Below are 115,343 nucleotides of genomic sequence, written 5' to 3' on the forward strand. Positions count from 1 at the left end.
AGATTGTAGTGGTCAATAAAAATTGGTCACAGTTTTAGAATTTTCCCAATATAATCGTTCTGATTCATTGGGCGTTAGTCCACCATTATATTGATGGGGTCTGAGTTGGCTGTAATATCCAATGATATATCGAATGATTTGATGCTGAGCTTCAGCAAAACTTCGATAACCTATCATTGGCACCCATTCTGTCTTTAAACTTCGAAAAAATCGCTCCATTGGCGCATTATCCCAGCAATTACCGCGTCTGGATAAGCTTTGCTTGATCTGATAACGCCATAATAACTGGCGATATTCGCGACTAGTATAATGACTTCCTTGATCTGAATGAAATAGGATATTTGTTGGCTTACCTCTTGATTCAAAAGCCATTGATAATGCTTTTCCCGTTAGTTGGCTATCGGGTGAAAGCGACATCGCCCACCCAAACTTGGTCTGGCTCCGTGACGGCAAATTGACGTCCGAGATGATTCGGTATTTCAACGTGCTCTTGAGTCACTTTTTTATATCGATGTTTTGGTGTTTGGCGACTCACTAAGCCAAGTGATTTCATTAGCTTAGTTGCCCGATAGCACGTTAAAGGAACTTGTTTTGACTTCGATACAATATCAGCAATAGTACGAGCACCCGCAGAACCGTGACTACTTTCATGGGCTTCTCGAACAAGAGCCCTAAGCCGTGTTTGTTCCGCTGACGGTATTTTTGAGCGCTGACGCCAATATTGATAGCTACTGCGATGAACGCTGAACACATCACACAGTTGTTTAATACTAAAGCCGATTGACTGAAAAGTACGCCCCCAGTAATGGGAAGTAGTACAAGCCTCCATTGCAATCATCGACCCAGGAGGGAATTGACGAATAGTATCCAGCAATTTAGCCCGAGAAACCTTGCGGTTAGATGCAATATTCCCATCACTCATCCAGACGCAAACCTGAAAGACAGATTTTGCCAGATCGATACCGATAACTTTTATCTCGTTCATGATGTAGTACCTCTGTGAATAAAATCGCTCAACATAAGTATGGCAAAACTTACATAGAGGGACGTCCATCACATCACTACAAGAAAACCTTAGCCTTGTTTTACAAATAAATACAGAAACAGCCAGCCGTAAGCAATCTTTTGACGAATTGCAATATGAAGGAGCAATTATTGAAGGCGAATACCGCATTATTTGAGACTGTTCTAATTTTTGTGTAAGTACCCTTTTTAGATTATCTTATTGATTAAATTAAAGAAGGTACTTAAATAGATAAAAATATTATCAAGGCTCTCGCGTCAGAGTTGGCTAAAAATATTAAAAATGAGAAGGATCTCAGCGAGTTTTCATCTTTGCTTAAAAAGTTCACCATCGAAACTGCATTGAATGCTGAGCTTTCTGAACATCTTGGATATGATAAAAATCAGCCAACTGTGGCGGATAATTCTCGGAATGGTTTTAGTCAAAAGACGCTAAAAACGGAGAATGGCACCCTATTAATTGAAGTTCCTCGAGATCGTCAATCTTCTTTTGAGCCACAGCTTATCAAAAAGCACCAAACACGCATGACTCATATGGATGAGCAAATACTTTCTTTATATGCAAAAGGCATGACTAACCGAGAGATTGTCTCTTTTTTCAAGGAAATGTATGACGCAGATGTCTCTGCCTCTTTAATTAGCAAGGTAACTGATGCGGTTATTGAACAAGTCATTGAGTGGCAAAATAGACCTTTAGAATCACTCTATCCTATTGTTTATTTAGATTGTATTGTTGTTAAAGTTCGTCAACATTCAACCGTAATAAATAAATCGGTTTATCTTGCATTAGGCGTTAATCTCAATGGTCAAAAAGAGCTTTTAGGATTATGGATCGCTCAAACTGAAGGGGCTAAATTTTGGTTATCCGTGATGACCGAGCTCAAAAACCGAGGTGTACAAGATATTTTAATCACCTGCGTAGATGGCTTAAAAGGCTTCCCTGAGGCCATTGCGTCAGTTTATCCTCACACTAACATCCAGTTATGCATTGTGCATATGGTGAGAAATAGCCTGCGTTTTGTTAGCTGGAAGGACTATAAAGCCGTCACATCGGGTTTAAAAACGGTTTACCAATCTGTGACTGAAGAATCGGCACTTGTCGCATTAGATAAATTTGCAGAGCAATGGAAATTAAAATACCCAAAAATAGCAGAATCTTGGCATCAACACTGGCCTAATTTAAGAACTTTGTTTGATTACCCATTAGACATACGTAAAGCGATTTATACGACGAATGCGATAGAATCATTAAATAGCGTTATTCGCCATACAACGAAAAAAAGGAAAATATTTTCATCCGATGATTCAGTAAAAAAAGTCATTTATTTAACCGTCATGAACGCATCACAAAAGTGGACCATGCCGATACAAAATTGGCGTTCAGCTATGAACTGGTTTATGATCCACTTCGATGGTCGGATCAATGACCACCTGTAAATAATACATGGGGAACTTACACAAAATTATCTACAGGCTCCATTATTTCAAAAAATTACGTTTGACTATCCAAATTAATAATAAATAACGTCAACTCATCCATATAGTCCGCATACACTGCATCATTTCCCTACATCCATATACTGAGCATGGTTATAAGTACCAAGAATCGAGTTCTTATCGAAATACTGTCAACAACGGGTAAAAAGTGATCCACTTACCGCCTCCATCAACGGTCTAATAGTGATCCACATTATTCATTCTGGATTCGGCTCAACGATAACCCCAGCTTTACGTTTTTGTCTCAGTCGGTAACTTTCTCCTTTTATTTGTACAACGTGTGAGTGGTGTAAAATACGGTCCAGCATCGCAGATGTTAGTGCGGCATCCCCTGCGAACGTTTGATCCCATTGTCCGAACGGTAAGTTGGATGTCGGGATCATCGCACTTTTTTCATAGCGTTTAGCTATAACTTGGAAGAACAACTTAGCTTCCTCTTGGCTGAACGGCAGATAACCTACTTCATCAATGATAAGTCGCTTTGGTGCCATTACTCCACGGTGAAGCGTCGTTTTATAGCGGCCCTGCCGTTGTGCTGTAGACAGCGAAGCAACAGATCTGCTGCTGTTGTAAAGCGAACCTTTATACCTGCTCGCACAGCTTCATAGCCCATTGCTATTGCCAGATGTGTTTTCCCAACGCCTGATGGTCCTAGCAACACGATATTCTCGTTGCGTTCAATAAAGCTCAACGAACGCAACGATTGGAGCTGCTTTTGTGGCGCGCCTGTGGCGAAGGTGAAGTCATACTCCTCGAATGTTTTCACTGCTGGGAAGGCAGCCATTCTGGTATACATTGACTGTTTACGTTGATGACGTGCGAGTTTTTCTTCATGCAGCAGATGCTCCAAGAAGTCTATATAGCTCCATTCTTGCTCCACCGCTTGTTGTGACAATGCGGGGGCTGCGCTGATCAGGCTATCCAACTGTAGTTGTTCAGCGAGAACCATTAGCCGTTGGTGTTGAAGTTCTACCATTATGCAACTCCTCTACTGAACGTATCGTAGATGGACAACGGATGATGCAATGGTTGTATATCGAAGATCACTAAGCTTTCATCAACCTGTACGTCATACGATTTTTGCACCGGTGGTAGAGACAGCATGGATTGTTGCTCTTCAACCCAACGTTCACAGGGGCGAACTTGGATAGTTTCATGTATCCGTTGATTCGCTACATCATGCAGCCAACGTACCCTGTAAGAACCTTCCTTTATAACCCAATTTAAATTGTCTTTAATAGATTACCCGACTTAGCAAAAGTAAAAGGTGAAATCTCCCTCTCCCTATTCACACCCAAATAATCAGCCCACCACTGCACCATCAGCCTTCTTTCCTCAATATGTTCCGCCTTATGAATATAAGCAGCTCTTACTGAGTTACGTTCTTGGTGGCTCATCTGGCGTTCTACTGCATCCTTCGACCACAAGCCTGACTCAATCAACGAGCTACACGCCATCGTTCTGAAACCATGCCCACACACTTCCGTCTTCGTATCATAGCCCATCACACGTAATGCGTTGTTTACCGTGTTCTCACTCATGGGTTTTCTTGGGTTATGATCGCCGATAAAGATCAGCTCGTGATTACCGCTGAATTGATAAATCTGTTTTAAGATCTCAATGGCTTGTCTACTTAAAGGGACTAAATGAGGTGTGCGCATTTTTGATCCACGGTGTGAATGTTTAACCCCTTCTATCGCTTCGCGTTCAGCAGGGATCGTCCACATGGCATTTTCAAAATCGATTTCATCCCAACGAGCAAAACGCAGTTCACTGGAACGAATGAAGACTAATAAGGTAAGTTTGACAGCAAGTTTAGTTAAAGGTCTTCCCTTATAATCATCGATGCGTTGTAGGAACTCAGGTAGCCGTTTCAGTTCTAGGGCTGCTCTATGGACTCGTTTACCTGTCGCAACAGCACCCGCCATATCTTGTGCGGGGTTATAATCGATTAAACCACTTTGTACTGCGTAACGCATAATACCAGTCACACGCTGTTGTAAACGTGCCGCCACCTCAAGACGTCCAGACATCTCTACGGCTTTAATGGGTTCAAGTAGGTCGCGAGTTTTCAGTTCGGCAATATTACGTTTACCAATAGCAGCAAAGATATTGTCCTCAAGACTTTTGAGGACTCTATGGCTATGACCTTCAGACCATTTCTTATTGGTTGCATGCCAATCACGAGCAACCTTCTCAAAGGTGTTAAATTCTTTTTGCTGTTCTTCCTTTAATTCTTTCTTGAGCTCGCGAGGATCGATACCTAAAGCAACTTGCTTTCTGGCTGCATCCCTTCTTTCTCTGGCATCTGCTAAAGAAATTTCAGGGTATACACCAAAAGCCATTAAATGTTGTTTGCCGCCAAAGCGAAAACGGAAGCGCCAATATTTAGAGCCATTGGGGTGAATATAAAGAAACAAGCCATCACTGTCTGTCAGTGTATAAGCTTTCTCGTCTGGTTTAGCTGCACGAACTTTCGTATCGGTTAATGCCATATTCTTTGTCCTCTCACCTTTGAGCAAGCATATACTCTAAATAATTCGGATTACATGTAGGCGGCAAGTGAAGATAACCGAGGAGCATAGATAACTATGTGACTCGGATAGCTGAACGAAGCCAACAACCATGTAATTCGAAGTATGACGAGTATACATTCATTATCGAAGCGACGTATATACTCAGTTATATACTCACACGAAGGTTGATGTGGGTTGAGTTAGATTGACATGCATTGACTGAAAACGCGGGGAAAGCCTTGCAAACACTGGATTTTAGATACAAAAAAAGACGTCCGTTGACGTCTCTTGATGTTCTTATGGTGCCGAAGGCCGGACTCGAACCGGCACACCCGAAGGCGGTTGATTTTGAATCAACTGCGTCTACCAATTCCGCCACTCCGGCACGAAGTGATGTGTTTCTTGGAAAACGCTGTCATTATACTTGCCTTATGCCTACTGGCAACACTTATTCGTGAAGATGTTGTTTGTTCGATTAAAAAAAAAGCATATTCATTAGATTTGATAAAATCACAGGGAAAGCTTCTTTTGTTTATATATCTATTAATGAGTATGTTAACTTTTCCCAAATTATTTTTCTTATCGCGAGGCTCTCTGACTGGCGGCAGGTCATTATTTTTGTTAGTTTATCTGCAATCTAATGTCAATATTTAAGGTTTAATCATGGGTTTTGTTGGGTGGATAGCAACAGGTATCTTTATTGGCATCTTAATTGGTGTCGTCATGAAGATTTTCGCTAAGAAAAAATAATATTGGCTGAAAGGCTATTTGCAAACAATCATATCGGCTGGCTTCCAACATGAAGAAATCATTTCTAAAAGTTCTGTCTGTATCCGCATTATCTTTAGTGTTAATGGCATGTTCAAGTAAGACAGAAAAAGCACCAAAATTTCTGCAAAGTAATGATGTTGAATCCTCAGACTGGCAGGTTTTTGAGGGAGATAGAAGGACTTACGAGCGCGTCGCTAAGATTGTCGATTTATATGCTAATCGCATTTTTAATGAAAGTGATGCGCGAGGCATGGCGATTATTGTTATCGATAATAATCAGGCGCTATCGCGCTATTATGGTGAAACTGCACCGGGTAATGGTAAAAAACCGGGCCCAAATTCATTAATTCGCATTGCATCAATTACAAAATTAATGACAAGCGAAATATTAATTAAGCTCGAGCAAGATAAGAAACTGTTAATTACTGATCCGTTGCAACAATACGCCTACCACGGTGTTAATGTTCCTGATAATGCCAGTGGGCAACCTATTCGCTTATATCATTTAGCAAGCCATACCAGTGGGTTACCTCGCGAACAACCCGGAGGGAAATGGGGACGTCCTGTTTTTATTTGGCCAACTCAAGATAACCGCTGGACATGGCTAAAAACTGGCAAGTTAGATGCAACACCGGGTACAGAAGCTTCCTACTCCAACCTTGCATATGATTTACTCGCTGATGCGATGGTTAAAGCGTCAGGGCACTCATACCCACAGTTATTTAGCCATTACGTGACTTCTCCGGCTAAGATGACAAATACCACTTACACGCCAAATAATGCTCAATGTGCCCGTTTAATGGAAGGAACGAAACCAAGCCCTTGCCATAACACACTCGCAGCAGCAGGCAGTGGTGGCGTGTATTCTACCCCTGCAGATATGCAAAAATGGATGCAACAATTTTTATCGACAGACAGTAACTTAAGAAAAGTCACCGCAGCCCGTGAACAAGGTATCTATTTCCCACGTGAAAAGCTTTTAGAAATTAAAGGGATGGATGTTGCAGGCCATGCTGATGGACTCGGCCTTGGGTGGGTGTATATGAAACCTAAAAATGGCACTCCGGGAATTTATCAGAAAACCGGTGGTGGCGGTGGGTTTAATACCTATATGGCGATGATACCACAGCAAAACATTGGGGTATTTGTGGTGATGACCCGAAAAGATAGTAGTAAATTCAGTAAATTAACGATTGGTGTTAACGAACTAGTCGCTTCATTGTCTACTAACCATGCGTATGGGAAACATTGAAGGAGTACCGCCGAAGCGTTACAAGCAATGGCGAGTTACACCCCAACCTTAAAACGTGGATTTACCCGTGTTATCACGTTAATTGCGACAACAGCCTGAGATATTCAGGCTGTTGAGGTTGTTGACAAAGCGGGATAAAAGCGTGGTTTTTCCCACTTTGTGTTATCAGCCGAAAATCAATAAATTGATTTTCCTAGTTTATTTTCAAAACCTATTCGACTTGCTGCCAAACATAATATGTTTGGCAGCAATCTGAACAGCCTGAGATATTCAGGCTGTTTTTAATAAATTTACTATCCATTTTTAAAATCAATTATCTAATCTTCTCGGTAATCTTTTAGCTACTTTATCCACAACTGCAAAGCTAAAATGAGAACTAAAAATTACGCTATATCACCCAGCAGCCATCCCACTCTGGCTCATAAAACAAGTCAATCAGGATTGGCGAGTATCCTAAATGACATTAAAAGCCATAAAGTTAAATATTCCCAACAGATAGAAGATAAATCAATTAACCCTCAATTTACCTGTAAATATTTAGGCGATTTTGAAATGCAGGCTATCCGAGCTTATCGGCAAGAAGAGAGACGAATTTATCGTGAAAAATGTCAGAAAGCGTTTAAATTCAAAACCCATAATAGCCTATGCGGGGGAATGTTTTCTCTTGCTCAACAACTAGCTAATCGCAGTGGCGAAAATATTTTAGCTATTATTGATAACCCAGCAAATACATCTATCGTCAGGAAAAAGTTATTCCAACCACAAACTGGGTTATTAACCTATATCAGCGCTCTAGGTTACGCACTGTTTGGCTAAAAAAAACGGTAGATTTTCAATTTACTACCGTTTTTTATTTTTCATTGGCCTACCGTTATTTTCGCTTAACTAGCAAAACAATACTCACTATCAAAAATAGCAGGCTCGGTAAAACAGCAGCAATGATAGGGGGAACCGAATAGACTAAACTCCAGTTACCAAACCCTTGGTTAAGTACGTAGAAGAGGAACCCCCCCACAATACCTGAAATAACACGAACACCCATAGGAACGGTACGCAGTGGCCCAAAAATAAATGAAACTGCCATTAGCATCATGACGGCTGCGGATAATGGCGCGAGTATTTTTTTCCACATACTAAGCTCATAAACAGCAGCCACTTGGCCACTCTCTTTTAAATACGAGACATATTGATACAAGCCGCGAATGGATAGCGAGTCAGCATTCAGTGAAACTATTCCCAGTTTTTCTGGGGTCAGATTAGTTTTCCAATCTACTGTTAGTCGCTGTGAACCTGTGATTTTTTTCTCACTACTTAAAATTGACTCATCCACTTGAGATAGCACCCAAAGTTGATTTGTTGAGTCGTATTCGCCATTTGCGGCAAACATAACTGACTTCAACTTACGTTGATCATCAAAGCGATAAACCGATACATCTTGAATCGAGGTCGCATTATTAATCCGCTGAATATGGATAAAGTCATTGGCATCTTTTGCCCACATCCCCTCATCTGTCACCACTAATGAGTTACCCACAATTTTTTCTGCACGATAGTTTCTTGCCCACTGCTCTCCCGCAGGCGCAATCCACTCACCGATAAACATCGCAACAATGACCAATGGAACAGCCGTTTTCATCACAGATAATGCAATTTGTAAACGGGTAAAGCCGGAAGCTTGCATGACCACCAGCTCACTACGTGAAGCCAGTGCGCCTAACCCCATTAGTGCTCCCAACAATGCCGCCATTGGGAAGAAAATATCAATATCTTTTGGGACAGTTAATAAGGTGAATACACCTGCACTCAATGCCGTGTAGTCGCCATCGCCCACTTTGCGAAGCTGCTCGACAAATTTAATGATCCCTGCCAGTGAAACGAGCAGAAATAACGTCACTAAAATCGAATTTAAGATGGTTCGACCGATATACCTATCTAAAACACCAAACATCAGGCAACCCCTTTACTCAATTTAAGACGCATACGGCGCATTGGGACAGTATTCCACGCATTTAAAACTATCGCTAATATCAAATACCCCACATTTACCGCCCACATGGTATACCTTGGGTCGAGGTCGCCTTTATCGGCACTATTACGCAATGTGCTCTGTAATAGAAAGAAAATAAGGTACAGCAGCATCGCAGGAAGCATACTCAACACCCGCCCCTGACGTGGGTTAACCTCGCTTAACGGCACAACCATCAAAGCCATGACAACAACAGAGAAAACAATCGTTAAACGCCAATGGAACTCCGCGTTTACTTCAGGCGTATTTTCAGACCACAGTTGCAACATATTTTTTTGCTCGACTCGGTCACTACGCGTTTCTGCAGTTTGGTGATCAACAATGGCTTGGTAATTAACAAAGTCAGTTATGCGAAAATCGCGCAGTAGCGCTGTTCCTTCATAACGAGTTCCTTCATTTAGAACAACGACTTGACGGCCATCAGGGTCTTCTTTCATATAGCCGCTATCAGCTACCACAACAGAAGGTCGTTGTTCATTTGCAGCACGTAACTGAGCAAGAAAAACGTTCTTGAAGTTATTCCCTTTTACATCACCGATATACAGCACATAGTTGCCATCTTTAGTGGTTTTAAATTGCCCTTCCACCATGGCTGCTAGCCCAGGGTTCGCTTTCGCATCCGCCAATACTTGCTCTTGATATTGAGATGACCATGGCAGCATCCATGTAATGTTAGCAACTGCGACCATCGCGGTAATCACCGCAAGGACTAACGCGGCTTTCACTAAAACACTTTTGCCTAAACCGCAGGCGTGCATTACCGTGATTTCACTTTCAGTATAAAGTTTACTGTAAGTCATCAAAAGCCCAAGGAATAGGCTCAAAGGCAAGATAAGCTGCGCCATTTCAGGCACACCTAACCCCAACAAAGGAAGTACTAAGTTTGAAGGAATGTTACCCTGAACCGCTGCGCCAAGAATATCTATCGACTTCTGACTAAAAAAGATTAGCATCAATACAAAAAGTATGGCTAACTGACTTTTCAGGGTTTCCCGTACCAAATATCTAATAATGATCACGCTTATTACGCCTGTGAAAACTTGTCTTTTGGGAAGAAAATGGCTAAGTTCGTTCGATGTCTGCCATTTACTAACATATACTCTAGTTTATTGTATGGCTACAATGATATAAAAGCATTCTCTGTACTGATAGAAATATCGGAACATGCTTAATATTCGAGAAACCAGATATACCCGCCATACTTCATGGTGTATCGCAATTAACAGCATACAACGTGAGCTATTTCGCGTATAGATGGTTAGTTTAACATAAAGAGTTCATTCTCTATGAGGTAGATCATGCGAAACGCTAATTTTAGCGGGAGCATCGGCCTTTGTCTTTAAGATTCAGGAGAACGCATGGAGTTTAGTGTAAAAAGTGGTAGCCCGGAAAAACAACGCAGTGCGTGTATTGTTGTCGGAGTCTTTGAACCACGCCGTCTGTCCCCAATTGCTGAACAGCTGGACAAAATAAGTGACGGATATATCAGCGCCCTGCTGCGCCGCGGCGAACTTGAGGGTAAAGTGGGGCAATCCCTGCTACTCCATCATGTACCCAACGTTCTGTCTGAACGCATTCTACTTATCGGCTGTGGTAAAGAACGCGAATTAGATGAGCGCCAATTTAAACAAATTATTCAGAAAACAATCAGTACGTTGAATGAAACGGGCTCAATGGAAGCCGTCTGTTTCTTAACTGAATTACATGTCAAAGGCCGCAATAACTACTGGAAAGTTCGTCAAGCTGTCGAAACAGCGAAAGAATCGCTGTATGTGTTTGATCAACTGAAAAGTAATAAAACAGAACATCGCCGCCCACTGCGTAAACTGGTATTCAATGTACCAACACGCCGTGAATTAACCAGTGGTGAGCGTGCTATTTCTCACGGATTAGCTATTGCATCTGGGGTTAAAGCAGCGAAAGATTTAAGTAATATGCCGCCAAACATCTGTAATGCAGGTTATTTAGCGTCCCAAGCACGTCAATTAGCAGATATTTCAGACAGCAAACTCACCACTCGAGTCATTGGTGAAGAGCAAATGAAAGAGTTAGGAATGAACGCCTATCTCGCGGTGGGTCAAGGTTCACAAAATGAATCGCTAATGTCCATCATGGAATATAAAGGCAGTTCAGACCCTGAAAGTAAGCCAATCGTTTTACTTGGTAAAGGTCTAACCTTTGACTCTGGCGGTATTTCAATCAAGCCATCCGAAGGCATGGATGAAATGAAATACGATATGTGTGGTGCCGCAAGTGTATATGGCGTCATGCGTTTTATCACTGAGTTGCAACTGCCAATCAACGTGATTGGGGTATTAGCTGGCTGTGAAAACATGCCAGGCGGTCGCGCTTATCGTCCGGGTGACATCCTAACGACGATGTCAGGGCAAACCGTTGAAGTCCTCAATACCGATGCCGAAGGCCGTTTAGTTCTGTGTGATGCTCTCACCTATATTGAACGTTTTGAGCCTGAGCTGGTTATCGATATCGCAACCTTAACAGGGGCTTGCGTGATTGCATTAGGTAGCCACTACACCGGTTTGATGTCAAACCATAACCCACTGGCTCACGAACTGTTAAATGCATCTGAGCAAGCGGGTGACCGTGCATGGCGTTTACCATTAGCCGATGAATATTTTGACCAAATCACACCGAACTTTGCGGATTTAGCCAATACAGGTGGTCGTCCTGCGGGGGCTATCACTGCAGGCTGTTTCCTATCTCGCTTTGCCACGAAATATAACTGGGCACACCTTGATATCGCAGGGACTGCTTGGCGTTCTGGCGCAGCGAAAGGGGCAACTGGTCGCCCTGTTTCTATGCTTGCACAGTTCTTATTGAACCGTGCCGGCCTTAATGGTGATGATTAATCCCATTTAGTGATTTAGCTGTATATCACTCGTAAAAATATCCCGATGAGCAATAGCGATTCGGGATATTATTTTTTGGTTTTTGATGTCCCAAGAAAGCCATTTTGAGCCAGCTATAAAAAAGGTTATAATTCAGCATAGAAATAATCTGGCTTTCAGTCACCAAAAGAACATAACCAACAACCCTGCAAATTGAAGGGTAGCTATTTACGCTATACCCTAAATAATTCAGTTTGTAGGTAGGCGGCAAGCGGTTGAGACCTTGGGAGCATACAAAAGTATGTGACTAAGGTGAAAACGTGTAGCTAACACCCCTACAGATTGAAGTATGACGGGTATAGACGGGTATATGAAAAAAGCAATATTCTATCAACTTGAACTTCCCTCGCCGTCATCAGAACTCGATGGCCACGAATTGTTAACTTGTGAGCTTGCGGCTCAGCTATGGCGCAGTGGAAAACGCGTTTTGATTGCTTGCGAAACACAACAACAAGCTGAAAAGATTGATGAAGCCCTGTGGCAACGCGACCCGCACCAGTTTGTCCCGCATAATCTGGCAGGTGAAGGGCCACGTTATGGTGCTCCGATTGAAATTTGTTGGCCAACTAAACGGGGAAATACTCCTCGTGATGTTCTGATTAATTTACAAAATCAATTCGCAGATTTTGCCACTGCTTTCCATGAAGTGGTAGACTTCGTACCTATTGATGAAACTTTAAAACAGTTGGCGCGTGAACGGTATAAAACTTACCGTAGCGTCGGCTTCAATTTGACTATGGCGGCGCCGCCAACTTACTGAATACAAAAAGACAATGGAAAAGAAACCAGATAGCCCAATGAATGAGCCTTCGCTCGATAAAACGTATAACCCCGCTGAGATTGAGCAATCTCTGTATGCTCACTGGGAGAAAAGCGGTTATTTTAAACCTAATGGGGATACCACCCAAGACAGCTTCTGCGTCGTCATTCCACCACCGAATGTCACTGGTAGCCTGCACATGGGTCACGCCTTCCAGCAAACCATCATGGATACCATGATCCGCTACCAACGTATGCAAGGTAAAAACACCTTATGGCAAACGGGGACAGACCATGCGGGTATCGCAACTCAGATGGTCGTTGAGCGTAAAATCGCAGCAGAAGAAGGTAAAAATCGCCACGACTACGGCCGCGATGCATTCATTGACAAAATCTGGGAATGGAAAGCGGAATCTGGCGGTACCATTTCACAACAAATGCGTCGTTTAGGCGACTCTGTTGATTGGGAACGTGAACGTTTCACTATGGATGAAGGCTTATCTAAAGCCGTTAAAGAAGCGTTCGTTCGCCTTTATAAAGAAAACTTAATTTATCGTGGTAAGCGCTTAGTTAACTGGGACCCAAAACTACACACGGCAATTTCTGACTTAGAAGTTGAAAACCGTGAAGTTAAAGGCTCTATGTGGCACCTGCGTTATCCATTAGCTGATGGCGCAAAAACCGCTGAAGGCAAAGACTATTTAGTGGTCGCAACTACCCGCCCTGAAACCATGTTAGGGGATACCGGTGTCGCAGTTAACCCGGAAGATCCACGCTATAAAGATTTAATTGGCAAAGAAATTATTCTGCCAATTATCAATCGCCGTATTCCAATTGTGGGTGACGAACACGCCGACATGGAAAAAGGCACCGGTTGTGTGAAAATCACCCCTGCTCATGACTTTAATGACTATGAAGTCGGTAAACGCCATCAGTTAACCATGATTAACATGATGGACTTAGACGGTAACGTCCGTAATGAAGCGGAAGTTTTCGATACTAACGGTAACCCATCTACCGCATATAGCTGTGAAATTCCAGAAGCTTACCGCGGTATGGAACGTTTTGCGGCTCGTAAAGCTATCGTGGCAGAGTTCGAACAACTTGGCCTGTTAGTTGAAGTTAAACCGCATGACTTAACTGTGCCTTACGGTGACCGTGGCGGCGTGGTTATTGAACCAATGCTGACCGACCAATGGTATGTACGTACCGAACCTTTAGCGCGTGATGCCATTAAAGCTGTTGAAGATGGCCGTATTCAATTCGTTCCACGCCAATATGAAAACATGTATTTCTCTTGGATGCGTGATATTCAAGACTGGTGTATTTCTCGCCAACTGTGGTGGGGTCATCGCATCCCTGCATGGTATGACGAAAAAGGCAATGTCTATGTGGGTCGCGATGAAGACGAAGTTCGTCGTGAAAACAATCTAAGTGCGGATATCGCTCTGCGCCAAGATGATGACGTACTGGATACCTGGTTCTCTTCCGGTCTGTGGACATTCTCTACCCTAGGCTGGCCAGAAAATACTGATGCACTGAAAACTTTCCATCCAACCGATGTATTGGTCAGTGGTTTCGATATTATTTTCTTCTGGATCGCCCGTATGATCATGATGACCATGCATTTCATCAAAGATGAAAACGGTGAGCCACAAGTGCCATTTAAAACCGTCTACATGACAGGCCTGATCCGTGACGAAGAAGGCCAAAAAATGTCAAAATCCAAAGGGAACGTTATCGACCCACTGGATATGATTGACGGTATTTCTCTGGAAGACTTACTTGAAAAACGTACTGGCAACATGATGCAGCCACAACTGGCTGAGAAAATTGCTAAACGTACCCGTAAAGAGTATCCAGAAGGGATCGAAGCCCACGGTACTGATGCTCTGCGCTTTACTTTAGCAGCACTCGCATCAACAGGCCGTGATATTAACTGGGATATGAAACGTCTGTCAGGCTACCGTAACTTCTGTAATAAATTATGGAATGCGAGCCGTTTCGTTCTGATGAATACGGAAGGCCAAGACTGCGGTCAAAACGGTGGCGAAATGAGCTTCTCATTGGCTGACCGCTGGATCATGGCGCAATTTAATCAGACCGTGAAAGCTTACCGTGAAGCGTTAGATACTCACCGTTATGATATCGCAGCGGGTATTTTATATGATTTCACATGGAATGAATTCTGTGACTGGTACTTAGAGCTATCTAAGCCTGCTGTTCATAAAGGTAACGAAGCGCAAGTCCGTGCAGCGCGTTTCACCCTGATTGAAGTGCTAGAAGGTTTACTGCGCCTTGCTCACCCAATCATTCCATTTATCACTGAAACTATCTGGCAGCGTGTGAAAGTGGTTAAAGGCATTGATGCCGATACCATTATGTTGCAAGCGTTCCCTGAGTTCGATGCGGCTAAAGTGGATGAACTTGCGCTGAGCGACCTTGAGTGGATCAAAGAAGCCATTATTGCTGTCCGTAATATTCGTGCGGAAATGAACATTTCTCCAGGTAAGCCACTGGATGTGATGCTGCGTGGTGCTTCTGCTGATGCGAAACGTCGTATCGAAGAAAACCAAAGCTTTATCAAATCAATGGCACGTTTAGAAAGCATCCGCGTACTGGCTGATGGTGAAGAAGCACCGGTTTCCGTCACTAAACTCGTTGGCGGTGCAGAGCTGCTGATCCCAATGGCTGGCTTAGTCGATAAAGACGCAGAACTGGCTCGTTTAGATAAAGAGCTGGAAAAAGTGGTGAAAGAAATCGAAACCATTGAAAGCAAATTAGCTAACGAAGGTTTTGTGAGCCGCGCGCCTGCTGCCGTTGTTGAAAAAGAGCGTGAACGCTTAACTGCTAATATTGAAGCAAAAGCTAAAATTGAAGCGCAAAAAGTGACTATCGCCTCTTTATAATTATTAAGTAATTCATCATTTTTAAGCCCTTATCGATTCGTTGATAAGGGCTTTTTATTCGAGTATCATCAAACGACTGCGTTCGCAGTTCTCAGATTGAAGTTCCCTTCTGGTTCTCTCTACACTGAGTTGTACACAATAATAATCAAGAGTTTCACATGACAACACAAAACTACAAAATTCGTCTTATCGAACAACAAGATAACGCAGGCATTGCCGCAGTGATCCGCGAAGTTTCTGCTGAACATGGCTTAACCGCAGACAAAGGATTTGCCGTTGCAGACCCTATCTTAGATACCTTATTTGAAGTTTATAGCAAACCGCGCAGTGCTTACTGGGTGGTGGAAATGGATGGCGAAATTGTTGGCGGTGGCGGTGTTTCGCAAGTCGCAGGTGGTGATAGCCAAACAGCTGAGCTACAAAAAATGTACCTATCTTCTGTACTCAGAGGCAAAGGCCTAGCGAAGCAAATCGTACAAATGTCACTGACGTTTGCTAAACAGCAAGGCTATACCCGCTGCTATTTAGAGACAACCAAAGAGCTCCAAGCGGCCATTAAGCTGTATGAAAAATTAGGTTTTGAATTTATTGATGAGCCACTGGGTAATACTGGCCATAGTGACTATGAAATTCGCATGTTGAAAGCGCTATAGCTATATATTTATAAGGGTAGCCTTCCTCGCTATCCTTATAAATCGGCTATATTAAAATTTTTCTGATAATAAATTTTTTATGATCCCACATTTATGACGAGAGTTTATTTCATCGCTATGGTCTTGCAAAATAATGAGTTCTCGCTCTAAATTTACTAATTTCTCTATGCTTTTTTGGACACTAATTAAATGGGTTTTAATTACTGCTTCAACTAGTTGGCAATCATCACTATTATTATCAACTAAGTCTAATAATTTCTTTATTTCTCTATGTGACATATTAAGACTACGACAATTTTTTATAAATCTTAGTCGTTTAATATGATTTTCACTATAGCTTCTATAATTGTTATCATTTCTATTAGGTGGCGTCATTAGCCCCTCTTTTTCATAGAAACGGAGGGTTTCTCTTGGAATATTAAAAAGCTTTGATATTTCACCTATTTTCATCATTTACTACCTAAAAATCACAGATAATTTCAAGTTTTAAACGATGGTAAGCCTTACCATCATTGCAAGGTCAAGAGATAGTTATCCCGTCTTTATGTGACTAAGTCTAGAATTAGTCAACTGAGTGACTGATTCTATGACTATTTTATTAAACTGTATTCATTAAATTATACATAATACCTTAGTATCTTTTCTCTCCTATATTTCGCTGGTGTTATTTTTAATTTTTTCTTAAACGCACGGGTCAGTTCTTGTTGGCTATCAAAGCCATATCTAAAAGCAATATCAATAATTTTATCATCCGTTCCTTTCAAATCTTCAGATACTTTTAATAATCGACTAATCAACAAATACTGCCCTAAACTAACACCAATCGTATCTTTAAAAACACGCTGGAAATACCACTTCGAATAACCCGAACGACTAGAGATTTCTTCGATTTTCAGTGGCTTATCAACATTCATTTTTATCCACAAAATAATATCCTGTATTACATACTCTTTAATGGTGTGATGACTCATCGCTTTCATCCTTAATAAAACGATTGGTTTTATTGATAAAATGTTACATGCCCTCGAAGTCGCGTTTCACCGCTTGTTCCAATTATTTTATAACGGCTCGCACCTAATTCTTTAGCCTTTTTCTTAGCTTGCATTTCGACTGAGGATAAACTCGCATCCCCTATTGAATCCAATATTTTTTATTAGCTCCTTCTGAGGAAGGACTTTCAACCACCGTATTTTCTGCTAATAGAGAATCAACTTTATTGTTTGAAGCTAAAGCTTGGTAGCTCATTAAACTTAAAACTAACAGCATAGTCATGTTTTTCATTGTTAATCCTTATTCAATTATGTATTTAATTTGATAATAGTTATTAAAAACCTTAAAGAAGATACAAGGTCAATAGTTTATTTTAATTTTAAGCATTACAATTAAATTTAATAAAAAAGCCATTCAACCATTAATGTATTAACTAAAAATTAATGTTATCTAATTTTTAACCTTTCACCATGTTCTTATTTCATTAAATATGTTGACCTTACAACTACTGTAACCTTTACCCTGCAAAAACATTTTTTATTAAAAATTTAAGCTAACAATTAAATCAATTAATTAGGTAAGGTTTATTATGAAAATGGTAATCGGAATATATGCCACATTTATTGTGGCTATGAATATAAGTGGCCTAGCCATCGCACAAGATACAAAGAGAGATAATCAATCAGAAACCGCTAATTCCACAATGCTTCCAAAAGTGCCTGTAGCAGAAGTTATTCAACGTGAAATTATTCCATCTTCTGAATTTACAGGTTATTTAGCATCCCCAAGAATTGTTGATTTGCGTCCTCGCGTTGGTGGGCGCATTAATTCTGTGGAAATTCCAGAAGGACAATTAGTTAAAAAAGGTGATTTACTCTTTAAAATCGATCCCCACCCCTTTCAGATCGCGCTACTCGAGGCTGAAGGAAAATTAAGCCAAGCAGAGGCTCTAGCCGCACAAGCGAAGAGAAATTACCAACGTTTAAAGGGGTTAGTCGATAAAGGGGCTGTTTCCCGTAAAGATTATGACGATGCCCTTTCTCTGCTCACAGCAAATAATGCACAAGTGAGATCCAGCAAAGCCGCCGTAGAATTTGCAAAATTAAATTTATCTTATACCCAAATTAGTTCACCGATTACGGGACGGGTTGATCGAGCATTTATTACTGAAGGCAACTTAGTGACAGGGGGGGATACAAACGAAGCTACCCCTTTAACAACTATCGTGTCTATTGACCAAATATATGCTTATTTTGATATTGATGAAGCCACTTTTCATAAGCTCACGAATTTACAATCATCAACGGTAAACAATCGTGATACCACTTTACCTCCTGTGGTCATACAATTGCCAAATGAAAAAAGCACACCATATACTGGCCATCTTAATTTTATTGGTAACCAAATTGAACGAACGACTGGCACTGTAAAAGCTAGAGCTGTTATTGCAAATAAAGATGGCAAGTTGATACCCGGTGCTTTTATTCGTGCACAGCTTCCTATTGGAGAAAAAACACCTTCTATTTTAATTGATGACCAAGCCATTGGGTCTAATCAAGGACAAAATTATGTTCTCGTTCTTGATAAAAATAATAAAGCAGAATATCGCCCCGTAGAATTAGGCTCCATGGTTGATGGTCTCAGAGTCATTCATCACGGTTTATCTGCTGGTGAGAAAATTATTATTAAAGGTCTTGTAAGACCCGGTATGGAAGTCATGCCTGATTATAATAGCGGGCAAATCACGACAAATGAAGCTGAGGAGAAACAATGATGAAGTTTCCCCACTTCTTTATACAGCGCCCTATTTTCGCTATGGTTTTATCGATATTTATATTAATAGCAGGCATATTAAGCTTTTATAAGCTCCCTCTTAGCGAGTATCCATCGGTAACACCACCGACAGTACAGGTTATTGCAAGTTACCCTGGAGCCACCCCAAAGGTCATTGCTGACACTGTTGCCTCTCCTATCGAGCAAGCCGTAAATGGTGTCGAAGGTATGCTCTATATGAGTTCACAAATGTCTACCGATGGCAAGATGGTTCTCACCATTTCCTTTAGACAAGATGTTGACCCTGATATTGCTCAAATCCAAGTACAAAATTTGGTATCACGTGTGATCCCTCGTTTACCTCAAGAAGTACAGCAAATAGGAGTGACTACCGAGAAGACTTCACCAGATGTACTCATGGTCGTTCACATGTACTCACCAAATAATGTCTACGACCCCCTATTTGTTTCTAACTATGCATTACTTAATGTGCGTGATGAAATTGCAAGATTACCCGGTATAGCCAGCGCATTAGTGTGGGGAGAAGGTGAATATGCAATGCGCGCATGGATCGACCCAACAAAAATAGCTTCATTAGGGCTCACTGCAAATGATGTCGTTACTGCGATTCAAGAACAAAATATTCAAGTTGCTACAGGCTCTATCGGGCAACAACCGAACTCAATGTCCTCCTTTCAAGTCAGTATAAATGCTCTTGGGAGACTAACGACCGAGGAACAATTCGGCAATATTATTGTTCACTCTGGAAAAGATGGCCAAGCGACTTATTTAAAAGATGTCGCCAGACTAGAGTTAGGGGCCGATAATTATTCACTACGTAGCTTATTGAATGGGCAAAATGCCGTTGGGTTGCAAATTGTCATGAACCCTGGAGCGAATGCATTAGACGTTGCCGAATCCGTTAGAGAAACCATGGCGCGCTTACAGACTCATTTCATCGACGGGATTGATTATAAAATCGCCTATGATCCTACAGTATTTGTTAGTGCATCGTTGAAGTCTGTTGTCATTACTCTACTTGAAGCCACTATACTCGTCGTCCTTGTTGTTGTTTTATTTTTACAAAGCTGGCGAGCCTCGATTATTCCATTGGTTGCTGTACCTGTCTCGTTAATCGGTACATTCGCCTTTATGTACCTATTTGGTTTTTCTCTAAATACTCTATCTCTATTTGGTTTAGTTATCTCAATAGGGATCGTTGTAGATGATGCAATTGTCGTTGTTGAAAATGTTGAAAGGCATATTGCAAATGGCTTGGCCCCAAAAGAAGCCGCATTTAAAGCGATGGACGAGGTGACAGGCCCCATTCTCGCTATAACCTCGGTTCTAGCCGCTGTTTTTATCCCTACCGCTTTTTTATCTGGGTTACAAGGTGAGTTCTATCGCCAGTTTTCATTAACTATTGTTATTTCAACGATTATTTCAGCTATTAACTCACTGACATTATCTCCTTCTCTAAGTGCAATTTTACTCAAACCACATGACGGTAGTGCTAAATTAGACTGGCTGACTCGTGCTATCAATGCAATATTCAGCCGTTTCTTCGCAAAGTTTAATTTATTTTTCAATGCATTATCTAACAAGTACGTTCAACTCGTACGCCGTTGTATTCGCGGAAGCTTAATTATATTAGTGCTATATCTGGGTTTTGTTGGATTAACAGCGATGGGCTTCAAAGCCGTACCGAATGGCTTTGTCCCCGCACAAGATAAATATTATTTGATTGGTGTTGCTCAACTCCCCCCAGGTTCTTCTCTCGATAGAACAGAAGCTGTTGTAAAAGAAATGTCACGCCTTGCCTTAATGGAACCGGGGGTTGAGAATGTAGTCGCTTTTCCGGGGCTATCTGTAAATGGACCAGTGAATTTACCTAACTCCGCCCTTATGTTTGCCATGCTCAAACCTTTTGATGAGCGCGATGACCCCTCTTTGTCTGCAGATGCAATAGCTGAACGATTAATGGGAAAATTCAGCCAAATACCTGACGGATTTGTTGGTATATTTCCCCCTCCTCCGGTACCTGGGCTCGGTTCAATGGGTGGTTTTAAAGTACAAATAGAAGATAGAGCTGACCTAAGCTTTGAAGCATTAGCTCAAGTTCAAGAACAAGTTCTTATGAAGGCTATGCAATCACCAGAATTAACAGGAATGATGGCAAGTTTTCAGACCAACTCCCCACAAATAGATGTCGATATTGATCGTGAAAAAGCCAAGTCTCAAGGTGTCGCATTGACTGACATTTTTGATGCTTTACAAATTAATTTGGGTTCTCTCTACGTCAATGATTTCAACCGTTTTGGTCGAACTTACCGTGTAATTGTTCAAGCGGATGCACCATTTAGAACGGATCCCAAAGATATTGAACTGATCAAGGTTCGTAATAAACATGACGAAATGATCCCCTTAAGTACTTTGGTCACTATTACTCGTACAAATGGTCCTGATCGCGTGATCCACTATAATGGTTATCCTTCCGTTGATATCACTGGAAATGCTGCACCGGGCTATACCTCCGGCCAAGCAACTGATGCAATGGAAAAAATCTTACGTGAAACATTACCTGAAGGGATGGGTTTTGAATGGACTGATTTAACCTATCAAGAACAATTGGCGGGTAACTCAGCACTTTATATTTTCCCATTGGCGGTATTATTTGCCTTCTTAATATTAGCCGCTCAATATAACAGTTGGTCGTTACCATTCTCAGTATTATTAATAGCGCCAATGGCTCTACTTTCTGCAATTACAGGGGTCTGGTTACTCGGTGGAGATAATAATATTTTCACGCAGATCGCTTTCATTGTTTTAGTGGGCCTTGCCGCGAAAAATGCTATTTTGATTGTTGAGTTTGCAATAGCACAAGAAAAACAAGAAAAGAGCCCTCTAACCGCTGTCTTAGAAGCTTCACACTTAAGGCTACGCCCTATATTAATGACATCTTTCGCTTTCATAGCCGGAGTTATTCCTCTCGTATTAGCGACGGGAGCTGGCTCAGAAATGAGACAAGCGGTAGGAATAGCAGTTTTCTTTGGGATGCTAGGTGTCACCTTCTTCGGTTTATTACTCACCCCTGTCTTTTATATGGCAATACGGCAGTTAACGTCCAAAAAATCACTCTAAAACATATTTAATTCAGTCTCGCCACTCACTAAACACCAATAGTTTAGTGAGTGGCTTAATCTAAAAAAAGAAAACACCTTACAAAACAATGAAATAAAAAATGTTATTATCAATATCGATAATAATAAAAAACACTTGACCTTACCCTTAAGGTAAAGCTTAGACTTTATCCAATAAAGCCATCTTAGAGGGTAAAATCCATGACAACAAATATATCTAACACCTCCGCCAACAGGCTGAGTTTGCCAGTAGAAGGCATGACTTGTGCATCCTGTGTCGGTCGTGTTGAAAAAGCATTAAAAGCCGTCATAAATATTGATACTGCTATAGTGAACTTAGCAACAGAACGTGCAGACATTACTTTTAAAGGTCATGTTGACCCTGATGCTGCAGTCCGAGCAATAGAGAGTTCAGGTTATAAAGTTCGTGAAGAAACAACCGAATTGGCAATTGAAGAGATGACTTGTGCATCTTGTGTCGGCCGCGTTGAAAAAGCATTATCACAAATACCTGGAGTGCTTGAGGCAAATGTTAACTTAGCCACTGAGCGCGCCCGTATTCGCCATTTATCTGGAGCTGTGGCTATCGAAGATCTAGAAGCGGCGATAGTTCAAGCAGGCTATAAGCCTCGCAGGTTGTCAGACACCACGACCAATGCAAATGACCAAGCCAATGAGCGTCGTGAAAATGAAGAGCGTTCACTGCGCCGTGCTTTATTCACTGCTGCAATTTTTACATTACCCGTATTTATAATCGAAATGGGTTCACATTTTATTCCAGGGATCCACCACTGGGTATCTGAAAACCTTGGGCAGCAACTCAATTGGTATATCCAATTTGTATTAGCCACCATCGTTCTATTCGGTCCAGGTTTACGTTTCTTCCAAAAAGGTGTTCCAGCGCTATTACGTGCAGCTCCAGACATGAACTCACTTGTTGCGGTAGGTACTGCGGCAGCTTATGGGTACTCTGTAGTCGCAACCTTTATACCGCAGGTCCTCCCAGCTGGCACGGCAAATGTGTACTTTGAAGCCGCGGTCGTTATCGTGACCTTAATTCTGCTGGGTCGTACATTAGAAGCTCGCGCAAAAGGAAAAACATCTCAAGCAATTAAACGTCTTGTCGGGTTACAAGCTAAAACAGCTCGAGTGGAGCGTGACGGCAAAATGCTTGAGATCCCTCTGGATCAAGTAATCGCCAACGATATTGTTTTCGTGCGTCCAGGTGAGAAAATTCCTGTCGATGGCGAAGTCATTGAAGGTACTTCCTATGTCGATGAGAGTATGATCACGGGAGAACCAATCCCTGTATCCAAAGACATTGGCTCTGAAGTTGTTGGCGGCACAATAAATAAAATCGGTGCATTTAGTTTCCGAGTAACGAAAACAGGTTCGAATACCGTATTAGCCCAAATTATTCGTTTAGTTGAAGAAGCACAAGGGTCAAAATTACCTATCCAAGCGTTAGTGGATAAGGTCACTATGTGGTTTGTTCCTGCTGTTATGGCGGGGGCAGTGATCACATTCTTCATTTGGCTCATTTTTGGCCCAGATCCTGCTTTAACCTTTGCACTGATTAACGCTGTTGCCGTATTAATCATCGCATGTCCATGTGCAATGGGCCTTGCAACACCGACATCCATCATGGTCGGAACTGGGCGTGCAGCTGAATTAGGCGTGCTATTTCGCAAAGGAGAAGCATTGCAAGCTCTACGTGATGTCACTGTTGTCGCACTCGATAAAACAGGAACATTGACGAAAGGCCGCCCAGAACTGACTGACTTGATCCCTGCCGATGGCTTTGAATATGATGAAGTTTTATCCTTAGTTGCCGCGATTGAAACACGCTCTGAGCACCCAATTGCAGAAGCGATTGTGAATGCAGCCAATGAGAAAGGTTTACCATTAGCAGCGATTGAAAAGTTTGAAGCCATCCCTGGATTTGGTATCTCAGCAAAAGTGGGGAGTCATACGGTTTCTGTCGGTGCAGATCGCTTTATGAAGCAACTCGGTTTGGATGTCAGTCACTTCCAACAATCAGCTCAACGCCTAGGAGAACAAGGAAAAAGTCCTCTGTACGCAGCTATTGATGGACGTTTAGCGGCAATTATCGCTGTCGCTGATCCAATTAAAGAAACAACCCCAGAAGCAATTAACGCACTACACGCTTTAGGCTTGAAAGTTGCGATGATTACTGGTGATAACGCAGCAACTGCCGCTGCTATCGCTAAACAGCTTGGAATAGATGAAATTGCAGCCGAAGTATTACCTGATGGTAAAGTTGCAGCACTAAAACAGTTCCGAATCAATGGTAATAAAGTCGCATTTGTTGGTGATGGTATCAATGATGCCCCCGCACTTGCAGAAGCTGATGTGGGATTAGCAATCGGTACAGGAACCGATGTTGCTATCGAAGCGGCAGATGTTGTACTGATGTCTGGAGACCTACGCGGTGTTGTTGACGCAATTGCATTAAGTCAAGCAACTATCCGTAACATAAAACAGAACCTATTTTGGGCATTTGCTTACAATGCACTGTTGATCCCTGTCGCTGCGGGTCTGCTCTACCCAATTAACGGTACTCTGCTTTCTCCTATTTTAGCAGCAGCGGCAATGGCACTTTCCAGCGTCTTCGTATTAGGTAACGCTTTACGCCTAAAACGCTTTCAAGCACCAATGAAAAATAGCCTCTCTTAATAAACAACTCGATAGCCAGGCTCTTCTGAGTCTGGCGACAATTTTTAGAACTGTAAGGCGGCCACTATGACACTCCCATCAAAGCCCGGTATTCTGATTTATACCACACCAGCTTGTCCTGACTGCAAATTACTCAAAGAATGGCTAGCTAGAGAACAATTTCCTTTTGAAGAAAGGGACCTTACTGATCCACAAGTTATGGCTGAGGCCAAAGCTAGGACTGGTGTGCGTGTGGCACCGATTACCCTCATTGGCGAACATATTTTTTACGGTACTTTCTCATCGCAAAAGTTGAAAATTATGGAAGTGCTTAAATTACCTAAAGAGAAAAACTAGGTATTTTATTTCTTAAATATCAAACTGTTGAGGAGATAAAATTATGAATATTGGTCAAGCAGCTAAGCTTTCTGGTATCTCAGCAAAAATGATCCGCTATTATGAACTAACAGGTTTGATCCCCAAAGCAAACCGCACTAACTCTGGATATCGTTATTACAGCCAATCTGATGTCGATAGCCTTAATCTTATTCGCCGAGCCCGAGCTCTCAGTTTTTCAACCGAACAGATTTCAGTTTTACTGTGCTTATGGCGCAATAGAGAACGTGCCAGTGCCGATGTTAAAAATATGGCACTTACCCACTTATCTGAATTAAAAAGAAAAATTAGTGAACTACAAGGTATCGCAAATGCACTCGAAGTACTTACAAAGCATTGCCATGGTAATAGTGAACCCCAATGCCCTATTATTGAAAATTTGGTTAATTCCGCTGAGCACCATGAGCCTCTAGCTAGTCAAAAAGGGCAAATAGGTAATTTTTTCACATATTCAGTGAAAAATTAATTGACCTTCCAATAGGGTAAAGCTTTATATTTATCAAAACGTTAATGATAGGAGTTAAAAATGATTAATCTGACAATACCTAAAATGGCTTGTGGTGGCTGCGCTAAATCAATCACAAAAATTATATTGGATATCGATGCTAATGCACTGGTAGAAACCGACCCATCAACCAAAAAAGTGCAAATTACCAGCAATATGGATGAAAGCATTTTCCGCACAGCACTCAGTGCAGCGGAATACCCAGCAGATCCGGAATAATAAATCGTTTATTTCGTAGACTGTTATACCTCTGGTTTCAGCTATTGAAGTTTTTTATAAAACGCCTGCTTTTGTTCATTGTTCAAAAGCAGGCAAATAAAAAGCTTACATTACCGTTTTAGTTTATCAAACTAGTGTACGCGATCTTCAGGGTCGATATCGTCACCGTCTTCGTCGTCATACTCTGCATCTGGGTCTTCAAAATACGTGCCCCAACCATCATAGTTGATGCCCATTTTCTCAGCCAGTTTCATTAATTGCTCGACCTGTGCGTCAATCAGTTCTGCATTTAATGCACTTTCACTAATTACATCACAGCACATCAGGGTTTCCCCCGTCTCAATTTCGAGCTCTTCCGCATCCGTGACTTCATAGCCTAGTTTAAAAGCTTCAACAGCCGCTTTTTCTAACAGCGCAAAGTTGTCCGCAGAGAAATGATGCTCAATCGCATACAATGCATCTGGATCGCTGCCATCTTCCAGTAATTCTTCGATAATTAAGCGAGTTTCTTCGTACTGCGCATCGAGTTCAGCTTTATCTACCATATCCACACCCCTTTTGTTTCTTTGTCGCTCATCTTTCTTTGCGCCATTCTCCCATACGGTTGACAGTGAAACCATATATTTAAAGATAATTTCTTTTACATTGGGGGTTGATTTTGAATTTTTATGAATATAAATTGAATATTAATTCAAAACAAAAAGGCTGCCAATTATGAATCCCCTATATAATAAACCTTTTCTAAGGTTACTTGATTTTACTTCTAGCGAAATTCATTCACTTTTAAAACTCTCTTCTTGGTTAAAATCAGAAAAAAAAGCGGGCACAGAACAGCCCCTCCTTTCAGGTAAAAACTTTGCCCTTATTTTTGAAAAAGATTCAACACGGACGCGCTGTGCATTTGAAGTTGGCGCATTTGACCAAGGTGCTAGAGTCACGTATTTAGGGCCTTCAGGCAGCCAAATTGGCCATAAAGAAACCATGAAAGATACCGCTCGAGTCTTGGGCAGGATGTATGACGGTATTCAATACCGTGGATTCGCCCAAAACACGGTAGAACTCTTAGCCGCGCACTCGGGAGTGCCTGTATGGAATGGACTAACTAACGAATTCCATCCCACACAGTTATTAGCCGACCTGCTGACCATCCAAGAACACCGACCAAATACGCCATTCTCAGACATTAAATTTGCCTATTTAGGTGATGCGCGTAACAACATGGGTAATTCGATGCTAGAAGCCGCTGCACTCACAGGTTTAGATTTACGCCTTGTTGCGCCAAAAAGTTGCTGGCCAGATGAAGACTTAGTGAAAACTTGCCAAGCACTGGCTCAAAAAACGGGGGCAAAAATCACACTCACAGAAGATGTCGCCGAAGGTGTAAAAGATGCTGATTTTATTTATACCGACGTGTGGGTATCGATGGGCGAAGCCAAAGAAGTATGGGTACAGCGCATTAATTTATTGAAGCCATATCAAGTGAATATGGATGTAATCAAGCTTACTGGTAACCCGAATGTGAAGTTCTTACATTGCTTACCTGCATTTCATAATGAAGACACCACATTAGGTGCTCAATTAGCTAAAGAATTCAATATGTTTGGCGGTTTAGAAGTCACGGAAGAAGTCTTTGAATCACCTTATAGCATTGTCTTTGACCAAGCAGAAAACCGCTTACACACCATCAAAGCGGTAATGGTGGCGACATTAGCGCCAGAGCTTCCTATTAATATTTTTTAATATTTATCCCCCTCAACTCAATCAAATGAGTTGAGGGTAACCTATCATTATGGACGTTCACCTTTTGCCAAACGCTCATTGATACAATCAATAACTGATGGTAAATCAGCCAAAGTATCAATCACATAATGAGCACCAGCGGCATACAATTTCTCTGCAGCTTGCTGTTTCAATAAATTCACCGCATCAATCGACATCCCTTGATATTCTTCCCATGTTTTACCGAATTCATTACCCGAAACCGATAGCCCGATGCTCCACATCCCAGCATTGCGCCCTTCCTCAATACCAGGAACAGCATCATCCACTTTGATACAAGCAGAGACGGACCCCACGCCTAACTCAATGACATTCTGTAAAGCCATCCAAGGCCCCGGACGCCCACCAGCAAGTAGGTCATCACTCGCGACCCAGTAGTCGGGTTGGTAACCCAACGCCTTTGCTGCAGGAACTAATTTTTCCATCACGGCACGGGGGTAACCTGAACAAGAGCCAATCTTAATATTTTGGCTGCGTAATATATTGATTGTGTCGACAACGCCAGCGATTGGTGCAGCAAAATCGACAACCTTAGCAATTTGCAATGGCATAAAGGCCGCATAGATTTTATCAATGTCCTCACTGTTCATTGAACGACCAAATTTTGCTGTCCACAACGTATCTACTTCTGGTAATTTTCCTAATGCTTCAATATGTTGCCATTTACCCAGCCCCATAGGAATGCGCGCTTGAGCCAGTGTGATATCCATATCAAACACCCCTTTAAACGCTTCAATAAAAATTTGAGTGGGTGCAAAAGAACCAAAATCTACAGTGGTTCCCGCCCAATCAAGAATAACGGCTTCAATACGGTTCATTTCTTTTCCTTATATTTCCCAGTAAATGGCTTTTTCTATTGCTACCAGCAATGCATCAATGTCTTTTTCATAAACTTCACCAATGTTTCCAATACGAAAACAGTCGCTTTGCGAGACCTTGCCCGGATAAATGACAAAGCCTTGTGATTTTAAATTTTGATAAAATTGCTTAAATTGGTAATCAGGCGAATTTGGTGAGTAAAATGCGGTGATAATCGGCGAATGAAGGCTATCTTCTAACAGTGTGGTAAAACCTAATTTACGCATACCAGACACCAACTTGTATTGATTCCCCTGATAACGTTGAAAGCGAGCTGCCACCCCGCCTTCTTGAGCTAACTCCTTGAGCGCTTGGGCAAACGCTAATACAGTATGAGTTGGAGAAGTAAATCGCCATTTACCTTGAAAATCTTCCATACAACGCCACTGCGCATATAAATCTAGCGATAATGAACGGGAACGCCCCTTACAACGTTCAAGCGCTTCGGTACGGGCGATAACAAAAGCAAACCCCGGAACCCCTTGAATACATTTATTTGCTGAACTAATTAAAAAATCAATGTTAAGCTCAGCAATATCCATGGGGACCCCGCCAAAACTACTCATTGCATCCACGATATAGCGTTTTTGATATTGCTTAGCTAATTTCGCGACTTTTTCTATCGGGTTTAAAATCCCTGTCGTGGTTTCACAGTGCACCATCGCAATATGCGTGATCGGGTTATCCTGTTGTAATATCTGCTCAATCTGCTGTAGATCAGGCAGAGACACTTCACCACAATCATAAATACAATGGGAAATTCCTAAACCTTGAACCATTTCTGCCATTCGAGCACCATAGGCGCCATTACTGATAATTAAGATTTTTTCTTTAGGGCCAATTGCACTGCCTAGAACAGCTTCAACCGCATAACTCCCACTTCCCTGCAGTAACACCGACGAATACCCTTTTTTATCGGTTGCCAGTGCGACTAACTGTTGGCGGATGTTTTGGACAACACCTAAATTGTAATCATCATCCCATGTACAGCTATCAAACAGCATGGCTTCCTTCACCGTTTTAGACGTCGTAAGCGGCCCCGGTGTTAATAGCAAATAATTGTTGTTTGTCATTCAATTCACCTTTGGTCTATACCAGATTGCTATTATAATGATCGTAGCCCGCCCAAAAGGTCAAAGGAAAAGTGCGTGTGAAACAAAAAATTCATATAACTATGTATAATATGGCGGAAACAATAATAGGAAATAACCATGAAATTATCCGCGGATGAAACCCCACAATACCTGCTTATCAAAGCCCAATTACAGGAAAGGATTCAAAATGGCGAGCTAAAATGTGGTGATAGACTCCCTTCAGAACGCGAACTTTGTGCTATTTTCAATACCACACGCATCACTATTCGCGAAAGTTTGGCACAGTTAGAGTCCAGTGGGGCAATTTACCGCTCTGAGCGCCGCGGTTGGTTTGTCACACCTGAGCGCCTTTGGTTGGACCCAACCCAAAATACCAATTTCCATAAACTTTGCCTCGAACAAGGTCGCCAACCAAAAACAGTTTTATTGGATGGGAAAGTTATTACCGTTCCTCTCGAGGCTATGGATCCGTTAAAACTTCAATCATTTGAACAAATTTATTTACTCACCCGCCTACGTTTTGCTGATGACAGGCCCGTTTGTTACTGTGAAAACCATTGCTTACCTGCTCGCGTTCCCGAGCTATTGCGCCATGACCTCAATGGCAGCCTGACGGAGGTATACCAAACTCATTTCAATTTAATTTATACCAGTATGCATTTGTCTTTCTACCCAACGGCAATGCCGGCTCAAGCTGCGCAAGCACTGGGCGTTACGGTTGGTCGTCCAGCCCTATTGCTGCAGCGTTTAAACTATGACCAACATGGGCGAATTTTAGATTATGATGTTGAGTATTGGCGCCATGATAGTTTGCGCATCGAAGTCGATACTTTGTAAGCATTTTTGCTTATAAAAATAATTTTAGCTATTTAGCTGTATTTCATCTTTTTGTCATATAAACCCGTTAGCGTAAAAAGCATCTGGTATATACCAGAACACATTTTACCTTAACAGGAGAAAACCATGAAACGCACCTATTTAGCAGGCCTATTAATGGCAGCCTTTTGCTCTACCTCTGTTTTTGCCGCTGATGTTGTTACTGTTTACTCCGCTGATGGGCTGCACGATGGCAACAACAGCTGGTATAAAAATCAGTTTGAGGCATTCACCAAGCAAACAGGTATCAAAGTACAATATGTTGAAAGTGGTTCAGGGGCGATAGTTGAAAGGCTCTCTAAAGAGCGTACCAATCCACAAGCGGATGTACTCATCACTGTTCCGCCATTTATCCAACGTGCAGCAAAAAACCAATTATTAGCTGAATTTACCCCCGAAGCTGCGGCTAATATTCCTAATTCAAACCACTATTACACACCGTTGGTCAATAACTACCTGACCTTTATCTATAATGCCAAACTGCTTAAATCCCCACCTGAAAACTGGAGCGCCTTACTCGATCCTCGCTTTAAAAATAAACTGCAATATTCAACCCCGGGACAAGCTGGGGACGGTACCGCAGTAATGCTACAAGTTTTCCACAGTTTTAATGGTAAAGACGCAGGGTTTGATTACCTCGGCAAATTGCAGGCTAATAACGTTGGCCCATCAGCTTCCACCGGTAAGCTCACCGCACTTGTCAATAAAGGGGAGCTTTATGTCGCTAATGGCGACTTGCAAATGAATTTATCCCAAATGGCACGTAACCCTAATGTCCAAATTTTTTGGCCTAAAGATGCCAACGGGGAGCGTAGTACGCTGGTTTTACCCTATGTTATCGGCCTAGTTAACAACGCCCCCGAAACAGAAAATGGTAAAAAACTGATTAATTTCCTTTTGGATAAACCCTCACAAAGCCGTGTCAGTGAGCTTTCATGGGGCATGCCTGTTCGTTCCGATATCACCCCATCCGATAAACAATATCATACGGCTCTTCAGATGTTAGAAGGCGTGAAAACTTGGCAACCTAATTGGGATGAAGTTGAAGTTTCCCTATCCGATGATATTTCACGTTGGCAAAAAGTCACTGACGGTGAGTAACTTAAGATGTTGATGAAACGAAAAGTCACTACAGTAATTCAGCAAACCGAACACTCAGGGATCACATTAGAGTCTTTGCGTGTCTCCTATCATAATAATGTCGTGCTTAAGCCCCTAGACTTAACCATCGAACCTGGGGAAATATTGGTGTTGATTGGCCCATCAGGTTCAGGGAAAACCACGGTACTGCGTGCTATTGCAGGGTTTGCACAACCTGATAGTGGGCGCATTTTACTCGGTGATACGGATATCACCCACCTTCCCCCGTACCAACGTGGGCTTGGTATGGTCGTGCAAAACTACGCACTCTTTCCCCATATGAAAGTGGAAGAGAATGTCGCATTTGGCTTGCGAGCACAAAAACAACCCAAAGCACTGATTAATGAACGAGTCGTTGAAGCCCTTAAAATTGTTGGAATGACAGATTACGCAACCCGCTATCCACACCAACTTTCTGGGGGGCAGCAACAGCGTGTTGCGATTGCTAGAGCGATTGCCGTAAGGCCGAGAGTTTTGTTACTCGACGAGCCGCTTTCCGCACTAGATGCGCAAATTCGTCATAATATGGTCGAAGAAATCGCCCGTTTACACCGCGAACTGCCTGAATTGACCATCCTTTATGTCACTCATGACCAAACTGAAGCACTCGCACTTGGTGATAAGATTGGCATCATGAAAGAGGGCTATTTAGTCGCACATGGTGAGAAAAATGCCTTATATCACCGCCCGCCCAACCGCTTTGCGGCTGAGTTTTTAGGCCGAGCCAATATTCTAGCCGCTACCGCACTTGGTTTTTCAACAAGCCCCGGGAAAGTGAATGTCAGTTGTGGTGGAACATTGCTGGAAGCCCATACATTAGGTATGAGAGCGGGTACACACAAATGGGTGTGCATCCGCCCGCAACACCTCACTCTATTGCCAAATACCAATACCACTAATCAGCTACAAGCCACATTAACGTCTATTCGCTGGCAGGGGGATTTAACCCATTTAATTTGTGATGTTGCCGGGGAAACCGTGAGTGTTGCCGTTACCCATTTGGCCTCACCACCTGCAGTAGGCGATAAACTCACTTTATGGTTTTCACCTGCGGATACCGTTTTAATTGAGGAATAACATGTCACATATTAGCGTGCCAAAAGGTTCATCAATAACGATAAAGCCCATTTATTGGATATTGCCCCCATTATTGGTGTTAATTACGCTGTTTTTTTATCCCTTATTGTTGATAGCACAGCAAGCACTGCAAAATGAGGCGGGAAAATGGGGACTGGACGCATTCTGGCAACTGATTGAGTCAAAACGCTTTATTAATGGGTTATGGAATACGCTCTATATCGCCATTTTGGCCACGTTAGGCTGCCTTGTGATAGGGAGTGTTTTATCGCTGATCTTGGTGTTTGTTCCTTTCCCTGGAAGCCGTTTTATTACTCAAGTGATTGATACTTTTATTGCTCTACCGACTTTTTTGATCACCCTCGCTTTCACCTTTATTTATGGTTCTGCTGGGCTACTCAATGGTACTTTGATGGCATTGTTTGATTTCGAGTTGCCACCCGTTGAGTTCCTTTATTCAATTCATGGCGTGATCCTAGCAGAAATTACCGTTTTTACCCCTTTGGTCATGCGTCCTCTCATGGCGGCACTGCGCCAAATAGACAAGAGCCAGCTAGAAGCTGCAAGTATTCTAGGCGCGCATCCTGCACGGGTTATCGCGAAAGTCATTTTCCCTGCGGCACTTCCCGCTCTACTAGCCGGTGGCAGCCTGTGCCTACTGTTAACCACCAATGAATTTGGCATCGTGCTATTTATCGGGGCGAAAGGCGTCAATACCTTGCCGATGATGGTCTACAGTAAAGCGATATTAGAGTCAGATTATGCGGTGGCATGCATGATTGCCTTAATTAACATCCTGCTTTCACTCGGGTTATTTTTCCTATACAGAATAGCGACCACTCGCCTTGGGGTAAGGAATTAATTATGTTGATTTGGTCTAAAAAAGGGCGAGCCACAGCTACTATCATTGCTATCAGCTTATTTGGTTTATTATTTTTACTGCCTTTAGTGATGATTTTAATGTCGAGTTTCAGCCGACAATGGAATGGTATTTTGCCTTCAGGGTTTACTTTTGAACATTTTGTGAACGCGTTTAGTGGGCCTGCTTGGGATGCCATATTATCGAGCCTAGTGGTTGGTTTTAGCGCCAGTCTATTTGCGTTGTTTTGTGGGCTTTGGGCTGCGTTAGCATTAAGAAGACACAGCGGGAAAATACAAAAGTGGCTGAGTATCGCATTTTATCTCCCCAGCGCCATTCCTTCTGTTTCTATCGGGCTTGGGATCCTTGTGGCATTCAGCCAAGGCTATTTACAGATGAATGGTACCTTTTGGATTGTATTTAGTGCCCATTTCGTGTTGATTTCTGCCTTTACGTTTAGCAATGTTTCCACTGGCTTAGCGCGTATTTCTCCCGATATTGAAAATGTTGCTTTTAGCTTAGGCGCTTCCCCTTGGTATCGCCTCTGCCATGTGACCTTACCACTATTGATGCCGTGGATGATTTCAGCATTAGCATTAAGCCTATCACTGTCCTTAGGGGAACTTGGTGCCACGATGATGTTATATCCCCCCGGTTGGGCCACTTTACCCGTATCTATTTTCAGTTTGACTGATAGAGGCAATATTGCAGATGGTTCGGCTCTGACGATTGTGTTAGTTTCGATTACATTATTACTAATGATGAAATTAGAGAAAGTAGCGAAAAGACTTGGGCAAAAATAAATACCAAGCCAGATAAAAGCCCATCATGGGTTTTTATCTATTTTCTCATAGCTCTAAAGTTTATTAACGATAACACACTCACATCAACACTATTATTTAATTTAAAATTAACAAACTATATTCTTAAAATTAAATTAGAAACCAATCATAAAAAAACACGCAGATTACTTAAGTAAAAAAACATAGCTATTAAAATATATAACTATTAAATAAAATATATTAGCTACGTATTTACCCCCAAACACTTAAATATGATAAACCGCCACGGTTTAAAAAAAGAGTTTTAACTCAAATTGAAATTCAAAAGCAAGATTAAATAGTTATTTAATCTCCATCTATTTAATAGAATTAATATATTTATTAGAATATAAAACTTCTCAAAATCAATAAAAGGATTTTTATTATGCATTTGCTAAAAAAAAGTGGTTTAGCACTCTTACTGTGTGTGTCTTTACCTGCTCTATCCGCCGTTCAAAATATGCCAATCAATATCAAAGGGACGTTCTCAAACGTGACCCAGCCTTGTAATGATGCCAAGCTTGAAAATACAACAAATTTTGGTGCTATCAATACATTAGAAAAAGTGGGTGATGAAACCGCATACCGTAACTCGGGTTATTTAAGTTTTTCATGCGAATTCCCTGCAGATGCGAAGCTCACTTTCGTCGCCAACAATGCGCCAAATTCACCTGAAGCATTTAAAACCTCAAGTGATGCATTTGGTGTGAAATTAAAATATAACAGCACCGAAATTAAACCTGGTCAATCTGATGATATTAAAGTAGTTAAAGGCGGAAATACTATTTACTTCTATACCAGTGTTGCTCGTTTATCCGCAAATGGCCCTAATGACTTTGGTAATCACACTTTTGATATTACTGGTAACTTAGCGATTACTTACCAGTAACAGATAGAAAAAAGATATTCGTGGCTGAGCAAGATTATTCCTCAGCCACACAATAATGGTTTAATAATATAAAAATAGATAAAGCATGATTTATCATTTGAGAAATACTATGAATTATGTCCCCCCTTTAAAAGCATTATTACCCTTCGTATTATTATTTGGCACGGTTTCTATTTCTCAAGCGGCAACACAAAATATGCCTATTCATATTAGTGGCTCCTTTTCAGCAACAACTGCAATATGTCAAATGTCGAGTAATACAATATCGAACTACCGTGCATTGTCCGTTGGGAGAAATGGAAATATAGGTCAAGAAATCGCACCGCATAAAATTGAGCTCAATATTGATTGCAATATGAACGCCAAAGCACAACTATCCTTTAATGCGCCATCAACGCCTTATTCGAGTAATTTATTTCAAACTTCCAGTAATGCATTCGGCGTTAAATTAAGCTGGCAAGGGGAGCCTATTTTCCCTAATGAAAGCGTTGCCATTACCATGACTCAGAATCAAAAAAATTACTATGTCGATGCAGTCTTAGTCAGAGTTGCGCCAAATGGGATTGGAGATTATGGCGAACACTCGTTTAATATTGCTGGAAACTTAGCGGTAGATTACCCATAGATACTGGCTGGTTTCTACTATCGCTCAATTTTCCGTCATCTTGTTGATTTTTCCACTTTTATCTCATCGTCTAGTTTTTGTACACAATAGAAACGTAAATGCAAAAATAAAAAAAATGTATTTTTCTTTATGCAAACGCTTGCGTCATGGAATGAGATGCGTATAATGCGCCACAATTTGCCGGGAGAAACTATGAACGCTGCTGCTCTATTTCTTACAGAGAACACCTCCACTGCACTGCCTTCTGGCGGTCTGGACAGCCTGTTTTTCCCCTTCTTATTTATAAAAAAGCCCCTCAATGAGGGGCTTTTTTTTGGCCTATAGACCTAATATGTCTTGCTGACACAGGAGAACAACAATGCCGAACCCTTTATACCACCGCGATATCATCTCGATTAATGATTTAGACCGTTCAGACCTTGAGTTGGTACTTAACGTCGCTGCTTCATTAAAAAAACAGCCACAACCTGAGTTTTTAAAACATAAAGTCATCGCAAGTTGTTTCTTTGAAGCCTCTACACGTACACGTTTGTCATTCGAAACGGCAATCCACCGTTTAGGTGCTTCTGTTGTTGGTTTCTCTGATAGCACCAACACTTCACTCGGCAAGAAAGGCGAAACTCTGGCAGATACCATCTCTGTCATCAGCCAATACGTGGATGCAATTGTCATGCGCCACCCCCAAGAAGGTGCCGCGCGCCTTGCTAGCCAGTTTGCAGGCCAAATCCCTGTCATTAATGCAGGCGATGGATCAAACCAACATCCAACACAAACGTTACTCGACTTGTTTACTATCCAAGAAACTCAAGGCCGTTTAGAAAACCTGCAAATTGCCATGGTCGGTGACCTAAAATATGGCCGAACTGTGCATTCCTTAACCCAAGCACTGTCTAAATTTGAAGGTAATCACTTCTACTTTATTGCTCCTGAAGCGCTTTCAATGCCAAACCATATTCTGCACATCTTAGAAGAAAAAGGCGCAACCTACAGCCTGCATAATAATATTGATGAAGTGATGCCAGAGCTCGACATTCTGTATATGACCCGCGTACAAAAAGAGCGCCTCGACCCCTCTGAATACGCGAATGTTAAAGCGCAATTTATTTTAAGTGCCGCTGATCTCCATTGTGCAAAACCGAATTTAAAAGTCTTACACCCACTGCCTCGAGTTGATGAAATCGCGGTAGATGTGGATAACACACCGTATGCTTACTATTTCCAGCAAGCAGGAAATGGGATTTATGCAAGGCAGGCATTGTTATCTCTGGTTTTAAATAAAGAATTGGCTATCTGAGGAGGAAATTACCATGACACACGACCATAAATTACAAGTTGAAGCAATCAGCCACGGTACCGTTATTGACCACATTCCTGCTCAAATTGGTTTCAAGTTACTAAAATTGTTTAAGCTAACAAAAACAGACGAACGCATCACGATTGGCTTAAATTTGCCATCAAGTAATCTAGGTAAAAAAGACATTATCAAAATCGAAAATACCTTTTTAACCCCAGAGCAAGCTAACCAATTAGCTATGTATGCCCCTGAGGCCACCGTTAATCGTATTGAAGATTACCAAGTGGTAGAAAAGCTTGAACTCACACTGCCTCACTATATCGACAACGTGTTAATTTGCCCAAATAGCAACTGTATTAGCCATAATGAGCCCGTATCAAGCAGTTTCCGTGTGAAAAAAATCGACAAAGAAGTCGCACTCACGTGTAAATTCTGTGAAAAAGAGTTCGATAGAGACGCTGTGATCAATAACCAGTAAGTTATTTTTGCGTAGACTGCGGTGTTGTCTAGGTGCAATCCATGTTTATAATAGTGCCTAACACCCCATAAAGTTATACTCAACATCATACCAAACTACAGAAACCGCTGTGGCTTGCCATATGACGAGTATTTTCTCTTTACGTGATGAAACGGAGTAGTTATGTCATACGAAATCAATACAGAAAACGCACCAGCAGCGATCGGTCCTTACGTTCAAGGCGTAGATTTGGGTAGTATGGTTATCACATCAGGGCAAATCCCTGTTGATCCTAAAACTGGTGAAGTGCCTGAAGATATCGCAGCACAAACTCGCCAATCACTGGCTAACGTAAAAGCGATTTTAGAAAAAGCTGGCTTAAGTGCGGCTAATATCGTGAAAACAACGGTATTTGTAAAAGATTTAAATGACTTTTCGACCGTGAATGCAACCTACGAAGAATTTTTCAAACAGCATAATGCACCGTTCCCAGCTCGTTCTTGCGTTGAAGTTGCTCGCCTGCCAAAAGACGTGAAAATTGAAATCGAAGCAATCGCAGTACGTAAATAACGATTAATTCGAGCCAAACACCCCATCCTTTGAGTGGGGTGTCTTTCATTACTGTCTACCTCCGATACAGAATAAATTCCCCGTCACAGTAGTCATCTTCATGCTTTGCGAATAAAGAAAATCACATCTCTTTTTTATTTAGATCACTGATATGAATACTAGCAACTGAAAAGATTTATTTCCTCTGCGCTTTTGATATTCATACAAATTATTTTTTTCCTTGTTTTAAATCAAATAGTGGTGATCTAAAAAAAAGCAAAATCCCATATATTGTGCTTTAATTACACCAGATGACACAACATATAGTATTTATTCACATTTTATCCACAGATTAGTACCCGTGATAAACATGGCGAATAGCTGAAGTCGCATTGTGGATAACTTAACAAGGAGAATGCCCGTGGGAACGGTTGTTATAAAAAGAGATGGTTGTCAGGTCGGTTTTGACCTTCCACGAATTCAAGAAGCCGTTAAACGTGCAGCGGCTGCTGTGAATGTTAAGGATGACGATTATTGTCTTCAGGTTGCTTCTGCTGTTACAGAGCAACTTTGCAGCCGTGACCGAGTGGATATCGCTGACATTCAAGATGCAGTTGAAAACCAGCTGATGGCCGGGCCTTATAAAGACTTAGCCCGTGCTTACATTGAATATCGCCACGATAGAGACAGCGAACGTGAAAAACGCAGCCAATTGACGCATGACATTCGTGGGTTAATCGAACAAAGTAACGTCTCTTTACTCAATGAAAATGCCAATAAAGACAGTAAAGTGATCCCGACACAGCGCGATTTACTCGCGGGTATTGTCGCTAAACACTATGCAAAACAACATATTTTGCCGAGAGATGTCGTTATTGCACACGAACGAGGCGAAATTCACTATCATGACCTCGACTATGCACCTTTTTTCCCGATGTTTAACTGTATGTTAATTGACCTTGAAGGTATGTTAACGAATGGCTTTAAAATGGGAAATGCAGAAATAGAGCCACCAAAGTCTATTTCAACGGCCACTGCCGTCACAGCACAAATTATCGCCCAAGTTGCTAGCCATATATATGGCGGTACGACAATTAACCGTATTGACGAAATTTTAGCGCCATATGTCGCAATCAGCTATGAAAAGCACCTAAAAGTCGCCAAAGAGTGGGGAATTGCAGATGCGGAAGGTTATGCACACAACCGTACAGATAAAGAGTGTTATGATGCTTTTCAATCCTTAGAGTATGAAGTCAATACACTTCACACCGCAAATGGCCAAACCCCTTTTGTGACCTTCGGTTTTGGCCTTGGAACGTCTAAAGAAGCGAGGCTCATTCAGCAATCAATTCTGAAAAATCGCATTGCCGGCCTTGGCAAAAACCGCAAAACAGCCGTTTTCCCGAAACTCGTATTTGCAATTAATGATGGCCTAAACCACAAATTAGGTGACCCTAATTACGACATCAAACAACTCGCTTTAGAGTGTGCGAGTAAGCGCATGTACCCTGATATTCTTAACTACGATCGCGTTGTTGATGTGACTGGGTCATTTAAAACACCTATGGGTTGCCGCAGCTTCCTTGGCGTCTATGAAGAAAATGGGCAACAAATTCATGATGGGCGCAACAATTTAGGCGTTATCAGCCTAAACTTGCCTCGCATTGCTATCGAAGCGCAAGGTAATGAAGATGCATTTTGGGCATTACTGGATGAACGTCTAGCAATTGCCAAAAAAGCCTTAATGACCCGCATTGCCCGTTTAGAAACCGTAAAAGCGCGCGTCGCGCCAATTTTGTATATGGAAGGCGCCTGCGGTGTTCGGTTAAAAGCTGACGATAACGTTGCTGAGATCTTTAAAAACGGACGTGCGTCTATTTCCTTAGGTTACATTGGGTTGCATGAAACCATCAATGCGCTTTTTGGCACACAGACTCATGTCTATGATGATGAAAAATTACGTAAAAAAGCGGTCGAGATTGTCAGCCGCTTACGCCAAGCCACTGATGAGTGGAAAGCCCAAACAGGCTACGGTTTCAGCTTATACAGCACACCAAGTGAAAACTTGTGTGACCGTTTTTGCCGTATCGATACCGCTGAATTTGGGGTGATACAAGGTGTTACCGACAAAGGTTACTACACCAACAGCTTCCATTTAGATGTTGAAAAACAAGTCAATCCTTACGATAAAATTGATTTTGAAGCCTCTTACCCAGCTATCGCGAATGGTGGGTTTATCTGTTACGGCGAATATCCTAACTTACAACATAACGTTAGAGCCTTAGAGGACGTGTGGGACTACAGTTATCAACATGTGCCTTATTATGGGACTAACACTCCAATTGACGAGTGTTATGAATGCGGTTTCTCGGGTGAATTTTCTTGTACTAGCAAAGGCTTTACCTGCCCTGCTTGCGGCAATCATGACACAAATAGAGTTTCTGTCATTCGTCGAGTTTGCGGTTATTTAGGTAGCCCAGATGCCAGACCATTCAATGCAGGAAAACAGGAAGAAGTGAAGCGTCGTATCAAGCACTTAGGTAACGGCCAAATAGGTTAATGCTATGAATTATCACCAATATTATCCTGTTGATGTGGTCAATGGCCCAGGAACTCGCTGTACGCTGTTTGTCGCAGGCTGTGTTCATCAATGCCGTGGTTGCTACAACCAAAGTACATGGCGAGTGGATTCAGGCACACCATTCACCCAAGAAATGGAAGACCAGATTATCCAAGATTTGCAGGATACGCGAATCCATCGGCAAGGGCTTTCCCTTTCAGGCGGAGACCCGCTGCACCCAGCCAATTTACCTGCGGTGCTCAAGTTGGTAAAGCGCGTAAAAGCTGTTTGCCCAGATAAGGACATCTGGTTATGGACAGGATACACATTGGGTGATTTCACGCTTGAACAGCAAAAAGTGGTGAGTTTTGTCAATACCGTGATTGACGGCAAATTCGAGCAAGATTTACATGACCCGCGCTTAATTTGGCGCGGTAGCTCGAATCAGGTGATCCACAGACTGCGTTAAATTTGCCGTTCCCAATATAGTTTGGTACCAAAACCTAATTTGTTATCCACCATTTTGACATTCTGTAAGTGAAGCTGCCAAACAGGCAGTTTCGCTGCTATTGCCACAGGGAAACGACGGCAGTAGAAACCGCGAGAGAGCTGTGCGTCCTCACTTTCTAATATTTTAATTTCACCTGTAAATTGAATACCTTGTATTGCATTCACAGCTTTGGTCTGTGCCGATATTGTGCCAGCAACCTGTGGGTTAGCCACCATCAATTGCCCATGTTTTGAATTTGGATCTGTCATTAAAATCAGGCACATCTTTTTCGCATCAAATGCATAGTAACAACTGGCAGGCCAGATATCATTGTTATGGTGAGCAAAAAGGGAAAAAACGTGTTGGCGGGCAATATAGCGTTGGATGTGTTTTAACGTTTGTTCAGGCGTCATAGCGGTTTCCATATAAACCCGTTCAGAACAAGCTTTCAGGGTATTCCCCTTAAGCTTGCTTAAACTGTTCTGAACGTAGGCATAAAATTCGCTATTACTATACTCTAACTAGCTGAAATATTAACCTAAATGTTTTTAGACTTATACGCCAACTAAATTCGAGTATTTATTCTAAATAATTCGAGTTGTAGCTAGGCGGCAAGTGAACGAGGCGCTAGGAGCATACATAAGTATGTGACTAGTGCGAATGAACGCGGCCAACAACGCTACGGCTCGAAGTATGACGAGTAAATATGACGAATAAATTTATTTGTAGATAGCCGCAGTACCACTCATGCTATTCTCACCGCCAGCTGAAATCACACGGAATGAAGTCGCACCAGCTTCATCAGCTTTTTTGGCCAATTGTGCGGTCAGGTCATTAACACTTACCGCACCAGTTACTGATACATAACCTGTTGCAGGTTGACTAGTATGTTGAACTTCTTCAGCGGCCATTGAACCAAATGAAACAGCACCTAAAGCTAAAGCAGCAGCAAATAATGTTGATTTTTTCATTGTACATTCCTTCTTGTAAACTTGATTTTTAGTTGGGATTTTTACTGTCCCTCTGTGATATGGATCATATTATGCGCTTTATTTTGAAAAGAAAATTAGCTAATTTTGCTATAGTTATTCAAATATTTTGAATGTAAACTTAGGTTGAGGTTACAAATTTGTGACAGTTTCATATCATTTTTTATTTAAATTTTAATATGTTATAAATATCTTACTTAACGAATATATTCGTTGTAACCTTATATTTTCTTCTTATAAATCAGCACAGAATGATAAAAAAAACTCTAGAAAAAAAACAATTAAAACAAAGTGATTGGTATCTTTACTTAGTAAGAGAGAAAAATAACGCTTTGTATTGTGGTATCACCACCGATGTACAACGTCGTTTTGAGCAACATAAGGCAGGAACAGGAGCAAAAGCATTGAAAGGAAAAATGCCACTAGAACTGGTATTTTCTTGTTTTATTGGTTCTCGCTCAGCCGCGTCAAAAATAGAATATCAAGTTAAGCAACTGAATAAAAAGACAAAAGAAAGGCTGGTCATTGACCAGCCTGATGACCTAGTTAACTACTTAGCTAACTATAAGTTATTGAAGTGTGAAGGGTAAGTCACTAAACCTTGATGTTCCCCAATCTCGCCATTTTCTAAGCCACAAACCAAAAAGTGGGCTTGTTGTTCAGGCCATTGGCAACTTATACCGTGGGTTGCAGCTGGTTCAAAACCGAAACGTGAATAGTAGCGTTCATCGCCCAGTACAACGACCGCACCGTAACCAAACTCATTGAGGCTATCTAACCCTTCATAGACCAGTTTTTCTGCAATTCTTTGGCCTTGATGCGCTTTATTTACCGCTAATGGTGCAAGACCTACCCATTGTACGTCTTCCTCGTTAACGTCCACTGGCGTGAAGCCAACATAGCCGATCACTTCACCATCATCATTTGTTGCCACAACACCGAGCGTTAGCAAACCATCTTCACGTAAATGTTGAACAAGGTTAGCTTCCGCTTCAGTTGGAAAGGTTTCTCGCAATAATTTATCAATACCCATTGCGTCGACAGGGATTTCAACTCGGATTAGCATGATGTTAACACAGGCGATTTATGCTCTGCGTCCTCGCTTTCATGCACGGTTTTAATCACATCGGCCAATTGTAGCAAAGCAAAACGCAGTGGAGCTGGCATGTTTTCAAGCTCGAAAGCATCCATTAAATTCTTCACATAGAGGCCGAGTTCGGTATCCCCTTCAATCACCAGCCTACGCTGGAAAAAGAGTGTGTCAGGGTCTTCTTTACGTGCAGCAATCAGTACCAGATCATTCGCATTACCACTCACGCTAACATCCGCTTCTGCATGCTGTTTTACGGAGAGTTGGCCACCCTGCAAACTGATAAACCAGACTAACGCTAAGTCACGAACCTCAACTTTTAGCCATTTGTCTTCAAGAAAATCCAGCTCCCCTTCCTTCACTGACTCACGAAATTGCCAGCTTAACAACTGTTCAAGGACCTGACGCTGCAGTGCGAATGGGGTCACTTTCAAAGGCAGTTTTAAAAATGAAGGGCCTTTTGTGATGAGTTGAGAACGAATTTTACTTAACACAGTACTGACTCCCGTAGTAATTGTCTGCCCGTTTTCGTGTAACTACTTAACAACAGTAGCAGCTCGAATTATTTAGGGTAACATATTGCATATTTAGATGGTTAAATTTTCAACGCTAATAACTCCATTTTTTGAAGTCATTAACCTAACATTTGACTCATGATGAGTTATCTTGCCAAAAAATGATATTATTGGTTTGATCCTATATCAACTTTTGCCCATCCAGCCAATATTTATTTCTCACATCCCTTTGATAAAAACTATCTCTAATTACCTATTTTCTCCAACAAACATTCAAAAATCAGTCAAAAATAATTCATATTCCATATTTATAAAACTTATTCTCTGATATTTGGTGAAGTCTCTTTATTACCCACCAGCCTCCTTATTTCCTTAACGACCTTAATTAACGAATACTGATATCCATTAACAATTTCTCTGCTCTAAATCAAAATCTATAACAGTTCTGTTGACTAGAATGTCAGCTGTTAAATTTTATACAGGGATAGGACAATGGAATTACTCTGCCCCGCAGGGAATTTGCCCGCTTTAAAAGCGGCTGTCGATAACGGTGCTGATGCCGTTTATATTGGATTAAAGAATGATACCAATGCGCGCCATTTCGCAGGGCTTAATTTTACGGAAAAAAAACTGCACGAAGCAGAGCGCTATATTCATAACCGTAAACGTAAATTACATATTGCGATTAATACGTTTGCGCATCCTAATGGTTACGAACGTTGGCAAAACTCCGTCGATCTTGCAGCAGATCTCGGTGCCGATGCGTTGATCTTAGCCGATATCGCAATGTTAGAGTACGCTGCAAATAAATACCCGCATATTGAAAGACATGTTTCAGTTCAAGCCTCTGCCACCAATACAGAAGCCATTCGCTTTTATCAACGCAATTTCGATGTGCATCGCGTCGTACTTCCTCGCGTTTTATCCATTCATCAAGTCAAACAACTGGCTAGAAATAGCCCTGTACCACTTGAGGTATTCGCCTTTGGTAGCCTGTGCATTATGGCAGAAGGACGTTGCTACCTTTCTTCTTATCTTACTGGTGAGTCACCAAATACCGTAGGTGCATGTTCCCCAGCACGTTTTGTTCGCTGGCAACAAACAGAAGAAGGAATGGAATCTCGCTTAAATAATGTGTTGATAGACCGTTACCAAAAAGATGAAAATGCAGGCTATCCAACGCTATGTAAAGGACGTTATCTTGTCGATGAACAGAAATACCATGTCCTGGAAGAGCCCACCAGCCTCAATACTATTGAATTATTACCTGAGTTGATGGCAGCGAAAATTGCTTCTGTCAAAATTGAAGGCCGCCAGCGTAGCCCCGCTTACGTAACGGAAGTGACCCGTATTTGGCGACAAGCCATCGACCGCTACAAATCCAACCCTAATCACTTTGTCACCGACCCGAAATGGCTAAAAGCATTAGGTGGGCTTTCTGAAGGAAGCCAAACTACATTGGGCGCCTATCACCGTAAATGGCAGTAATTTAAAAGGTAAATATCATGCAGTACTCGTTAGGATCTGTTCTTTATTATTGGCCAAAACAGACGCTGGAAGATTTTTATCAACACGCCATGCAAAGTGATGCCGATATTATTTATCTCGGTGAGACGGTGTGCAGTAAGCGTCGAGAAATGAAGCCCAATGACTGGATAGAACTCGCCCAGCAGCTCGCTAAAAGTGGCAAACAAATTGTCCTGAGCACCCTTGCTCTCCTTCAAGCACCTTCAGAACTTAAAGAGATCAGCAAGTTAGTTGATAATGGTGAGTTTCTCGTTGAAGCCCATGATTTTGGTGTGATCAACATGTTAGCCGAAAGAAACCTGCCTTTTGTCGCGGGCCACGGTTTGAATTGCTACAACGCGCAAACCTTAAATATTCTCTTACGCCAAGGCATGGTGCGCTGGTGTATGCCTGTAGAGCTTTCTCGAGATTGGTTAGTCAATTTACTTAACCAGTGCGATGATATCGGCATTCGTGGCAAATTTGATGTTGAGGTCATGAGCTATGGGCACTTGCCACTTGCCTATTCCGCGCGCTGTTTTACTGCACGCTCTGAAAATAAGCAAAAAGACGAGTGTGAAACTTGTTGTATTAATTACCCTCAAGGGCGCAAAGTGCTCTCCCAGGAGCAACAGCAAGTGTTTACGTTGAATGGCATTCAAACGCTCAGTGGCGCATGCTATAACCTGGGCAATGACCTGCATTCAATGCATGAGCTTGTGGATATTGTGCGCATTTCCCCTGAAGGTATTGGATCCCTTGAGATAATCAAGCAGTTTAAAGCCAATGAAAGTGGGGATATTCCGCTAAATATAGCCAATCAAAACTGCAATGGCTATTGGCGGCAAATTGCAGGGTTGTTGCTAGTGCCTTGATATACAATAGGTAATGAGCTCGAACTATAGCTCATTACCTTAACCAAATAATTCACTGTGCGAACCAATATCAACGAAAGTGATTAAATTACCTTTATCTGACAAGCGATAAACCAGTAAGAAATCACCACCAATATGAAGCTCCCTAGCTCCTTGCCATTCATGACCTTCTAATTCATGGTCAAGATATTCTTTTGGTATTATTTTTTGAGAAAACAGTATTTCCATAACGAGAACAGCCGCATTCATATCCCTACGGCCCGCTCGGTTATATCGTTCCCATGACTTCTTAAACGTTGGTGTATAAGCAACCTGCCTTGGTTGCTTAGCTCGCTTATTACTTGGCTTCTGAGTCAACTTTGCTTAACTCCACCATCATTTCGTTAATTGAATCGTAGTGCTGCTCAATAGCTTTAGCTTCTTTCAACGCTAGTGTAGTTTTCAGCGAAGGTTGCTTACGTTTGATTTCAAAGGGAACTCTTTGCTCTTGAACTACTTGCTCTAAAAACAAACGAATAGCTGCGCTAATAGTCAAACCACAATCTTGTAATACACTCGTGGCTTCCGCTTTTAATTGTTCATCAATTCGACTACGAACATCTGTTGTTTTCAATAGTGTTGACATATCATCCCCCCACACATATCAAACGTAGCTACATTGTGACTACATTGTGGTTGAGTTTAGCATTTGTCGATTAATTAGTCATTATTTCTTTAGGCCGCCTTTTCTAATAGACAATAAACACGATTAAATATTAATGCCGATGCCTGCGCCAACGGTTAAACATATGGCTAATATGACGTAGTTCGCCATCTCGGAGCATACCGATGAATACCCCAATGACCGTATAAATAACCCCTAAAATCAGCATCATCACGATATCCATCAGGACATCGCTAAACGGTAGCCCCATTTGATTAAGACCTGCCATGGCATTCGTGGCCCATGTTGATGGCAATGCTGAAGCAATCATACGTACCCAGTCAGGCATCGCTTGCAGTGGCCAAATCGTTCCTGACATGTAAAACACTGGGGTCGTAATGAATGCCAAAGTTAAATAAATCATTTCAACGCTGCGCAAACATTCTGTCACTAACTTGCCAAGCCCCAGAACAGCCAATAGGAATGGAAACGTGAACATCCAAATCACGTACAGTGGCGCTTCTTGCCGATATCCCAATACCCACGGCCAAAGGGCAAAAAATACGGTAGATAAAAATAACCAAATCGGAATTAGAGCAGATAACGCCCCTAAATAAACGGCTAATGGCGGTTTTCCTTTAGGTGTAGAACGCACCGCGATACTAACTCGCACACAGGCAATCAGCAGGGAGTGCTGCAATAACATCACCAAAAGGCCAGGAAACACAATCGCTGCAAAGCTGATCCCTGGGTTATACAATGGCTCAGTTTCACTGCGAATAGGGGTAATAATCACTTTGGCTTGCTCTTGGCTATAGCCTGCTTTAGTGAGTAACTGGGTGTTATAGGCATTGAGCAGTGTTTGATAGGCTTTTGATAACTCTTGCTGAATTTGCCCACTCGCTAGCCGGTTGGTCCCATCACCATACACTGGCACAGTGATATTTTTACCGCTCAGTAAGTGTTGTTGAAAATCCGTTGGAATAATAATTATCGCAAATAGCTTTCTCGCAATCATATCCTGCCGCGCTTGAGCAAGGTTGTCATAACTCTGCAATTGCACTTTTGGTGTTGCATCGAGATCACGAATTAGCTCACGGCTTGCCGTGCTGTGGTCCATATCAATCACGGCAACAGGTAAATCCCAAAGAACAGGCTTTGCATAAACTAAGCTCATAACACACAGAGAAACCAACAATAACAACCACATCGGTTTTTCCAGCATCCCCAGCAGCACTTTACGAAAGGTTGCAAAATAGATGGACATCAGACAGCCCCCCCTTGGTTTTCTAACCGTTTTATTAATCGCTTACGGATTAAAAAGCCAATCACAAAGGGGTAAATCAATAAGAATAGACACACTTGAACGATGCGAGAAAAGGAAATCTCCCGCAAGAAAATATCAAACATAGCATTTAATGTATGAGTAAGTGGTTCAATATTCGAAATAATTTGCGCAGGCAATATCATTGATAGCTCCGGTACCGCCATACCCGAAAAGGCCAAAGCGATACTCACCAACATCCCTATCAAGCTATATGCCATGATGGCACTTGAGGTAAAACTAAACAGTAATAAGCCGATACTTTGTGCTGCTATCACATAGAAAAACCCTAATACAATCATATATAACGGGTTCCCTACCACTTTAGCATCAAAGATAGTGACCAATGCCGCAATCTCTACAGCAAGTAATATACTGAAAAATAAGGTGTAAGGAGCTAGCTTCCCGAGCAGCGCCATGATAAACGGTTTAACACTTTGTAAGGTGGAACCCCGTGACATCGTATAGATTGTTGCGGTAACAACAAACAGCTGCAGCATATGAATAGTTGCGGCAAACTGTTGATAATAAATATAACTACCACTCGGGTTGAATAAGCTGTCATAAGAGAGTGTCACTTGAGCTAACGGTGGCAATGCCTTTCCCATTGACTTCGCCATTTCTTGGCGATACTTCGCATTCAGCTCTGCCACCAGCCCACTAAAATCTTGAATGGCATAACTGCCTGATGCATAAAAGAGTGCATTATAATACATACGAAGTTCAGGCTGACGACCCCGTAAGACATCTTCTTCAAAGTTATGAGGAATATACAATAACGCGTAATCTTTTGAACTACCGAGTCGTTTTAATGATGTACTGAGATTGTCATCAATGGTTTTCACATCCGCATGTGGGCCCGCGTCGAGGTCACGAATAATCTGCCGAGACACCGGGCTATGGTTATTATCCACCACAGAAACGGGCAAATCCATTAATGTCCCCTCTGAGAAGTTAGCACTAACTAACGTAAACAGCATTAATGGAAACAGCCAACTTAACCAATGAAAAACAGGGCTACGAATAGCCATTTGGGTTTCACGGCTAAAGGCGTGCTCAAAACCGTGCCAAGCGAACTTAAATTTCATGGCAACACCTTTTACTTATCCCAGTGCCATAACACACTCATGCCAGGCCTTAGCCCTTCAATCGGCTCTACAGGATATAAGCGAATTTCAAATGTTTTTAAATCGAAGTCACCGGTTGCACGTGTCGCTCGTTTTGTCGCATAGTCACCTTTCGGCGCAATATAGCGAACCTCAGCTTCAATCAACTTGTTCCCCAAGGCAGGTACATCCAGCTGCACTTTGTCGCCTTTTTTTACATCAACTAAAATATCTTCACGCAAGTTATAGACAAAATAAGCTTGCGGTAGACGTATTAATGAAACTAGAGGACTTCCGGCATTAAATAGCTCACCAATTTCTGCTGGGATAGGTCCTACCTCCCCATCTACAGGGGCTTTAACTTGCAAATCATCAACCTGTACTTGCAATTCAGCCAATTTCTGTTCTGCCTGATTAAGTGCGGCTTCATATTGATGGCGTAATTCAATACGGTCACCATTCTGGCCTTCTTCTAATCGGGCTTTTGCCCCTTGTACTTGCGAAAATGCCACTTCTTTGGCCTTACGTGCGTTATCTAACTCATTCGCTGAAACATACCCTTTGTTTTTTAAATTACTCAAACGTGCATATTCACGAGATGCATTTTGATACTGGGAGTTGGATTGCGCCAAGGTGGCCTGAAGATCACGAATAGTTTCTTCGCGAGTACCATTAATAGAGAGCTCTAGCTGTGCTTTTGCTTGGTCTCTTGCGGCTTTTGATGCTTCATATTGCGCTTGCAGCTCAGGGCTTTCTAATGTTAATAAGAGTTGCCCTTGTTTTACGTCATCACCTCGCTCAATATGACGCTCAATCACCCGCCCTTTTGCTTTCGACGTGACGATGACTTCAGGTGCATCCACTTCCCCCTGCAACAATAAATATTGGTTATGAGAATGAAAAAGTGCCGCTGCTGCGATTAAGATAAGCATCAGCAAAATCAGTGCTATTGTTCTTTTTTTCATTATTTATGTGAACCTTAAATAATAACGGGGGAAACTATCATCCCTAGAGTATGACAAGAAAGTTAAATACAGTGTTAATAAATTCGTGCGCAAGATCACGAAAAGGTAGGACATTGATTAATATTGAAACGATTTTGGCCTTATGTCAAATAATGATGAACGTACTTTTCTCAAATGTCGATTACTTAACCAATGGCTTACGGTATAATGCCAGCCAAATAAAAACTAATAAAAGATAGTTAAAGTGAATAACCCTCCCCCAATTCAGCGCTAAAAAGTAATTCGGTGAGATAGAAAACGACAAGAGAAGATAGCTTGGGGAGCATACACAAGTATGTGACCCAAGGAGCTGAACGCAGTCAACACCCCCAGAATGTGAAATATGACGAGCATGTACGAATTTGACTTAATATTACTCCTCCTCCAGCAAATGTGCGTCTACTTAGTGATCGCATGGGTCCTCAGTCGCACCCCGCTGGTTATCCCCTTACTTAAAGTTACCATCCGCTTACCTCACAAGGTAATGTGCTACCTAATTTTTTCAGTATTTTGCATTATCGGTACTTATTTTGGTTTGCATATCAATGATTCTATTGCGAATACTCGCGCCATTGGTGCCGTACTTGGTGGCTTATTAGGTGGCCCTGCGGTAGGCTTTGCCGTCGGTTTTACTGGCGGATTACATCGTTACTCATTGGGTGGCATGAGCGCCTTTGCCTGTATGGTCTCAACGATTGTTGAAGGGTTAATTGGTGGGCTAGTTCATCGTCACTTTATGAAACGTGGCGAAATTAATAAAATTTTTAACCCTGTGATCGCCAGCTGTGTCACTTTTATTGCTGAAATCATACAGATGCTAATTATTTTGTTGTTAGCAAAACCTTTCGATGAAGCCCTCGAACTTGTTAAAAATATCGCGGCACCGATGGTTATCGCGAACACGATTGGCGCAGCCATGTTTATTCGTATTTTACTCGACCGCCGCGCTATTGTTGAAAAATACACCACTGCATTCTCTGCTCAGGCGCTAAAAATCGCCTTAACTACTGAAGGAATTCTGCGTAAAGGCTTCAATGCTGACAACAGTATGAAAGTCGCTAAGATTATTTATCAAGAATTAGAAATTGGTGCCGTTGCTATTACTGATCGTGAAAAAATACTCGCATTTATTGGTATTGGTGCTGATCACCATCGGCCCGGAACACCGATCTCATCCATTCAATCAAGACAAGCCATTGAAAATAATGAAGTTGTATATGCTGACGGTAATGAAACCCCGTATAAATGTTCATTAAGCCCTACCTGCAAGCTTGGTTCTGCATTAGTGATCCCATTACGTGGGGAAAACGAAAAGGTCATTGGCACAATAAAACTGTATGAAGCGAAAAATAGCCTGTTTAGTTCCATAAACCGGACCCTAGGTGAAGGGATCGCTAGCTTATTTTCTGCACAAATTTTAGCGGGCCAATATGAGCGCAATAAACAATCACTTTTACAGTCAGAAGTGAAGTTACTTCATGCGCAAGTGAACCCTCACTTTTTGTTCAATGTGCTCAACACGCTGCAAGCTGTGATCCGCAAAGATAGCCAGCAAGCAGGCCAGCTTGTGCAGTATATTTCGACATTTTTTCGCAATAATTTAAAACGGCCTGAACAAAATGCCACGCTTGGTGAAGAAATTGAACATATCAACGCCTATTTGCAGATAGAGAAAGCCCGTTTTCAAGAAAACTTACAGATCCATATCGAAATTCCTGAGGAAGTTAAACAGGTTGAACTTCCTGCATTTACCTTGCAACCCCTTGTTGAAAATGCAATTAAACACGGTACCTCACAGTTATTAGAGACTGGATATATTACAATACGCAGTTATATCGGTAGCAAGCACGTCTATATTGAAATAGAAGATAACGCGGGGCTCTACCAACCAGCGAAGCAAAGTGATGGCTTAGGGATGGGCTTAGTCGATAAACGCTTACGTTTAAAATATGGCGAACAATATGGTATCAGTGTAGAACATGAGCCGGAAAAATTCACTCGAATGAAAATTCGCCTGCCTTATTTGGCTACAACATAATAATGATAAAATTACCTCTATGAATGTATTGATTGTTGATGACGAACCTCTGGCACGTGAAAACGTGCGTTGCCTACTCGAAGAGCACGATGATATTGAAATTATTGGTGAATGCGCCAATGCGATTGAAGCAATTGGAATGATCCACAAAAAAAAGCCTGATGTGGTTTTTCTGGATATTCAAATGCCACGCTTAACAGGCCTTGAAATGGTGCGCATGTTAAACCCAGAAGACCGCCCCTATATTGTGTTTCTTACCGCTTTTAATGAATTTGCCATTCAGGCTTTTGAAGAACATGCATTTGATTACTTGTTAAAGCCGCTTGAAACGGAGCGACTGGAAAAAACCTTGAATCGCTTACGTCAAGGTAAGCAAAAGCAGAACCTTGAACTTCTAGCCAATAACGAACCGCTAAAATTTATTCCATGCACAGGGCACAGCCGCATTTACTTAATGAAGCTTGATGAGGTGCTATATGCCACTTCGCGTATGAGTGGTGTGTATGTGATGAGCACACAAGGGCAAGAAGGCTTTACTGAGCTCACCTTGCGCACATTAGAAATGCGCACACCATTAGTGCGCTGCCATCGCCAATATTTGGTCAATATGACTCAGCTGAATGAAATTCTGTTTGGTGATAGTGGGCAAGCAGAGTTAGTACTTAGTTCCGGTGAACATATACCTGTCAGCCGTCGTTACCTCAAACCACTGAAAGAGGCACTGGGCTTGGTTTGAATTACTAAATAATTAAAATCTCAGGCCCTCGTTGCTCTATAAGATGTAACATGCGAAGAGCTGGGCCGCTGGGTTTTTTTTCTTCTCTTTCCCACTTAGAAACGCTTTCCTTAGACATACCTAAAACTAAAGCTAATGTTGCTTGCGACATTCCATATTGAGCACGGAGTTGCTTTATTTGTGCACCACTCATCATAGGTATAACTTTTATTTTTTTATTTATATTTCGAGCTCTAACTTTCCTTTCTAAATCATTAACTAAACTTTCTGGTGCCGCATCAACATTATGTAATTCTTTAGCTAGCTCAAGCATGTTTTCTAATTTATTGCTCATCAGTAAGTTCCTCCAAAATATTACACAAAACTAAATCAGCAATTTTATCATCCGTATAGCTAAGAAAAAGTCGAGATAGGCCCTTATATGCATCTAACTCATCTTCTGCAATTTCCTTTGCTCCTTTGGAACTTATATTACTTTTATCCCACCCATCAGCAAAAAAGAGATGGTGGCTTGCTTTAAAGAAGATAATAACTCTGATCCCACCACTTTTCCCTTTCCCATTAATCGCGATCCTTTTTTTAATTACACCGCTCCCTAAGTCTGCCTCATAAAACCCCTGTAAAACTTCATTTGCAGCCTTAAGTAACTGTTTATCTTTTATATTGATTTTTTTAGTGCTTCGCTTAAATGATGAAATTTTATAGAACGCCACAACTACTCTCCATGTAGTACTCATTACTATAGTAGCAAGTGCTATTTTTGAAGGCAATCTGTATCGTTCATTTTTAAGGCAACAAAAAAACCCGCATTTCCAAGAAATACGGGTTTTCATTTATTAGGAATTAAATTCCCTAAAACCTAGCAATTACGCGTTATGGCTGCTGCTACGACGACGAGGTGCCGCATTAGTGCCATCTTGGCGTGGAGCAGAGTTACCACGGTCACGGTTACCACCGCCACGACGCTCACCACCGCCACGACGTTCGCCACCGCGCTCACCACCACGGTCATTACGACGACCTGCCCCGAAACCACCTTCGCTACCGCCTTCACGACGTGGACCACCACGACGCTCACCGCCACCGCGACGTTCGAACGGTTGTGCATCACCGATCAGCTGCATTTGAGTAGGTTTATTCAAAATACGTGCGCGACTTAAATGTGTTAACACGTCAGTTGGCATGCCTTTTGGTAATTCAATTGTCGAGTGAGTTCCGTACAATTTGATATTACCGATATAACGGCTGCTGATATCCGCTTCGTTAGCAATCGCCCCAACAATGTGACGAACTTCCACACCATCATCACGGCCAACTTCAATACGGTACATTTCCATGTCACCCACATCACGACGCTCACGACGACCGCCACGCTCACCGCGCTCAGCACGGTCAAAACCATTGCCGTTGCTGTTACGGTCACGACGATCACCACCACGACGGTCATCACGGTCATTAAATTCACGACGTGGACGACGTGGCGCATCAGGTGGCAGGATCAGTGCACGCTCACCTTGAGCCATTTTTAATAATGCCGCTGCCAATGTTTCCATGTCGACATCTTCTGATGGAGACATTTTCGCTAACAGTGAACGATATTGGTCTAAATCGCTGCTTTCTAATTGCTGTTGAATTTTCTCAGCAAATTTCGCCTGACGACGTTGGCTCAACAGATCTGCATCTGGTAATTCAACTTCAGGGATAGTCAGCTTCATCGTGCGTTCAACATTACGCAGCAGACGACGTTCACGGTTCTCAACGAACAGTAACGCACGACCTGCACGGCCTGCACGACCTGTACGACCAATACGGTGAACGTAAGACTCAGCATCCATTGGGATGTCATAGTTAACAACTAAACTAATACGCTCAACGTCCAGACCACGTGCTGCAACGTCAGTTGCGATCAAGATATCTAAACGACCATCTTTTAAGCGCTCTAAAGTTTGCTCACGCAGTGCTTGGTTCATGTCACCATTCAGTGCTGCACTGTTGTAGCCATTGCGTTCTAACGCTTCAGCCACTTCTAATGTCGCATTTTTGGTACGCACGAAAATAATCGCTGCATCGAAGTCTTCCGCTTCTAAGAAACGTACTAATGCTTCATTTTTACGCATGCCATACACTGTCCAATAGCTCTGAGCAATGTCTGGACGAGTGGTAATGCTAGCCTGAATACGAATTTCTTTCGGGTCTTTCATAAAACGACGTGTAATACGACGAATTGGCTCAGGCATTGTTGCAGAGAACAGCGCAGTTTGGTGCTCAGCTGGAATTTGGCTCATGATGTTTTCAACATCTTCAATGAAGCCCATACGCAGCATTTCATCAGCTTCGTCTAAGACTAAGCCTTTTAATTTAGAAAGATCTAACGTGCCACGTTTTAAGTGATCAAGAAGGCGACCCGGTGTACCCACAACAATTTGTGGTCCTTGGCGCAGTGCACGTAATTGTACGTCATAACGTTGACCACCATACAGGGCAACAACGTTAACGCGGTTCATATGTTTAGAGAAATCGCTCATTGCTTCCGCCACTTGAACAGCCAACTCACGAGTTGGAGCAAGTACTAAAATTTGCGGAGCTTTTAAATCTGGGTCGATGTTATGCAGTAATGGCAAACTAAATGCAGCCGTTTTGCCGCTACCCGTTTGTGCCATACCTAAAACATCATTGCCATCCATTAACAATGGAATACATTGTTGCTGGATTGGAGATGGTTTTTCATATCCCAGGTCATTCAGTGCTGTCAAAATAGATGCTGATAAACCTAACTCAGCAAAAGAAATATCGGTCTCAGTAGTCATGTAAAGGTGCCTCATACTTAATGGCAGCCAGTTTACATAACCATGGGAAAATCATTTCGGTCATTTTCATTTAAAATGTGAACTGGCTCAAATTGTGTTTATTAAACGAACAAATAGGCCGTCACCCCGAGGGATGATGACTTAAAAAAATATCGTGAAATGTTCGTCAGCTATTGCTGGCCCGATTCTAAAAGGTCGTCTTGTTCTTGGCCTAACAGCGCCAATTCCAACAATGCATAGCGGTGTTCAACAAAGCTGTGAGCGTTGTTAGCCACCGTCAGTTTGAATAACGCAACTGCGCTATTCTTATCCCCCAGACTTAGGTAATGTTTACCTAAATAGAAGTTAGTTTCACTGAGATGCTCAGCGAGCGAAGTGTTATCCGTAGATGTTTCTTTCAAACGCTCCATCAATGTCGTTTCATTGATGTTGCCAAGATAGAATTCTACGATATTCCAGCCCCATTGCCCTTTCTCCGCTTGGTTGTAGCGGACGGCAAGATTATCTTGCGCCATACGCGGGTCTATGTCTTTCTCTACGAGATAAAGCCACAGAGTACGAAAAGGATCATTTGGATCTATCTGATAATACGCCAGCAGATCATCCTGCGCTAGTTTGTATCGTTCACCGTAATATAATGCGATGCCACGATTCATTCGCGCGAAATTGTAAGTTGGATCAAGCTCTAAAACAGAATCAAACGCTTCATAGGCAGCATCATAATTCCCTGCCTGCGTAAAATATATCCCTAAAAAATTAAAAACTTCAGGAATATCAGGACGAATGGCTAACGCAGTTGAAAAATCATTACGCGCCAGCGCCCTTAAACCGAGACTATCATACAACACACCGCGCTCATATAAAAGCTGTGCGTATTCATCATCGGTTAAAGACCGGCTCGCAAGGATTTGTTCCATACGAGCCAGTATCACTTCTTGTTGCAATGAAGGTTGAAGTGGAACGGCAAATACCTCGTTCTTTCGCCAATCTTTGCTACTACATCCAATAATAACAAAAAAGATAAGCGCCAAGAGCACACGCAGTAACGTGCGATAATCTCTCACCCGAAGACAGATACTGTTCAACATACTCCGCCCTTACATTACCACGCTTTACAAATTATGGTTTCAGCAAACTTAGGCTGATAGCGCCCTAACTTAATAGAGCGCTGTTAGGCCAGCTTACTCTGCTGAGTCCTGCGGTTGCGCTGCTTGTTCTTCAGTTGCTACCGCTTCTTTCATGCTAAGACGGATACGCCCTTGACGGTCGATTTCCAATACTTTAACAGGAACTTCTTGACCCATTTGCAGGTAATCAGTCACTTTCTCAACACGTTTGTCCGCGATTTGAGAAATGTGAACCAGACCTTCTTTACCGCCACCGATAGCAACAAATGCACCAAAGTCGACGATGCGAGTTACTTTACCTGGGTAAATGCGGCCCACTTCAACTTCTGCAGTAATGTCTTCGATACGACGAATAGCTTCTTTCGCTTTTATGCCATCCGTTGCTGCAATCTTCACAGTACCGTCATCTTCGATTTCGATTGTTGTGCCTGTCTCTTCCGTTAACGCACGGATCACAGAACCACCTTTACCGATGACATCTTTGATTTTGTCTGGGTTGATGCGGATAGTGTAAATACGTGGAGCAAATTCAGAGATTTCTTCACGTGGACCATTGATTGCTTGTTCCATCGTACCAAGAATGTGCAAACGCGCACCTTTTGCTTGGTTTAATGCAACTTGCATGATCTCACTAGTGATACCTTCGATTTTGATGTCCATTTGCAGTGCGCTGATACCTTCACGGCTACCAGCTACTTTAAAGTCCATATCACCTAAGTGGTCTTCATCACCTAAGATATCGGACAGAACAACGAAGTCGTTGCCTTCTTTTACCAGACCCATGGCAATACCAGCAACCGCTGCTTTAATTGGTACACCAGCATCCATCAGAGCCAGAGACGCACCACAAACAGACGCCATTGAAGACGAGCCGTTAGATTCAGTAATCTCAGACACCACACGTACTGTGTATGGGAAATCTGCGTGGTCAGGCATAACAGCTAACACACCGCGTTTCGCTAAACGGCCATGGCCAATTTCACGACGTTTTGGTGAACCAACCATGCCGGTTTCACCGACAGAGTATGGAGGGAAGTTGTAATGGAATAAGAAACGGTCAGTGTACTCGCCCATTAATTGGTCGATAACTTGTGCATCACGCTCTGTACCTAATGTTGCAGTCACTAACGCCTGAGTTTCACCACGAGTGAACAACGCAGAACCGTGAGTGCGTGGCAGAACACCAGTACGTACATCCAGTGCACGGACCATATCTTTTTCGCGACCATCGATACGTGGCTCACCACGAATAACACGGCTACGAACCACTTGTTTTTCTAAGTTAGCTAAAATATCACCCACTTCAGAAACATCAACGTTTTCATCTTCTGCAACTAATACCGCAGTGACTTCTTCTTTGATTAAGTCAACTTGTGCGTAACGTTCTTGTTTCTCAGTAATGCGGTATGCATCACCCATACGGCTTTCTGCTAATGCAGCAACACGGTCGTTCAGAGCTTGGTTAACTGGCTCTGGCTGCCAATCCCATTTCTCTTTACCGGCTTCTTTCACTAATTCATTGATATTCTGAATAACAACTTGTTGTTGATCGTGGCCAAATACCACCGCACCTAACATTTGTTCTTCACTTAATAAATCAGCTTCAGATTCAACCATTAATACCGCGTTATCAGTACCTGCAACCACTAAGTCTAAACGGCTATTTTTCAGCTCGTCCGCTGTTGGGTTCAGAACATATTGGTCGTTGATAAAACCAACACGAGCCGCACCGATTGGGCCATTGAATGGAACACCAGACAGCGCTAATACCGCAGATGCACCGATCATCGCAACGATATCTGGGTTAACTTGTGGGTTAACAGAGACAACGGTCGCAATGATTTGAATTTCGTTGTAAAAACCTTCTGGGAACAGAGGACGCAGAGGACGGTCAATCAAACGTGCGATTAACGTTTCGCCTTCACCAGGACGACCTTCACGACGGAAGAAACTTCCCGGGATACGGCCCGCTGCATATGTACGTTCTTGATAGTTAACCGTTAAAGGGAAGAAGTCTTGGCCTTCTTTCACTTTCTTCTGTGCAACTGCAGTTACAAATACTGCAGTGTCATCCATGTTAACCATAACAGCAGCAGATGCTTGGCGTGCAATCATACCTGTTTCAATCGAAACAGTATGTTGACCATATTGGAATTTACGAACAATAGGATTTAACACTATATTACCCTTTTTGTAAGGCACCTTGAGATTCTCAGGGTGCATTGGCTTACTCTTCCTACTACAGCCTCGCGACTAATGAGAATACTGATATTCCCGTGATCAATTCTCTCATTAGCCGCGCGAATCGGATGTAGCGAAGAGGCATTAATAAAACTGCTTACTACGACTTATAGCTTAGCATTTAAGTTAAGTATAATTCGAGTATTACTTCAACTTTCAAAATAACTTTTAGAAGAAAAGGGGCCATTTGGCCCCTTTCCCCTGAAACTGACAAGATTAACGACGCAGACCTAAACGCTCGATAAGAGCTGTGTAGCGCGCGATATCTTTACCTTTCAAGTAAGCTTGTAAGCGACGACGCTGAGCAACCATACGCAGCAGACCACGACGGCTGTGGTGATCTTTTTTGTGCTCTGCAAAGTGGCTTTGCAGGTGGTTGATTTGTGCAGTCAGCAGAGCGATTTGAACTTCGCTTGAACCAGTGTCATTTTCACCGCGGCCGAACTCAGCAACGATTTTAGCTTTCGCTTCATTACTTAGAGACATAATAAACTCCAAAATGATTAATGTAAGTGATGAGAGCCAATCTCTAATTTAGCATCTCAAGATTAAGCGCCGCTATTCTACGCTGCTTAAGGCAGCAAAGCAATAAGCGCCACTATGCGGACGGTTCATTTTCCACGACCAAACGCTTCGGTGCAAGTCGGCCATCTTCGCTGATAAGAGCAATACCGATAAACCGTTGCGCTTCACCGCAGGTGACACGTACCATACAACCCTCTTCAAGGGCTTGGACTGCGGCTCTCACAGGTTGACCCTGTTTGAAATAAGCCGCTGTTTCTTCTGTAATATTTACTGCTGGAAAATGAACAACTGCGGTATCCATTGGCAATAATAAAGAGTCAAGCAAGGACTCAAAAGAACCTTCACCCGCATCGACTTTTGCCCGTAAAGCGGCTAGTTGCTCCAATGTTACCATTCGCTCATAAGGATAGTTAGCCACTTGCACTCGACGCAGGTAAATGACATGCGCACCACAGCCTAACATCTCACCTAAATCATCGATAATTGTACGAATATAGGTGCCTTTAGAACAGTGTATTTCCAGTTCTAATTCGTTATTTTCTAAACGAATAAACTGTAATTCATACACTGTAATTGGACGAGCTTCACGTTCAACGGTAATACCTTTACGCGCATATTCATACAATGGACGACCTTGGTGTTTCAACGCTGAATACATTGAAGGAACTTGTAATGTATCACCACGGAAAAATTCTAAAGCATCATCCAGTTGCTGCTGTGTAAACTCTACGTTACGCTCACTAATAATTTCGCCATGTGAATCTGACGTATCAGTACGCTGCCCAAGACGAGCAATGACGCGATAACGTTTATCTGAATCGAGTAAAAACTGGGAAAATTTCGTCGCTTCGCCGAGACAAACAGGCAACATTCCTGTTGCTAGAGGGTCAAGTGCCCCCGTGTGCCCAGCTTTATTGGCATTAAAAAAGCGCCGCACTTTCTGCAGCGCATCATTTGAAGAAATATCCGTGGGTTTATCCAGCAGCACTACACCGTCAATATTACGGCCGCTACGACGACGCCCCATTATTTTTCCTCTTTATCACTAACATCCGCACGACGTTTTTCATCATCGCGGATCACATTTGACACTAAATTAGACATCCGCATACCGTCAACAAGTGAATTATCATATTCAAATGTTAACTCAGGAATAATACGCAAGCGCATTGCTTTCCCAATTAATGAACGTATAAAACCAGACGCTTCATTTAATGCTTTAATGCCATCTGCAACCATTTCTTCTTCGCTTTTATCATTAGCGATATTGAAAAAAGTCACAAAGACTTTACCGTATGCAAGGTCACGAGATAACTCGACACCTGAAACAGTAGCCATACCAATACGCGGATCTTTGATCTCGCGCTGTAAAATGATCGCAATTTCTTTTTGCATCTCTTGTGCTACGCGTTGTGCACGACTGAATTCTTTTGCCATCGTTATATCTCCTGACAATAAAGGGGGCAAGCGCCCCCTCATTCATACTGGTTTGTCACCACGACATTTCGTGGGTACTCACAAAATTAACCGTCGATAGAACGTTTAACTTCAATGATTTCGAAGACTTCGATCATATCGCCGACACGGACATCATTGTAGTTCTTAACGCCGATACCACATTCCATGCCGTTACGAACTTCGCTGACGTCATCTTTAAAGCGACGCAGTGATTCTAACTCACCTTCATAGATAACGACGTTATCACGCAGGACACGGATTGGGTTGTTACGTTTAATGGTACCTTCAGTAACCATACAACCAGCAACAGCGCCGAATTTCGGTGATTTAAACACATCACGAACTTCTGCAAGACCAATAATTTGCTGCTTGTATTCAGGCGCTAACATACCGCTCATCGCTTGTTTGATTTCATCAATTAAGCTATAGATAACAGAGTAGTAGCGTAAGTCAACGCTTTCACTTTCAATCACACGACGCGCAGAAGCATCTGCACGTACGTTGAAGCCTAAAATGATAGCATTCGATGCCGCTGCTAATGTTGCGTCAGTTTCAGTGATACCACCAACACCAGAACCGATGATTTTAATTTTAACTTCATCAGTCGACAGCTTCATTAGAGAGTCAGTAATCGCTTCACAAGTACCTTGAACATCGGTTTTCAGAACGATATTCAGCTCAGAAACTTTACCTTCTTCCATGTTAGCAAACATGTTTTCCAGTTTAGATTTCTGCTGACGAGCGAGTTTAACATCACGGAATTTACCTTGACGATACAGGGCAACTTCACGTGCTTTTTTCTCGTCACGTACAACTGTCGCTTCATCACCTGCAGAAGGTACGCTAGACAGACCTAAAATCTCGACTGGCATTGAAGGACCTGCAGACTGAACATCTTTACCTAATTCGTTACGCATTGCACGAATACGGCCATATTCGAAACCACACAGGACGATGTCGCCTTTGTTCAGTGTACCTTCTTGAACTAAGATTGTCGCAACTGGGCCACGACCTTTGTCCAGATAAGATTCAACGACCACACCACTCGCCATACCGGTATAAACAGCTTTAAGTTCTAATACTTCAGCTTGCAGCAACAGCGCATCAAGTAAATCGTCAATACCTGTACCCACTTTCGCAGATACACCGATAAATTGAGTGTCACCGCCCCACTCTTCAGAAATAACACCGTACTGAGACAGTTCATTTCTTACACGGTCAATGTCAGCTTCTGGCTTATCAATTTTGTTCACTGCAACTACGATTGGCACACCCGCCGCTTTTGCGTGCTGGATAGCTTCGATTGTTTGTGGCATTACACCATCGTCCGCAGCAACAACCAGTACAACGATATCTGTTGCCTGAGCACCACGAGCACGCATAGAAGTAAACGCGGCGTGACCTGGGGTATCTAAGAAGGTAATCATACCTTTGTCAGTTTGGACGTGGTATGCACCAATGTGCTGAGTAATACCACCCGCTTCGCCTGACGCCACTTTCGTTGAACGGATGTAGTCAAGTAAAGAAGTTTTACCGTGGTCAACGTGACCCATGATAGTAACAACTGGTGCACGTGGCTCTTGCATTGCAGAGCCTGTGTCACGGTCATTCATTACTGACTCTTCTAATTCGTTTTCACGACGCAGAATAACTTTGTGGCCCATTTCTTCTGCAACTAACTGTGCAGTTTCTTGGTCAATCACTTGGTTGATAGTCGCCATTGCGCCCATCTTCATCATCGTTTTGATGACTTGAGAACCTTTTACTGCCATTTTATTAGCAAGTTCACCAACAGTGATCGTTTCACCAATCACAACATCACGGTTAACCGCAGCTGCTGGCTTAGTAAAGCTTTGTTGTAAAGAACTACCTTTACGTTGTTTACCTTTACTGCGACCTGAACGGCCTGCGGCGCGTTCTTCTTCGCGATCTGCTTTTTCAGAAAGTTTATTACCTTTCTTTTGGCGAGGTGCTTTTGCAGTACGATTACGTGAACGACGGCCTTCTTCTTTCTCATCACTTTCATCTTCAGCCGCACGAGCGTGCGTCGAAGTTGTCGTGTGATAATCGCTGTCTTCTTCAGTTTTCGTTTCAGCAGTCCACTTTTCACCGTTTTCTTCTGCCATTTTGCGAGCTTCTTCAGCTACACGGCGTGCTTCTGCTTCAACTTTGCGCTGAGTTTCTTCTTCAGCTTTACGTTTTAGCTCCGCAGCTTCAGCTTCACGGCGTTGTTTGTCGGCATTACTTTCTACAGCTTTGCCTGTCTTTTGTTGATTTTCGCTTGGTTTCACTTTTTCTCTTTCCGCTGCTTCGCGCGTAGCTTTATCTGCTGCTTCACGTTTTGCTTTCTCTTGGGCTTCACGTTTTGCCTTTTCTTCCGCTTCACGTTTAGCGGTTTCTTCTGCTAATCGTTTTGCTTCTGCTTGACGTTGTGCCAGTTCTTCAGCTTCGCGCTGTGCCTGCTCTTCCGCTTCACGCTGCGCCTGCTCTTCCGCTTTTGCTTCTTCAGCATCACGGTTCACATAAGTGCGTTTTTTGCGGACTTCGACATTTACCGATTTGCTTTTGCCACCGGTGACGGGGACACTCAGCGTACTACGAGTTTTGCGCTGTAGTGTCATTTTGCTTGGCTGACCCGTTGCCCCGCCTTGTTCACGGTTTAAATGGCTCAGTAAAGCTTCTTTTTCTGACTGGCTAACAGAGTCATTCTCACCTTTTTTGATCCCTGCTTCAGCAAATTGCTGTACCAGGCGATCAACTGTGGTTTGAATTTCCGTTGCCAATGTTTTTACAGTTTCTGTCATGCCGTTCCTTCCTGCTACAGTGTTTACGCATCGTTACCGAACCAGCAAATATTACGTGCGGCCATGATGAGCGTACCTGCTTTCTCATCATCCAGACCTTCAATATCAATCAGGTCGTCGATGCCCTGCTCAGCAAGATCTTCCAGTGTACAGATTCCACGAGTAGCCAAATTATAGGCAAGAGTACGATCCATACCTTCAAGATTCAATAAATCTTCTGCTGGCTGATTATCACCTAGGCTCTCTTTTTGAGCCAATTCTATTGTGGTGAGGGCCGCTTTCGCTCTTTCACGTAGAACTTCAACAGTCTCTTCGTCAAGACCATCAATTTCCAGAAGTTCATTAATAGGCACGTAAGCCAGTTCTTCTAACGTCGAGAAGCCTTCTTCAACAAGTGCAGTGGCAAACTCTTCATCAATATCAAGATGCTTGGTGAATGTATCAATAGAAGCATGTGCTTCTGCCTGATGTTTTGCATTGAGCTCTTCTGCGGTCATGACATTTAATTCCCATTTGTCATCACCACGGTGTTTTTTCAGTAATTGAGCTGCCAGACGCACGTTTTGACCGTTACGCCCAATGGCTTGTGCCAAATTACTACTTTCTACGGCAACATCCATCGTACATTTGTCTTCATCGACGACAATAGATGCAACATCAGCCGGAGCCATAGCATTAATAACGAACTGAGCTGGGTTATCATCCCATAACACAATATCAATTCTTTCGCCGCCTAGTTCACTAGAAACGGCTTGAACACGTGCACCACGCATACCAACACAAGCACCAACTGGGTCGATACGCTTGTCATTAGTTTTAACTGCGATTTTTGCACGAGAACCTGGATCACGGGCAGCGGCTTTGATTTCAATAATTTCTTCGCCGATTTCTGGCACTTCAATGCGGAATAATTCAATCAACATTTCAGGGCGAGAACGCGTAACAAAAAGCTGTGCGCCGCGTGCTTCAGGACGAACATCATACAGGACTCCGCGGATACGGTCACCTGGACGGAAGTTTTCACGTGGCAACATATCTTCACGCAGAATAACGGCTTCAGCGTTATTGCCTAAATCTAACGTGATATTTTCACGATTAACTTTTTTTACCTGAGCAGTGATGATTTCACCTTGTTGCTCACGGAATTGGTCAACAACCATCGCACGTTCTGCTTCACGAACTTTCTGTACGATAACTTGTTTAGCTGTTTGAGTGGTAATACGGTCAAATACAACAGACTCGATTTGGTCTTCGACGTACTCTCCAAGCTGCAGCGCTGGATCTTCGTATTGAGCCGCTTCCAACGTAATTTCACGTGTTGGCATTGTGACTTCTTCCACAATTAACCAACGACGGAACGTGTCGAAATCACCTGATTTACGGTCAATTTCCACACGGACATCAATTTCTTGCTCGTATTTCTTTTTAGTCGCCGTCGCTAATGCAGTTTCCAGAGCCTCGAAGATTTTTTCACGAGGGAGGGATTTTTCGTTAGAAACCGCTTCTACAACAGCCAGAATTTCTTTATTCATCCTAGTTGCCTCATTGAACTTTATTAAAAGTGGGGTACCAAGTTAGCTTTCTGGATGTTGCCGAGGGCGAACACCTCATCCTTACCATCTACAGTAACCGTAATCATTTCACCGTCTATGGCCTTAATAATTCCTTGCCACTTACGGCGGTTCTGCATTGCTATACGCAAAGTCAATGCCACCTCTTCCCCCATAAAACGCTCGTAATGCGCAATGGTGAATAATGGACGCTCAAGCCCTGGTGACGATATTTCCAGGTTATAAATGACAGAAATTGGATCTTCAACGTCCAATACTGCACTGACCTGATGGCTGACATCAGCACAATCATCAACAGTGATGCCTTCTTCACTATCAATGAAGACACGCAGTGTTGATGTACGGCCACGGACAAACTCTAAGCCTACAAATTCAAAGCCTAGCGCCTCCACAGGTGCTGAGATCATCTCTGTTAATTTCTGTTCTAATGTGGACAAGCCCACCCCCAGACATAAAAAAAGGGCTATAAAAGCCCAGTTAATTCGATTGTCAAATAACAAAAAACCCCGAAATTCGGGGCTTTATGCAACTGGACCCTGTAGTGCACGGGTTCACCATATTCTTATTATACCTGTAAAATCTAGAGAAATCGATGAGAAATTTTGAGAGCTGTTAGATAACTGCACTTGATTACTACACCGGATAACTACTATAGACTACGATACTGACAAGGTATGTTGAATAAGAAATGGTTGCGGGAGCCGGATTTGAACCGACGACCTTCGGGTTATGAGCCCGACGAGCTACCAAGCTGCTCCATCCCGCGTTCGAAAACGTGTCATATTCTACACGGATAACCTGTAAATCACAAGCTATCTAAAATAATGGTGCCGAGGACGGGACTTGAACCCGTACGCCCGTTTTGTAGGCACTACCACCTCAAGGTAGCGTGTATACCAATTTCACCACCTCGGCACTGAGGCGAGGTTATCAATACTTAATCAATAACCTCAAATTTTAATTTCTCACTCATCGCTGAGCTTACTACTTAATGATGGCATTAGTTGCCTTCATTCGGAATCTTTCACACTTAACGAGGGATATCGCTCGTTGGTGTAGCTGGTGCTGCCGGAACGTCTGTTGGTTGCTCGACTTTAGTAGGTTCACTAATGTTTTCCCACTTACTACCACTACCAGTTCCGTACTTGTTGGCAGTCATATTGCCAAGTATTAAACTGATGATGAAAAACACAGCAGCCAAGATCCCAGTCATACGGGTCATGAAGTTACCTGAACCCGATGAACCAAACAGTGTTGCAGAAGCGCCCGCACCGAATGAAGCTCCCATGTCAGCACCTTTACCTTGCTGTAACATGATCAGACCAATAAGCCCGATAGCCGCTAGCAAGAATATAATTAAAAGAGCTACATACATTTGAGTTACCTATTCAGTTGCGGTGCATAGCGTAATGCTATGACCTTTATCACTGCACACCTACTCATTTCGACCGCGAAGAAACACTCTTACGGGATTGAGCAGGTGCGAATACTAACCAAAGCTGAGCAGACAAGCAAGTCTATTTTGACTCCATTTGATTATTTGCAGAAAAAAACAACAAATCATCAAAATATTGCTCAGCTTCACCAATAACAACTTAGCCAGCTGCTTTTACGGCATCAGCAATGCGGTTTGCCATTGCAGTCACATCAGCTTCGTTTTCTCCTTCAACCATGACACGGATTAACGGTTCTGTTCCTGATTTTCTCAGTAACACACGGCCTTTTCCTGCCAATTGTTTTTCAACTTCTTCGTTCGCAGCAACTACCGCATCACTCTGTAGTGGATCGTGTTGGCCTTTGAAACGAACATTAACTAGCACTTGAGGCAATAATTTCATACCACTACATAAGTCGTGTAGGCTCATGTGGTTACGTACCATTGCACTTAATACTTGCAAGCCCGCTACAATCCCGTCACCGGTAGTCGTTTTATCTAATAAAATCACGTGACCTGAGTTTTCAGCCCCCATGCGCCAGCCTTTTTCCTGTAGTTTTTCGAGCACATAGCGGTCGCCCACTTTTGCACGCTCAAAAGGAATTCCTAGCTGTTTTAGGGCGATTTCTAACCCCATATTACTCATCAAGGTTCCGATAACGCCACCTTTAAGCTGACCTTGGCGTAGCGCTTCACGAGCAATAATAAAGAGAATTTGGTCACCATCAACTTTTTCACCGAGGTGGTCGACCATAATAATGCGGTCGCCATCACCATCAAATGCTAAACCGACGTGGGCTTTTTCTTCTAATACTTTTTGTTGTAACTGACGTACATCCGTTGCACCACATTCTTCATTGATGTTAATCCCGTTCGGATCGCAACCAATAGTGATGACTTCAGCCCCTAATTCACGAAACACATTTGGTGCGATGTGATAAGTAGCCCCGTTAGCACAGTCAATGACGATTTTTAAGCTAGACAGGCTTTGTTCGCTTGGGAACGTTCCTTTACAGAACTCAATATAACGGCCTGCAGCATCGACTATGCGGTTTGCACGACCTAACTCTGCTGACTCAACGCAGGTAATCGGCTTTTCCATTTCAGCTTCAATGGCTTCTTCTACTTCATCAGGCAGCTTAGTTCCATCAATTGAGAAGAATTTGATCCCATTATCATAATAAGGGTTATGAGATGCGGAAATCACAATCCCCGCTTCTGCACGGAAAGTGCGTGTTAAATAAGCGACTGCAGGGGTTGGCATTGGGCCTGTGAAAGATGCAGATAGACCTGCAGCTGCTAAGCCTGCTTCTAAAGAGGATTCCAACATATAGCCAGAAATACGCGTATCTTTACCAATAATAATTTTACGTGAGCCATGACGTGCAAGGACTTTCCCTGCCGCCCAACCTAATTTTAAAACAAAATCAGGGGTAATTGGGCTATCGCCCACTTTGCCACGAATACCATCAGTACCAAAATATTTACGGTCGCTCATACGCTTATTTTTCCTTTTCTGACAGAGTCATCTGTACCACTTGCATCGCTTGCACGGTTTCTTTGACATCATGAACTCGAATGATGTGTGCCCCTTGCATCGCAGCAATCACTGCACAAGTTAGGCTGCCTGCGAGGCGTTCTTGTGGTGGAACATTCAATAATTGTCCAATCATAGATTTACGTGACATCCCTGCCAATAGCGGTAGTCCGAAATTATGAAATTGTTCTAAGTTTGCCAATAACTGGTAATTATGCGACAAGTTTTTGCCAAAGCCAAAGCCTGGATCAAGGATAATTTGCTGTCTATCAATCCCGGCCGTCACGCATCGGGTGATTTCAGCGTTAAGATAGTCTTTTACTTCACGCACCACGTTTTCATAATTCGGTGCTTCTTGCATCGTTCTTGGCTGACCTTGCATATGCATAATACACACGGGTAAACCTGTTTTCGCAGCGACTTCTAATGCATCCGGCTCATGAAGCGAGCGAATATCATTGATGATATGCATACCTGCATTTGCAGCTTCTGCCATAACTTGTGCTTTAGATGTATCGACTGAAACCCACACATCAAAACGTTGCGCTATCGCTTCAACCACAGGGATAACTCTATCAAGTTCCTCATTCACAGAGACTTCGGCAGCGCCAGGACGGGTTGATTCACCTCCGATATCAATGATAGCCGCACCGTGTTGAACCATTTTGGCCACATGTTCAAGCGCATCCTGATAACGATTATGAGTGCCACCATCTGAAAATGAATCAGGAGTAACATTCAAAATCCCCATCACCTTAGGTGTTGATAAGTCAAGGGCACTGCCTCTCGCTTTGATCTGCATTGTTATTTTTCCTTAACGAAAAAAACCCCAGCGAACTGGGGTCTTCGTATTTTATTTCACGACCGCTTATTGTGGCTTGCTGTCGTTATTGTCTGATGGGTTTGATTCATCAGCATTATTACTATTATCTGTATGACTATTATCTGTCTTACTTGGTTCTTCAGTACTGTTTTTCGGTTCTTCAGATTGAGGTTTTTCAGCTGCGTTTGCTGCACCTTTACCAAATGTACCTGTCACATTACTGACTTTTTTGTCTTCATCCCAACCTGCAGGCTCACGAACTGGACGACGATTCATTAAATCATCAATCATTGGCATATCGATAGTTTCATATTTCAGCAATGCATCTTTCGTTGCATGCAGAATATCGATATTGTCTTCCAGTGTTTTGTAAGCCAGTTGGTAGCAATGGTCTAAAATTTTCTTAATTTCTTCATCAACAATACGTGCTGTTTCATCAGAAATTCCAGAACCATTACCTGAAGAACGACCTAAGAACGCAGGACCTTCTTCTTTCGAGTATTGCATTGGACCTAAACGGTCTGAGAAGCCCCATTGCGTTACCATGTTACGTGCAGTATTGGTTGCGAACTGAATATCGGAAGAAGCCCCTGTAGTGACTTTTTCACGACCATAAATCAACTCTTCCGCAATACGACCCGCATAAGCTGTCGCAATCATACCTTCGAGTTTCAAGCGGCTACGGCTAACTTCATCACCTTCAGGTAAGAAGAATGCCACACCCAGCGCTTGGCCACGTGGAACAATTGTAACCTTGTGAACAGGGTCATGCTCTGGCATTAAATGACCGATAATCATATGACCACCTTCATGGTAAGCCGTTGATTCTTTTTGCTCTTCGGTCATCATCAGAGAACGACGCTCTGCACCCATCCAAATTTTGTCACGCGCTTTTTCAAATTCCACCATGGAAACGACACGCATATTTGCACGTGCTGCAAATAATGCGGCTTCGTTAACCAAGTTTGCCAATTCAGCACCCGAGAAACCCGGAGTTGCACGTGCAAGAATGAAAGTATCCACGCTTGGGTCGATAGGTACACGACGCATATGCACTTTCAGAATTTGTTCACGGCCACGAACGTCTGGTAAGCCAACGACTACCTGACGGTCAAAACGACCTGGACGTAATAAGGCAGGGTCAAGTACGTCAGCACGGTTAGTTGCTGCGATAACAATGATACCCTCGTTACCTTCGAAACCGTCCATCTCAACCAGCATTTGGTTCAGTGTTTGTTCACGCTCATCGTGACCACCACCAAGACCTGCACCACGTTGACGACCTACCGCATCGATCTCATCAATAAAGATGATACAAGGCGCTGCTTTTTTCGCTTGTTCGAACATGTCACGAACACGAGAAGCACCCACCCCCACAAACATTTCCACAAAGTCAGAACCGGAAATGGTGAAGAATGGCACTTTTGCCTCACCAGCGATAGCTTTTGCCAGTAATGTTTTACCTGTTCCTGGAGGCCCTACCATCAGGACGCCTTTTGGAATTTTACCGCCAAGTTTTTGGAAACGAGCAGGTTCACGCAGAAACTCTACGATTTCGCCCACTTCTTCTTTGGCTTCATCACACCCAGCAACGTCTGCAAATGTTGTTTTGATCTGATCTTCTGTCAGCATGCGGGCTTTACTTTTGCCAAATGACATTGCCCCCTTGCCGCCACCGCCTTGCATCTGGCGCATGAAGAAAATCCAGACACCAATCAACAGAAGCATTGGGAACCAGGAAATAAAAATAGATGTCAGTAAGCTTGGTTCTTCTGGTGGTTCACCAACAACCGTCACATGCTTATTCAGCATAGTGTCTAACAGCTTCTCATCCTGCATAGGAAGATAAGTTGTATAGCGGCTATTATCAGCCTTTCTGACGTTCAGTTCACGACCGGTGATACGAACTTCACGTACCTGATCCTGGGCTAACTCATTGATAAACGTTGAATAATCAACTCTGCGACTATTCGAATCGCTTGGGCCAAAACTCTGGAACAAGGACATCAGAACAACTGCGATGACTAACCAGAGAATCAGGTTTTTCGCCATGTCACTCAAGGGATTAACCTCATATTACAACTGTGTTAACAAATAACGCTCAGGGTACTATAGTTTTAGCCCTGTCGCTACAATGTATACTTCACGCGATCGTGCCCGCGAAGATTCAGGTTTACGAACTTTTACTTTCGTAAACAGGGAGCGGATATCCCTAAGGTAATCGTCAAAGCCTTCTCCCTGAAACACTTTAACAATGAAACTTCCCCCAGGTGCCAATACAGAACGGCACATATCCAATGCTAATTCAACTAGATACATAGAGCGAGGAATATCAACCGCTGGTGTCCCACTCATATTTGGCGCCATGTCAGACATGACCACCTGTACTTTTTTGTCGCCAACGCGTTCTAACAAAGCGGCGAGAACGGCTTCGTCGCGAAAATCCCCTTGCAGGAAATCAACACCAACGATTGGGTCCATCGGCAATAAGTCACAAGCAATAACCCGCCCATTATGACCTATTTGGCTAACAACGTATTGCGACCAACCACCAGGGGCTGCTCCTAAATCAACAACGGTCATACCTGGTTTAAAAATTTTATCACCTTGCTGGATTTCCTCCAGCTTAAACCATGCACGTGAGCGCAGCCCTTTTTTTTGTGCTTGCTGAACATATTTATCACTAAAATGCTCTTGCAACCAGCGACTTGAGCTTGCCGAACGTTTTTTATTGGCCATTGTGCTTTCCAACTATACTAAAAGAACTTCACCTAACTTGCTGCTTCTTTACCATCAAAAAGATATAATTGATGGTGATAGATATCAGATGGCGGTAGAATAAGCCATTTTCAATACTAACCAAGCAAAAAATCAATGAATCTTAATAAAAAACAAATTCAGCACCTAAAAAGTCTCGCTCACCATTTAAACCCTGTTGTTATGATCGGCAACAATGGTTTAACCGAAGGTGTTTTAGCTGAGATTGAACTCTCATTAGCGCATCATGAGCTTATCAAAGTCAAGATCGCAGGCGAAGACCGTGATACTAAAAATTTGATCGCTGATGCGATTGTTCGCGAAACTGGTGCAGTAAATGTACAAATCATCGGTAAAATTCTTGTTATCTACCGTCCTTCGGCAGACCGCAAAATCATTTTACCTAAATAATCCCTCATCATTTATATAAAAATGCCATTGAAAGCATGTTTTATATGGTGAAAAAGGCCGCCTGCGGCCTTTTTCTTTAAATCAGGGAAATAATATAACCAATTCAGGCAAATAGGAATCAGATATACTCAACTTTAAGAATTTCGAACTCGACATCGCCACCTGGGGTTTTAATCGAGACCGCATCATCAACTTCTTTACCCACTAAGCCACGTGCTATCGGTGAGTTCACAGAAATCAGATTGATCTTAATATCGGCTTCGTCATCACCAACAATACGATACGTTAGCTCTTCGTCAGTATCAACATTCAATACTGTTACTGTTGCGCCAAAGATAACGCGACCGTTATTAACCATTTTAGTGACATCGATCACTTGAGCGTGAGAAAGTTTACCTTCAATTTCTTGAATACGGCCCTCACAGAAACCTTGTTGCTCACGTGCTGCATGATATTCTGCATTTTCTTTTAAGTCACCGTGCTCACGCGCTTCTGCAATAGATGCAATAATTTCTGGGCGACGGACAGATTTAAGGAATTCAAGCTCTTCTCTTAGCTTATCCGCACCAAGTACCGTCATCGGGATCTGTTTCATTAATAAATACCTCGGTTCAATCCTATCTAAAAACAAGTATCTTCCTGATTTTGTAACAACAGTACACCGAACACCTGCGTAAAACGAGGGTGTTCTAGTAAAAAAACGCAATCAGACTTATGTACTCATTTATCTTATCATAATGTACGCTATTTTAACTGAGACTTAATAACGGGTCACCGTTTACTTTCTTAGGCATTACACTTTAGTATGTATTATATGTCCACCCTAATGCGTGAAATATATGTCATTATTAACTTTAACCAGAAAATGGATAATCTCTTTAGGAATAACCTTAGCCAGTGCGCAAGCTCTAGCTATTCCTATTGATGAGTACAAACAATATTTACCTGATGGCACTAACCTTGCTCTGGTCGCGCAAAAAGTGGGAAGTAGCACCCCATTAATTGATTATAATGCGCAGCAAATGGCATTACCTGCAAGTACGCAAAAGGTTGTGACCGCTCTTGCCGCCCTGTTACAACTGGGGCCAGACTACCGTTTTGTCACCAATTTTGAAACTGATGCAAAACTTAGCAACAACACATTGACTGGCGATTTAGTGATCCGTTTCAGTGGTGACCCAACACTAACCCGCCAACAAATTCGTAATATGGCTAATGCATTAAAGCAGCTTGGGATCCATAAAGTTGATGGCGATCTGGTTGTTGATATTTCTGCTTTTACTAGCCATGACAAAGCACCAGGTTGGGTTTGGAATGACATGACCCAATGTTTTAGTGCGCCGCCTGCTGCTGCTATTATTGACCGTAACTGTTTTTCAGTTTCTCTTTACCCCGCTGAAAAAGCAGGAGATTATGCATTCATTAAGGCGGCTAGTTTTTACCCTGTCAATATGTTCAGCGAAGTCAAAACACTAGCTAAAGGCTCCCCAGAAGCACGCTATTGCGAGCTTGATGTCGTTCCTGGTGAACTGAACCGCTACACCCTAACAGGTTGCTTAACTCAACGCAGTGAGCCCTTGCCACTTGCCTTTGCGGTGCAAAATGGAGCGAGTTACTCAGGGGCGATTGTCAAAAATGAGTTAACCACCGCGGGTATTGAGCTTACTGGCCATGTGAAAAAACGCACATTTCCAGCACCTCAATCACAGGTGTTAGTCAAAACTGAATCTAAACCACTGCATGACTTGCTAAAAGTGATGCTAAAAAAATCCGATAATATGATAGCGGATACTGTTTTTCGTACTATCGGTCGGGAATATTATGGTGTTCCAGGGACTTGGCGTTCAGGATCCGATGCGGTAAAACAAGTGCTGAAGCAAAAAGCAGGGATCGACCTTGGCAATACCGTAATGGTTGATGGATCTGGTTTGTCCCGCCATAACTTGATCACCCCAGCAACGATGATGGAAGTTTTGCAGTTTATCGCAAAAAATGATCAACAACTCGATTTTATTTCTATGCTTCCACTTGCCGGCCATGATGGCACTTTGCGTTACCGTGGTGGTTTTGATGAGGCTGGTGTAAATGGTAAAGTTTCCGCCAAAACGGGAGCACTACAAGGGGTCTATAACCTCGCTGGTTTTATCACAACCGCCAGTGGCCAACGTGTGGCTTTTGTGCAATTTATCTCTGCTTATGCGGTACCACAAAACCAGCAGCGTACTCGTCGAGTACCATTAGTACGATTTGAAAGCCGTCTGTATAAAGATCTGTATCAGAAAAACTGATCATACGCGGTTTAGACATACGTGGGTTTAGAAATGTAAAAGGCGCTTTCGCGCCTTTTTACATTTTTAAGATAAACTATTTTTGATAAATGATTTCGACACCTTCGTCGTCATCTTCATCCCAATCGTCATCCCAGTCATCATCAAAATCTTCAGTACCTGAAAGTTGTTCTTTGTGGTAGTCATCCCACATGAATTCAACTTTCTCAGGTTGCTGTGTATCTTCAGTCGTTGCCATATCACGTGGTTGAGTATTCATAAATTCCATGATATCCCAACACAGTGCTTTCACACCTTCGTGGTTAACTGCGGAAATCATATAGAATTTATCTTCCCAGCCCATTGCTTTGGCAATTTCTGCTGCGCGCTGTGCTGATCCCTCTTCACCTAAGATATCAATCTTATTGAAGACTAACCAACGTGGTTTTGCTGCCAGTTTTTCACTGTATTTTTCTAACTCACCAATGATGATCTTCGCATTTTCGACAGGATCAGACTCATCAATAGGGCAAATATCAACCAAGTGAAGTAAGACACGACAACGCTCTAAGTGTTTCAGGAATTGGATCCCAAGACCTGCGCCTTCAGCCGCACCTTCGATCAACCCGGGTATATCCGCAACCACAAAGCTTTGTTCGTTATCCATACGCACCACACCCAAGCTTGGGACTAAAGTGGTAAAGGGATAATCTGCAACTTTTGGTTTGGCGGCTGATACTGAACGAATAAATGTTGATTTACCCGCATTTGGCATACCAAGCATGCCCACATCCGCTAACAGCATCAACTCTAACAGTATTTCGCGAGTTTCCCCTTTTGTCCCCATTGTACGTTGACGTGGAGCACGATTTACTGAAGATTTAAAACGGGTATTTCCAAGCCCATGGAAACCGCCTTTAGCGACCATATGACGTTGTTCGTGGCGCGTCATATCACAAAGTACTTCGTTAGTCCCTAAATCGCGTACACGCGTTCCTACGGGCACTTTAACTGTGATATCTTGACCACGTTTACCTGTACATTCACGGCTTTGGCCATTCTGGCCGCGCTCTGCACGAAAGGATTTTTCAAAACGGTAATCGATTAACGTGTTGAGGTTTTCGTCTGCTTGTAAGTAAACGTCCCCACCATCGCCACCGTCACCACCGTCCGGTCCCCCTTTAGGGATGTATTTTTCACGGCGGAAGCTGACACAACCATTGCCACCATCTCCTGCCACGACCAATATTTTGGCTTCATCTACAAATTTCATAATTCTCTCTCCGCTTCTGAGCCGCATAACGCTGGATGGCTGTTCTACTCAGAGATGGTGCATCTTTAATTCGTGTGTAGTTCATTAAAGATCAAATATCTGAATATAAAAAGCCCCGCAAAAGGTTTTTGCAGGGCTTTAATTCTGAATTAAAGGTCAGAAAACTTATTCAGCTTCGATGCTGATAAATTTACGATTGTTTGGACCTTTAACTTCAAATTTAACTTTACCGTCCGCTAATGCGAACAGAGTGTGGTCACGGCCACAACCTACGTTGTTACCTGCGTGGAACTTAGTACCACGTTGACGAACGATGATGCTACCTGCTAATACAGCTTCACCACCAAAACGTTTAACACCTAAACGTTTTGCTTCTGAGTCACGACCGTTACGAGTCGAACCACCAGCCTTTTTGTGTGCCATTAATCTGCTCTCCTAAATCTTAAGCGATGACAGTGATCTTAACATCAGTGAACCACTGACGATGACCCTGTTGTTTACGGCTATGTTTACGACGACGGAACTTGACGATTTTAACTTTTTCGCCACGACCGTGTGCAACCACTTCCGCTTTCACTTTAACGCCTTCAACGATAGGAGCACCGATTTGGATCTCATCGCCATTAGCAACCATCAGAACTTGATCAAATTCAACAGTTTCACCTGTTGCGATGTCCAGCTTTTCTAGGCGGACAGTTTGACCTTCGCTAACTCGGTGTTGTTTACCACCACTTTGGAAAACCGCGTACATATTAACTCCGCTTTCCGCGCACCCGTTAAATATTTCAATTCCAGAGTACGCTATAAAATATTCACAATAGGGCGCGAATTCTACGCAAAAAAGCATCAGAACACAAGCCAATAATGCGGTTAGATGACAAAAAATACGACTTTTTTCTCAATAACCGTTTTTGAGCATTGATTTAGCGCCTATTCACTCAATTGTTACTTATTTAAACATTTTTTGCATCACACCTGATAATCTTATAATTAATAATGTTATGCTAGAAAGATAACTGTTCTATCGGTCTCCCATTTTTTTATTTCGGGAATGAACCAAAAACTAATAATATGAATAAATTACAATGAATTTAGAATCTATTATTGAACTGACAACTGAGGATATGTCAGCGGTAAACGAAGCCATCCTCAGTCAATTGAATTCAGATGTTGCACTAATTAACCAGCTTGGTTATTACATCGTCAGTGGTGGCGGTAAAAGGATCCGGCCGATGATCGCAGTGCTTGCAGGTCGATCTTTAGGCTACTCGGGTCATAAACATACCCAAGTTGCAGCGTTGATCGAGTTCATTCATACCGCAACGCTGCTACATGATGACGTCGTTGATGAGTCCGATATGCGTCGTGGAAAACAAACTGCAAATGCTGTTTTTGGTAATGCAGCGAGTGTCCTCGTGGGTGATTTTATTTACACTCGATCATTCCAGATGATGACGGATCTCGATTCAATGCGGGTGCTAAAACTGATGTCTGAAGCGACGAATGTGATCGCTGAAGGGGAAGTTTTACAGCTGATGAACTGCAATGATCCCAATATTACTGAAGAAAACTACATGCAAGTGATCTACAGTAAAACCGCACGTCTTTTTGAAGCGGCCGCTCACGCATCTGCTATTTTAGCTAATGCAACACCGGCACAAGAAAAAGCGCTACAAGATTATGGTCGCTATATTGGTACAGCTTTTCAGTTAATTGACGATCTTCTCGATTATGATGCAGACAACGCTCAATTAGGGAAAAATACGGGTGATGATTTAGATGAAGGTAAACCTACACTTCCCCTACTTCACGCAATGCAAAATGGTAATGAAGAAGAATCCGCGTTGATCCGCCAAGCGATTGAGCAAGGCAATGGGCGCCATCTGTTAGATACGGTTCTGGCAACCATGAAACGCTGTGGTTCCCTTGAATATACCTATGCAAGAGCCCAAGAAGAAGCACAAAAAGCGATTGATGCCTTGAATGTAATTGAAGATTCAATTTATAAAGATGCATTGATCGGCTTAGCTTATATCGCAATTCAACGCCATTCTTAGTCACTAGAAAAGACAAAGCAGATCAAGAAAAGGGGAAACGTTATTTTTCCCCTTTGTCTTCTTCATCGATTTGAGCAAGCAGTGACGACAAACCGTAACGCAGGATATATTTCACTATTTTATTGCGCTCAGACTCTGTCAGTTGGTAATACGCTTCCGACCAAATTTGCAATGCATCTGTTCTTTGGCTTTGGTAAGTTACCGAAGGCTCATGCAGGCTAAGTTGCCCTTGGATTTCCCCCGGTAAGCTTTCAAAATAATACTCAACAGCTTTACCCTGTACCCCTCTTTTACGGCGGTTTTTCCAGCCTTCTCGTCTTGCCATTAGGTTAATTCCCTGAGGAGATGTCGGGAGTCCTTCTAACCCAGCTAATTCTTTGGCAGTGAACCACAATTTTTTCATTTTTCACTTCACACTTGTATTATGAAACCTGCTTTTGCAGCTTTACTAAAATGTCATCTGTTAAAAATTTTTTTTTAATTCAATATAATATTATTTTTATATATTAATTATTTACATCTTAAGTAATTGTAAATTACTTATTATTAATTAAATTAATTAGCGCTAGTGCCCCTTCGCGCATAATAAATGTCAGGATAATGTCTCGTTCATCATTGGAAAGCTGGTTATAAGCTTCCTGCCAAATAAAGGCATTATCATTTCGTTTTACTTGATAAAGTGGTGAAGTTTCGTTAGCAAACTGGCTTTCAAAAATATCGATAGGTAAAGAACTTATATGGTATTCCAAGGCTTTGCCTTGAATACCTCGTCTTTTGCGACTTACCCAGTTTTCACGCCTTGCCATGGCATTAATGCCTTGAGTTGTCATGGGAAGCCCTTGTAACCCAACCAACTCTTTTGCCGTTAGCCATTCCTTGTACATGCTGACCCTCCTAGTCATGATGACAATTCGATTTCCAGTTGTTGAAAACTATCTCTATTTTCTCAAAACTTCATTAATCTATTCGTTTTATTTATACCTATAAATAATAATATACAAATCATATTTGTTATTAGAATTCTAATTTCTTTTAATAACAGACAATTAAATAATTTACTCGCTAATAATTTAACTAATTTTATTAACTAATCTAGATATATTATGAGTACAAGTAAAAAGTAGCATTAAATATGTCATTCCTCTCCCTAACTAGAAAGAGTTAGTTTTAATAACAAAGCTTTATCCTAATTCACAGTTCTTCATTCTGACTTTCCATTTAATTTCATAAAAACCACGACAGTTTCATAAAATGAATTTTTAAGAAAAAATCAGAAATTATTTTGGGAAATTTCTGTTATTTTATTTCCAATAACTAAACGGATGTACTGACTGTACCATAATTTTCTGTTACTCGTACCACTAACTCTACATGATTCTAAGTGAAAAAAGGACTAAAAAATGATTTTACGGAAATCGGACTGGCCCCCTGCAGATATCATTGCTGCTTTACGTAAACGTGGGACAACCCTTGCCGCAATTTCACGCGAGGCAGGGCTAAGCTCTTCAACGTTAGCAAATGCGCTATCACGCCCTTGGCCTAAAGGGGAATGGATCATTGCAAATTTCTTAGCCATTCACCCAGCTGAAATTTGGCCAAGTCGTTATTACGACCCAATTACAGGGGATTTATTAGAAAGAAAAGTCAGAGAAAAGGCACCAGTGGAAGATTAAAAATTGTATGGGATATAGATATAAGGCCGTGAATAATCAATATATTCACGGCCTTATCTTTTGATGGCAACCCAATAAAAAAGGTTGAGCTCTAAACGAAACTCAACCCTTTACAATTAGGAAAAGTGTTAACTGGCATTAGCCATTAATAAATTTTTCACCTAATTCGATATCTGCTTTTAATACATCTAGCATGTCTTTCAGTGCTTTCTCTTCAAATGCACTTAATTTACCGATTGGTAAATGTTTTTCGATACCGTTTTTGCCTAAAACAACGGGTTGTGCAAAGAAGCGAGCATGTTCACCATCACCTTCGGTGTAAACACATTCAACCACATTGCTTTCACCTTGCAAACCACGAATTAAAGATAAACCTAAACGTGCAGCTGCTTGGCCCATAGATAAAGTTGCAGACCCGCCACCCGCTTTCGCTTCAACGACTTCTGTACCTGCATTTTGAATACGCTTAGTTAACGCTGCGACTTCTTCGTCAGTGAAGCTAACACCTTCAATTTGAGATAACAGTGGCAGGATAGTCACACCAGAGTGGCCACCAATCACAGGCACTTCGAGGTCATTAACATTTTTGCCTTTTAGTTCAGCAACAAATGTATTAGAACGGATGATATCTAATGTCGTCACACCGAATAAACGGTTTTTATCGTAAACGCCTGCTTTTTTCAGGACTTCAGCAGCGATAGCAACAGTGGTATTCACTGGGTTAGTGATGATACCAATCAATGCTTTAGGGCAAGTTTCAGCAATTTGTTGGATCAGATTACGGACGATACCCGCATTGATGTTAAATAAGTCAGAACGGTCCATACCTGGTTTACGTGCAACACCCGCAGAAATAAGGACAATGTCAGCACCTTTTAATGCAGGTTTTGCATCTTCGCCAGCAAAGCCTGTCACTTTAACATCAGTAGGGATATGGCTTAAGTCAGCAGCAACACCTGGAGTGACTGGTGCGATGTCGTAGAGGGAGAGTTCTGAACCTGCTGGGAGCTGGTTTTTGAGAAGAAGGGCGAGAGCCTGACCGATACCACCTGCTGCACCTAGGACTGCAACTTTCATTCTGAAACTCCTTAATTTGTACTTTAAAAAGATATCACTTTATTTGTTATACACTTAACACATTACGTATAAAAAACAATTTGTTAACAGATAGAGAGAGAGTTTAACGCAAGAGAACTTGTTTATTAATTGCCAGTATTCTAAACAAATTCCTTATCTGTTAATGAGATAACGGGCACTTTTTTAACAAATAGTTTTTCTGGGTATTGCATTTCGCACAATAAGTTGTTTTCTGTGTATATTTTTCAATCAAAAATATTTTTATTAACAATAAATTTACAACGAATATCTGAAAAATTCATTGCTCTATTATGCTAATTTTTCATTTTCACAATTTACGATAAATTAATACTTCTAACTACCAGCCTAAAACGAAATTGCTTAACTTTAAGTTATTCGCTGGTTATAAACTCATCATAACGCAATTTTGTTGCATAAAAATGCACTTTTACGGATAATACAGCTTAATTCAATGCAAAAGAATGGGTTGATTATGCGCACTCCGTCTAAACAAGAAGACTTGGTTAAGGCTTTTAAAGCCCTACTTAAAGAAGAAAAATTTAGCTCGCAAGCTGAAATTGTCACGGCTTTGCAAGAAGAAGGCTTCGAAAATATTAACCAATCAAAAATTTCCAGAATGCTAACCAAATTTGGTGCTGTTCGCACCCGTAATGCAAAAATGGAAATGGTATATTGCCTACCGACAGAGCCTGGTGTCCCTACCGCCACCAGCCCACTCAAAAACTTAGTTTTGGATATAGACTACAACCCTTCTGTTGTCGTGATCAGAACGAGTCCAGGTGCTGCACAGCTTATTGCACGTTTATTAGATTCATTAGGTAAAGCAGAAGGAATTTTAGGTAGTATTGCTGGTGATGATACTATCTTCTCAACGCCAGCCAACAATTTCACCACAAAAGAGTTGTATGAAGCGATTTTAGCGTTATTTGAACAAGAGCTTTAATCTATTGATATACATTAGAATAAGAGGGAAATTCGATTTCCCTCTTATTGTTTTTGTCTGTTTCTATTCGATTTTGAGACATCATTTTGTTATTTGATATTTTCCGCAACTTCATACACTACGGCTTTCACTTTCTGATGCCAATTGCCTTTGGTTACCTATTTTGGCGAAAAAATTGGAAACTCGCTGCCCTGATCATGATAGCCACGATGGCTATCGATTTAGATCATCTGCTAGCTGACCCTATTTTTGACCCAGAACGCTGTGGTATTGGGTTCCACCCACTTCATTCCTTTTGGGCTGCGGTTGTTTATGTGGTGTTACTATTCATGCCATCATGGAAACTCAAAGCGATTGCGGTTGGCTGCTTGTTCCACCTTTTCACAGATTCGCTAGATTGCTATATGGGAAGTTTAAAAAAAGAGATGAATAGCCCAATAACATTAAGTCTCGTCATAGAACAGTGCCCATTGAGTATGCCAAACATAAAAAAAACCCAGCAATCATAAGGATCACTGGGGTTATCAAATAGCTAGCTAAGAGAATCTAATCATCTTGCTCTGTTTCTGCTTTCGCCTTCAAAGCTGCGAGCAATTTGCCATGAATGCCGCTAAAGCCACCATTGCTCATCACCAAAATATGGTCACCCGGTTGTGCGGTTTCAATAATCATATTGGTGAATGCCTCAATATCTGCACTCCAACGGGCGGGTTGAACACATTTTTCAGCAATATCCGTCACCATCCAAGGGATATTGGCCGGTTGGAACAGAAACACTTCATCTGCACGGCCTAGCGCAGGCGCAATATCATTTTTATTGACTCCCATTTTCATGGTATTCGAACGAGGCTCGAGCACTGCAAGAATACGTGAAGTTCCGCCAACTTTGCTGCGAAGTGCTTCTAACGTTGCCAAAATAGCCGTTGGGTGATGTGCGAAGTCATCGTAAACACTAACGCCATTTTCAACACCACGTAACTCAAGGCGACGGCGTGCATTGATAAAGCCATTCAAGGCAAGGCAAGCTTCTTTTACTGGGACTCCTACATGGTGAGCCGCAGCAATCGCCATCAATGCATTTTGGATATTGTGGTTACCCACTTGTGACCAAGTGACTTCACCCACTTTTTCTTGTTGGTAGTACACGGCAAAGTGGCTGCCATCGTGGCTTAGCTTCTCTGCTTGCCATCCACCATGCTCCCCCCCCACCAGCTCTTGTTCACTCCAGCAGCCCATTCCAATCACTTGTTTTAAATGATTATCGTTGTCTGGTGTGAAAATTTTGCCACTCGCTGGCACAATGCGTACAAGGTGATGGAACTGTTTTTGAATCGCTTCGAGGTTTTCAAAGATATCCGCATGGTCGAATTCAAGGTTGTTCAATACCAAGGTTTTCGGGCTGTAATGAACAAATTTAGAACGTTTATCGAAAAATGCACAGTCATATTCATCCGCCTCGATAACAAAAAACGGACTTTCGCCAATCTTAGCGGAGACATCAAAGTTACCCGGAACACCACCGATAAGAAAACCGGGCTTGTAACCGCACTCTTCTAAGATCCACGCAAGCATCCCCGCGGTAGTCGTTTTACCATGGGTTCCCGCCACGGCCAGTACCCAACGTTCGGGTAACACATGGTCATGAAGCCACTGCGGGCCAGATGTATACGGCAAACCTCTTTCTAACACAGCTTCGACACAAGGGTTACCGCGCGTCATTGCATTACCGATCACTACCATATCCGGTATTGGGTCAAGCTGAGCCGGATCAAACCCCTGAATGAGTTCAATCCCTTGATTTTCAAGTAATGTGCTCATCGGTGGATACACATTGTCATCCGAACCCGTCACTTTATGCCCTAAAGAACGAGCCAATATTGCTAAGCTTCCCATAAAGGTACCGCATATACCTAAAATATGTATGTGCATTCTTTTTCATCCAATTAGCATGAGGTTGGTCACTATTCTACCCATCAAAAACAGGTTTATAAATGCATTAACCTATTAATCTTTTTTTTATTTAGTTAAACTCTCCCCGCGCGAGGGTAAATGCCCCGCAAAACCTCTGTCAATTTTATTCAGGACCTTCGTCATGAAAACATTAGGCGAATTCATCGTCGAAAAGCAACAAGATTTTCCTCATGCAACAGGTGAGCTGACTTCTTTATTATCAGCTATCAAACTGGGCGCTAAAATTATCCATCGTGATATTAATAAAGCTGGACTTGTCGATATTCTTGGCACTAACGGTGTTTCGAATATTCAAGGTGAAGTTCAGATGAAGCTTGACCTGTATGCTAACGAAAAACTGAAAGCGGCTTTAAAAGCACGCGGAGAAGTCGCCGGTATCGCCTCTGAAGAAGAAGACGAAATTGTCATTTTCGAAGGAGACCGTGCAGAAAACGCAAAATATGTTGTTTTAATGGACCCACTTGATGGTTCTTCGAACATCGATGTAAACGTTTCCGTTGGAACAATTTTCTCAATCTATCATCGTATCACGCCAATTGGCCAACCGGTTACAGAAGCTGATTTCCTGCAACCAGGTAACCGCCAAGTGGCTGCGGGCTACGTGGTTTATGGTTCATCAACGATGTTAGTTTACACCACGGGTGTTGGTGTACACGCGTTTACTTACGACCCATCATTGGGCGTTTTCTGCTTATCTCATGAAAAAGTGATGTTCCCATCAGAAGGGAAAATGTACTCCATCAACGAAGGAAACTATATCAGGTTCCCGATGGGCGTTAAAAAGTACATTAAATATTGCCAAGAAGAAGATAAAGCAACAAATCGCCCGTATACCACTCGTTATATCGGTTCTTTGGTTGCAGATTTCCATCGTAACTTGCTCAAAGGGGGAATTTATATTTACCCGAGTACAGCAAGCCATCCAAATGGAAAATTGCGCCTTCTGTACGAATGCAACCCAATTGCATTTTTAGCAGAACAAGCCGGTGGTAAAGCTAGCGATGGGGCTAATCGTATCTTAGATATTATTCCTAGCGAATTACACCAACGTGCACCGTTTTTTGTCGGAACGGAGTCGATGGTAGAGAAAGCCGAATCATTTATGCGTGAATTCCCTGACTCGGAATAACCCAATTTATTAATTATAAGGCGGGGTTTCCCGCCTTTTTTGTTCCTTTTTTTCACCAACTAGTGAGTTTTGCCCCCTTTTACGGCTATAATGTCCCCCACGCTATCTACTCTATTATTTGATTTGCCTAAAAGCGGCAACAAATTAAAATGAGTAAATTCATTATTCACACAAAGGATACATTTAAATGGGCCTGAACAATGTACCGGCAGGTAAAGATCTGCCAGAAGATATCTATGTTATCATCGAAATCCCAGCGAACGCAGATCCTATCAAATATGAAGTTGATAAAGACTCTGGTGCGCTGTTTGTAGACCGTTTCATGTCAACAGCGATGTTCTATCCATGCAACTATGGTTACATCAACAACACCCTGTCTTTAGATGGCGACCCAGTTGACGTATTAGTTCCAACTCCATACCCATTACAACCAGGCTCAGTCATCCGTTGCCGCCCTGTTGGCGTCCTGAAAATGACTGACGAGTCTGGTGAAGATGCAAAATTAGTTGCTGTTCCGCACACAAAATTAAGCAAAGAATACGATCACATCAAAGATGTGAACGACCTGCCAGAATTACTGCGTGCTCAAATTACTCATTTCTTTGAACATTACAAAGATTTAGAAAAAGGTAAATGGGTTAAAGTTGATGGTTGGGAAGATGCAGCATCTGCAAAAGCAGAGATCATCGAATCTTTCGAACGCGCTGCAAAAAAATAATCTCCCTTTAAGGGCATAATGAAAGCGCTGGTTAATATCAGCGCTTTTTTATGGGCTCTAACATGTTGATTAGGCCATAAAGTAAAAACGCCAGCTATCATTGCTGGCGTTTTATATTTTTACAACTCGATAGCGACTATTAAATCGTTATACTTCTTCATCACGTTTCAGCCAGTCGCCACTTTTTATTTGACGTAGACCATCAACCGAATGTTTATACAGATAAATCCAAGCGTTGCCATACGGCGTTGGGATAAGCTCTCGTACATAGTCTTGAGAATTTTTCTTTAGCTCATCTAATTCAGTCAAAATTGACGGGTTGATTCGATAAACTTCGCACTCTATCACCCCATCCCCTTTGACAACCGCTGGATAATATCCAAGATCATACAGTTCATAGCCTTCTAGCTTATGCTCACCGAGTAGCTGAGCATAAGTCATCCAATGATGATTTCCTTGCTTTTGTCTTAAGCTACCATAAACAATTACACGCATAATCTAAAACTCAAATTGGTAAAGGAGATCCAATGCCTGATTAACACCAGACACAGCTTCTAAATACAGTTTTGGCATCAACCGATAACGTAAGGTTAACGTCGCCAATGAGTCAAAGATACCAACTCCATACTTCACTTGTAAATCATTAGTGATCTTACCACTTACAACGACTTGAGAACCATCCCCCACACCTTGGGTATCGACGGCTAAATCAGAGACTCCAAATGTCTCACCAATTTTACCCACGAGTTGCCCACTTTGTGCTACACCTAAGCCGATTAACATAGATGTCATTTGTGAACCATTTGCGTCCCCACTATCTAAGCCCTCTCCTCTTAATAAGTAAGAAAGCGCTTCTTGTTGTGTTTTCGCAGGTTCAGAGAATATTTCTACTTTCGGTTTATCCGCAAGGCCTGTGACCTTCACCCCTGCAATCACGTTATCCGCTGTGTTGTCTGGGTTACGTATCGCTTCTAAGTTTAAGAATGGTTGGTCTGCAGGGCCTGAGAACTGAATTTGGCCTTTACGTACAATCAAATCTTGCCCATAAGCACGGAAACGACCTGCTGGAATATCCACTTGGCCATTAATGTGTAAGCCATGGATATTCTGAACTACTTTCAATAAACCGGTCAGACGTGCTTTTAAGCCAAATGCGTCTAATTGCACATCGTTGCCAATTTTAATATCCAAATTGGTCTGAATAGGAATGGATGGCGCTTTTTCCTCAATTGGCTGTAAATTGCTATCTAACATCACCACATCCGAAGATGGGCTTACCGCTGACTCAGGGAGTTCTTGGACCGTGATCCGTGCCCACGGGATATTGACCGTCCCCTTTAACGTTAATACCGAAGGCGACGCATCAAAAACAATATCTGGTTGAACATCAATTTGGATCATCGGCGGTAAAGAAACACGAAGGTTATTACCTCGCGCCATGACTTTTGCACGCCATGCATCAATATTGCGCCAGTCTGCATCACCATCAATGTTCAGATAGCCCTCTGGCGTGTTTATCTGGCCATTCATTACTGAGCTCGTGCCGTTGAAATTAACACCTAAATGACCACTTTTGATATCAAACGGGATCATTGCAGATTTCACTTCTAAACTCGAAAGCGCTAAATTCCCATTTAATAATGGGTTATTGGCTGACCCGCCTAAACGTAGATTTCCACTTAAACGGCCATTCGCCACTTCCTTCTGGCCCAGTAACGGCTTGATTAAATCTAATGTCACCGAATTAATTTCAACATTACCCGACAACAAGCGACGTTTTTCAATATCAGACACTTGGATGTTACCGCGCATCTGTCCGTTATTAGCTAACCCAAATAACCAGCTAAGATCTGCCTTACCATTTTTCAACCCAGCACTTAACGTTAAGGTATCAAAAGCAATAGGCAAACGGGTTCCATCCACAAACTGAACTGCTTTGACATCATTTCCTCGCAAGTCCAGCTTCACTTGTGGCATGCTGCCATCCGCTTGCCAAATGGCATTGGCTTTACCCGTAAATACGCCACTGACTCGAGTATCTTGTGGCATAAAGGGTTTGATCATGGCGAGATCAAAACGTTCTAATACGATATCTGCGCTACCACTTTTACCCGCTTTAATCGGTTTTGGTACACACAAACGGGCGTTCGGGTTAACCCAACAATGCCGTCCAATGGTCACTTCTTGGGTTTGGTTGGCATAATCGAGTGACATTGCTTGGTTTAAGCGCCATTCACCCACCACCGTATCAAATAAGGTGTTAGATAAATTCCCTTTCCACACTTCAGTCTGCCGGTCAAAACTGCCTGCTAATGCTAATTGACCAGAAACCGGCTCACCTTTCATATTCAATTTTAACGTATGCTGTTTTTCACTGCCTTTCGCATCTAAAGTTAGGTTATTGACGACAAGGTCGCCTTGTTTTAATTGACGCAGAACAACGGATAGATCCCCTTTAATTTGCTCGCCTGTTGCCACATTTCCTTTGATAACAACATTCTCGATAGCAAGGTCGTCCTGCCACTTCACACCGCGTGCGGTGAGGTCAACAAGCGCTTCTGGCGTCTCTAAATTACCCCGTAATTTCACATCACCGGCAATCACACCACCTAAGCCAGGTAGCAAACCATTGAGTGCGGGGGCATTAATTTTGGCATCAAGGTTCCATTTATCAGCAAGGGAGCCTTTTACGTCGACATTATTTTTACCCAGTGCCAAATTGAAGTTTGGAATATCCCATTGGCCTGCTGCGTTACCTTTGGCTTTGCCGCGTGCTTTCAAGAGATTATTTTTGACATTACCATCCAAAATAATTTCAGGGATATCTAACTGCCAGCTACCACCGTATAAACTTCCGCGAGTAGCAATCTTGCCATCCACTTTAGCAGGCCATTCAGGGTACTGTTTGGCAGTATTAATCCCCGACAAGGTCAATACTGCATTCCAACTAATCGCCTTGCTCCAGTCCGCAACACCTGTAATATCCGCATTACCCTGTAAAGCAGCTAAACGTAAACGAGTTAAATTAATTTGCTCTTCATTGCCTTTCGCATCTAATAGCAAGGTCGAAGGGGGCAAATCCTGCCCAGTGATAGCTGAGCGTACAGACATGTCATAAGCCGATGGCCGGCCATTTAAACGCAACCGTGTTCCATCGAGTTGGTATTGCGCTTCCCCCACTAACGGCCACGTTAGCTTATCACTTTCTAATGTCAGCAAAATAGGCAGGTCTGCTTGTGACAAATCTGTTTCTGCATCTAATTTCGCATTAATTGGCCCGTGTAAGTTCAATGCCAATTTTAGCTCATCAACCAAACCGCCTTTTAAGGAGAGGTCTATTTTTTGCCCGTCTAAATCCTCTAAACGGCTTTCACCCACGACCGACAATGAGACTGGCCATTTATCTTGCAATGTTGCTGTGCCAGATAACGCAACATTCCCTTGCGGTGCATCGACTTTTAACTGTTTAACTAAAACTTGTTGCCCTTCATTCGAAAGACTCAAGTGTAATTGGTTAATTTTAAGTTCAGTCGCTCCCGTTAATTGAAAATTCGAAGCATTAATGCCATCAACATTTAAATCAACAGGTAAAATAACCTCTGGTAATTCAGCGAGTAACGGCTTAGAAAATAGCGCTTTTAATTCGTCCGCTAATGATTTTTGGTCATTTATCGGAGTTGGTTCTGGTTGTTTCTCTTCAACGGCTGCATCTGATTTGGTTTCAGGTAAATTAATGGCCAAATCAATGATATCGGTTGGAATGATAGTGATCGCTTTCCCTTCCCACGTGACCCCTGTGGTAAATTTGGCTAAATCGATGTCCATGCCATCCACATTAACGTGCGTTGAAACCAAAGCCAATTGATTCAAACGAATGGTTAAAGGTGCCTTGAGTTCAGTCAAAGGTTCAGATGGTGGCGTTTCTTCTGAAGGGGGAAACTGTGAGGTATCAACATTGACAGTGACATTTTCCGTACCTAAGTTGTCGACACATAGCTCACGGCTTGTTAAACAACCTAGACGTACGGCTAAATTTAGTTTTCCTGCATTAACATCAACACCTGGCATTTGGTATTTAACGCCACTTAACGTTAAGTTACTAATATCCCCGTCAATTTTATCAATGGTTAATTCAGGAACAAAGCGTGTCGCTGTATTTAATGCAAAGTGAAGACCAGACTGTGTTCCAATCACCCAACTGAGTGCAGCAATAATCAAAACAAGAATTAATAAAATGGAAAGACTTGTCCATTTTAGCCACTTCAACCACCTCATAACTCAGTCCCCAAGCCGATATAAAACTGTATTTTGTTGTTATCTGGATCACCGATAGGTTTTGCTAAGTCTAATTTTATTGGCCCAACCGGTGAGACCCAGCGGATACCGACTCCCGCACCCGTTTTAAAATCACTATTTTTAAAGTTATCAACGGCTTCACCACTATCAATAAAGGTTGCTCCCCACCAATTCCCTGTAAAGTTATATTGGTATTCTACAGAGCCTACGGCCAATTTTGATGCCCCTGTCAGCTTACCTTTACTATTTTCTGGCGAGATCTTTTGGTAACCATACCCACGCACACTGCCGTCACCCCCTGCAAAGAAACGCAAGTCCGGTGGAACTTTGTCGAAGTCGTTCGTTTCAATCCAACCGATATTTCCACGAACAACAAAGCGATGACCTTCCCATGGCGTTCTGATCCATACGTTTTTGGCTTGCAGTACCGCAAAATCGATGTCTGAACCCCAAATTTTATTTGAGTAATCAATAGAGTAACGTTGGCTATCTCCCCATGTTGGCATCACACCGCCGCGTTGGCGAATACGGCTCACATAGGCCCCGGGATATAACAACATCGTCGTATTCGTCACGTTGGCTTGGGTAAAGTTACTCAGCATCCAACGCATGTTTACGCCATATTGCCAACCGGATGAATAATCCCAATTACGAGACACATTCAAGGTTGTTGTATTCGCTTGGGTATCATTTAAATCTGTACGTTTAAAGCCCCCTTGAACCGCATAATATTGCTCAAGCGGGTTAGCTTTTAGTGGAATTTTATAGCTCGCATCAATTAATTGTTCTGGTTGTGACAAACTAATACTGGACGTTAAACTTTGCCCACGGGAGTTGATCCACGGCTTATTCCATGTGGCTTTAACGCGAGGGCCCACATCTGTTGCATACCCCCCACCGAGCTCAATAAAATTTTTGGCTCTAGGGGTCATTACCGCTTCCATCGGTAACTCATAGGAGTTTTCTTTTCGAGCACTCACGATGCGTGGCGTCACAATCGCAGAAGTGAACCAACCTGTTTCTGCTAACCGACGATTAAATTCAGCAAGTTGTTCTGATGTGTAGTATTCCCCTTTTTTGAAAGGAGCAAGGTTGTTCAGGTAATCTTCACGAATTTGTGAACCTGAATAAGAAATAGCACCAAACCGATAGCGTTCACCACTGTTAAAATCAAAATCCCAATAAGCCGCATGGTGATCAAGAGAAATACCCAGTTGGCTTTTCTCCATCATCGCATCAAAATAACCTTTACGAACGGCTAAACTGCTAAAGCGCCCTTTAAATTCTTCGTATTCGCCATCATTTTGGATAGTATCAAGCTTTGGCGTATATTGTTTGAGCATCTTTTCATAGTCTGGATCCGTTTTTGCTCCACCTTGTAACTCAACATTCACCCCTTTTAATAAAATAGGTTCTCCAGGAGTGACCTTGGCGGTTAAAACGGAACGAGCAGGCGGGGTTTTTTCTTCATAGCTAAATTCAACCGTGGGTTGGTAGTAACCTAAAGGCTTTAAACCTTCTTTAATTGCTTTCTCAACACGGGCTCGAAAACGACCATTTGGCACAACCTCATCTTGCGATATATTAGACAGCTGTACGCGAACGTTTTGATTAAGTTGTCCTTCAAGGCCTTCAATATTAAGGCGAAGATTAGCTGCGTGTACCACTGGCACTGCCGCAGTTAGGCAGAGAAAACAAATTAGAGGGTATTTCGACACGCCTACTCCTAAGGTGATTGTTCGATTGACTAAATACTTCATATCAATTTATTTTGAGTAAAATTCGCCATAGACACAAGTTTTTATCCCTACTTTTAGATTATTTGTGTGGTCAATACATATAGGAATCATTATGCCTTTTAATAAATTTCACTCTGCAAGTATTGCACAACCTCTGCCCGGCAGAGCAACTGCTATGACTTACTCACCATATCATGCGCTTAACCATCATTCGATTGAGATTATTCCTAAGAATATGGAAATTGCTTATTTTGCCATGGGCTGTTTTTGGGGAGTTGAACGACTATTTTGGCAGCAAGCTGGGGTTTATTCAACTTCTGCTGGCTATTGTGGTGGTGTGACCCCTAACCCAACCTACGAAGAGGTTTGCTCAGGACGCACTGGCCACGCAGAAGCGGTTCGTGTTGTTTTTGACCCACAAATTATCAGTTACTCTCAACTATTGACATTATTTTGGGAAAACCATGACCCTGCACAAGGCATGCGCCAAGGGAATGACATGGGAAGCCAATATCGCTCCGCCATTTATACTGTGTCAGATGAGCAAGACCAGCAAGCAATGGAAACACTGCAAGCTTACCAAAATGCAATGAAAGCGCAGCATGACTCTCGTGCAATCACGACCGAAATAGCACCTTTAGACACGTTTTATTTCGCAGAAGATTACCACCAGCAGTACTTATACAAAAACCCGAATGGATATTGTGGATTAGGAGGGATTGGTATCTGTTTACCGCCTTCGTTAAACAAATAAATCAATAACTTAATACAGTGAGTTCATCTTCCCAACCATTCAAGTTGCTTTCCAATATGACTTAAAGCAGCTTGAATGACGATGAATATCTAGGCAGATAAATCACCTCGGTGCTATACTCATGCAACATATCAACAATTTGCGCATATTGCGCAACATATATTTGCATACTCAATATATTTAAATACGCGAGACTATGCCTTCAGAGATTTTTGAATTTTATGGGTTCTTCCTTTGATTGGCTGGATAACTTATGCTCAACAGTTTATTAATTGTTCTATTATTATGCGCAATCAGCGCATTCTTTTCTTTGTCAGAAATTTCTCTGGCGGCTTCCCGCCGTATTAAACTTAAGCTCATGGCCGATGAAGGCAACATTAACGCGGCTCGCGTGCTTAAATTACAAGAAATGCCGGGAATGTTTTTTACCGTCGTTCAAATTGGTTTAAATGCCGTTGCTATCCTTGCAGGTATTGTGGGGGAATCGGCTTTCTCCCCGGCTCTGTACGATATCTTTATTCAGTTTTTATCCCCTAGCTGGGCTCAACAAGTTTCATCAATCCTGTCATTCACCATTGTGACAAGTTTGTTTATTTTAGTGGCTGATTTAACACCAAAACGTATCGGTATGGTAAAACCTGAAGCCATTGCTATTCGTATCGTGAATCCGATGCGCTTCTGTTTAGTGATACTGGGTCCATTAGTCTGGTTTTTTAATGGCCTTGCGAACCTGTTTTTTAAATTATTCAAATTACCTACGTCACGTAATGAAGACATTACTTCTGATGATATCTTTGCGGTGGTTGAAGCAGGGGCGGTTGCGGGTGTGTTACGTAAACAAGAACATGAATTAATTGAGAATGTCTTCGAGCTAGAATCACGTACTGTGCCATCAGCGATGACTCCGCGTGAAAGTATCATTTATTTTGACAAAGACGAGTCAGAAGAAAGCATCAAACATAAAATTTCAACTCAGCCACATTCTAAGTTCTTGGTCTGTGCAGGGGATATTGACCATGTTATCGGTTATGTTGATTCAAAAGAATTACTTAACCGTGTACTCAATGGGCAAAGTTTAAGCTTAAAAGAAGGCGCTCACATTAGAAATACGCTAATGATCCCTGACACCCTATCACTATCAGATACCTTAGAAGCCTTTAAAGCAAATGCGGTCGATTTTGCTGTTATTCTCAACGAATATGCATTGGTCATGGGTATCATTACCATCAATGATGTAATGATCACTTTAATGGGTGATTTAATTGGCCCAGGGCAAGAAGAGCAAATCGTGGTCCGTGATGAGAATTCTTGGTTAGTTGAAGGCGGAACGCCAATCGAAGATGTGATGCGCATTTTGGATATTGATGATTTCCCTGACTTTAGCAACTATGAAACCATCGCAGGGTTTATGATGTACCGGTTAAGAAGAATGCCAAAGCGCACAGATTATGTGAAATATGCGGGCTATAAATTTGAAGTTGTCGATATCGATAATTACAAAATAGACCAACTACTCGTAACTCGCCTTACTACGGTGCCATCACCAGTGGTTGTACAGCCCGGAAAAAATACTATTGAAACGGCTGACGCAAAACAACAAACAAAAGGTACTGAACATTAGTGCTTGATAGCGAAGCCGTTTCTTTCAATGCGCCACCCGTGTGGCGCGTTGTTAACCAAAACCTTCTTGATTAACCTACCCCAGTTCTGCCTGCAATAATGAAACCTGTTTATTGACCTCACTCATCACATTGTAATGGCGCTTATCACTGATTTTAGGTGGTAGAATTTTCCCATAATTAAACTCAAATGCCCCAAAATCCTTAATATAGAGCCTGCCACGGAATAGCGTTTTGACGTAAAGAGCAATCTTCGATGGGTTATAACGGTTAAAAATTTTCATTAGAACTTTGCCTCCCCTTTGTTCTTACGATATTCAATAACTCATACCGTTCAATAATCATAGACCAGAAATTTTCACTTTGGTTCTAAAATTGCAGTTTTATTCAATTTACTGACATAACATGACACTGTAAATTAACTGTTAAAACCCCATAAACTTTGCTTTTATTCTAAATTTTAAAAAAATGTTAAATTACCCCTTGTAACTCATCCGATGAGCTATGCTATAAATAGTAGTCATCCAACAAACCACTAGGCTCACATGGCAAAATCATCAATCAAGGAGCTTTTATGATAAGAAATTATTTACTTTTAATATGCTTGCTTGGGGTATCAGCAGTAGCTTCTGCAGCAAATATTCAATTAAACCAATCTGTTCCTGCTATTTCCGTCACCGATAAAGGTGAGCTTGTGATGAATAATGAAGGGAAGTTGGATTATCAACCGTGGAAAAGCCAACAACTCGTTGGAAAGGTGCGTACTATCCAGCACATTGCAGGCCGCTCTTCAGCAAAAGAGCTCAATGCCCCCTTAGTTGAAGCTATCAAGCAAGCCAAATTCCCTCATAATACCTATCAGACAACGACAATCATTAATACCGATGATGCAATTTTTGGTACTGGTGTCTTTGTTAAAAATAGCGTTGAAGATAGCAAAAAAGAGTTTCCTTACTCACAATTTATTGTTGATAGTGAGGGGACAGTAAAGAACGCATGGGGCTTGAAACCAGAAAGCTCGGCAATCATCGTATTGGATAATCAAGGGAAAGTGTTGTTCTTCAAAGATGGTGAATTAAATACCCAAGAAATTCAAAAAGTCATTAGTTTGTTAGTGTCATCGCTAAACTAATAAGGGCAAACTTTTACTACTATCAAACTTTTACTACTATGTAGTGCGCGTATATGTAGTGTGCGTAATTTCGCACACTACACCTACAATTCAGCCTATCGCTCTTGAGCCCAAAATAGTGAGTTATGCTAAAATGCCCTTACATTAAATATGCATAATTATGATTATTATTTTAATAAACAATCATGACTAATGTGCTCATTATCACGTTTTAGTTTCATTCCAATAGACCTTGGCACAAAAACCACCATTAGCGCCATGAGTAAAAATCACCTGCAAATGATGTAATTGTGCAACCCGCTTAACAATGGAGAGCCCTAAGCCACTCCCTGTCTTCTCTTGCCCCGGAGGACGATAAAAACGCTCACCTAGCCGCTGTAAAACCTCAGGTGTCACACCATCACCATCATCTTGAATTTCAAGGTGATCAGCATACAAAATAATCTCCACTCGCCCAGCTTTTTTCCCATAACGTATAGCATTATTGAGTAAATTTCTCAGTAACGCATTGAGTAGTAATGGTTGGCCTTGAAAATCAGGGGGGCTAGCAACTCGGGTGTTTATTAGGGTTGTTTGCTGCTCTTGCGCTTCAGGTTCCACATCTTTTATCGCCGATTCAATTAATGCAGGCCAAGATACAACTGTAATATCATCAAGTTGAGTGGATGATTCTAACCGAGACAACATCAGTAGTTGGTCAACAAGCCTTGTTGCCCTATCAATACCTTCTGATAAATTCGCTACTGCATGGTTACGGATATCGGCATTATTCCCCGCAATTTGTACCACTTCTGCCTGCACCCTTAATGCTGCGAGTGGACTACGTAGTTCATGAGCCGCATCGGAGGTAAATTGTCGTTCACGGGCAAACATTTCATTAATACGACCAAGCAACACATTCATGGAGTCAATAATAGGTCTGACTTCACTGGGAATACGCGCCACTTGCACTGGAGTTAGTTCATCGGGTTTTCGGTGATACAACTGCTTTGCTACATCCTTCAATGGGCGTAAAGCGCGTGTCAGTAGCCATAAAAATAGTAATAACATGATTGGCAAAGCAATCAACCAAGGCATAAATTGTGCCACCATAATATCAGTTGCCATTTCTTGCCGGTATTCCCACTCCTGCCCTACCGCGATAACGTATTGACCATCTTGAGATTTTAGCCATACAAAGCGCCAAGGGTCATCACTTCCTTGGATCATCCCATCCGTAAAACCTTCTCGTTTAAATTGATAGACAATATCTCTACCGTTATCACCGTCGTTTAAAACCATTTTGCCATCGGGTGTAAAGATAGCAAATGCCAGTGCATCGTCATCCTGATGGCCACGGTTCTTTCGTAATAATTTTTTGGTTTTAGTCAGTGAAGGCCGGCTCAATTCAAAGTCGGATGGTAAAACTGATAACCGTTTAGCAAACGCCATTTGCTGGGTATCAAACAGTTCATTAATCGTTTTATAGCTTTGATACCATGCTAGCGAACTTGCGATCCCCCATGTCAGCAACGCTAACAGGAGCAGCATTAACGTGAGTTTCAGCCTAAGACTAAATGTCTTCATCATTTATCATCACCTAATCGATAGCCTACACCATGAATAGTTCGAATAAATTTATTACCTAATTTGCGTCGTAAATGGTGGATATGTACCTCAACCGAGTTACTAGAAACCTCTTCATCCCAGTTATATAATTTTTCTTCAATTAAAGGACGAGAAAAAACTTTATTTGGGTTATGCATAAATAAAGAGAGTAAGGCAAACTCTTTCCCCTTTAGTTGTACAGGCTCACCTTGCTGTGTCACCGTCATTGCAACCGGATCCATTTCGACATCACCATGTGTGAGTTTAGAAGACAGTTGCCCACTTCGGCGGCGGATCAACGCTTGCAAACGCGCCATGACTTCCATTAAAGCGAAAGGTTTACACAGATAATCATCAGCCCCTTGTTGAAGCCCTTGAACACGTTGATCTAATGCATCACGCGCCGTCAAAATCAAGACAGGCTCATCGCGTCCTTCTTTGCGCCAATGTTTTAAAATATCCATGCCATCAATATTAGGTAACGAAAGATCGAGTACAACAGCATCATAAGGTGCATCAAATAAAGCCAGCTGTCCTTGTTTACCATCCATAAACCAGTCAACCGTAAACCCTAGTTGCGTTAAACCCACTTTTAAACCATCACCAATTAGCCTGTCATCTTCAATTAAAAGAATTCGCATAATATCCCCCACATCAGAATATTATTATATTTATCCCATCAGCCTTAAGATGACTAGCTATTATTAATAAAATTAAAAATATAATTCGTTAGTTAAGTTTCTTAAGATCCTGTTAAGATTTACTTGGTTTAATACCCTCCATACAAACAAATTCATGTCCATTTGGAGATATTGATGATGAAAAAATTACCTGTAATCGCTTTAGTCGCTGCACTCGCAAGTGCACCTGTTTTCGCTGCAAATGGTGGTTTTGACGGCCCAGGCGCAGTCACAAATACAACAACTCAAACCTCTCAAGCGGGTGGTTTCATCGGCCCAAATAGTGGGGAAATGACAGTTGCGAAAGCGCTTGATATGTCAGATGACAGCTGGGTTATTTTACGTGGGAATATCGTCAAACAACTCGACCATAAACATTATGAATTCACCGATGGTACTGGCACTATTAATTTAGAAATCAGCGAAAAGCGTTGGAACGGTATAAATGTAACGCCAAAAGATAAAGTTGAAATTCGCGGTAAAATTGATAAAGACTGGAATTCAAGAGAAGTCGAAGTTAAGCAAATCCAAATTATTAAATAATTCACAACGTTTACAACGGGACCTACTTTAAAGTAGGTCCCATCTAAATCCTATTTCATACAGAAATTAACAGTGCTAAATTAACAAAATCATTTTTGTTTACTAAGGCTGCTTAATGACTGTAAAACGCCCTAAAATACGTAATATTCAAGAGAAACTACTTTCAGATAATTGGTATATTTTAAAAAAATATACTTATGAGTTACAACGTCGAGATGGTAGTTGGCAACAACAAGAGCGCGAAGTCTACGATAGAGGCAATGGTGCCGTTATTTTGTTATATAGCAAAATAAAAAATAGCATTATTTTAATTCGTCAATTTCGCATGCCAGTCTATGTGAATGGCTATTCTGATTTTCTGATTGAAGCCGCTGCTGGCTTACTCGAAAACGCCTCTCCCGAAGCTCGAATTATTGCTGAAGCAGAAGAAGAAACGGGTTTTAAAGTCGATAAAATTCAGAAAGTTTTTGAAGCCTTTATGAGCCCTGGCTCAGTCACCGAAAAACTCCACTTTTACATCGCTGAATACAGTGATAATCATCGTCAAAATGCAGGCGGTGGGCTGAAAGAAGAAGGGGAAGATATTGAAGTATTAGAGTGGCCTTTCCCTAAAGCCATTGATGCGATAAAAACGGGAGAAATTGTTGATGGCAAAACCATCATGTTGATCCAGTACCTTGCCCTAAACGCTATTCTAAAAAGCTAATCCAACTCTTATAGCTCATAATGATAAAATAAAATCAGAATGAGCTTTCCTATTTTTTATCAATCATTAAACGAACGATGAAAATAAAAACAATCGTAAAAAGATAATCAACTTTTATTATTTTGTTCTTTAATTAAAAAATAAAACCATAATTCCAATATAAAACATATTTCGCTTTGACCTATTCACTAAAAAACCTTAAATTTAAATAATATTAATTTTATTTATCATCATTTTAAGAGTCTTATTTTTGCATCCAATGAATATCAAATAATTGTTATATATTACAGTCAGTGATTAAGGAGCTAAATAAAATGATACGCTGCGTTCGTATGTGGACAGGAGAAGATGGAAATTCTCTATTTGAAGAAGGCACTCTTGAGCTTAATAATATAGCAGGAGGCGATAGCCAAACCCCTACCATTGCAGTCAATGAGCTTACCTTTCGTGAAACAGTTTCTGGCGGCTCTTTTGATTGGCATCAAGACCCCGTTCCTCGTTATGTCATTACTCTTTCAGGCACTTTAGAATTCGAAACCAAAGATGGTTCGAAATTTATCATCAACCCAGGTGATATTTTACTTGCGCAAGATAATACGGGAACTGGCCATAAATGGCGGCTTATTGGTGATGAGCCTTGGCGTCGTGCTTATGTTGTCTACCAAGAAGGCACCGACCTTTGCTTCACTCCAACACAAAAATAGAGGCCATCATGAATAAACCGATTGCTGAGAATGTCGATATTGCCCTCATTGGCGCAGGGATCATGAGTGCAACACTTGGTACATTTCTCAAAGAACTTGAGCCGTCACTGACGATCGCCGTTTTTGAAAGGCTAAACGACTGTGCTCAAGAAAGTTCCCACCCGTGGAATAATGCGGGAACAGGGCATGCTGCTAACTGTGAAATGAACTACACGCCACCAAATCCAGATGGTACGGTGGATATCAGTAAAGCGCTTGAAGTTAATACGGAATTCGATCTCTCTCGTCAGCTCTGGTCTTACCTAGTCACTAAAGGAAAAATTAAAGATCCACGTGACTTTATTCACCCATGCCCACACATGAGCTTTGTTTGGGGTGAAGACAATGTAAAATTCTTAAAACAGCGCTACCAGCAGATGTCTGCTCACCACTGTTACCACAACATGGAATACAGTGATGATCCAAAACAGATCAACGAATGGGCACCACTGATCATGGAAGGCCGTGACCCGAAAGAAGCGATTGCGGTTACCCGTGTTAATACTGGTGCTGATGTCGATTACGGCGCACTAACGCATTTATTAATCGCGCAATTAAGCGAACAGTCCGGCTTTTCAATCCATTATAAGCATGAAGTCATTGATGTTAAAAAAACCACCGATGGCAGATGGAATATTGAAGTTAAAAACCTTGTGACCCATGAAAAAACAATCACTTCCGCGAAGTTTGTGTTCGTGGGTGCAGGCGGTCGAGCGATCGAGTTACTACAAAAATCGGGGATCCCTGAAGGAAAAGGGTATGGTGGGTTCCCTGTCAGTGGGATCTGGCTGCGTTGCGATAACGAAGAAATTGCCTCTCGCCACCATGCAAAAGTTTACGGTAAAGCCGACAAAGGCTCTCCACCAATGTCTGTTCCACACTTAGACACGCGCATTATTGGGGGTAAACGCTCTCTCTTATTCGGGCCTTATGCCGGTTTTTCGAGTAAATTCCTTAAACACGGCTCTTATTTAGACCTGTTTGAATCGGTGAAATTGAATAACCTTGAGCCAATGCTTGCGGTGGCGAAAGATAACTGGTCACTCGCAGAATACTTAGTAGGCCAAGTGCTGCAAACTTCTGCTCACCAATTCGCCATGTTGCAACAATTCTACCCAGAAGCACAGCATGAAGATTGGAAAGAGGTGGTTGCAGGGCAACGAGTACAAATTATTAAACCTGACCATGATAAAAAAGGGGTTTTAGAGTTTGGTACAGAACTGATTACCAGTGCAGATAAATCATTTACGGTATTGATGGGAGCATCTCCGGGGGCATCGACAGCGGCATTTATTGCACTAAATGTATTAAAAACCTGTTTTGATGAGCAACTCAAGGCCGATGGCTGGGAAACACGCTTAAAAGATATCATTCCAACCTATGGAATTGATTTAAAAACAGATGCAAAAGCCTGTTTAGATATTCGTACTGCGACAGCTAAAGTTCTAAAACTAGATAATTAGTGACTAATTAGGTTGGGAAATAACTTCCCAACCTTTATTGAGGTTTAGAATAAAATCACCCGAAAGCCAGGGTTCAAAAAAGACTCCCTAGGCGTGTAATCAAGCGTTTTTCCATTCCAATCAACAACTTTTGCCCCTGCAGCAATCGCAATCGCATGCCCAGCCGCAGTGTCCCAAATATTTGTAGGCCCAAAACGTGGATAAAGCTGCGCTTTTCCTTCTGCGACTAAACAAAACTTGAGTGAAGAACCAATTTCTACTGTCGTGTGTTCTCCCATTTGTTTTAAATAATCCATTAATTCATTATCTTGATGGGAACGGCTAATAACAATAACCGGTGGTTTAGCATCATTTACATGAATAAGTTGCTTATGACCACCTTCTTCCTTCCATGCCTGATTGCCTTCAGCGTAATACAACAACCCTTTGGCCGGGGCATATACCACCCCCATTGTTGGTACACCATTCTCGATAAGGGCAATATTAACCGTAAAATCCCCATTACGATTAATAAATTCTTTCGTTCCATCCAATGGGTCAATCAACCAATAACGTTGCCAATTCTGCCTAATTGGCCATTCTGGCGGGTCTTCTTCGGACAATTGGGGGATATCAGGGGCAATACGAGCAAGACCCTCTGTGATCACATTGTGGGCGGCAATATCGGCCTCGGTAACAGGCGAATTATCACTTTTGTGTTCAACCTGTAAAGGTTCTTGCGCATTATATGTTTCCATAACTGCATAACCCGCTTCTTGAGCTAGTTCGCAAATTTGCTGTAGCATGTTATTCACCTCTCTGATGACCCTTTACAGCAAGAGTAGCAATTGTGTGAAATTAACGCCATAAAAAAAGCCCCAAAGTCCAAAGACAATGAGGCTTTTTAGCTGTGAACTGAACTAACAGAAATTATAAAATTTCAAGTAATTCAACTTCAAATACTAATGTGCTGAATGGCGGGATTGATGCGCCAGCACCACGCTCACCATAAGCTAATTGATGAGGAATATATAATTCCCATTTAGAACCAACAGGCATCAGGGTCAATGCTTCAATCCAACCCGGGATAACACCGCTTACAGGAAACTCTGCTGGCTGCCCACGCTGTACTGAGCTATCAAACACAGAGCCATCAATTAAACGGCCTGTATAGTGAACGCGTACGCGGTCTGAGCGGGATGGGATTGCGCCATCACCTTGGTTAACAACTGAAAATTGTAAGCCAGACTCAGTCGTTGAAACACCATCACGCTTTTGGTTTTCATCTAGGAATTTTTGGCCTTCTTCTGCTAATGCTGCCTGACGCTCAACACGAACGGCATCTGCACGCTCATGAATTTCACGCAGTGCTTTATGCAATGTTTCAACAGGCACTGATGGCATATTGCCTTCTAAAGCGTCAACGAGGCCGGCTAAAATTGCATTTGGCACTAAACCTTCTAGCCCTGACTCTAATAATTGCTGCCCAACTTGTAGACCTATGCCATAACTCGCTTGAGCTTCTACCGAATCGAAATTTTGGTTTGCCATGAAAACACCCATATGATTTTGAGAAAAACCAAGAATAGCAGCCCCATCCTTATGGGTAAACCCAAACAATGGATCTAAAGAATAAAACTGATTGATTCTCCACAAATATATTCAGTGTTCTCTGAAAAATTCAGTCAAACGCTAAAAATGTCTAAAAAGGGTGCTAGTATGCGTATAAATACAGTCTAATTTACTCATTGCCTCATCAAGGAGGAGTGATGCTTAAACTTTCAAAATTTCATCGCTATGGCATTGCACTGCTCGCCCTAATTGTTGTGGTCGCTTTCTTTTGGCCTGCTAGCGATAAGTCCCCTAGCGATATTGTCCAAAACCAGCCTATTGTCATTCCTCCACCCCCAGCTCCTGAGGTCATGCCTGAACCTACGATTACACCACCAATACCTGAGCCAGTACCGGCACCTGAAGGTAATTCCCCACTTTTACCTACTGAGCCTGAAATTATCCCAGAGCCTATTGAGCCTGAGCCCAATGAGCCGCCTTCAACGGTGACTTCACCAGAGAACACGCCAGAGCCCAAAACTCCCCGCCCTTCAGCTAATGAATGGCAAAGCTACCAAGTACAAAAAGGGAAAACGCTTGCACAACTGTTCCGCGATAATAACTTACAAGCCAATGACGCTTTTATTATGGCTCGCGTTGAAGGTGCCGAAAAACCACTGAGTAATTTGCGCCAAGGGCAAAAAATTCGTCTAAAAGCGAATAAAAAAGGTGAAATTCAATTATTAGAAACAACTGCATCTGATGGGAAAACGTATAGTTTCGCGCGATTAAGTGATGGCAGTTACTATCGGACTCCGTAGTACTTTTAGGGTAGCTTGTGTCAGAGCTACCCTAAAATTTTGTCTGGAACATCGCTATATGTATTGATTTTTACCTAGCAATAAATAACAAATATTGTCTTTCACTACAATGCTAGGTAACTGAAAATTATTATGCTAATAAAAAAATGGGTTAACGCTTTTTTAGGTACTGTTTTATTATTACTTGCCGCTATTATTGGTTATGTTTTATGGATTAAACTCAATTCAAATGCACTTTGGAACATTGTAAATGAGCAGTGTATTCCATTGCAGCAATCTGCCCTATCTTGTCTAAAAATCGATAATGATCAACAGTATGTGCTGTTCAAAGATAAAAAAGGGCCATTGCATAACTTAGTCATTCCTACCGATAAAATCACAGGTATTGAATCCGCACGGTTACTTGAGCGAAATACACCAGACTATTTTGCTATCGCCTGGCAAGAAAGAGAAAGTGTGTCGTCACAAGCGAAAATCTCAATTTCTGATGATTTGCTCGCTGTTGCAGTGAATTCCCAATATGGCCGCTCCCAAGACCAACTGCATATTCATATCGCATGTTTGAAACCTGAAGTTAGTCAACAACTTAATCAAGTTTCATCGGAGATCACAACCGACTGGGCTAAGTTATCAACTGAACTTGTCGGCCATCACTATTTAGCCAAAAAACTCCAAAAAGCCCCTGCCAAATTCGATAATGCATTTAATCAACTCAATGAATACGTTGTAAAACATCATGATGAAATGGGCAATTATGGCCTAGCGATGGTGCAGCTGAAAGACGGTTCAAAGGTGTTGCTCGCAAACCGTTTTAGTATATGGGATTTGAATTTAGGTTCAGCGGGGGAATTACTCGACTACCAATGCTTGGCAAATCAATAAACTAAATACCAGAAAGCAAAAAACACCGGACTTAGCCGGTGTTTTTTATTGCACCACGGATCGCTCAGTGGTGCATACCATCATTATTGATTACTCAGCAACGATGATAACGTTCAGCTCTGCGAAAACATCGCTGTGTAACTGGAAGTGAACTTCGTGGTCACCAGTAGTACGCAGAACGCCGTTTGGCAGGCGAACTTCGCTTTTCGCAACTTGAACGCCAGCCGCAGTGATTGCGTCAGCGATGTCACGAGTACCGATTGAACCAAACAGTTTACCTTCGTCACCAGCTTTAGAAGCTAAAGTTACAGAACCCAGAGCAGTAACAGCTGCTGCACGAGCCTGTGCTGCTGCCAGAACGTCAGCTAATTTAGCTTCCAGTTCAGCGCGGCGTGCTTCGAAGAATTCAATGTTTTTCTTAGTCGCAGGAACAGCTTTGCCCTGTGGAACTAAGAAGTTACGAGCATAGCCCGATTTAACGTTAACCTGATCACCCAGGCTACCTAGGTTAGCTACTTTATCAAGCAGAATAACTTGCATTACCTTATCCTCTATTAGTCGTTAATGGACTGTACCAATTACTGATGACGATCAGTATATGGTAACAGAGACAGGTAGCGAGCGCGCTTGATAGCACGAGCGAGCTGACGCTGATATTTTGCACGAGTACCAGTGATACGGCTTGGTACAATTTTACCACTTTCAGTGATGTAGTTTTTCAGCGTTGCGATATCTTTATAGTCGATCTCTTGAACGCCTTCCGCTGTGAAACGGCAGAACTTGCGACGACGGAAATAACGTGCCATATGGCTAGTCTCCAGAATCTATCAAATCAATCTGCTCGGCATGGAGGACTATCTTGCTGATCCCATTGCGCCCTTGATGGGTACTAATGAAACCGCTTACTGTAATCCAACTGCCGACCGTTATACTGTGAGTATGAGCTTGTAAGGTTTGTCCGCTGGCGATAATGGGCATTCTGCACCATGCTTGCCTTGACAACCCCGCTTCCTGTTGTTGTGAACGATGTTCTAAAACAAACTGGCAGTGAGGAATGCCTGACGGACTCACTTTTCGAATCAATGCTTTACAGACTGTGCCTGTCAGCACCAAACGATTAGTGGTCACCTGCGCAATTACTCTTCAGAATCCCCAGTTTCTTCTACTTCTTCATCCTGATATTCATCAGACATGTCACGGCCACGACGTTCGTCTTTAGCTTTGACCATTGGAGAAGCTTCTGTTACTGCGTGTTTTAAGCGCATAACCATGCTGCGGATAACGGCATCGTTGAAGCGGAAGTTAGTTTCCAGCTCATCAATCGCTTCCTGCGGTGCTTCTACGTTCAGAAGAACATAGTGTGCTTTGTGCAGTTTATTGATTGGGTAAGCCAGTTGACGGCGGCCCCAGTCTTCCAGACGGTGAATCTGACCTTGTGCGTTAGTGATAACAGCACTGTAACGCTCGATCATGCCCGGAACCTGTTCGCTTTGGTCAGGATGGACCATAAAAACGATTTCGTAATGACGCATTAGTAGTTGCTCCTTACGGATTATTAGCCTCCTGTCTGGGTTAACCGCGGCCCGCGGAGGCAAGGAACTTATTGAGTGCGGCTAAAAAATTGACGCGTAACTATACCCATCCCTGAGATAAAACTCAAGAGATGGATGTCGTTTATACTAAATATTATTTTTCTGCAGAAACGGGTAAGCGTTGACGCACCGCTTCAAATAAACAAACCCCTGTCGCCACTGACACATTTAATGATGACACCGAGCCTGCCATAGGAATACTGATTAACTCATCACAGTGTTCACGCGTTAAACGGCGCATGCCTTCGCCTTCAGCCCCCATCACTAGCGCTATCGGGCCCGTTAGTTTGCTTTGATATAGGTTATGGTCAGCTTCACCTGCCGTTCCCACAATCCATACATTATATTCTTGCAGCAAACGCAATGTCCTTGCCAGATTCGTCACACGAATAAGAGGAACATTTTCTGCCGCGCCACAAGCCACTTTTTTCGCGGTTGCATTGAGCTGAGCTGATTTATCTTTAGGAACAATCACAGCATGAACACCTGCCGCATCAGCACTACGTAAGCACGCACCTAAGTTATGTGGGTCTGTCACACCGTCCAATACCAATAAAAATGGCGATGGTGTACTTTCCAATAAATCAGGCAAGTCGCCTTCTTGATACTGTTTACCAGGTAGTACTTTCGCAATAATACCTTGGTGAACTGCGCCTTCGGTCTGGCTATCCATCCATTGGCGGTTCGCCACTTGAACGACAACCCCTAGTGCTTCAATTTCGTGCACCAGCGGCATTAAGCGGCGATCTTCACGACCTTTCAAAATATAGACTTCTTTAATGCGTTGCGGTGAACGCTCAAGTAAGGCTTTCACTGCGTGAATGCCATAAATCATTTCGCTCATAAATTTCTTATTTATTAATATAAATAGTAAAGTGGCGTATTAACGCCACTTTGGTTAATAACTATGGTTAATAACTACAGCAAAAACATTATCCCTCTTGTTTTTGGGATTTTTTTGCAACACGTTTAGCTTTTAATTTTGCTGTAATTTTTCGCGTTTTATCGGAAGGCTTTTTGCCTTTTCCTTTCGCCTCTGGTTTAGCCTCGGCTTTTTTTCCTTTTTTCTCGGAACGACGAAATGCAGAATCAGGCTCAAAGTTTTTATCTTTGCTCGCATCCGCTTTTCGACGAGCTGGACGTGCCGCATTTTTCACTTCTTGCTTCATTTTGTCCCGAGCGGTTTTGCCTGGGTTTTTCGCTTTACGGGTGGTTGAAATTAATGCGAAATCAATGGTGCGCTCATCCATATGCACCGCTTCAACGCGAATTTCAACTTCATCACCAAGGCGGTAAGTCGTACCTGATGATTCACCAATTAAACGCTGACCAACTGCATCGTAACGGTAATAGTCATTATCTAACGTTGAAATATGCACTAAACCATCAATAAATAAATCATTAAGGCGCACAAAGAAGCCAAAACCAGTCACACTGGTAATTAAACCTGTGAAGGTTTGGCCAACTTGGTCTTGCATAAAATCACATTTCAGCCAGTCCGCCACATCACGCGTCGCTTCATCAGCACGGCGTTCAGTCATTGAACAGTGCTCACCCAGCTGTAACATGCTGTCCATGTCTGAATGCCAACCACCGGTTTCTGTCCAGCGCTTATCTGAATGGCCATGCTCTTTAGCCAACAAATATTTTATTCCACGGTGTAACGTCAGGTCAGGGTAACGACGAATTGGCGATGTAAAGTGGGCATATGATTTCAAACCTAAACCAAAGTGACCGCGGTTTTCAGGATCATAAATCGCTTGTTTCATTGAACGTAAAATCATGGTTTGCAGTAATTCATGATCAGGGCGTTCAGCCACTTCATTCATGACTTGCGCATAATCTTTTGGTTCTGGCTTCATTCCGCCCGGCAGAGTCAACCCTAATTCGCTGAAAACAGAGCGTAAATTCATCACGCTTTCTTCTTTAGGACGGTCATGCACACGGTACAACGCAGGCTCTTCATTTTTCTCAACAAACCGAGCGGCTGCAATGTTAGCTAAAATCATGCATTCTTCAATCAATTTATGTGCATCATTTCGCTCTACAGGTTCGATACTTTCAATACGGCGTTCTGCGTTAAAAATGAATTTCGCTTCTTCAGATTCGAAGGAAATTGCACCGCGCTCAATACGTGCTGCATCAAGTGCTTTATATAGTTGATGCAAGTGCTCAATATGCGGCACTAACGCTTTATAGTGCTCACGCAGTTCTTCATCCCCTTCCAAGATTTTCCATACTTTTGTATAGGTTAACCTTGCATGAGAGCTCATAACCGCTTCATAGAACTTGTACGAAGAAAGCTTACCGGATGCTGACACCGTCATTTCACACACCATACACAGGCGGTCAACACCTGGGTTAAGTGAGCACAGGCCATTCGATAGGACTTCCGGTAGCATAGGAACGACTTGAGATGGGAAATATACCGAGTTACCACGGCTACGGGCTTCTGTATCCAGAGCCGTTTGCTGGCGAACATAATAGCTTACATCCGCAATTGCCACCCATAAGCGCCAACCCCCGCCTTTTTTCGGTGCACAGTATACTGCATCATCAAAGTCGCGAGCATCTTCACCGTCAATGGTGACTAACGGTAAGTCGCGTAAATCCACGCGCCCTTTTTTCGCAGACTCAGGGACGTGTTCACTCAGGTCAGCGACTTGTTTTTCAACTTGTGGTGGCCATGAGTGTGGAATTTCATGAGTACGTAAAGCGATTTCTACCGCCATACCTGTTCCCATGGTTTCACCTAATACTTCAATGATATTCCCCACCGCTTGCGAGCGACGTTGTGGACGAGTGACTAATTCAACCACCACCACATTACCCATGCGAGCGCCAAGAACACGATCTTTCGGTATCAAAATATCAAAACTTAAACGGCTATCATCCGGTACGACAAAGCCCATACCCGATTCGATAAAATAACGGCCAACAATTTGGTTATTACGTGGTTCTAACACACGAACAACCCGAACCTCTGTGCGTCCCTTACGATCTTGTCCGTAAGGTTGCGCAAGAATAACGTCGCCATGCAGGGCGCGTTTCATTTCGTCTTGAGATAAATAGTAATCTTCTTTTTTACCATCAACGCGCAGGAAGCCGTAGCCATCACGGTGACCAATGACTTTTCCTTTTAATAAGTCTAAACGCTCCGGTAATGCATAGCACTTACGACGAGTGAAAACCAATTGACCATCACGTTCCATGGCTCTTAACCGACGACGCAACGCCTCTAATTCATCTTCTGTCGATAAATTCAATAATTGTGCGATTTCTTCGCGATTGGCTGGTGCAGTACGCTTCGAGATAAGGTCAAGAATATATTCTCGACTTGGAATTGGGGACTCGTATTTTTCTGCTTCTCTTTCCTGAAAAGGATCTTGTGACATCGTTACCTCCGTTGTCATCAGAATTCATAACTACCGCGAATGCTAATCAAGCAGTAGTTGATAGAGCGGGCTGTTGTCTTTCACCATGTCCGCCAGCGTGTATTGATCAAGTTCTTGTAAAAACTGCTGTATTGCTTGGTGTAGCACACCTTTTAAACGACACGCAGGTGTAATGTGGCAAAATTCACCACTACAATTAACAAGGGTCAGGGGTTCTAGTGATCTAACGACATCCCCTATACGAATAGATTCTGCTGGTTGGCCAAGTGTGATCCCGCCATTTTTGCCTCGAGTGGCTTTAATATAACCTAAGTGACTGAGCTGATTAATAATTTTAACCATATGGTTACGAGAGACACCATAAACTTCAGTGACTTCTGTGATACTGGTCATTTTCCCTTCAGGGAGAGATGCCAAATAGATCAACGCACGTAATCCATAGTCTGTAAAACTTGTTAGCTGCACAATCACCTCAAAATTTTTTGGCTAAGCCAATAGCTATCTCGTCATGTATGTCTTATTAATCTCAAATTATAGACAAATTACTTTCTATCTTTTTGTCTTAGGCCAATATTTAGGTACAAGATAATGAAATTTACTGAGACTAATTTCGCCTCCGTTTGACATCGCAAGATAGCATTTTATTAGCGTTTAGCTTATCTACTCTACAAAGAAAAAACAGTTTTATCATGGAATAACTGGATGACCTGTTACCTTTATAGGGTATTTATTGCTCAATCTTTCTGCTATACATTTACAACAAATAACATCAAAGAACAATCGAACACATAATAGCACATATTTTTTGGCGACTCGTGTTTCTTGAGCTTACTCCACTTTATCTATACTGTTTAAAAGGGTTTACAGAGAAATCACCACTGACTTATCACTTTTAACATCAAATCTTTTTATTTGATTCGCTATACAATAAAGAGCCAGTATCATAAAGAGGTGACTTAGGAGAATATGGAACAAATCATTGAAATATATAATGATATATCAGAAAACACTTTCTTAATGGCCTCTTTTTTAGTCGTCATATTGCTATTAACATGGTTTGTCGGAAAAGTCATTTTTTTACGGGTTGCGAGAAGGTTATTACCATTATTCACTAATTTAAGTGACGATGAGTTAATTGATGGTATCGCTCGGAAAATTGCATCGATCGTCGCGGTAACGCTTGTACTTTATATTAACCAGATGCTGCCTTCCCTTTCTGATGAAGTAAACATTACATTTAAAACTATCTGCTGGGCGCTGATTATTATTAATGTTGCCGCATTAGTTAACGATGGCTTAGATGTGTTTATTATCCGTCAGTCAAAAAAAATATTACATCGTAATAATTCGATAAAAGGCTATATCGAAATAGCGAAAATTATTGTTTGGATAATTTCCTTTATCTTGATCATTGCGTTGATGACCGAACAGTCCCCGATTATTATTATTTCCAGCTTCGGTGCTATCGCTGCGGTATTAATGTTTGTATTTCAGCACACACTATTATCGTTTGTGGCCAATATATTAGTATCAAACGGAAAGGTGTTAAAACTGTATGATTGGATTGAGCTACCAAGTAGTAATATCAGTGGCGAAGTTATCGATATCGCGCTACATACTATTACCGTTCGAAACTGGGATAACACCATTTCACGCATTCCTACCAAAGATTTTTTAACTGAAAAATATACCAACTGGCAGCCCATGTTTTCCTCTGGAGGCCGTCGCATCAAACGTAGCTTTTATATTGATCAATCGTCAATTTCCTTTGCAACAGAAGATCTCTTCAACGAATTAAAAAATACCCCTCCCTTGCGCCAAAGCATAGAAAGTATGTTAGAAGCACGAGGTGAAATTGGGGATGTAAATGAATGGATGATAAATAATGGCGTCACTAACCTACAGCTATTTAGAAAATACATTCTAAATTGGATAAAGCTGCGCGGCGATGTCAGAACAGATATGTATTTGGTCATACGAACAATGCCGCCAACACCAAATGGTTTGCCTGTTGAAATCTATTGTTTTACACGCTCAACCACTTGGGTTGATTATGAAGAGGTTCAATCCGAAATTTTTGAGTATGTTAATGCATCTGCTAACTACTTTAAGCTACGTATTTATCAACACCCAGCTGGGAGTGATCTCGCTAATTTAAAATATCAGTAGTAGATAACAAAAAACACCGAACAAGTCGGTGTTTTTTTCATCTAATTAAAAGTACTTGCTAATACATGCTATGAGCAAGCCAGTACCTAATCAGCCATTAGACTATGCGTCAAACGGGTCACGTAGAACCATAGTTTCTGAACGATCTGGGCCCGTTGAAATAATATCAACTGGAATACCCGTTAGTTCTTCAACGCGTTTGATGTAATCCAGAGCTGCCTGTGGCAGTAATTCTCTTTGTTTCACACCAAAAGTCGTTTCTTTCCAACCTGGCATTGATTCATAAACTGGCTCTAAACCATCCCACTCATCTGCAGCTAAAGGTGTTGTTTCAAGCACTTTGCCATCTGGACGACGGTAGCCTACGCAAATTTTAACTTCTTCTAAACCGTCTAAAACATCCAGTTTAGTCATACAGAAGCCCGACAGTGAGTTGATTTGCACTGCGCGATTAATCGCAACGATGTCTAACCAACCAGTACGGCGTTTACGACCCGTAGTTGCACCAAATTCTTGGCCTTTTTCACGCAGGAATTCACCCACTTCGTCAAACAGCTCAGTAGGAAATGGGCCCGCACCAACACGAGTTGAGTAAGCTTTAATGATACCCAATACGTAGTTAACATAGCGAGGACCTAAGCCAGAACCAGTTGCCACGCCGCCAGCTGTCGTATTTGAAGAGGTTACATAAGGATACGTACCGTGGTCGATATCTAATAATGTCCCTTGTGCGCCTTCAAACATCACGAATTCATTCTTCTGATTTGCTTTATAGAGCAGATCAGAAACATCAATTACCATGCCAGTCAGGATATCAGCCACAGCCATGATATCATCTAACGTTTTTTGGTAATCTACAGCAGGTTCTTTATAGTAATGAACAAGTTGGAAGTTATGGTATTCAACGATTTCTTTTAATTTTTCTGCGAACGTTGCTTTATCGAATAAATCACCAACACGCAAACCACGACGAGCAACTTTATCTTCATAAGCAGGACCAATACCACGACCTGTTGTTCCAATCGCTTTGGAACCACGTGCTTTTTCACGCGCATTATCTAATGCGATATGATAAGGCAGGATCAGTGGGCATGCTTCAGAAAGACGTAAACGTTCCCGAACAGGAACACCGCGGTCTTCCAATTCTTTCATCTCTTTCATTAATGCGTCAGGCGATAAAACGACGCCATTAGCAATAATACTGATGACATTTTCACGAAGAATACCGGATGGAATTAAGTGGAGAACGGTTTTTTCACCGTTTACAACAAGAGTATGGCCAGCATTATGGCCGCCCTGATAGCGAACTACGTATTTAGCACGCTCTGTCAGCAAGTCAACGATCTTGCCCTTCCCTTCGTCACCCCATTGGGTGCCCAGTACGACAACGTTCTTACCCATTTTGAAATACACTCGGTTGCTTAAAAATGAATTCTACCATCAAAAATGAACTGTTCCAGTGATATTTTGGCAATACAAAAATTTTTTTCTGGAAAGCAAGTAAAATGGTATTTTTTATTTCTGCCGTAAACTCAAAATGAATGCCATCAGTTGAGCAGTTCAAATTTTCCCTGAAAAATCCTATACTTAAAACGACAGGCGAAAAAAAGCCCACCGAAGCGGGCTTTTCTTTAATAGATTAACAGTTATTTTGCTAGGTTGCACGCAACTTAGCTTGTTATTAATCTGTCGCGCGAAGCTTAGTTGGTGCCTTCATAAAGCGGAAGAAATCAGTGTCTGGGCTTAATACCATCACGTCTTCACCACTCTTGAAGCTTTGCTCATAGGCACGCAAGCTACGAATGAACGCATAGAACTCGGGATCTTGGTTGAATGCATCAGCAAACAGTTTCGTTGCCATCGCATCACCTTCACCTCGGTAAGTCAGTGCGGTACGCTCTGCTTCAGCCAACGTTTCTGTTACTGTTTTATCAGCCACAGCACGGATCTTAGTTGCTTCTTCTTGGCCTTGCGAACGATGCTGACGCGCGACTGCTTCACGCTCTGCACGCATACGCGCATAGATAGCTTCAGAAACTTCGTTTGGCAGTTCGATACGTTTAATACGTACGTCGACAACCTCGATACCTAACGCTGCCATACTGTTTGCATTCACAACCAGTGGCTTCAGGTTCGTTTCTTCTTCAACACGTTTTGCCGCATCCGCAATCGCTGCATCCGCTTCTTTGGTTGCGTCGTCAATTGCAGTACCTTTGTTCAAGGCATCACGCACATCAACAGTTAAACGGCCACGTGAGTCGGTGATGATGTCTTTAACGCTTAAACGACCAAACTCAGAACGTAAACGGTCACTAAATTTACGTTTTAACAGGGTTTCCGCTTGGAATGGGTTACCACCGCCAGTTGCTACATAGTAGCGACTGAAATCAGTAACGCGCCATTTCAGGTAGGAGTCCACCATTAAGTCTTTGTTTTCGCTTGTCAGATAACGGTCAGCTTGAATTTCAAGAGTCTGAATACGTGCATCTAACATTTTCACAGTTTCAATAAATGGAACTTTGAAATGCAGGCCTGGCTCATAAATGATCGGTTTATTTTCAGAATCACGTAGAACCTTACCGAAACGCAATACGATACCGCGGTCAGTTTGAGGAACAATAAAGATAGATGCGTATGCAACTGCCAAGATGGCAATAACGATAACAATTAGCGATTTACGCATGATTATTGTCTCCCTACTCTAACAGCATCACCACGAACAGCGTTGTTTGGCTGCGCTGGTGTTGCAGCAGATGATGACGAATTGTTGCTTGGCGTCGCCATTCTTGCTGACGGATTAGCTTTTGACGTTGAAGCTGCATCTGAATTTGTACCGCGCATGATTTGGTCAAGCGGCAGCACTAACATGCTGTTGCTCTTATCATTCGCAATCACTTTACGTGTATTACTTAACACACGTTCCATCGTGTCGATATACAGACGCTCACGGGTGATCTCTGGTGCAGCACGATATTCAGGTAACATTTTCGCAAAGCTTGCGACCTCACCCTCTGCTTTGAAGACCACACTCGCTTTATAGGCTTCGGCTTCTTCAATCAAGCGTTGTGCGTTACCTTTTGCCAGTGGAAGAACTTCATTTCGATAAGCGTGCGCTTCACGAATAGTTTTTTGTTCTTCTTCCCTTGCTGAGATTACGTCATCAAACGCTGCTTTAACATCTTCAGGTGGACGCGCTGCTTGGAAGTTGACGTCAAGCAGTGTGATCCCCATTTTGTATGGTGCAATTGTTGCTTCGAGCTCTTTCTGTGTAACATCACGGATAAAAGCACGATTCGTAGTCAATACTTGCTCCATAGCAGATTGACCAATTACACCACGCACAGCGCTATCTAGCGCCTGACGCAGACTATTGTCTGGGTTTGTGACACTAAATAAATATTGTGCAGGGTCAGTAACACGATACTGAACGTTCATTTCAACGCGGATCACGTTTTCATCGGACGTTAACATCATGCCATTTGTCGCTTGCTCACGAACAGTTTCCACGTTGACAGGAACAACCCTATCAATGAAGGTTGGTTTCCAGTTCAAACCTGGCCCAACAACACCACTGTATTCACCAAAACGTAATACTACGCCACGGTCACTTTCTTTGATGGTGTAGAAGCCTGAACCTGCCCATACAACAACGATAGCAGCAAGAGCTAACATACCTAAACGACCGCTGATTTGTGATGGCTGTTTATTATCGCCATCACCACCGCCGCCTTTATTTGCACCAAGCTTGCTGCCTAGTTTACGAAAGAGATCGTCGAGATCATAAGCCCCACGTTTTCGACCACCTTTGTTCCCGCCAGAGTTGCCGCCTTTATTGCCGCTTCCCCACGGATCGCGGTCT

111 protein-coding genes, 3 tRNA genes and 4 pseudogenes (1 of these 118 running past the window's edge) are annotated in these 115,343 nt (G+C 42.2%); 50 read left to right on the forward strand and 68 right to left on the reverse strand.

What is annotated here, in order from left to right; all coding sequences use genetic code 11:
* Window positions 1-12 precede the first annotated feature (12 nt).
* A pseudogene (locus PSF67_RS14380) lies at window positions 13-985 on the reverse strand (IS3 family transposase).
* 266 nt (window positions 986-1,251) lie between these two features.
* Here PSF67_RS14380 and PSF67_RS14385 point away from each other — a divergent pair.
* Window positions 1,252-2,460 carry an IS256 family transposase gene (locus PSF67_RS14385; protein ID WP_272669551.1) on the forward strand — a complete coding sequence of 403 codons (1,209 nt, stop codon included), beginning with the start codon at window positions 1,252-1,254 and terminating at the stop codon, window positions 2,458-2,460.
* Window positions 2,461-2,515: 55 nt separating this feature from the next.
* Here the strand turns inward: PSF67_RS14385 and PSF67_RS22105 are convergent.
* The 5 genes and pseudogenes from PSF67_RS22105 to PSF67_RS14405 all read right to left on the reverse strand — a co-directional run.
* A pseudogene (locus PSF67_RS22105) lies at window positions 2,516-2,648 on the reverse strand (hypothetical protein); the annotation flags it as partial.
* 69 nt (window positions 2,649-2,717) lie between these two features.
* A pseudogene (gene istB / locus PSF67_RS14390) lies at window positions 2,718-3,496 on the reverse strand (IS21-like element helper ATPase IstB).
* Window positions 3,496-3,720: pseudogene (locus PSF67_RS14395) on the reverse strand (IS21 family transposase); the annotation flags it as partial. The pseudogenes istB and PSF67_RS14395, both read right to left, overlap by 1 nt.
* 23 nt (window positions 3,721-3,743) lie before the next feature.
* Complete coding sequence (locus tag PSF67_RS14400) at window positions 3,744-5,015, reverse strand: tyrosine-type recombinase/integrase (protein WP_272669550.1); 1,272 nt, start codon at window positions 5,013-5,015, stop codon at window positions 3,744-3,746.
* 321 nt (window positions 5,016-5,336) lie between these two features.
* Window positions 5,337-5,421: transfer RNA gene (locus PSF67_RS14405), tRNA-Leu, on the reverse strand.
* A 414-nt stretch (window positions 5,422-5,835) separates the two neighbouring features.
* Here PSF67_RS14405 and ampH point away from each other — a divergent pair.
* Both ampH and PSF67_RS14415 read left to right on the forward strand, forming a co-directional pair.
* A complete protein-coding gene (ampH, locus tag PSF67_RS14410; protein WP_166264056.1) occupies window positions 5,836-7,059 on the forward strand; it encodes a D-alanyl-D-alanine-carboxypeptidase/endopeptidase AmpH in 1,224 nt (407 codons plus the stop codon).
* A gap of 369 nt (window positions 7,060-7,428) precedes the next feature.
* On the forward strand, window positions 7,429-7,875 hold the full coding sequence (locus PSF67_RS14415; RefSeq protein WP_272677197.1) for a hypothetical protein: 447 nt from the start codon (window positions 7,429-7,431) through the stop codon (window positions 7,873-7,875).
* A gap of 55 nt (window positions 7,876-7,930) precedes the next feature.
* Here the strand turns inward: PSF67_RS14415 and lptG are convergent, their stop codons facing one another.
* Complete coding sequence (gene lptG, locus PSF67_RS14420) at window positions 7,931-9,007, reverse strand: LPS export ABC transporter permease LptG (RefSeq protein WP_166264052.1); 1,077 nt, start codon at window positions 9,005-9,007, stop codon at window positions 7,931-7,933.
* On the reverse strand, window positions 9,007-10,104 hold the full coding sequence (gene lptF / locus PSF67_RS14425) for an LPS export ABC transporter permease LptF (protein WP_102138168.1): 1,098 nt from the start codon (window positions 10,102-10,104) through the stop codon (window positions 9,007-9,009). Before lptF ends, lptG begins: the two co-directional genes overlap by 1 nt.
* 339 nt (window positions 10,105-10,443) lie before the next feature.
* Between lptF and pepA the strand changes: the two genes are divergently transcribed.
* The 4 genes from pepA (at window position 10,444) to PSF67_RS14445 (ending at window position 16,315) form a co-directional block, all read left to right on the forward strand.
* Window positions 10,444-11,955, forward strand: a complete 1,512-nt coding sequence (gene pepA / locus PSF67_RS14430; protein ID WP_102138169.1) for a leucyl aminopeptidase — start codon at window positions 10,444-10,446, stop codon at window positions 11,953-11,955.
* Window positions 11,956-12,304: 349 nt separating this feature from the next.
* The gene (locus PSF67_RS14435) at window positions 12,305-12,754 is read left to right on the forward strand and encodes a DNA polymerase III subunit chi (protein WP_272677198.1); all 450 of its coding nucleotides are present in this window, start codon (window positions 12,305-12,307) and stop codon (window positions 12,752-12,754) included.
* 37 nt (window positions 12,755-12,791) lie between these two features.
* The gene (locus PSF67_RS14440; RefSeq protein WP_206276058.1) at window positions 12,792-15,662 is read left to right on the forward strand and encodes a valine--tRNA ligase; all 2,871 of its coding nucleotides are present in this window, start codon (window positions 12,792-12,794) and stop codon (window positions 15,660-15,662) included.
* Between the two features lie 158 nt (window positions 15,663-15,820).
* A complete protein-coding gene (locus PSF67_RS14445) occupies window positions 15,821-16,315 on the forward strand; it encodes a GNAT family N-acetyltransferase (protein ID WP_272677200.1) in 495 nt (164 codons plus the stop codon).
* Between the two features lie 51 nt (window positions 16,316-16,366).
* Here PSF67_RS14445 and PSF67_RS14450 read toward each other — a convergent pair whose 3' ends face one another.
* From PSF67_RS14450 to PSF67_RS14465, 4 genes are all read right to left on the reverse strand, one after another.
* Window positions 16,367-16,768 carry a MerR family transcriptional regulator gene (locus PSF67_RS14450; protein ID WP_229597490.1) on the reverse strand — a complete coding sequence of 134 codons (402 nt, stop codon included), beginning with the start codon at window positions 16,766-16,768 and terminating at the stop codon, window positions 16,367-16,369.
* A gap of 164 nt (window positions 16,769-16,932) precedes the next feature.
* Window positions 16,933-17,286 carry a helix-turn-helix domain-containing protein gene (locus tag PSF67_RS14455; RefSeq protein WP_195697841.1) on the reverse strand — a complete coding sequence of 118 codons (354 nt, stop codon included), beginning with the start codon at window positions 17,284-17,286 and terminating at the stop codon, window positions 16,933-16,935.
* 29 nt (window positions 17,287-17,315) lie between these two features.
* On the reverse strand, window positions 17,316-17,420 hold the full coding sequence (locus tag PSF67_RS14460; RefSeq protein ID WP_272677243.1) for a DUF1471 domain-containing protein: 105 nt from the start codon (window positions 17,418-17,420) through the stop codon (window positions 17,316-17,318).
* 26 nt (window positions 17,421-17,446) lie between these two features.
* On the reverse strand, window positions 17,447-17,596 hold the full coding sequence (locus tag PSF67_RS14465) for a hypothetical protein (protein ID WP_272677202.1): 150 nt from the start codon (window positions 17,594-17,596) through the stop codon (window positions 17,447-17,449).
* A 298-nt stretch (window positions 17,597-17,894) separates the two neighbouring features.
* Between PSF67_RS14465 and PSF67_RS14470 the strand changes: the two genes are divergently transcribed.
* The 6 genes from PSF67_RS14470 to PSF67_RS14495 all read left to right on the forward strand — a co-directional run bounded on the left by PSF67_RS14470 (window position 17,895) and on the right by PSF67_RS14495 (window position 26,014).
* Window positions 17,895-19,079, forward strand: a complete 1,185-nt coding sequence (locus tag PSF67_RS14470) for an efflux RND transporter periplasmic adaptor subunit (RefSeq protein WP_272677204.1) — start codon at window positions 17,895-17,897, stop codon at window positions 19,077-19,079.
* Window positions 19,079-22,219: an efflux RND transporter permease subunit gene (locus PSF67_RS14475; RefSeq protein WP_272677245.1), complete on the forward strand. Its 3,141-nt coding sequence runs from the start codon at window positions 19,079-19,081 to the stop codon at window positions 22,217-22,219. The genes PSF67_RS14470 and PSF67_RS14475 overlap by 1 nt, the downstream gene beginning before the upstream one ends.
* 200 nt (window positions 22,220-22,419) lie before the next feature.
* On the forward strand, window positions 22,420-24,915 hold the full coding sequence (locus tag PSF67_RS14480; protein WP_239979221.1) for a heavy metal translocating P-type ATPase: 2,496 nt from the start codon (window positions 22,420-22,422) through the stop codon (window positions 24,913-24,915).
* A 66-nt stretch (window positions 24,916-24,981) separates the two neighbouring features.
* A complete protein-coding gene (locus tag PSF67_RS14485; RefSeq protein WP_195697845.1) occupies window positions 24,982-25,251 on the forward strand; it encodes a glutaredoxin family protein in 270 nt (89 codons plus the stop codon).
* A 43-nt stretch (window positions 25,252-25,294) separates the two neighbouring features.
* On the forward strand, window positions 25,295-25,756 hold the full coding sequence (cueR, locus tag PSF67_RS14490) for a Cu(I)-responsive transcriptional regulator (RefSeq protein ID WP_272677206.1): 462 nt from the start codon (window positions 25,295-25,297) through the stop codon (window positions 25,754-25,756).
* 60 nt (window positions 25,757-25,816) lie between these two features.
* The gene (locus PSF67_RS14495; RefSeq protein ID WP_195697847.1) at window positions 25,817-26,014 is read left to right on the forward strand and encodes a heavy-metal-associated domain-containing protein; all 198 of its coding nucleotides are present in this window, start codon (window positions 25,817-25,819) and stop codon (window positions 26,012-26,014) included.
* 131 nt (window positions 26,015-26,145) lie between these two features.
* On the opposite strand, the gene rraB is transcribed toward PSF67_RS14495, so the two are convergent.
* Window positions 26,146-26,559 carry a ribonuclease E inhibitor RraB gene (rraB, locus tag PSF67_RS14500; protein WP_004907524.1) on the reverse strand — a complete coding sequence of 138 codons (414 nt, stop codon included), beginning with the start codon at window positions 26,557-26,559 and terminating at the stop codon, window positions 26,146-26,148.
* A gap of 169 nt (window positions 26,560-26,728) precedes the next feature.
* Here rraB and argF point away from each other — a divergent pair, with 169 nt between their 5' ends.
* Window positions 26,729-27,754 carry an ornithine carbamoyltransferase gene (gene argF, locus PSF67_RS14505; RefSeq protein WP_231068279.1) on the forward strand — a complete coding sequence of 342 codons (1,026 nt, stop codon included), beginning with the start codon at window positions 26,729-26,731 and terminating at the stop codon, window positions 27,752-27,754.
* 47 nt (window positions 27,755-27,801) lie between these two features.
* On the opposite strand, the gene phnX is transcribed toward argF, so the two are convergent.
* Both phnX and phnW read right to left on the reverse strand, forming a co-directional pair.
* Window positions 27,802-28,611: a phosphonoacetaldehyde hydrolase gene (phnX, locus tag PSF67_RS14510; RefSeq protein WP_231068278.1), complete on the reverse strand. Its 810-nt coding sequence runs from the start codon at window positions 28,609-28,611 to the stop codon at window positions 27,802-27,804.
* A 9-nt stretch (window positions 28,612-28,620) separates the two neighbouring features.
* Window positions 28,621-29,724 (reverse strand): 2-aminoethylphosphonate--pyruvate transaminase, encoded by a 1,104-nt coding sequence (gene phnW / locus PSF67_RS14515; protein ID WP_102138181.1) that lies wholly within the window; start codon window positions 29,722-29,724, stop codon window positions 28,621-28,623.
* Window positions 29,725-29,862: 138 nt separating this feature from the next.
* Between phnW and phnR the strand changes: the two genes are divergently transcribed.
* From phnR to nrdG, 13 genes are all read left to right on the forward strand, one after another.
* Complete coding sequence (phnR, locus tag PSF67_RS14520; protein ID WP_166264028.1) at window positions 29,863-30,582, forward strand: phosphonate utilization transcriptional regulator PhnR; 720 nt, start codon at window positions 29,863-29,865, stop codon at window positions 30,580-30,582.
* A gap of 126 nt (window positions 30,583-30,708) precedes the next feature.
* Window positions 30,709-31,722, forward strand: coding sequence for a 2-aminoethylphosphonate ABC transporter substrate-binding protein (locus PSF67_RS14525; RefSeq protein WP_166264026.1), 1,014 nt, complete (start codon window positions 30,709-30,711; stop codon window positions 31,720-31,722).
* Window positions 31,723-31,728: 6 nt separating this feature from the next.
* The gene (gene phnT, locus PSF67_RS14530; RefSeq protein WP_102138184.1) at window positions 31,729-32,838 is read left to right on the forward strand and encodes a 2-aminoethylphosphonate ABC transport system ATP-binding subunit PhnT; all 1,110 of its coding nucleotides are present in this window, start codon (window positions 31,729-31,731) and stop codon (window positions 32,836-32,838) included.
* 1 nt (window position 32,839) lies between these two features.
* Window positions 32,840-33,700: a 2-aminoethylphosphonate ABC transporter permease subunit gene (gene phnU, locus PSF67_RS14535; RefSeq protein ID WP_102138185.1), complete on the forward strand. Its 861-nt coding sequence runs from the start codon at window positions 32,840-32,842 to the stop codon at window positions 33,698-33,700.
* A 2-nt stretch (window positions 33,701-33,702) separates the two neighbouring features.
* Window positions 33,703-34,500 carry a 2-aminoethylphosphonate ABC transport system, membrane component PhnV gene (phnV, locus tag PSF67_RS14540; protein ID WP_210843038.1) on the forward strand — a complete coding sequence of 266 codons (798 nt, stop codon included), beginning with the start codon at window positions 33,703-33,705 and terminating at the stop codon, window positions 34,498-34,500.
* A 403-nt stretch (window positions 34,501-34,903) separates the two neighbouring features.
* On the forward strand, window positions 34,904-35,407 hold the full coding sequence (locus PSF67_RS14545; protein WP_206276274.1) for a fimbrial protein: 504 nt from the start codon (window positions 34,904-34,906) through the stop codon (window positions 35,405-35,407).
* A 109-nt stretch (window positions 35,408-35,516) separates the two neighbouring features.
* Window positions 35,517-36,032 carry a hypothetical protein gene (locus PSF67_RS14550; RefSeq protein ID WP_272677212.1) on the forward strand — a complete coding sequence of 172 codons (516 nt, stop codon included), beginning with the start codon at window positions 35,517-35,519 and terminating at the stop codon, window positions 36,030-36,032.
* A gap of 192 nt (window positions 36,033-36,224) precedes the next feature.
* Entirely contained in the window at window positions 36,225-36,356 is a 132-nt protein-coding gene (locus PSF67_RS14555; RefSeq protein ID WP_256372920.1) for a hypothetical protein, read from the forward strand.
* A 34-nt stretch (window positions 36,357-36,390) separates the two neighbouring features.
* A complete protein-coding gene (gene pyrB / locus PSF67_RS14560; RefSeq protein WP_206276271.1) occupies window positions 36,391-37,326 on the forward strand; it encodes an aspartate carbamoyltransferase in 936 nt (311 codons plus the stop codon).
* Between the two features lie 13 nt (window positions 37,327-37,339).
* Window positions 37,340-37,804 carry an aspartate carbamoyltransferase regulatory subunit gene (pyrI, locus tag PSF67_RS14565; protein WP_272677214.1) on the forward strand — a complete coding sequence of 155 codons (465 nt, stop codon included), beginning with the start codon at window positions 37,340-37,342 and terminating at the stop codon, window positions 37,802-37,804.
* 162 nt (window positions 37,805-37,966) lie between these two features.
* Window positions 37,967-38,353 carry a 2-iminobutanoate/2-iminopropanoate deaminase gene (gene ridA, locus PSF67_RS14570; protein ID WP_166264018.1) on the forward strand — a complete coding sequence of 129 codons (387 nt, stop codon included), beginning with the start codon at window positions 37,967-37,969 and terminating at the stop codon, window positions 38,351-38,353.
* A 400-nt stretch (window positions 38,354-38,753) separates the two neighbouring features.
* Window positions 38,754-40,892, forward strand: a complete 2,139-nt coding sequence (gene nrdD, locus PSF67_RS14575) for an anaerobic ribonucleoside-triphosphate reductase (RefSeq protein ID WP_181489924.1) — start codon at window positions 38,754-38,756, stop codon at window positions 40,890-40,892.
* A gap of 4 nt (window positions 40,893-40,896) precedes the next feature.
* Window positions 40,897-41,361, forward strand: a complete 465-nt coding sequence (nrdG, locus tag PSF67_RS14580) for an anaerobic ribonucleoside-triphosphate reductase-activating protein (protein WP_272677216.1) — start codon at window positions 40,897-40,899, stop codon at window positions 41,359-41,361.
* Here the strand turns inward: nrdG and PSF67_RS14585 are convergent.
* Complete coding sequence (locus PSF67_RS14585) at window positions 41,358-41,795, reverse strand: YhbP family protein (RefSeq protein ID WP_229597491.1); 438 nt, start codon at window positions 41,793-41,795, stop codon at window positions 41,358-41,360. The two genes, nrdG and PSF67_RS14585, sit on opposite strands and share 4 nt — an antisense overlap.
* 306 nt (window positions 41,796-42,101) lie before the next feature.
* Window positions 42,102-42,353, reverse strand: a complete 252-nt coding sequence (gene bhsA / locus PSF67_RS14590; RefSeq protein WP_102138194.1) for a multiple stress resistance protein BhsA — start codon at window positions 42,351-42,353, stop codon at window positions 42,102-42,104.
* A 269-nt stretch (window positions 42,354-42,622) separates the two neighbouring features.
* Between bhsA and PSF67_RS14595 the strand changes: the two genes are divergently transcribed.
* Complete coding sequence (locus PSF67_RS14595) at window positions 42,623-42,961, forward strand: GIY-YIG nuclease family protein (RefSeq protein WP_102138195.1); 339 nt, start codon at window positions 42,623-42,625, stop codon at window positions 42,959-42,961.
* On the opposite strand, the gene PSF67_RS14600 is transcribed toward PSF67_RS14595, so the two are convergent.
* Together PSF67_RS14600 and ubiT are read right to left on the reverse strand one after the other, a co-directional pair.
* A complete protein-coding gene (locus tag PSF67_RS14600) occupies window positions 42,934-43,437 on the reverse strand; it encodes a GNAT family N-acetyltransferase (protein WP_102138196.1) in 504 nt (167 codons plus the stop codon). The two genes, PSF67_RS14595 and PSF67_RS14600, sit on opposite strands and share 28 nt — an antisense overlap.
* Window positions 43,431-43,955, reverse strand: a complete 525-nt coding sequence (gene ubiT / locus PSF67_RS14605) for a ubiquinone anaerobic biosynthesis accessory factor UbiT (protein WP_102138197.1) — start codon at window positions 43,953-43,955, stop codon at window positions 43,431-43,433. The genes PSF67_RS14600 and ubiT overlap by 7 nt, the downstream gene beginning before the upstream one ends.
* Before the next feature lie 513 nt (window positions 43,956-44,468).
* On the opposite strand from ubiT, the gene ubiU reads away from it, so the two are divergent.
* Window positions 44,469-45,464, forward strand: a complete 996-nt coding sequence (ubiU, locus tag PSF67_RS14610) for a ubiquinone anaerobic biosynthesis protein UbiU (protein ID WP_166264012.1) — start codon at window positions 44,469-44,471, stop codon at window positions 45,462-45,464.
* Between the two features lie 17 nt (window positions 45,465-45,481).
* Window positions 45,482-46,357, forward strand: a complete 876-nt coding sequence (locus tag PSF67_RS14615; RefSeq protein WP_102138199.1) for a U32 family peptidase — start codon at window positions 45,482-45,484, stop codon at window positions 46,355-46,357.
* Between the two features lie 39 nt (window positions 46,358-46,396).
* Here the strand turns inward: PSF67_RS14615 and PSF67_RS14620 are convergent, their stop codons facing one another.
* The 5 genes from PSF67_RS14620 to PSF67_RS14640 form a co-directional block, all read right to left on the reverse strand.
* Window positions 46,397-46,714 carry a type II toxin-antitoxin system YafQ family toxin gene (locus tag PSF67_RS14620; protein ID WP_004905874.1) on the reverse strand — a complete coding sequence of 106 codons (318 nt, stop codon included), beginning with the start codon at window positions 46,712-46,714 and terminating at the stop codon, window positions 46,397-46,399.
* Window positions 46,695-46,982 (reverse strand): type II toxin-antitoxin system RelB/DinJ family antitoxin, encoded by a 288-nt coding sequence (locus tag PSF67_RS14625; protein ID WP_004905876.1) that lies wholly within the window; start codon window positions 46,980-46,982, stop codon window positions 46,695-46,697. Before PSF67_RS14625 ends, PSF67_RS14620 begins: the two co-directional genes overlap by 20 nt.
* A gap of 130 nt (window positions 46,983-47,112) precedes the next feature.
* A complete protein-coding gene (locus PSF67_RS14630; RefSeq protein ID WP_102138201.1) occupies window positions 47,113-48,267 on the reverse strand; it encodes an ABC transporter permease in 1,155 nt (384 codons plus the stop codon).
* Window positions 48,267-49,412 carry an ABC transporter permease gene (locus tag PSF67_RS14635; protein ID WP_102138202.1) on the reverse strand — a complete coding sequence of 382 codons (1,146 nt, stop codon included), beginning with the start codon at window positions 49,410-49,412 and terminating at the stop codon, window positions 48,267-48,269. The genes PSF67_RS14630 and PSF67_RS14635 overlap by 1 nt, the downstream gene beginning before the upstream one ends.
* Before the next feature lie 11 nt (window positions 49,413-49,423).
* A complete protein-coding gene (locus tag PSF67_RS14640) occupies window positions 49,424-50,395 on the reverse strand; it encodes an HlyD family secretion protein (protein WP_102138203.1) in 972 nt (323 codons plus the stop codon).
* Window positions 50,396-50,786: 391 nt separating this feature from the next.
* On the opposite strand from PSF67_RS14640, the gene PSF67_RS14645 reads away from it, so the two are divergent.
* A complete protein-coding gene (locus tag PSF67_RS14645; RefSeq protein ID WP_102138263.1) occupies window positions 50,787-52,472 on the forward strand; it encodes a sensor histidine kinase in 1,686 nt (561 codons plus the stop codon).
* Between the two features lie 19 nt (window positions 52,473-52,491).
* Window positions 52,492-53,208: a two-component system response regulator BtsR gene (gene btsR, locus PSF67_RS14650; protein ID WP_272677219.1), complete on the forward strand. Its 717-nt coding sequence runs from the start codon at window positions 52,492-52,494 to the stop codon at window positions 53,206-53,208.
* 4 nt (window positions 53,209-53,212) lie between these two features.
* Here the strand turns inward: btsR and PSF67_RS14655 are convergent, their stop codons facing one another.
* The 18 genes from PSF67_RS14655 to rlmE form a co-directional block, all read right to left on the reverse strand.
* Window positions 53,213-53,542, reverse strand: coding sequence for a helix-turn-helix domain-containing protein (locus PSF67_RS14655; protein ID WP_102138206.1), 330 nt, complete (start codon window positions 53,540-53,542; stop codon window positions 53,213-53,215).
* Window positions 53,532-54,041 carry a type II toxin-antitoxin system RelE/ParE family toxin gene (locus PSF67_RS14660; protein ID WP_311136305.1) on the reverse strand — a complete coding sequence of 170 codons (510 nt, stop codon included), beginning with the start codon at window positions 54,039-54,041 and terminating at the stop codon, window positions 53,532-53,534. The genes PSF67_RS14655 and PSF67_RS14660 overlap by 11 nt, the downstream gene beginning before the upstream one ends.
* A gap of 33 nt (window positions 54,042-54,074) precedes the next feature.
* Complete coding sequence (locus tag PSF67_RS14665; RefSeq protein WP_102138207.1) at window positions 54,075-56,015, reverse strand: DEAD/DEAH family ATP-dependent RNA helicase; 1,941 nt, start codon at window positions 56,013-56,015, stop codon at window positions 54,075-54,077.
* Between the two features lie 170 nt (window positions 56,016-56,185).
* Entirely contained in the window at window positions 56,186-57,103 is a 918-nt protein-coding gene (gene nlpI / locus PSF67_RS14670; RefSeq protein WP_272677220.1) for a lipoprotein NlpI, read from the reverse strand.
* 93 nt (window positions 57,104-57,196) lie between these two features.
* On the reverse strand, window positions 57,197-59,320 hold the full coding sequence (gene pnp / locus PSF67_RS14675) for a polyribonucleotide nucleotidyltransferase (RefSeq protein WP_102138266.1): 2,124 nt from the start codon (window positions 59,318-59,320) through the stop codon (window positions 57,197-57,199).
* 279 nt (window positions 59,321-59,599) lie between these two features.
* Window positions 59,600-59,869 (reverse strand): 30S ribosomal protein S15, encoded by a 270-nt coding sequence (gene rpsO, locus PSF67_RS14680; protein WP_004905890.1) that lies wholly within the window; start codon window positions 59,867-59,869, stop codon window positions 59,600-59,602.
* Window positions 59,870-59,981: 112 nt separating this feature from the next.
* Window positions 59,982-60,935, reverse strand: a complete 954-nt coding sequence (gene truB, locus PSF67_RS14685) for a tRNA pseudouridine(55) synthase TruB (RefSeq protein ID WP_102138208.1) — start codon at window positions 60,933-60,935, stop codon at window positions 59,982-59,984.
* Entirely contained in the window at window positions 60,935-61,345 is a 411-nt protein-coding gene (gene rbfA, locus PSF67_RS14690; protein ID WP_004905894.1) for a 30S ribosome-binding factor RbfA, read from the reverse strand. Before rbfA ends, truB begins: the two co-directional genes overlap by 1 nt.
* 86 nt (window positions 61,346-61,431) lie before the next feature.
* Window positions 61,432-64,170 carry a translation initiation factor IF-2 gene (infB, locus tag PSF67_RS14695; RefSeq protein ID WP_195697863.1) on the reverse strand — a complete coding sequence of 913 codons (2,739 nt, stop codon included), beginning with the start codon at window positions 64,168-64,170 and terminating at the stop codon, window positions 61,432-61,434.
* A 23-nt stretch (window positions 64,171-64,193) separates the two neighbouring features.
* Window positions 64,194-65,702, reverse strand: a complete 1,509-nt coding sequence (gene nusA / locus PSF67_RS14700; protein WP_004905898.1) for a transcription termination factor NusA — start codon at window positions 65,700-65,702, stop codon at window positions 64,194-64,196.
* Window positions 65,703-65,725: 23 nt separating this feature from the next.
* Window positions 65,726-66,178 (reverse strand): ribosome maturation factor RimP, encoded by a 453-nt coding sequence (gene rimP, locus PSF67_RS14705; protein WP_036958775.1) that lies wholly within the window; start codon window positions 66,176-66,178, stop codon window positions 65,726-65,728.
* Between the two features lie 252 nt (window positions 66,179-66,430).
* A tRNA-Met gene (locus tag PSF67_RS14710) sits at window positions 66,431-66,507 on the reverse strand.
* A 59-nt stretch (window positions 66,508-66,566) separates the two neighbouring features.
* A tRNA-Leu gene (locus tag PSF67_RS14715) sits at window positions 66,567-66,656 on the reverse strand.
* 115 nt (window positions 66,657-66,771) lie between these two features.
* On the reverse strand, window positions 66,772-67,116 hold the full coding sequence (secG, locus tag PSF67_RS14720; protein WP_004905902.1) for a preprotein translocase subunit SecG: 345 nt from the start codon (window positions 67,114-67,116) through the stop codon (window positions 66,772-66,774).
* 220 nt (window positions 67,117-67,336) lie between these two features.
* Window positions 67,337-68,674, reverse strand: coding sequence for a phosphoglucosamine mutase (gene glmM, locus PSF67_RS14725; protein ID WP_166264004.1), 1,338 nt, complete (start codon window positions 68,672-68,674; stop codon window positions 67,337-67,339).
* A gap of 4 nt (window positions 68,675-68,678) precedes the next feature.
* On the reverse strand, window positions 68,679-69,515 hold the full coding sequence (folP, locus tag PSF67_RS14730; RefSeq protein ID WP_272677223.1) for a dihydropteroate synthase: 837 nt from the start codon (window positions 69,513-69,515) through the stop codon (window positions 68,679-68,681).
* 66 nt (window positions 69,516-69,581) lie between these two features.
* On the reverse strand, window positions 69,582-71,588 hold the full coding sequence (gene ftsH, locus PSF67_RS14735; protein ID WP_102138212.1) for an ATP-dependent zinc metalloprotease FtsH: 2,007 nt from the start codon (window positions 71,586-71,588) through the stop codon (window positions 69,582-69,584).
* A gap of 57 nt (window positions 71,589-71,645) precedes the next feature.
* Window positions 71,646-72,275, reverse strand: coding sequence for a 23S rRNA (uridine(2552)-2'-O)-methyltransferase RlmE (gene rlmE / locus PSF67_RS14740; protein WP_102138213.1), 630 nt, complete (start codon window positions 72,273-72,275; stop codon window positions 71,646-71,648).
* Between the two features lie 135 nt (window positions 72,276-72,410).
* Here rlmE and yhbY point away from each other — a divergent pair, with 135 nt between their 5' ends.
* A complete protein-coding gene (gene yhbY / locus PSF67_RS14745; protein ID WP_004905914.1) occupies window positions 72,411-72,704 on the forward strand; it encodes a ribosome assembly RNA-binding protein YhbY in 294 nt (97 codons plus the stop codon).
* Window positions 72,705-72,822: 118 nt separating this feature from the next.
* Here the strand turns inward: yhbY and greA are convergent, their stop codons facing one another.
* Window positions 72,823-73,299 carry a transcription elongation factor GreA gene (gene greA / locus PSF67_RS14750; RefSeq protein ID WP_004905916.1) on the reverse strand — a complete coding sequence of 159 codons (477 nt, stop codon included), beginning with the start codon at window positions 73,297-73,299 and terminating at the stop codon, window positions 72,823-72,825.
* A 244-nt stretch (window positions 73,300-73,543) separates the two neighbouring features.
* On the opposite strand from greA, the gene dacB reads away from it, so the two are divergent.
* Window positions 73,544-74,992, forward strand: a complete 1,449-nt coding sequence (gene dacB, locus PSF67_RS14755; protein ID WP_166264002.1) for a serine-type D-Ala-D-Ala carboxypeptidase — start codon at window positions 73,544-73,546, stop codon at window positions 74,990-74,992.
* A gap of 76 nt (window positions 74,993-75,068) precedes the next feature.
* Here dacB and cgtA read toward each other — a convergent pair whose 3' ends face one another.
* From cgtA to rplU, 3 genes are all read right to left on the reverse strand, one after another.
* Entirely contained in the window at window positions 75,069-76,244 is a 1,176-nt protein-coding gene (gene cgtA / locus PSF67_RS14760) for an Obg family GTPase CgtA (RefSeq protein ID WP_102138215.1), read from the reverse strand.
* Between the two features lie 165 nt (window positions 76,245-76,409).
* Window positions 76,410-76,667 (reverse strand): 50S ribosomal protein L27, encoded by a 258-nt coding sequence (gene rpmA, locus PSF67_RS14765; protein ID WP_004905922.1) that lies wholly within the window; start codon window positions 76,665-76,667, stop codon window positions 76,410-76,412.
* Between the two features lie 19 nt (window positions 76,668-76,686).
* Window positions 76,687-76,995: a 50S ribosomal protein L21 gene (gene rplU, locus PSF67_RS14770; RefSeq protein WP_102138216.1), complete on the reverse strand. Its 309-nt coding sequence runs from the start codon at window positions 76,993-76,995 to the stop codon at window positions 76,687-76,689.
* Between the two features lie 334 nt (window positions 76,996-77,329).
* On the opposite strand from rplU, the gene ispB reads away from it, so the two are divergent.
* Window positions 77,330-78,301 carry an octaprenyl diphosphate synthase gene (gene ispB / locus PSF67_RS14775; RefSeq protein ID WP_102138217.1) on the forward strand — a complete coding sequence of 324 codons (972 nt, stop codon included), beginning with the start codon at window positions 77,330-77,332 and terminating at the stop codon, window positions 78,299-78,301.
* A 40-nt stretch (window positions 78,302-78,341) separates the two neighbouring features.
* On the opposite strand, the gene PSF67_RS14780 is transcribed toward ispB, so the two are convergent.
* Entirely contained in the window at window positions 78,342-78,704 is a 363-nt protein-coding gene (locus PSF67_RS14780) for a DNA-binding protein (RefSeq protein WP_102138218.1), read from the reverse strand.
* A gap of 133 nt (window positions 78,705-78,837) precedes the next feature.
* Complete coding sequence (locus PSF67_RS14785; RefSeq protein ID WP_166263998.1) at window positions 78,838-79,185, reverse strand: DNA-binding protein; 348 nt, start codon at window positions 79,183-79,185, stop codon at window positions 78,838-78,840.
* A 516-nt stretch (window positions 79,186-79,701) separates the two neighbouring features.
* Between PSF67_RS14785 and PSF67_RS14790 the strand changes: the two genes are divergently transcribed.
* The gene (locus PSF67_RS14790) at window positions 79,702-79,974 is read left to right on the forward strand and encodes a helix-turn-helix domain-containing protein (protein ID WP_272677225.1); all 273 of its coding nucleotides are present in this window, start codon (window positions 79,702-79,704) and stop codon (window positions 79,972-79,974) included.
* Window positions 79,975-80,112: 138 nt separating this feature from the next.
* Here PSF67_RS14790 and mdh read toward each other — a convergent pair whose 3' ends face one another.
* Entirely contained in the window at window positions 80,113-81,051 is a 939-nt protein-coding gene (gene mdh, locus PSF67_RS14795) for a malate dehydrogenase (RefSeq protein WP_004905937.1), read from the reverse strand.
* 493 nt (window positions 81,052-81,544) lie between these two features.
* Here mdh and argR point away from each other — a divergent pair, with 493 nt between their 5' ends.
* Together argR and PSF67_RS14805 are read left to right on the forward strand one after the other, a co-directional pair.
* Window positions 81,545-82,015, forward strand: coding sequence for a transcriptional regulator ArgR (argR, locus tag PSF67_RS14800; RefSeq protein ID WP_004907450.1), 471 nt, complete (start codon window positions 81,545-81,547; stop codon window positions 82,013-82,015).
* Window positions 82,016-82,101: 86 nt separating this feature from the next.
* On the forward strand, window positions 82,102-82,524 hold the full coding sequence (locus PSF67_RS14805; RefSeq protein ID WP_102138221.1) for a DUF6122 family protein: 423 nt from the start codon (window positions 82,102-82,104) through the stop codon (window positions 82,522-82,524).
* Between the two features lie 37 nt (window positions 82,525-82,561).
* On the opposite strand, the gene mpl is transcribed toward PSF67_RS14805, so the two are convergent.
* Window positions 82,562-83,944, reverse strand: a complete 1,383-nt coding sequence (gene mpl, locus PSF67_RS14810; RefSeq protein ID WP_166263996.1) for a UDP-N-acetylmuramate:L-alanyl-gamma-D-glutamyl-meso-diaminopimelate ligase — start codon at window positions 83,942-83,944, stop codon at window positions 82,562-82,564.
* Window positions 83,945-84,107: 163 nt separating this feature from the next.
* On the opposite strand from mpl, the gene fbp reads away from it, so the two are divergent.
* Both fbp and ppa read left to right on the forward strand, forming a co-directional pair.
* The gene (gene fbp / locus PSF67_RS14815) at window positions 84,108-85,115 is read left to right on the forward strand and encodes a class 1 fructose-bisphosphatase (RefSeq protein ID WP_102138223.1); all 1,008 of its coding nucleotides are present in this window, start codon (window positions 84,108-84,110) and stop codon (window positions 85,113-85,115) included.
* 187 nt (window positions 85,116-85,302) lie between these two features.
* Window positions 85,303-85,833: an inorganic diphosphatase gene (gene ppa / locus PSF67_RS14820; RefSeq protein WP_102138224.1), complete on the forward strand. Its 531-nt coding sequence runs from the start codon at window positions 85,303-85,305 to the stop codon at window positions 85,831-85,833.
* Window positions 85,834-85,980: 147 nt separating this feature from the next.
* Here ppa and PSF67_RS14825 read toward each other — a convergent pair whose 3' ends face one another.
* Genes PSF67_RS14825 through tamA form a run of 3 tightly spaced genes read right to left on the reverse strand, consistent with a single transcriptional unit; the run spans window position 85,981 to window position 91,847 of the window.
* Entirely contained in the window at window positions 85,981-86,328 is a 348-nt protein-coding gene (locus PSF67_RS14825; RefSeq protein WP_102138225.1) for a gamma-glutamylcyclotransferase family protein, read from the reverse strand.
* 3 nt (window positions 86,329-86,331) lie between these two features.
* A complete protein-coding gene (gene tamB / locus PSF67_RS14830; protein ID WP_272677226.1) occupies window positions 86,332-90,108 on the reverse strand; it encodes an autotransporter assembly complex protein TamB in 3,777 nt (1,258 codons plus the stop codon).
* Entirely contained in the window at window positions 90,105-91,847 is a 1,743-nt protein-coding gene (tamA, locus tag PSF67_RS14835) for an autotransporter assembly complex protein TamA (RefSeq protein ID WP_102138227.1), read from the reverse strand. The genes tamB and tamA overlap by 4 nt, the downstream gene beginning before the upstream one ends.
* A 133-nt stretch (window positions 91,848-91,980) precedes the next feature.
* On the opposite strand from tamA, the gene msrA reads away from it, so the two are divergent.
* A complete protein-coding gene (gene msrA, locus PSF67_RS14840; RefSeq protein ID WP_195697868.1) occupies window positions 91,981-92,622 on the forward strand; it encodes a peptide-methionine (S)-S-oxide reductase MsrA in 642 nt (213 codons plus the stop codon).
* Window positions 92,623-92,875: 253 nt separating this feature from the next.
* Window positions 92,876-94,243, forward strand: coding sequence for a hemolysin family protein (locus tag PSF67_RS14845; RefSeq protein WP_166263988.1), 1,368 nt, complete (start codon window positions 92,876-92,878; stop codon window positions 94,241-94,243).
* Window positions 94,244-94,318: 75 nt separating this feature from the next.
* Here the strand turns inward: PSF67_RS14845 and PSF67_RS14850 are convergent, their stop codons facing one another.
* A complete protein-coding gene (locus PSF67_RS14850; protein WP_004905964.1) occupies window positions 94,319-94,525 on the reverse strand; it encodes a DUF1107 domain-containing protein in 207 nt (68 codons plus the stop codon).
* 290 nt (window positions 94,526-94,815) lie between these two features.
* Between PSF67_RS14850 and PSF67_RS14855 the strand changes: the two genes are divergently transcribed.
* Window positions 94,816-95,373, forward strand: coding sequence for a YtfJ family protein (locus tag PSF67_RS14855; protein ID WP_102138230.1), 558 nt, complete (start codon window positions 94,816-94,818; stop codon window positions 95,371-95,373).
* Between the two features lie 204 nt (window positions 95,374-95,577).
* On the opposite strand, the gene qseC is transcribed toward PSF67_RS14855, so the two are convergent.
* Window positions 95,578-96,939 carry a quorum sensing histidine kinase QseC gene (gene qseC, locus PSF67_RS14860; RefSeq protein WP_272677246.1) on the reverse strand — a complete coding sequence of 454 codons (1,362 nt, stop codon included), beginning with the start codon at window positions 96,937-96,939 and terminating at the stop codon, window positions 95,578-95,580.
* Window positions 96,939-97,601 carry a quorum sensing response regulator transcription factor QseB gene (qseB, locus tag PSF67_RS14865; protein WP_102138231.1) on the reverse strand — a complete coding sequence of 221 codons (663 nt, stop codon included), beginning with the start codon at window positions 97,599-97,601 and terminating at the stop codon, window positions 96,939-96,941. Before qseB ends, qseC begins: the two co-directional genes overlap by 1 nt.
* A 177-nt stretch (window positions 97,602-97,778) precedes the next feature.
* Between qseB and PSF67_RS14870 the strand changes: the two genes are divergently transcribed.
* The 4 genes from PSF67_RS14870 (at window position 97,779) to mqo (ending at window position 101,095) form a co-directional block, all read left to right on the forward strand.
* On the forward strand, window positions 97,779-98,183 hold the full coding sequence (locus PSF67_RS14870) for a YgiW/YdeI family stress tolerance OB fold protein (RefSeq protein ID WP_210843119.1): 405 nt from the start codon (window positions 97,779-97,781) through the stop codon (window positions 98,181-98,183).
* Between the two features lie 115 nt (window positions 98,184-98,298).
* The gene (gene nudK, locus PSF67_RS14875) at window positions 98,299-98,889 is read left to right on the forward strand and encodes a GDP-mannose pyrophosphatase NudK (RefSeq protein ID WP_166263982.1); all 591 of its coding nucleotides are present in this window, start codon (window positions 98,299-98,301) and stop codon (window positions 98,887-98,889) included.
* 314 nt (window positions 98,890-99,203) lie between these two features.
* Window positions 99,204-99,593 carry a cupin domain-containing protein gene (locus PSF67_RS14880; protein WP_102138233.1) on the forward strand — a complete coding sequence of 130 codons (390 nt, stop codon included), beginning with the start codon at window positions 99,204-99,206 and terminating at the stop codon, window positions 99,591-99,593.
* 8 nt (window positions 99,594-99,601) lie between these two features.
* A complete protein-coding gene (gene mqo, locus PSF67_RS14885) occupies window positions 99,602-101,095 on the forward strand; it encodes a malate dehydrogenase (quinone) (protein WP_102138234.1) in 1,494 nt (497 codons plus the stop codon).
* Window positions 101,096-101,139: 44 nt separating this feature from the next.
* Here the strand turns inward: mqo and cysQ are convergent, their stop codons facing one another.
* Window positions 101,140-101,880 (reverse strand): 3'(2'),5'-bisphosphate nucleotidase CysQ, encoded by a 741-nt coding sequence (gene cysQ / locus PSF67_RS14890; protein ID WP_272677227.1) that lies wholly within the window; start codon window positions 101,878-101,880, stop codon window positions 101,140-101,142.
* A 124-nt stretch (window positions 101,881-102,004) separates the two neighbouring features.
* A complete protein-coding gene (locus PSF67_RS14895) occupies window positions 102,005-102,625 on the reverse strand; it encodes a peptidylprolyl isomerase (RefSeq protein ID WP_102138269.1) in 621 nt (206 codons plus the stop codon).
* A gap of 218 nt (window positions 102,626-102,843) precedes the next feature.
* On the opposite strand from PSF67_RS14895, the gene PSF67_RS14900 reads away from it, so the two are divergent.
* Entirely contained in the window at window positions 102,844-103,446 is a 603-nt protein-coding gene (locus PSF67_RS14900) for a LysM-like peptidoglycan-binding domain-containing protein (RefSeq protein WP_181489932.1), read from the forward strand.
* Window positions 103,447-103,578: 132 nt separating this feature from the next.
* The gene (locus PSF67_RS14905; RefSeq protein ID WP_272677229.1) at window positions 103,579-104,328 is read left to right on the forward strand and encodes a CDP-diacylglycerol diphosphatase; all 750 of its coding nucleotides are present in this window, start codon (window positions 103,579-103,581) and stop codon (window positions 104,326-104,328) included.
* Between the two features lie 90 nt (window positions 104,329-104,418).
* Here PSF67_RS14905 and rplI read toward each other — a convergent pair whose 3' ends face one another.
* The 7 genes from rplI to nsrR all read right to left on the reverse strand — a co-directional run bounded on the left by rplI (window position 104,419) and on the right by nsrR (window position 109,780).
* Window positions 104,419-104,868 carry a 50S ribosomal protein L9 gene (gene rplI / locus PSF67_RS14910; RefSeq protein ID WP_102138238.1) on the reverse strand — a complete coding sequence of 150 codons (450 nt, stop codon included), beginning with the start codon at window positions 104,866-104,868 and terminating at the stop codon, window positions 104,419-104,421.
* A gap of 38 nt (window positions 104,869-104,906) precedes the next feature.
* A complete protein-coding gene (gene rpsR, locus PSF67_RS14915; protein ID WP_000135199.1) occupies window positions 104,907-105,134 on the reverse strand; it encodes a 30S ribosomal protein S18 in 228 nt (75 codons plus the stop codon).
* A gap of 4 nt (window positions 105,135-105,138) precedes the next feature.
* A complete protein-coding gene (gene priB, locus PSF67_RS14920; RefSeq protein ID WP_102138239.1) occupies window positions 105,139-105,456 on the reverse strand; it encodes a primosomal replication protein N in 318 nt (105 codons plus the stop codon).
* Window positions 105,457-105,464: 8 nt separating this feature from the next.
* Window positions 105,465-105,860, reverse strand: a complete 396-nt coding sequence (gene rpsF, locus PSF67_RS14925) for a 30S ribosomal protein S6 (protein WP_004905988.1) — start codon at window positions 105,858-105,860, stop codon at window positions 105,465-105,467.
* Between the two features lie 154 nt (window positions 105,861-106,014).
* Window positions 106,015-106,764 carry a 23S rRNA (guanosine(2251)-2'-O)-methyltransferase RlmB gene (gene rlmB, locus PSF67_RS14930; protein WP_102138240.1) on the reverse strand — a complete coding sequence of 250 codons (750 nt, stop codon included), beginning with the start codon at window positions 106,762-106,764 and terminating at the stop codon, window positions 106,015-106,017.
* 88 nt (window positions 106,765-106,852) lie between these two features.
* Entirely contained in the window at window positions 106,853-109,315 is a 2,463-nt protein-coding gene (gene rnr / locus PSF67_RS14935; protein ID WP_102138241.1) for a ribonuclease R, read from the reverse strand.
* Window positions 109,316-109,357: 42 nt separating this feature from the next.
* Window positions 109,358-109,780: a nitric oxide-sensing transcriptional repressor NsrR gene (gene nsrR, locus PSF67_RS14940; RefSeq protein ID WP_125890703.1), complete on the reverse strand. Its 423-nt coding sequence runs from the start codon at window positions 109,778-109,780 to the stop codon at window positions 109,358-109,360.
* A 501-nt stretch (window positions 109,781-110,281) separates the two neighbouring features.
* On the opposite strand from nsrR, the gene PSF67_RS14945 reads away from it, so the two are divergent.
* Window positions 110,282-111,484, forward strand: coding sequence for a mechanosensitive ion channel family protein (locus PSF67_RS14945; RefSeq protein ID WP_102138243.1), 1,203 nt, complete (start codon window positions 110,282-110,284; stop codon window positions 111,482-111,484).
* A 102-nt stretch (window positions 111,485-111,586) separates the two neighbouring features.
* Here PSF67_RS14945 and PSF67_RS14950 read toward each other — a convergent pair whose 3' ends face one another.
* The 3 genes from PSF67_RS14950 to hflK all read right to left on the reverse strand — a co-directional run.
* On the reverse strand, window positions 111,587-112,885 hold the full coding sequence (locus PSF67_RS14950) for an adenylosuccinate synthase (protein ID WP_102138244.1): 1,299 nt from the start codon (window positions 112,883-112,885) through the stop codon (window positions 111,587-111,589).
* A 280-nt stretch (window positions 112,886-113,165) separates the two neighbouring features.
* The gene (gene hflC / locus PSF67_RS14955; RefSeq protein ID WP_102138245.1) at window positions 113,166-114,167 is read right to left on the reverse strand and encodes a protease modulator HflC; all 1,002 of its coding nucleotides are present in this window, start codon (window positions 114,165-114,167) and stop codon (window positions 113,166-113,168) included.
* Between the two features lie 2 nt (window positions 114,168-114,169).
* Window positions 114,170-115,343: the 3' portion of an FtsH protease activity modulator HflK gene (hflK, locus tag PSF67_RS14960; RefSeq protein WP_272677230.1), read on the reverse strand. It continues 32 nt past the right edge of the window; only the last 1,174 of its 1,206 coding nucleotides appear in the window; its start codon lies off the right edge, out of view — the gene reads right to left on this strand; it ends in the stop codon at window positions 114,170-114,172.

It is taken from the genome of Providencia sp. PROV076 (assembly GCF_028483405.1).
Lineage (GTDB): Bacteria > Pseudomonadota > Gammaproteobacteria > Enterobacterales > Enterobacteriaceae > Providencia > Providencia huaxiensis.

Coding starts and splice junctions, on each gene's coding strand:
- PSF67_RS14400 (WP_272669550.1), bottom strand. CDS start 5,015: ATGGCATTAACCGATACGAAAGTTCGTGCAGCTAAACCAGACGAGAAA.
- ampH (WP_166264056.1), top strand. CDS start 5,836: ATGAAGAAATCATTTCTAAAAGTTCTGTCTGTATCCGCATTATCTTTA.
- PSF67_RS14415 (WP_272677197.1), top strand. CDS start 7,429: ATGAGAACTAAAAATTACGCTATATCACCCAGCAGCCATCCCACTCTG.
- lptG (WP_166264052.1), bottom strand. CDS start 9,007: ATGTTTGGTGTTTTAGATAGGTATATCGGTCGAACCATCTTAAATTCG.
- pepA (WP_102138169.1), top strand. CDS start 10,444: ATGGAGTTTAGTGTAAAAAGTGGTAGCCCGGAAAAACAACGCAGTGCG.
- PSF67_RS14435 (WP_272677198.1), top strand. CDS start 12,305: ATGAAAAAAGCAATATTCTATCAACTTGAACTTCCCTCGCCGTCATCA.
- PSF67_RS14440 (WP_206276058.1), top strand. CDS start 12,792: ATGAATGAGCCTTCGCTCGATAAAACGTATAACCCCGCTGAGATTGAG.
- PSF67_RS14445 (WP_272677200.1), top strand. CDS start 15,821: ATGACAACACAAAACTACAAAATTCGTCTTATCGAACAACAAGATAAC.
- PSF67_RS14450 (WP_229597490.1), bottom strand. CDS start 16,768: ATGATGAAAATAGGTGAAATATCAAAGCTTTTTAATATTCCAAGAGAA.
- PSF67_RS14455 (WP_195697841.1), bottom strand. CDS start 17,286: ATGAGTCATCACACCATTAAAGAGTATGTAATACAGGATATTATTTTG.
- PSF67_RS14460 (WP_272677243.1), bottom strand. CDS start 17,420: ATGCAAGCTAAGAAAAAGGCTAAAGAATTAGGTGCGAGCCGTTATAAA.
- PSF67_RS14465 (WP_272677202.1), bottom strand. CDS start 17,596: ATGAAAAACATGACTATGCTGTTAGTTTTAAGTTTAATGAGCTACCAA.
- PSF67_RS14470 (WP_272677204.1), top strand. CDS start 17,895: ATGAAAATGGTAATCGGAATATATGCCACATTTATTGTGGCTATGAAT.
- PSF67_RS14475 (WP_272677245.1), top strand. CDS start 19,079: ATGAAGTTTCCCCACTTCTTTATACAGCGCCCTATTTTCGCTATGGTT.
- PSF67_RS14480 (WP_239979221.1), top strand. CDS start 22,420: ATGACAACAAATATATCTAACACCTCCGCCAACAGGCTGAGTTTGCCA.
- PSF67_RS14485 (WP_195697845.1), top strand. CDS start 24,982: ATGACACTCCCATCAAAGCCCGGTATTCTGATTTATACCACACCAGCT.
- cueR (WP_272677206.1), top strand. CDS start 25,295: ATGAATATTGGTCAAGCAGCTAAGCTTTCTGGTATCTCAGCAAAAATG.
- PSF67_RS14495 (WP_195697847.1), top strand. CDS start 25,817: ATGATTAATCTGACAATACCTAAAATGGCTTGTGGTGGCTGCGCTAAA.
- rraB (WP_004907524.1), bottom strand. CDS start 26,559: ATGGTAGATAAAGCTGAACTCGATGCGCAGTACGAAGAAACTCGCTTA.
- argF (WP_231068279.1), top strand. CDS start 26,729: ATGAATCCCCTATATAATAAACCTTTTCTAAGGTTACTTGATTTTACT.
- phnX (WP_231068278.1), bottom strand. CDS start 28,611: ATGAACCGTATTGAAGCCGTTATTCTTGATTGGGCGGGAACCACTGTA.
- phnW (WP_102138181.1), bottom strand. CDS start 29,724: ATGACAAACAACAATTATTTGCTATTAACACCGGGGCCGCTTACGACG.
- phnR (WP_166264028.1), top strand. CDS start 29,863: ATGAAATTATCCGCGGATGAAACCCCACAATACCTGCTTATCAAAGCC.
- PSF67_RS14525 (WP_166264026.1), top strand. CDS start 30,709: ATGAAACGCACCTATTTAGCAGGCCTATTAATGGCAGCCTTTTGCTCT.
- phnT (WP_102138184.1), top strand. CDS start 31,729: ATGTTGATGAAACGAAAAGTCACTACAGTAATTCAGCAAACCGAACAC.
- phnU (WP_102138185.1), top strand. CDS start 32,840: ATGTCACATATTAGCGTGCCAAAAGGTTCATCAATAACGATAAAGCCC.
- phnV (WP_210843038.1), top strand. CDS start 33,703: ATGTTGATTTGGTCTAAAAAAGGGCGAGCCACAGCTACTATCATTGCT.
- PSF67_RS14545 (WP_206276274.1), top strand. CDS start 34,904: ATGCATTTGCTAAAAAAAAGTGGTTTAGCACTCTTACTGTGTGTGTCT.
- PSF67_RS14550 (WP_272677212.1), top strand. CDS start 35,517: ATGAATTATGTCCCCCCTTTAAAAGCATTATTACCCTTCGTATTATTA.
- PSF67_RS14555 (WP_256372920.1), top strand. CDS start 36,225: ATGAACGCTGCTGCTCTATTTCTTACAGAGAACACCTCCACTGCACTG.
- pyrB (WP_206276271.1), top strand. CDS start 36,391: ATGCCGAACCCTTTATACCACCGCGATATCATCTCGATTAATGATTTA.
- pyrI (WP_272677214.1), top strand. CDS start 37,340: ATGACACACGACCATAAATTACAAGTTGAAGCAATCAGCCACGGTACC.
- ridA (WP_166264018.1), top strand. CDS start 37,967: ATGTCATACGAAATCAATACAGAAAACGCACCAGCAGCGATCGGTCCT.
- nrdG (WP_272677216.1), top strand. CDS start 40,897: ATGAATTATCACCAATATTATCCTGTTGATGTGGTCAATGGCCCAGGA.
- PSF67_RS14585 (WP_229597491.1), bottom strand. CDS start 41,795: ATGACGCCTGAACAAACGTTAAAACACATCCAACGCTATATTGCCCGC.
- bhsA (WP_102138194.1), bottom strand. CDS start 42,353: ATGAAAAAATCAACATTATTTGCTGCTGCTTTAGCTTTAGGTGCTGTT.
- PSF67_RS14595 (WP_102138195.1), top strand. CDS start 42,623: ATGATAAAAAAAACTCTAGAAAAAAAACAATTAAAACAAAGTGATTGG.
- PSF67_RS14600 (WP_102138196.1), bottom strand. CDS start 43,437: ATGCTAATCCGAGTTGAAATCCCTGTCGACGCAATGGGTATTGATAAA.
- ubiU (WP_166264012.1), top strand. CDS start 44,469: ATGGAATTACTCTGCCCCGCAGGGAATTTGCCCGCTTTAAAAGCGGCT.
- PSF67_RS14615 (WP_102138199.1), top strand. CDS start 45,482: ATGCAGTACTCGTTAGGATCTGTTCTTTATTATTGGCCAAAACAGACG.
- PSF67_RS14625 (WP_004905876.1), bottom strand. CDS start 46,982: ATGTCAACACTATTGAAAACAACAGATGTTCGTAGTCGAATTGATGAA.
- PSF67_RS14630 (WP_102138201.1), bottom strand. CDS start 48,267: ATGTCCATCTATTTTGCAACCTTTCGTAAAGTGCTGCTGGGGATGCTG.
- PSF67_RS14635 (WP_102138202.1), bottom strand. CDS start 49,412: ATGAAATTTAAGTTCGCTTGGCACGGTTTTGAGCACGCCTTTAGCCGT.
- PSF67_RS14640 (WP_102138203.1), bottom strand. CDS start 50,395: ATGAAAAAAAGAACAATAGCACTGATTTTGCTGATGCTTATCTTAATC.
- PSF67_RS14645 (WP_102138263.1), top strand. CDS start 50,787: ATGTACGAATTTGACTTAATATTACTCCTCCTCCAGCAAATGTGCGTC.
- btsR (WP_272677219.1), top strand. CDS start 52,492: ATGAATGTATTGATTGTTGATGACGAACCTCTGGCACGTGAAAACGTG.
- PSF67_RS14655 (WP_102138206.1), bottom strand. CDS start 53,542: ATGAGCAATAAATTAGAAAACATGCTTGAGCTAGCTAAAGAATTACAT.
- PSF67_RS14660 (WP_311136305.1), bottom strand. CDS start 54,041: ATGAAAACCCGTATTTCTTGGAAATGCGGGTTTTTTTGTTGCCTTAAA.
- PSF67_RS14665 (WP_102138207.1), bottom strand. CDS start 56,015: ATGACTACTGAGACCGATATTTCTTTTGCTGAGTTAGGTTTATCAGCA.
- nlpI (WP_272677220.1), bottom strand. CDS start 57,103: ATGTTGAACAGTATCTGTCTTCGGGTGAGAGATTATCGCACGTTACTG.
- rpsO (WP_004905890.1), bottom strand. CDS start 59,869: ATGTCTCTAAGTAATGAAGCGAAAGCTAAAATCGTTGCTGAGTTCGGC.
- truB (WP_102138208.1), bottom strand. CDS start 60,935: ATGGGGCGTCGTCGTAGCGGCCGTAATATTGACGGTGTAGTGCTGCTG.
- rbfA (WP_004905894.1), bottom strand. CDS start 61,345: ATGGCAAAAGAATTCAGTCGTGCACAACGCGTAGCACAAGAGATGCAA.
- infB (WP_195697863.1), bottom strand. CDS start 64,170: ATGACAGAAACTGTAAAAACATTGGCAACGGAAATTCAAACCACAGTT.
- nusA (WP_004905898.1), bottom strand. CDS start 65,702: ATGAATAAAGAAATTCTGGCTGTTGTAGAAGCGGTTTCTAACGAAAAA.
- secG (WP_004905902.1), bottom strand. CDS start 67,116: ATGTATGTAGCTCTTTTAATTATATTCTTGCTAGCGGCTATCGGGCTT.
- glmM (WP_166264004.1), bottom strand. CDS start 68,674: ATGAGCGACCGTAAATATTTTGGTACTGATGGTATTCGTGGCAAAGTG.
- folP (WP_272677223.1), bottom strand. CDS start 69,515: ATGCAGATCAAAGCGAGAGGCAGTGCCCTTGACTTATCAACACCTAAG.
- ftsH (WP_102138212.1), bottom strand. CDS start 71,588: ATGGCGAAAAACCTGATTCTCTGGTTAGTCATCGCAGTTGTTCTGATG.
- rlmE (WP_102138213.1), bottom strand. CDS start 72,275: ATGGCCAATAAAAAACGTTCGGCAAGCTCAAGTCGCTGGTTGCAAGAG.
- yhbY (WP_004905914.1), top strand. CDS start 72,411: ATGAATCTTAATAAAAAACAAATTCAGCACCTAAAAAGTCTCGCTCAC.
- greA (WP_004905916.1), bottom strand. CDS start 73,299: ATGAAACAGATCCCGATGACGGTACTTGGTGCGGATAAGCTAAGAGAA.
- dacB (WP_166264002.1), top strand. CDS start 73,544: ATGTCATTATTAACTTTAACCAGAAAATGGATAATCTCTTTAGGAATA.
- cgtA (WP_102138215.1), bottom strand. CDS start 76,244: ATGAAATTTGTAGATGAAGCCAAAATATTGGTCGTGGCAGGAGATGGT.
- rpmA (WP_004905922.1), bottom strand. CDS start 76,667: ATGGCACACAAAAAGGCTGGTGGTTCGACTCGTAACGGTCGTGACTCA.
- rplU (WP_102138216.1), bottom strand. CDS start 76,995: ATGTACGCGGTTTTCCAAAGTGGTGGTAAACAACACCGAGTTAGCGAA.
- ispB (WP_102138217.1), top strand. CDS start 77,330: ATGAATTTAGAATCTATTATTGAACTGACAACTGAGGATATGTCAGCG.
- PSF67_RS14780 (WP_102138218.1), bottom strand. CDS start 78,704: ATGAAAAAATTGTGGTTCACTGCCAAAGAATTAGCTGGGTTAGAAGGA.
- PSF67_RS14785 (WP_166263998.1), bottom strand. CDS start 79,185: ATGTACAAGGAATGGCTAACGGCAAAAGAGTTGGTTGGGTTACAAGGG.
- PSF67_RS14790 (WP_272677225.1), top strand. CDS start 79,702: ATGATTTTACGGAAATCGGACTGGCCCCCTGCAGATATCATTGCTGCT.
- mdh (WP_004905937.1), bottom strand. CDS start 81,051: ATGAAAGTTGCAGTCCTAGGTGCAGCAGGTGGTATCGGTCAGGCTCTC.
- argR (WP_004907450.1), top strand. CDS start 81,545: ATGCGCACTCCGTCTAAACAAGAAGACTTGGTTAAGGCTTTTAAAGCC.
- mpl (WP_166263996.1), bottom strand. CDS start 83,944: ATGCACATACATATTTTAGGTATATGCGGTACCTTTATGGGAAGCTTA.
- fbp (WP_102138223.1), top strand. CDS start 84,108: ATGAAAACATTAGGCGAATTCATCGTCGAAAAGCAACAAGATTTTCCT.
- ppa (WP_102138224.1), top strand. CDS start 85,303: ATGGGCCTGAACAATGTACCGGCAGGTAAAGATCTGCCAGAAGATATC.
- PSF67_RS14825 (WP_102138225.1), bottom strand. CDS start 86,328: ATGCGTGTAATTGTTTATGGTAGCTTAAGACAAAAGCAAGGAAATCAT.
- tamB (WP_272677226.1), bottom strand. CDS start 90,108: ATGAGGTGGTTGAAGTGGCTAAAATGGACAAGTCTTTCCATTTTATTA.
- msrA (WP_195697868.1), top strand. CDS start 91,981: ATGCCTTTTAATAAATTTCACTCTGCAAGTATTGCACAACCTCTGCCC.
- PSF67_RS14845 (WP_166263988.1), top strand. CDS start 92,876: ATGCTCAACAGTTTATTAATTGTTCTATTATTATGCGCAATCAGCGCA.
- PSF67_RS14850 (WP_004905964.1), bottom strand. CDS start 94,525: ATGAAAATTTTTAACCGTTATAACCCATCGAAGATTGCTCTTTACGTC.
- PSF67_RS14855 (WP_102138230.1), top strand. CDS start 94,816: ATGATAAGAAATTATTTACTTTTAATATGCTTGCTTGGGGTATCAGCA.
- qseC (WP_272677246.1), bottom strand. CDS start 96,939: ATGAAGACATTTAGTCTTAGGCTGAAACTCACGTTAATGCTGCTCCTG.
- qseB (WP_102138231.1), bottom strand. CDS start 97,601: ATGCGAATTCTTTTAATTGAAGATGACAGGCTAATTGGTGATGGTTTA.
- PSF67_RS14870 (WP_210843119.1), top strand. CDS start 97,779: ATGAAAAAATTACCTGTAATCGCTTTAGTCGCTGCACTCGCAAGTGCA.
- nudK (WP_166263982.1), top strand. CDS start 98,299: ATGACTGTAAAACGCCCTAAAATACGTAATATTCAAGAGAAACTACTT.
- PSF67_RS14880 (WP_102138233.1), top strand. CDS start 99,204: ATGATACGCTGCGTTCGTATGTGGACAGGAGAAGATGGAAATTCTCTA.
- mqo (WP_102138234.1), top strand. CDS start 99,602: ATGAATAAACCGATTGCTGAGAATGTCGATATTGCCCTCATTGGCGCA.
- cysQ (WP_272677227.1), bottom strand. CDS start 101,880: ATGCTACAGCAAATTTGCGAACTAGCTCAAGAAGCGGGTTATGCAGTT.
- PSF67_RS14895 (WP_102138269.1), bottom strand. CDS start 102,625: ATGGCAAACCAAAATTTCGATTCGGTAGAAGCTCAAGCGAGTTATGGC.
- PSF67_RS14900 (WP_181489932.1), top strand. CDS start 102,844: ATGCTTAAACTTTCAAAATTTCATCGCTATGGCATTGCACTGCTCGCC.
- PSF67_RS14905 (WP_272677229.1), top strand. CDS start 103,579: ATGCTAATAAAAAAATGGGTTAACGCTTTTTTAGGTACTGTTTTATTA.
- rplI (WP_102138238.1), bottom strand. CDS start 104,868: ATGCAAGTTATTCTGCTTGATAAAGTAGCTAACCTAGGTAGCCTGGGT.
- rpsR (WP_000135199.1), bottom strand. CDS start 105,134: ATGGCACGTTATTTCCGTCGTCGCAAGTTCTGCCGTTTCACAGCGGAA.
- rpsF (WP_004905988.1), bottom strand. CDS start 105,860: ATGCGTCATTACGAAATCGTTTTTATGGTCCATCCTGACCAAAGCGAA.
- rlmB (WP_102138240.1), bottom strand. CDS start 106,764: ATGAGCGAAATGATTTATGGCATTCACGCAGTGAAAGCCTTACTTGAG.
- rnr (WP_102138241.1), bottom strand. CDS start 109,315: ATGTCACAAGATCCTTTTCAGGAAAGAGAAGCAGAAAAATACGAGTCC.
- PSF67_RS14945 (WP_102138243.1), top strand. CDS start 110,282: ATGGAACAAATCATTGAAATATATAATGATATATCAGAAAACACTTTC.
- PSF67_RS14950 (WP_102138244.1), bottom strand. CDS start 112,885: ATGGGTAAGAACGTTGTCGTACTGGGCACCCAATGGGGTGACGAAGGG.
- hflC (WP_102138245.1), bottom strand. CDS start 114,167: ATGCGTAAATCGCTAATTGTTATCGTTATTGCCATCTTGGCAGTTGCA.